General features: G+C 42.5%; 92 protein-coding genes (2 of these 92 cut by a window edge). 46 read left to right on the top strand and 46 right to left on the bottom strand.

What is annotated here, in order from left to right; genetic code table 11:
* Positions 1–8,026: the 3' portion of a beta strand repeat-containing protein gene (locus GDK41_RS03885; protein ID WP_152085175.1), read on the top strand. 1,550 nt of this gene lie to the left of the window's left edge; 8,026 of the gene's 9,576 nt are visible here — the last part of the coding sequence; the start codon falls outside the window, past its left edge; its stop codon occupies positions 8,024–8,026.
* 107 nt (positions 8,027–8,133) lie between these two features.
* Here the strand turns inward: GDK41_RS03885 and GDK41_RS03890 are convergent, their stop codons facing one another.
* A complete protein-coding gene (locus GDK41_RS03890; RefSeq protein WP_152085176.1) occupies positions 8,134–9,438 on the bottom strand; it encodes an inosine/guanosine kinase in 1,305 nt (434 codons plus the stop codon).
* A gap of 243 nt (positions 9,439–9,681) precedes the next feature.
* Here GDK41_RS03890 and tadA point away from each other — a divergent pair, with 243 nt between their 5' ends.
* Positions 9,682–10,185, top strand: a complete 504-nt coding sequence (tadA, locus tag GDK41_RS03895; protein WP_152087505.1) for a tRNA adenosine(34) deaminase TadA — start codon at positions 9,682–9,684, stop codon at positions 10,183–10,185.
* On the opposite strand, the gene GDK41_RS20190 is transcribed toward tadA, so the two are convergent.
* Positions 10,176–10,334 carry a hypothetical protein gene (locus GDK41_RS20190; protein WP_170829113.1) on the bottom strand — a complete coding sequence of 53 codons (159 nt, stop codon included), beginning with the start codon at positions 10,332–10,334 and terminating at the stop codon, positions 10,176–10,178. The genes tadA and GDK41_RS20190 overlap by 10 nt on opposite strands.
* Before the next feature lie 90 nt (positions 10,335–10,424).
* Positions 10,425–11,792, bottom strand: a complete 1,368-nt coding sequence (gene mltF / locus GDK41_RS03900) for a membrane-bound lytic murein transglycosylase MltF (protein ID WP_152085177.1) — start codon at positions 11,790–11,792, stop codon at positions 10,425–10,427.
* 227 nt (positions 11,793–12,019) lie between these two features.
* On the opposite strand from mltF, the gene purL reads away from it, so the two are divergent.
* Positions 12,020–15,904, top strand: a complete 3,885-nt coding sequence (purL, locus tag GDK41_RS03905) for a phosphoribosylformylglycinamidine synthase (RefSeq protein WP_152085178.1) — start codon at positions 12,020–12,022, stop codon at positions 15,902–15,904.
* Positions 15,905–16,080: 176 nt separating this feature from the next.
* A complete protein-coding gene (locus GDK41_RS03910; RefSeq protein WP_152085179.1) occupies positions 16,081–16,392 on the top strand; it encodes a cupin in 312 nt (103 codons plus the stop codon).
* 59 nt (positions 16,393–16,451) lie between these two features.
* Here GDK41_RS03910 and GDK41_RS03915 read toward each other — a convergent pair whose 3' ends face one another.
* On the bottom strand, positions 16,452–16,952 hold the full coding sequence (locus GDK41_RS03915) for a lactoylglutathione lyase family protein (RefSeq protein ID WP_152085180.1): 501 nt from the start codon (positions 16,950–16,952) through the stop codon (positions 16,452–16,454).
* 94 nt (positions 16,953–17,046) lie between these two features.
* On the opposite strand from GDK41_RS03915, the gene GDK41_RS03920 reads away from it, so the two are divergent.
* Entirely contained in the window at positions 17,047–17,925 is an 879-nt protein-coding gene (locus tag GDK41_RS03920; RefSeq protein ID WP_152085181.1) for a LysR family transcriptional regulator, read from the top strand.
* A 6-nt stretch (positions 17,926–17,931) separates the two neighbouring features.
* Here GDK41_RS03920 and GDK41_RS03925 read toward each other — a convergent pair whose 3' ends face one another.
* Complete coding sequence (locus GDK41_RS03925; protein ID WP_152085182.1) at positions 17,932–18,603, bottom strand: hypothetical protein; 672 nt, start codon at positions 18,601–18,603, stop codon at positions 17,932–17,934.
* Between the two features lie 217 nt (positions 18,604–18,820).
* Between GDK41_RS03925 and GDK41_RS03930 the strand changes: the two genes are divergently transcribed.
* The 3 genes from GDK41_RS03930 to GDK41_RS03940 are packed head-to-tail and all read left to right on the top strand — an operon-like array spanning position 18,821 to position 21,889.
* Positions 18,821–21,382: an intermembrane phospholipid transport protein YdbH family protein gene (locus GDK41_RS03930; protein ID WP_152085183.1), complete on the top strand. Its 2,562-nt coding sequence runs from the start codon at positions 18,821–18,823 to the stop codon at positions 21,380–21,382.
* Positions 21,379–21,558, top strand: coding sequence for a YnbE family lipoprotein (locus tag GDK41_RS03935; RefSeq protein WP_152085184.1), 180 nt, complete (start codon positions 21,379–21,381; stop codon positions 21,556–21,558). The genes GDK41_RS03930 and GDK41_RS03935 overlap by 4 nt, the downstream gene beginning before the upstream one ends.
* A gap of 10 nt (positions 21,559–21,568) precedes the next feature.
* Positions 21,569–21,889 (top strand): YdbL family protein, encoded by a 321-nt coding sequence (locus GDK41_RS03940; protein WP_152085185.1) that lies wholly within the window; start codon positions 21,569–21,571, stop codon positions 21,887–21,889.
* 33 nt (positions 21,890–21,922) lie between these two features.
* On the opposite strand, the gene GDK41_RS03945 is transcribed toward GDK41_RS03940, so the two are convergent.
* Entirely contained in the window at positions 21,923–22,477 is a 555-nt protein-coding gene (locus GDK41_RS03945; protein WP_232056521.1) for a DUF1415 domain-containing protein, read from the bottom strand.
* An 8-nt stretch (positions 22,478–22,485) separates the two neighbouring features.
* A complete protein-coding gene (waaA, locus tag GDK41_RS03950) occupies positions 22,486–23,748 on the bottom strand; it encodes a lipid IV(A) 3-deoxy-D-manno-octulosonic acid transferase (RefSeq protein WP_152085186.1) in 1,263 nt (420 codons plus the stop codon).
* Positions 23,749–23,896: 148 nt separating this feature from the next.
* On the opposite strand from waaA, the gene GDK41_RS03955 reads away from it, so the two are divergent.
* From GDK41_RS03955 to hldE, 3 genes are read left to right on the top strand one after another with little or no spacing between them, the layout of a single operon-like run.
* Positions 23,897–25,348: a capsule assembly Wzi family protein gene (locus tag GDK41_RS03955; RefSeq protein ID WP_152085187.1), complete on the top strand. Its 1,452-nt coding sequence runs from the start codon at positions 23,897–23,899 to the stop codon at positions 25,346–25,348.
* Positions 25,349–25,402: 54 nt separating this feature from the next.
* Positions 25,403–25,993, top strand: coding sequence for a D-sedoheptulose-7-phosphate isomerase (locus GDK41_RS03960; RefSeq protein WP_152085188.1), 591 nt, complete (start codon positions 25,403–25,405; stop codon positions 25,991–25,993).
* On the top strand, positions 25,993–27,450 hold the full coding sequence (hldE, locus tag GDK41_RS03965; protein WP_152085189.1) for a bifunctional D-glycero-beta-D-manno-heptose-7-phosphate kinase/D-glycero-beta-D-manno-heptose 1-phosphate adenylyltransferase HldE: 1,458 nt from the start codon (positions 25,993–25,995) through the stop codon (positions 27,448–27,450). Before GDK41_RS03960 ends, hldE begins: the two co-directional genes overlap by 1 nt.
* A 1-nt stretch (position 27,451) precedes the next feature.
* Here the strand turns inward: hldE and GDK41_RS03970 are convergent, their stop codons facing one another.
* On the bottom strand, positions 27,452–28,168 hold the full coding sequence (locus GDK41_RS03970) for a 3-deoxy-D-manno-octulosonic acid kinase (protein ID WP_152087507.1): 717 nt from the start codon (positions 28,166–28,168) through the stop codon (positions 27,452–27,454).
* Positions 28,169–28,292: 124 nt separating this feature from the next.
* Here GDK41_RS03970 and GDK41_RS03975 point away from each other — a divergent pair, with 124 nt between their 5' ends.
* The 6 genes from GDK41_RS03975 (at position 28,293) to glpG (ending at position 33,523) form a co-directional block, all read left to right on the top strand.
* Positions 28,293–29,339, top strand: a complete 1,047-nt coding sequence (locus GDK41_RS03975; protein ID WP_172971543.1) for a glycosyltransferase family 9 protein — start codon at positions 28,293–28,295, stop codon at positions 29,337–29,339.
* Positions 29,336–29,887 carry a D-glycero-beta-D-manno-heptose 1,7-bisphosphate 7-phosphatase gene (gmhB, locus tag GDK41_RS03980; RefSeq protein ID WP_152085191.1) on the top strand — a complete coding sequence of 184 codons (552 nt, stop codon included), beginning with the start codon at positions 29,336–29,338 and terminating at the stop codon, positions 29,885–29,887. Before GDK41_RS03975 ends, gmhB begins: the two co-directional genes overlap by 4 nt.
* 162 nt (positions 29,888–30,049) lie before the next feature.
* Positions 30,050–31,246, top strand: a complete 1,197-nt coding sequence (locus GDK41_RS03985; RefSeq protein ID WP_152085192.1) for a glycine C-acetyltransferase — start codon at positions 30,050–30,052, stop codon at positions 31,244–31,246.
* Between the two features lie 43 nt (positions 31,247–31,289).
* Positions 31,290–32,315, top strand: coding sequence for an L-threonine 3-dehydrogenase (gene tdh, locus GDK41_RS03990; protein ID WP_152085193.1), 1,026 nt, complete (start codon positions 31,290–31,292; stop codon positions 32,313–32,315).
* Between the two features lie 66 nt (positions 32,316–32,381).
* Positions 32,382–32,699, top strand: coding sequence for a thiosulfate sulfurtransferase GlpE (glpE, locus tag GDK41_RS03995; protein WP_152085194.1), 318 nt, complete (start codon positions 32,382–32,384; stop codon positions 32,697–32,699).
* Positions 32,696–33,523 (top strand): rhomboid family intramembrane serine protease GlpG, encoded by an 828-nt coding sequence (gene glpG, locus GDK41_RS04000; RefSeq protein ID WP_152085195.1) that lies wholly within the window; start codon positions 32,696–32,698, stop codon positions 33,521–33,523. Before glpE ends, glpG begins: the two co-directional genes overlap by 4 nt.
* Here glpG and GDK41_RS04005 read toward each other — a convergent pair.
* Complete coding sequence (locus GDK41_RS04005) at positions 33,504–33,899, bottom strand: flagellar basal body-associated protein FliL (protein ID WP_152085196.1); 396 nt, start codon at positions 33,897–33,899, stop codon at positions 33,504–33,506. The genes glpG and GDK41_RS04005 overlap by 20 nt on opposite strands.
* 177 nt (positions 33,900–34,076) lie before the next feature.
* On the opposite strand from GDK41_RS04005, the gene GDK41_RS04010 reads away from it, so the two are divergent.
* Both GDK41_RS04010 and ubiA read left to right on the top strand, forming a co-directional pair.
* Positions 34,077–34,622, top strand: a complete 546-nt coding sequence (locus GDK41_RS04010; protein ID WP_152085197.1) for a chorismate--pyruvate lyase family protein — start codon at positions 34,077–34,079, stop codon at positions 34,620–34,622.
* Positions 34,600–35,472: a 4-hydroxybenzoate octaprenyltransferase gene (ubiA, locus tag GDK41_RS04015; protein WP_152085198.1), complete on the top strand. Its 873-nt coding sequence runs from the start codon at positions 34,600–34,602 to the stop codon at positions 35,470–35,472. Before GDK41_RS04010 ends, ubiA begins: the two co-directional genes overlap by 23 nt.
* 57 nt (positions 35,473–35,529) lie before the next feature.
* On the opposite strand, the gene GDK41_RS04020 is transcribed toward ubiA, so the two are convergent.
* The 3 genes from GDK41_RS04020 to GDK41_RS04030 form a co-directional block, all read right to left on the bottom strand.
* Positions 35,530–36,429: a LysR family transcriptional regulator gene (locus tag GDK41_RS04020; RefSeq protein WP_152085199.1), complete on the bottom strand. Its 900-nt coding sequence runs from the start codon at positions 36,427–36,429 to the stop codon at positions 35,530–35,532.
* A 109-nt stretch (positions 36,430–36,538) separates the two neighbouring features.
* On the bottom strand, positions 36,539–38,065 hold the full coding sequence (locus tag GDK41_RS04025) for a DUF3369 domain-containing protein (RefSeq protein WP_152085200.1): 1,527 nt from the start codon (positions 38,063–38,065) through the stop codon (positions 36,539–36,541).
* A 63-nt stretch (positions 38,066–38,128) separates the two neighbouring features.
* The gene (locus GDK41_RS04030) at positions 38,129–38,524 is read right to left on the bottom strand and encodes a DUF2721 domain-containing protein (RefSeq protein WP_152085201.1); all 396 of its coding nucleotides are present in this window, start codon (positions 38,522–38,524) and stop codon (positions 38,129–38,131) included.
* Between the two features lie 35 nt (positions 38,525–38,559).
* Between GDK41_RS04030 and GDK41_RS04035 the strand changes: the two genes are divergently transcribed.
* The 3 genes from GDK41_RS04035 to tsaD all read left to right on the top strand — a co-directional run bounded on the left by GDK41_RS04035 (position 38,560) and on the right by tsaD (position 40,567).
* Complete coding sequence (locus GDK41_RS04035; RefSeq protein WP_152085202.1) at positions 38,560–38,892, top strand: putative signal transducing protein; 333 nt, start codon at positions 38,560–38,562, stop codon at positions 38,890–38,892.
* Positions 38,876–39,466, top strand: a complete 591-nt coding sequence (locus tag GDK41_RS04040; protein ID WP_152085203.1) for a YjaG family protein — start codon at positions 38,876–38,878, stop codon at positions 39,464–39,466. The genes GDK41_RS04035 and GDK41_RS04040 overlap by 17 nt, the downstream gene beginning before the upstream one ends.
* A gap of 87 nt (positions 39,467–39,553) precedes the next feature.
* Positions 39,554–40,567 carry a tRNA (adenosine(37)-N6)-threonylcarbamoyltransferase complex transferase subunit TsaD gene (gene tsaD / locus GDK41_RS04045; RefSeq protein WP_152085204.1) on the top strand — a complete coding sequence of 338 codons (1,014 nt, stop codon included), beginning with the start codon at positions 39,554–39,556 and terminating at the stop codon, positions 40,565–40,567.
* On the opposite strand, the gene plsY is transcribed toward tsaD, so the two are convergent.
* Entirely contained in the window at positions 40,564–41,151 is a 588-nt protein-coding gene (plsY, locus tag GDK41_RS04050) for a glycerol-3-phosphate 1-O-acyltransferase PlsY (RefSeq protein ID WP_152085205.1), read from the bottom strand. The two genes, tsaD and plsY, sit on opposite strands and share 4 nt — an antisense overlap.
* Positions 41,152–41,266: 115 nt before the next feature.
* Between plsY and folB the strand changes: the two genes are divergently transcribed.
* The 4 genes from folB to GDK41_RS04070 all read left to right on the top strand — a co-directional run bounded on the left by folB (position 41,267) and on the right by GDK41_RS04070 (position 43,568).
* Complete coding sequence (gene folB / locus GDK41_RS04055) at positions 41,267–41,620, top strand: dihydroneopterin aldolase (protein WP_152085206.1); 354 nt, start codon at positions 41,267–41,269, stop codon at positions 41,618–41,620.
* A 2-nt stretch (positions 41,621–41,622) separates the two neighbouring features.
* Positions 41,623–42,111, top strand: a complete 489-nt coding sequence (gene folK / locus GDK41_RS04060) for a 2-amino-4-hydroxy-6-hydroxymethyldihydropteridine diphosphokinase (RefSeq protein WP_152085207.1) — start codon at positions 41,623–41,625, stop codon at positions 42,109–42,111.
* Positions 42,108–42,911 (top strand): undecaprenyl-diphosphate phosphatase, encoded by an 804-nt coding sequence (locus GDK41_RS04065; protein ID WP_152085208.1) that lies wholly within the window; start codon positions 42,108–42,110, stop codon positions 42,909–42,911. The genes folK and GDK41_RS04065 overlap by 4 nt, the downstream gene beginning before the upstream one ends.
* A gap of 231 nt (positions 42,912–43,142) precedes the next feature.
* A complete protein-coding gene (locus GDK41_RS04070) occupies positions 43,143–43,568 on the top strand; it encodes a DUF2141 domain-containing protein (RefSeq protein WP_152085209.1) in 426 nt (141 codons plus the stop codon).
* Between the two features lie 65 nt (positions 43,569–43,633).
* On the opposite strand, the gene GDK41_RS04075 is transcribed toward GDK41_RS04070, so the two are convergent.
* Entirely contained in the window at positions 43,634–44,737 is a 1,104-nt protein-coding gene (locus GDK41_RS04075; protein ID WP_152085210.1) for a tRNA nucleotidyltransferase, read from the bottom strand.
* A gap of 103 nt (positions 44,738–44,840) precedes the next feature.
* Between GDK41_RS04075 and GDK41_RS04080 the strand changes: the two genes are divergently transcribed.
* Together GDK41_RS04080 and GDK41_RS04085 are read left to right on the top strand one after the other, a co-directional pair.
* Positions 44,841–45,755 carry an ExeA family protein gene (locus GDK41_RS04080; RefSeq protein ID WP_152085211.1) on the top strand — a complete coding sequence of 305 codons (915 nt, stop codon included), beginning with the start codon at positions 44,841–44,843 and terminating at the stop codon, positions 45,753–45,755.
* 9 nt (positions 45,756–45,764) lie between these two features.
* Complete coding sequence (locus GDK41_RS04085) at positions 45,765–46,766, top strand: general secretion pathway protein GspB (RefSeq protein ID WP_152085212.1); 1,002 nt, start codon at positions 45,765–45,767, stop codon at positions 46,764–46,766.
* Positions 46,767–46,768: 2 nt separating this feature from the next.
* Here the strand turns inward: GDK41_RS04085 and GDK41_RS04090 are convergent, their stop codons facing one another.
* Together GDK41_RS04090 and putA are read right to left on the bottom strand one after the other, a co-directional pair.
* Positions 46,769–48,007, bottom strand: a complete 1,239-nt coding sequence (locus GDK41_RS04090; RefSeq protein ID WP_152085213.1) for an HD-GYP domain-containing protein — start codon at positions 48,005–48,007, stop codon at positions 46,769–46,771.
* A gap of 149 nt (positions 48,008–48,156) precedes the next feature.
* Positions 48,157–51,960 (bottom strand): bifunctional proline dehydrogenase/L-glutamate gamma-semialdehyde dehydrogenase PutA, encoded by a 3,804-nt coding sequence (gene putA / locus GDK41_RS04095; protein WP_152085214.1) that lies wholly within the window; start codon positions 51,958–51,960, stop codon positions 48,157–48,159.
* Between the two features lie 290 nt (positions 51,961–52,250).
* Here putA and GDK41_RS04100 point away from each other — a divergent pair, with 290 nt between their 5' ends.
* Positions 52,251–52,736 (top strand): winged helix-turn-helix transcriptional regulator, encoded by a 486-nt coding sequence (locus tag GDK41_RS04100; protein WP_152085215.1) that lies wholly within the window; start codon positions 52,251–52,253, stop codon positions 52,734–52,736.
* 35 nt (positions 52,737–52,771) lie between these two features.
* Here the strand turns inward: GDK41_RS04100 and GDK41_RS04105 are convergent, their stop codons facing one another.
* Positions 52,772–53,404, bottom strand: a complete 633-nt coding sequence (locus GDK41_RS04105) for a TIGR04211 family SH3 domain-containing protein (protein WP_152085216.1) — start codon at positions 53,402–53,404, stop codon at positions 52,772–52,774.
* 165 nt (positions 53,405–53,569) lie between these two features.
* On the opposite strand from GDK41_RS04105, the gene GDK41_RS04110 reads away from it, so the two are divergent.
* The 3 genes from GDK41_RS04110 (at position 53,570) to GDK41_RS04120 (ending at position 56,794) form a co-directional block, all read left to right on the top strand.
* Positions 53,570–55,090, top strand: coding sequence for a CYTH and CHAD domain-containing protein (locus tag GDK41_RS04110; RefSeq protein WP_152085217.1), 1,521 nt, complete (start codon positions 53,570–53,572; stop codon positions 55,088–55,090).
* Positions 55,091–55,128: 38 nt separating this feature from the next.
* Positions 55,129–55,767, top strand: coding sequence for an START domain-containing protein (locus tag GDK41_RS04115; protein ID WP_172971544.1), 639 nt, complete (start codon positions 55,129–55,131; stop codon positions 55,765–55,767).
* A gap of 112 nt (positions 55,768–55,879) precedes the next feature.
* Positions 55,880–56,794, top strand: coding sequence for a DMT family transporter (locus tag GDK41_RS04120; RefSeq protein WP_152085219.1), 915 nt, complete (start codon positions 55,880–55,882; stop codon positions 56,792–56,794).
* Positions 56,795–56,815: 21 nt separating this feature from the next.
* Here the strand turns inward: GDK41_RS04120 and GDK41_RS04125 are convergent, their stop codons facing one another.
* Positions 56,816–57,646, bottom strand: a complete 831-nt coding sequence (locus GDK41_RS04125) for a sterol desaturase family protein (RefSeq protein ID WP_152085220.1) — start codon at positions 57,644–57,646, stop codon at positions 56,816–56,818.
* Positions 57,636–58,043 (bottom strand): hypothetical protein, encoded by a 408-nt coding sequence (locus GDK41_RS04130; protein WP_152085221.1) that lies wholly within the window; start codon positions 58,041–58,043, stop codon positions 57,636–57,638. The genes GDK41_RS04125 and GDK41_RS04130 overlap by 11 nt, the downstream gene beginning before the upstream one ends.
* Positions 58,044–58,137: 94 nt before the next feature.
* On the opposite strand from GDK41_RS04130, the gene GDK41_RS04135 reads away from it, so the two are divergent.
* Positions 58,138–59,082 (top strand): AraC family transcriptional regulator, encoded by a 945-nt coding sequence (locus GDK41_RS04135; RefSeq protein WP_152085222.1) that lies wholly within the window; start codon positions 58,138–58,140, stop codon positions 59,080–59,082.
* A gap of 45 nt (positions 59,083–59,127) precedes the next feature.
* Here GDK41_RS04135 and metK read toward each other — a convergent pair whose 3' ends face one another.
* Positions 59,128–60,279: a methionine adenosyltransferase gene (gene metK / locus GDK41_RS04140; protein WP_152085223.1), complete on the bottom strand. Its 1,152-nt coding sequence runs from the start codon at positions 60,277–60,279 to the stop codon at positions 59,128–59,130.
* 268 nt (positions 60,280–60,547) lie between these two features.
* Between metK and tkt the strand changes: the two genes are divergently transcribed.
* Complete coding sequence (tkt, locus tag GDK41_RS04145) at positions 60,548–62,539, top strand: transketolase (protein ID WP_152085224.1); 1,992 nt, start codon at positions 60,548–60,550, stop codon at positions 62,537–62,539.
* 126 nt (positions 62,540–62,665) lie between these two features.
* On the opposite strand, the gene GDK41_RS04150 is transcribed toward tkt, so the two are convergent.
* The 7 genes from GDK41_RS04150 to lptD form a co-directional block, all read right to left on the bottom strand.
* Positions 62,666–64,681 (bottom strand): methyl-accepting chemotaxis protein, encoded by a 2,016-nt coding sequence (locus tag GDK41_RS04150; protein ID WP_152085225.1) that lies wholly within the window; start codon positions 64,679–64,681, stop codon positions 62,666–62,668.
* A 116-nt stretch (positions 64,682–64,797) separates the two neighbouring features.
* Positions 64,798–65,598 carry a symmetrical bis(5'-nucleosyl)-tetraphosphatase gene (locus GDK41_RS04155; RefSeq protein WP_152085226.1) on the bottom strand — a complete coding sequence of 267 codons (801 nt, stop codon included), beginning with the start codon at positions 65,596–65,598 and terminating at the stop codon, positions 64,798–64,800.
* A 6-nt stretch (positions 65,599–65,604) separates the two neighbouring features.
* Entirely contained in the window at positions 65,605–65,994 is a 390-nt protein-coding gene (gene apaG / locus GDK41_RS04160; RefSeq protein WP_152085227.1) for a Co2+/Mg2+ efflux protein ApaG, read from the bottom strand.
* Complete coding sequence (gene rsmA / locus GDK41_RS04165) at positions 65,978–66,784, bottom strand: 16S rRNA (adenine(1518)-N(6)/adenine(1519)-N(6))-dimethyltransferase RsmA (protein ID WP_152085228.1); 807 nt, start codon at positions 66,782–66,784, stop codon at positions 65,978–65,980. Before rsmA ends, apaG begins: the two co-directional genes overlap by 17 nt.
* Positions 66,781–67,773, bottom strand: a complete 993-nt coding sequence (gene pdxA, locus GDK41_RS04170; RefSeq protein WP_152085229.1) for a 4-hydroxythreonine-4-phosphate dehydrogenase PdxA — start codon at positions 67,771–67,773, stop codon at positions 66,781–66,783. The genes rsmA and pdxA overlap by 4 nt, the downstream gene beginning before the upstream one ends.
* An 11-nt stretch (positions 67,774–67,784) precedes the next feature.
* Positions 67,785–69,077 (bottom strand): peptidylprolyl isomerase SurA, encoded by a 1,293-nt coding sequence (surA, locus tag GDK41_RS04175; RefSeq protein ID WP_152085230.1) that lies wholly within the window; start codon positions 69,075–69,077, stop codon positions 67,785–67,787.
* 16 nt (positions 69,078–69,093) lie between these two features.
* Complete coding sequence (lptD, locus tag GDK41_RS04180) at positions 69,094–71,340, bottom strand: LPS assembly protein LptD (RefSeq protein ID WP_152085231.1); 2,247 nt, start codon at positions 71,338–71,340, stop codon at positions 69,094–69,096.
* An 87-nt stretch (positions 71,341–71,427) separates the two neighbouring features.
* On the opposite strand from lptD, the gene GDK41_RS04185 reads away from it, so the two are divergent.
* From GDK41_RS04185 to djlA, 3 genes are read left to right on the top strand one after another with little or no spacing between them, the layout of a single operon-like run.
* On the top strand, positions 71,428–72,441 hold the full coding sequence (locus GDK41_RS04185; RefSeq protein ID WP_332096048.1) for an aminoglycoside phosphotransferase family protein: 1,014 nt from the start codon (positions 71,428–71,430) through the stop codon (positions 72,439–72,441).
* A complete protein-coding gene (gene murU, locus GDK41_RS04190) occupies positions 72,438–73,103 on the top strand; it encodes an N-acetylmuramate alpha-1-phosphate uridylyltransferase MurU (protein WP_152085232.1) in 666 nt (221 codons plus the stop codon). Before GDK41_RS04185 ends, murU begins: the two co-directional genes overlap by 4 nt.
* Before the next feature lie 2 nt (positions 73,104–73,105).
* A complete protein-coding gene (djlA, locus tag GDK41_RS04195) occupies positions 73,106–73,948 on the top strand; it encodes a co-chaperone DjlA (protein WP_152085233.1) in 843 nt (280 codons plus the stop codon).
* Between the two features lie 60 nt (positions 73,949–74,008).
* Here the strand turns inward: djlA and GDK41_RS04200 are convergent, their stop codons facing one another.
* The gene (locus GDK41_RS04200) at positions 74,009–74,854 is read right to left on the bottom strand and encodes a DUF3530 family protein (protein WP_152085234.1); all 846 of its coding nucleotides are present in this window, start codon (positions 74,852–74,854) and stop codon (positions 74,009–74,011) included.
* A gap of 192 nt (positions 74,855–75,046) precedes the next feature.
* On the opposite strand from GDK41_RS04200, the gene GDK41_RS04205 reads away from it, so the two are divergent.
* Both GDK41_RS04205 and nhaD read left to right on the top strand, forming a co-directional pair.
* Positions 75,047–75,952, top strand: a complete 906-nt coding sequence (locus GDK41_RS04205) for a DUF368 domain-containing protein (protein ID WP_197739492.1) — start codon at positions 75,047–75,049, stop codon at positions 75,950–75,952.
* 291 nt (positions 75,953–76,243) lie between these two features.
* On the top strand, positions 76,244–77,668 hold the full coding sequence (gene nhaD, locus GDK41_RS04210) for a sodium:proton antiporter NhaD (protein WP_152085235.1): 1,425 nt from the start codon (positions 76,244–76,246) through the stop codon (positions 77,666–77,668).
* On the opposite strand, the gene GDK41_RS04215 is transcribed toward nhaD, so the two are convergent.
* From GDK41_RS04215 to GDK41_RS04235, 4 genes are all read right to left on the bottom strand, one after another.
* Positions 77,660–78,655 (bottom strand): ATP-dependent 6-phosphofructokinase, encoded by a 996-nt coding sequence (locus GDK41_RS04215; RefSeq protein WP_172971545.1) that lies wholly within the window; start codon positions 78,653–78,655, stop codon positions 77,660–77,662. The genes nhaD and GDK41_RS04215 overlap by 9 nt on opposite strands.
* 167 nt (positions 78,656–78,822) lie before the next feature.
* Complete coding sequence (locus GDK41_RS04220; RefSeq protein WP_152085237.1) at positions 78,823–79,224, bottom strand: MmcQ/YjbR family DNA-binding protein; 402 nt, start codon at positions 79,222–79,224, stop codon at positions 78,823–78,825.
* Positions 79,225–79,971: 747 nt separating this feature from the next.
* Positions 79,972–82,095, bottom strand: a complete 2,124-nt coding sequence (locus tag GDK41_RS04230; protein WP_232056557.1) for a putative bifunctional diguanylate cyclase/phosphodiesterase — start codon at positions 82,093–82,095, stop codon at positions 79,972–79,974.
* 459 nt (positions 82,096–82,554) lie between these two features.
* Entirely contained in the window at positions 82,555–85,227 is a 2,673-nt protein-coding gene (locus GDK41_RS04235) for an insulinase family protein (RefSeq protein WP_152085239.1), read from the bottom strand.
* 168 nt (positions 85,228–85,395) lie between these two features.
* Between GDK41_RS04235 and sixA the strand changes: the two genes are divergently transcribed.
* The 6 genes from sixA to yegD all read left to right on the top strand — a co-directional run bounded on the left by sixA (position 85,396) and on the right by yegD (position 92,023).
* Positions 85,396–85,863, top strand: coding sequence for a phosphohistidine phosphatase SixA (sixA, locus tag GDK41_RS04240; protein WP_152085240.1), 468 nt, complete (start codon positions 85,396–85,398; stop codon positions 85,861–85,863).
* Between the two features lie 412 nt (positions 85,864–86,275).
* Positions 86,276–88,576, top strand: a complete 2,301-nt coding sequence (locus GDK41_RS04245) for a TonB-dependent receptor (protein WP_152085241.1) — start codon at positions 86,276–86,278, stop codon at positions 88,574–88,576.
* A 124-nt stretch (positions 88,577–88,700) separates the two neighbouring features.
* On the top strand, positions 88,701–89,000 hold the full coding sequence (locus GDK41_RS04250) for a hypothetical protein (RefSeq protein WP_152085242.1): 300 nt from the start codon (positions 88,701–88,703) through the stop codon (positions 88,998–89,000).
* A 25-nt stretch (positions 89,001–89,025) separates the two neighbouring features.
* Positions 89,026–89,679, top strand: coding sequence for an HAD family hydrolase (locus GDK41_RS04255; protein WP_152085243.1), 654 nt, complete (start codon positions 89,026–89,028; stop codon positions 89,677–89,679).
* A gap of 53 nt (positions 89,680–89,732) precedes the next feature.
* On the top strand, positions 89,733–90,569 hold the full coding sequence (locus GDK41_RS04260) for a DNA ligase (RefSeq protein WP_152085244.1): 837 nt from the start codon (positions 89,733–89,735) through the stop codon (positions 90,567–90,569).
* Between the two features lie 86 nt (positions 90,570–90,655).
* Positions 90,656–92,023 carry a molecular chaperone gene (gene yegD / locus GDK41_RS04265; RefSeq protein ID WP_152085245.1) on the top strand — a complete coding sequence of 456 codons (1,368 nt, stop codon included), beginning with the start codon at positions 90,656–90,658 and terminating at the stop codon, positions 92,021–92,023.
* 28 nt (positions 92,024–92,051) lie between these two features.
* On the opposite strand, the gene GDK41_RS04270 is transcribed toward yegD, so the two are convergent.
* The 4 genes from GDK41_RS04270 to GDK41_RS04285 all read right to left on the bottom strand — a co-directional run bounded on the left by GDK41_RS04270 (position 92,052) and on the right by GDK41_RS04285 (position 96,553).
* A complete protein-coding gene (locus tag GDK41_RS04270) occupies positions 92,052–92,510 on the bottom strand; it encodes a methylglyoxal synthase (protein WP_152085246.1) in 459 nt (152 codons plus the stop codon).
* Between the two features lie 5 nt (positions 92,511–92,515).
* Positions 92,516–93,145: a LysE family translocator gene (locus GDK41_RS04275; protein ID WP_152085247.1), complete on the bottom strand. Its 630-nt coding sequence runs from the start codon at positions 93,143–93,145 to the stop codon at positions 92,516–92,518.
* A 111-nt stretch (positions 93,146–93,256) separates the two neighbouring features.
* Positions 93,257–95,089: a S8 family serine peptidase gene (locus GDK41_RS04280; RefSeq protein ID WP_152085248.1), complete on the bottom strand. Its 1,833-nt coding sequence runs from the start codon at positions 95,087–95,089 to the stop codon at positions 93,257–93,259.
* Positions 95,090–95,365: 276 nt separating this feature from the next.
* Entirely contained in the window at positions 95,366–96,553 is a 1,188-nt protein-coding gene (locus GDK41_RS04285) for a multidrug effflux MFS transporter (protein ID WP_152085249.1), read from the bottom strand.
* A gap of 163 nt (positions 96,554–96,716) precedes the next feature.
* Here GDK41_RS04285 and GDK41_RS04290 point away from each other — a divergent pair, with 163 nt between their 5' ends.
* Positions 96,717–97,181: a hotdog fold domain-containing protein gene (locus GDK41_RS04290; RefSeq protein ID WP_152085250.1), complete on the top strand. Its 465-nt coding sequence runs from the start codon at positions 96,717–96,719 to the stop codon at positions 97,179–97,181.
* Here the strand turns inward: GDK41_RS04290 and GDK41_RS04295 are convergent.
* From GDK41_RS04295 to GDK41_RS04340, 10 genes are all read right to left on the bottom strand, one after another.
* The gene (locus GDK41_RS04295; protein ID WP_152085251.1) at positions 97,168–97,566 is read right to left on the bottom strand and encodes a bactofilin family protein; all 399 of its coding nucleotides are present in this window, start codon (positions 97,564–97,566) and stop codon (positions 97,168–97,170) included. The two genes, GDK41_RS04290 and GDK41_RS04295, sit on opposite strands and share 14 nt — an antisense overlap.
* Positions 97,556–98,644: a M23 family metallopeptidase gene (locus tag GDK41_RS04300; RefSeq protein ID WP_172971547.1), complete on the bottom strand. Its 1,089-nt coding sequence runs from the start codon at positions 98,642–98,644 to the stop codon at positions 97,556–97,558. The genes GDK41_RS04295 and GDK41_RS04300 overlap by 11 nt, the downstream gene beginning before the upstream one ends.
* 204 nt (positions 98,645–98,848) lie before the next feature.
* Positions 98,849–100,162, bottom strand: coding sequence for a fumarylacetoacetase (fahA, locus tag GDK41_RS04305; RefSeq protein ID WP_152085253.1), 1,314 nt, complete (start codon positions 100,160–100,162; stop codon positions 98,849–98,851).
* Between the two features lie 102 nt (positions 100,163–100,264).
* Entirely contained in the window at positions 100,265–101,311 is a 1,047-nt protein-coding gene (gene hppD, locus GDK41_RS04310) for a 4-hydroxyphenylpyruvate dioxygenase (protein WP_152085254.1), read from the bottom strand.
* Positions 101,312–101,722: 411 nt separating this feature from the next.
* On the bottom strand, positions 101,723–103,219 hold the full coding sequence (locus tag GDK41_RS04315; protein ID WP_152085255.1) for a peptide MFS transporter: 1,497 nt from the start codon (positions 103,217–103,219) through the stop codon (positions 101,723–101,725).
* A gap of 342 nt (positions 103,220–103,561) precedes the next feature.
* The gene (locus GDK41_RS04320; RefSeq protein WP_152085256.1) at positions 103,562–107,635 is read right to left on the bottom strand and encodes a poly-gamma-glutamate synthase PgsB; all 4,074 of its coding nucleotides are present in this window, start codon (positions 107,633–107,635) and stop codon (positions 103,562–103,564) included.
* Positions 107,628–111,896, bottom strand: a complete 4,269-nt coding sequence (locus GDK41_RS04325; protein ID WP_152085257.1) for a hypothetical protein — start codon at positions 111,894–111,896, stop codon at positions 107,628–107,630. Before GDK41_RS04325 ends, GDK41_RS04320 begins: the two co-directional genes overlap by 8 nt.
* Positions 111,875–112,630 carry a hypothetical protein gene (locus GDK41_RS04330; protein WP_152085258.1) on the bottom strand — a complete coding sequence of 252 codons (756 nt, stop codon included), beginning with the start codon at positions 112,628–112,630 and terminating at the stop codon, positions 111,875–111,877. Before GDK41_RS04330 ends, GDK41_RS04325 begins: the two co-directional genes overlap by 22 nt.
* On the bottom strand, positions 112,617–114,893 hold the full coding sequence (locus tag GDK41_RS04335; RefSeq protein WP_152085259.1) for a hypothetical protein: 2,277 nt from the start codon (positions 114,891–114,893) through the stop codon (positions 112,617–112,619). The genes GDK41_RS04330 and GDK41_RS04335 overlap by 14 nt, the downstream gene beginning before the upstream one ends.
* Positions 114,880–115,343 carry the 3' end of a poly-gamma-glutamate biosynthesis protein PgsC/CapC gene (locus tag GDK41_RS04340; protein ID WP_152085260.1) on the bottom strand. The gene runs 2,641 nt beyond the window's last position, so only the last 464 of its 3,105 coding nucleotides appear in the window; its start codon lies beyond the right edge, outside the window; its stop codon occupies positions 114,880–114,882. Before GDK41_RS04340 ends, GDK41_RS04335 begins: the two co-directional genes overlap by 14 nt.

Here is a 115,343-nt window from a genome sequence, read left to right on the forward strand (position 1 = left end):
CGTGGTGGATACCAATAGTGGTACTATCCAAGATGCGTCGGGCAATAGTTTAAATGTATCGCTCGCCAATGTGGCTGATTTAACAGGGATACGTGTTGATACCACGCAACCTAAAGTGTCTTCGCTGACGCCACCGAGCAATAAAACCTATATATTGGGTGAAACGCTTGATTTTACCGCACAGTTATCTGAGGCGGTGACGCTCAATACTTCTGCTGGTAAGCCTCAGTTAAACCTAACCATTGGTAGCAAAACGGTTGCACTCGATACCAGCACAACCACATCGCCTACTAGCCAATTACAGTTCTCTTATACTGTGGTGCAAGGCGATGAAGATTTAGATGGGATCAGAATCACCAGTTTTGCGCTGAACAACGCAACTCTGAACGATACGGCAGGCAATACCTTTGATACCACGCTAAGTAGCGTTAATACTGACAACGTACTGGTTGATACCATTGCCCCTACGGTTTCGAGTGTTTCTTCCTCAAAAGCTGATGGCACTTATAAAGTGGGTGATGAAATTGCGATTCAGGTGACGTTTTCTGAAAATATCGCTGTAACTGGCACGCCTACTTTAACGCTTGAAACCGGTGATGTTGATAGAGTTGTAAACTTCACGTCGGTATCTGATTCAGTTGTTACCTTTAACTACACCGTGCAAACGGGTGATGTCAGCAGCGACCTTGCTTATATTTCAACGACTGCGCTGAGTCTGAACGGTGGCACAATTAAAGATGCGGCAGGAAATGAAGCAACACTGACACTAGCAACACCGAGTGCGGCTAACTCGCTCTCAGCCAATAAGGCGTTAGTGATTGATGGTGTAGCACCCAGCATTGATACTGCGGGTTCTTCTACCGCCAATAGTGGTTTTGGTGTATCTGCAAGTGGCGGTTTAACGCTTAAATTCTCTGAAGCGATGAAACTAGGTAGCGGCACCATTACGTTGGTTGATAGTAATGGCAATGTGATTGAAACCTTCACCATCAATGGTAACACTGTGACTGGCAGCAATGGTGGAACGGTGAGTCTGTCTAACAATAACGACACCCTAACCATTAACCCAGGTGCTAATTTATCTGCGGGCGTGAGCTATGCCGTACGTATGGACTCAGGCTTTTTAACGGATCAAAACGGCAATGCGTTTGCAGGTTTTAGTGATGACTCTAGCTTTGCCATTACGGTTGCGCCGAATGTTGAGTTGAGTGTTGATAACACAACAATTAGCGAAAAAGGCGGTATTGCTACTGTGACGCTTGCACTGAAAGATGCGGCTGGTAATGCCGTAACTGCAACTAATGCAGTGACGGTGAGTATCGATATTACAGGCACTGCGACAGGCTCAGGTACTGACTACAGTGTATCTGACAACATCAGCAACAGCGTCACAATTGCTGCGGGTACGACTTCAAAGACATTTACAGTAACCGCCGTTGACGACAGCGTTATTGATGACAACGAAACTGTGATCATCGATATTTCAGCAGTTACAACCAATAACGCCGTTGAGTCTGGTACACAAACGGTGACTATTACGTTGGATGAAAACGACGCGCCCGCGTTTGCTAGCCTTGATGGCACGCCGACGTTTACTGAAAATGGCTCAGCAGTGGTGTTGGATGCCAATGCAACGGTGTCGGATACAGAACTGGATGCACTTAATAGCAACAATGGTAACTATGATGGTGCGAGCGTTACCATTGTCCGAGCTGGTGGTGCTAACGGCAGCGATGTGTTTGCCAATACCGGCTCGTTAGGGGTGTTAGTTGAAGGCCAAAATTTTGAGTACAGCAGTGTGGCTGTGGGTACGGTTACCACTAATAGTGCGGGTACCTTGAAGTTGACTTTTAACAGTAGCGCCACAACGTCAATCGTTGCAAGTGTGCTGCAAAGCATCACCTACTCAAATAGCTCAGAAGCGCCAGGCACATCGGCAACGCTTGCATGGACATTTAGCGATGGTCTAGCAAGTAGTAAGGGCACAAACCAAACTGTTGTTAGCATTACTGAAGTAAACGATGCTCCGACATTAGATGATACACAAACGCCTGTATTCACAACCATTTTAGAAGATGTTACGGATGCGAATAACGCAGGCGTTGACATTGCGAGTTTGGTTGTTGATAACTCAATTGGTGATCTGGATGGCAGTGCCGTTGAAGCGATTGCGGTTATTGGTATTGATAACAGCAACGGCATGTGGCAATACAGCACGGATAACGGCAGCAACTGGAGTGACTTTAGTACGACATCAAGCCAAAGTGTTGACCTTACAAGTGCAGCGCGTCTACTCGATGGCACACTGACCACAACGAGCACGCATAAAGTGCGCTTTGTGCCAGGCGCTAATTACAATGGCTCTGCTACGATGACGTTTGTGGCATGGGATAAGTCGACGGGCACCGCTGGTGATGTGGCAGATGTAACAGCAAAAGGTGGTATATCGGCTTTCTCAAACAGATCAGATACAGCTGCTATTACTATTACAGCCGTAAATGATGCTCCATTAGTGGCAATCAACACAGGTATTACGCTTCTTGAAGGTGGCACTACCACCATCACTAAAACCCGCCTTAATGAAGGGGATGTGGACGACTCGGGCGCAGGCCTAACTTACACGCTAACAACGGCACCGAATAACGGCACTTTGTTTGTAGATACAGATATTGACGGTACGCTTGATACGGGTGAAGCGCTCAATATTAATAGTACCTTTACGCAACAAGATATCGATGCAAGCAGGTTGAAGTATAGCCACAACAGTAGTGATACTACATCTGATAGCTTTGTGTTTACGCTAGCTGATGGTGGTGAAGATAATGTAACGCCACTGACAGGCCAAACCTTCAACTTTACAGTGACGCCAGTGAATGATGCTATCTCAATAACAACACCTCCAACAGATGTGACTGTGACAGAAGATGCCAGCTCAAACCTTGATTTGTCTGCTTTAACACTGATTGATTCAGACAGTACTAATGTGACAATTACGATTACGGTTAACAATGGTAAATTTGGTACGCCAGCAGATGGTGCTGGGCAAGGTGTGACGGCAAGTTTGTCGCAAGATGGCAGAACTATTACGTTAACAGGTTCACCTACAGCGATTGATACCTACCTTAATACGGTATCAAACCTAACTTACTTGGGGGTTGCTAATAGTCAAGGTGATAACCAAGCAACCATTATCATAACAGGTAATGACAACAATGGTTCAGGCTCTGTTGAGCTAGCAACGGTAAATGTTGATATTAGCGATGTGAACGATGCGCCAGTTATTAACAATCTCAACGGCGAGCAGTTTGATTATAATGCCTCCGCACAAAACTTTGTGATTGTGAATCAAAATAGTGCTGTGACCGTAACAGACATTGATACCGATACGTTTAATGGGGGCGTGTTGACGGTGTCGATTGCCAGCGGTGCACAAGCGGCTGAAGATGTGCTGGCGATTGATGACAGCAGCACAGAGATATCTTTGAATAATGGTCAGGTTGAGTTTAATCAAACGAACGTGGGCAGCTATACCGGCGGCAGTAACGGTAATGACCTTGTTATTACGTTCAACAATAATGCGACTAATGCCACCGTTGCTGCGATTCTCAATGCCATTGAATATGATAATAGCCAAGATTCTACAGGCACAGCAGGTAACCGGGTGGTACGCTTTATTCTCACAGATGGAGAGGGTGGAACGTCGGCCAGTGCGGATGTTTCAATTAACTTAACCGTGAATATAGCTCCAACGCTTAGTATGGCTCGCTCGCTTACATTTACCGAAAACGCTGCTGCGACAGTCGTAGATGCGCAAGCAACGGCAAATGACCCTGATGGTGATACTAACTGGCAAGGTAGTGGTGCGAAACTTGTGGCATTTATTTCTGCCAATGGGTTAGCAGAAGATAGCCTAAGTATTGATACAAGCGGTGACTTTAGCATTAGCAATGGTCAGTTGAGCTATCAAAATACGGTGGTAGGTAACATTAGTGACACCAGCGGTGTTGATAATGATGGGGTTGTAACTGGTGGTGATAGCCTTACGGTGTTACTAACGGCCAGCACAAACTCTATCACACAAGCGCTAGTGCGTGCTTTAAGCTATGCAAATAGCTCTGAAAACCCAGCTGTTTCAGCAAGAGAATTAACGGTACAACTTACTGATAGCTTAGCTGGTGCGGTATCTACAAAAATGGCAATTAATGTGATTGCTGTGAATGACGCACCAACAATTACAGGTACACCAACTAGATTTGTTGCGCAAGATCAACCCTACCGTTTTACGCCAACGGGGAGTGATATAGATTCAGCTGCACTTACTTACAGTGTGCAGAATTTGCCGGCATGGTTAAGCTTTAACACCACAACGGGCTTACTCAGCGGGACTCCTAGTAATAACAATGTTGGGGTATTTAACAATGTGATTATATCTGTTTCAGATGGCGAGTTGAGTACGTCATTGGATAGGTTCGATATTACAGTCACAAACGTCAACGATGCACCCGTTATTACAGGAACGCCAGCTACGACGGCTAATGAACGGCAACCTTATAGCTTTACACCGACTGCTGCGGATATAGACGGAGATCTGCTGAGCTTTAGCATTGCTAACAAACCGACATGGGCAAGCTTTAATACCGCCACAGGCACATTGTCGGGAACACCTGTACAAAACGATGTAGGCACAACGGCTGATATTGTTATCTCGGTATCGGATAGTCAGTTACAAGCAAGTTTGCCTCCATTCTCGCTACAAGTGAATAACGTGAATGATGCGCCTACTATTTCGGGTCAGCCGCTAACCTCTGTAGTTGAGGGAGATAGCTACAGCTTTACCCCAGAAGCGCAAGATATTGATAGTGCAACCCTTGTTTACAATATTATAAACAAGCCAGTATGGGCATCGTTTAATGCGCAAACGGGTGAGCTATCTGGTACTCCATCATCAGACGATATAGGTGTTACTACAAATATTACTATTAGCGTGTCTGATGGTGAGCTATCAGCTTCATTAAAGCCGTTTTCCCTTCGAGTAAGTGTGCGTAACACTGCACCAAAGGCGAGTGCACAAACGGTGCTAGTGGAAGAAGATGCAAGCGCTAACATTAAAGCGAAAGTAACAGATGAGCAGGGTGATAAGTTAACATTAATGGTACAAAACCAGCCTCAACGAGGCATGCTACGTGTCATTGATGGTGGTTGGATATATACGCCAAATGCCAACTTTAATGGCCAAGATAGCTTTGCTTATGTTGCTAGTGATGGAGAGTTAGTGTCAGAGTTGGCAACGGTTACAGTAACCGTTACACCGGTTAATGATGCGCCTTTAGCGATGGATGATCTTATTACCTTAACTGAAACTGCGAACGATACTTATGAGCTTGCAGTGCTTGGCAACGATGCAGATATCGACAATGATACGCTGCGCATTGAGGGAGTAACGGCAAGCATTGGTAACGCGTTCTCAACGGGCTCAACCATTAGTTATAAAGCGCCTGCTGACTTTATTGGTCCAGTGTCGTTGTCTTATTCAGTAACAGACGGAAATAAAGGTCGTGATAACGCAAAGGTAAGCTTAGTCATTGAAGGTAACCGTAATACACAAGCACCCACATTGACCGTACCAGACGAATTAACTGTCAATGCAACAGGGTTGTTTACCAAAGTTAACTTAGGTGTTGCCTCAGCAAGCGATGCACAAGGTAATGTATTGCCAGTGTCGCTAGTTGATTCGCGCACCGTTTTTGCACCGGGTAAGCACAATGTATATTGGCAAACTCAAGACAGTGCTGGCCTTGAAAGCATTGCACAGCAAACGCTTAACGTGAAACCTTTGGTGTCATTAAGTAAAGATCAAGTGGTATCTGAAGGAGTAACCGTCACAATCCAAGTACTGCTTAATGGGCCTTCACCAACTTATCCATTAGAGATCAGCTATACAATTGGTGGAACTGCATCTGCTGATGACCATACGGCACAAAGTGGTTCTGTGACTATCAACAGCGGTACGCAGGCGCAAATTAGCTTTGATACATTGGTGGATGAGCTTGCAGAGCCAGAAGAAACGGTTGTTGTTACCTTGGCTTCAGATCTTAACCTAGGCAGCCAGCAACAAACGGTGATCCGTATTCGTGAAAGCAACATAGCTCCAACAGTAAGTTTGAGTGCCCAGCAGCAAGGTGAGGCACGCATGACGGTAAGCCAAGATGATGGGGTTGTGACGATTAATGCTACTGCGAAAGATGTGAACTTAGCGGATCAACTGACAGTGAGCTGGTTATCAGATTTGGCTAATATTAGTAGCGATCAAAGTAGCTTTATGTTTGACCCAACTGCCACCTCGTTGGGTGTGCATGCGGTTAAAGCGATTGTAACTGATAGTGGTATGCCTGCGCTGAGTGCAACAGAGACAGTCTATATTGAAGTTATCGAGCAACTTGCTGCTTTGAGTGATGTTGATACGGATGGTGACTTAATACCTGACAGTGAAGAAGGCTACAAAGATAGCGATGGTGATGGTATTGCCGATTACTTAGATGCGATTGATGAATGTAACGTCGTACCTGCTCAGGTAAGTAACCAAGCAGCATTTTTAGCTGAAGGCGACCCAGGGGTATGTCTGCGTCGCGGTGCTGTCGCTGCGCTCAGCAACACTGGTGGCTTAAAGCTAGAATCTGACGAGCAACAAGGTATTGTGCGTGATCCCCAAGCCAAAAACATTGGTGGTATTTTTGACTACATAGCCTATGGTCTTCCTGAACAAGGGCAAAACTATAATTTAGTTTTACCTCAGCAGTTGCCTATACCTGCGAATGCGGTTTATCGAAAATATACGCAGGCCAAAGGGTGGAGTGAGTTTGTTGAAGATGAAAATAACCAAGTGTTCAGTACAGCAGGGGAGTTGGGTTATTGTCCTCCACCGGGCGACGCACAATGGCAACCGGGTTTAACTGAAGGTTATTGGTGTGTGCAGCTTGTAGTACAAGATGGCGGACCAAATGATGCGGATGGTGAGGCTAACGGCACTGTGGTTGACCCAAGTGGTGTGGCCGTGTATCTCAATGACAATACGCAGCCTGTTGCAAACGAAGACAGTGCTAACTTACCTTGGAATAGCAGCATAGAAATAGATGTGCTTGCCAATGACAATGATGCGGACAATGACAGCCTAGCGCTATCCCAAGCGTCAGCGCAGTTTGGTGTGGTTAAGATCACAGCGCAGCAGACACTGAAATATACTGCGGCTGACAACTTTGTTGGCGCTGATGTGATCACTTATAGCATAACAGACGGTCAAGGTGGTACAGCACACAGCCAAGTTTTGGTTGAAGTAGTTGGTAACCGAGCGCCTGTAGTGCAAGGTGAGCAAACAACGACACTTCATCATAAACAAGTTGAAATTGATGTGTTGGCGAATGATAGCGACCCCGATGGTGATAAATTAACGGTAACCATGGCAAACGCTGACAACGGCGCAGTGACCATTTTGGGCGGTGATAAACTCACTTACTTACCTAACGTAGGTTTTGCTGGAGTTGACACAGTGCGTTATGTGGTGAGCGATGAGCAGGGGGCATCAAGTAATGGTTCGGTGCAGGTACTAGTAACTGAAAACCGCTTACCAGTAACACAGCCGGATGTTGTGCAGGTTGATTCAGGTGCAACTATTAATATTGATGTTCTTGCTAATGATAGTGATGCGGATGGTGATACTTTGAGTGTAGTTGAAGTGTCAGCAATACAGGGAAGCGTAAGTATTCAACAGGGAGGGGTGTTGGTATACACCGCTAAAACTGAATTTACAGGCGGTGACACAATTAGCTACATGGTTAGCGATGGTTATGGCGAGCCAGTTGCCGGAACTGTAAGTGTGACTGTAAACGCCCCAAGCAGCAACCAAGGTGGCGATAATGATCAAGGAGGAAGCGACCAAGGCGCAAATTATCACAGCAAGTCATCTGGTGGGGGACTCTTGTGGTTGTATGTTTTCATGCTTGTTGCTGCAATTAAAAGGCGCACGCGCTAAAAGCATATTGTCACCTTATTGTTTTGAACAAAAAGGGCTGGATATTTAATCCAGCCCTTTTTAATATTTATAATCGTAGGAGCAGATGTGTAATACTTGCAAGGTGCTTACTTATCCCAGTATGACTGCTCTAATGAATCTTCTCGTTCAGGTAAACCACGAGAAAGACGTGGTGAATGCTGTACCAGCACTTCGTAACTAGCACGGTTTGCGTACTTACTAATTTGCGCTAATGAAGAGTAAGTAATTGCAGTTTGTTCATGTTTCGCGGAATTTGGCACGTTTAGTTTGTGGTATTCGTTCGCTGATAAGTCATGTAATACTGCGGCAAGGGCACAATCTCCGGCCCCATTGGTGTTCTTTATAGTATCAGGGCCACCCATGTAAGGGGCTGTATGGCTGTATGCTCTAATGGGGCTCTGGCAATCGGCTTTACGCATACCACGAGAAAATTCGTAGCGGTTAAACTCTGCAATGGCACCTGGTAGTAATGGATATTCAGTCTCGCGCTTGAACTTATCATCCACATACCCCGCCATAAATAGCCCTTTTGGACCTGCTGTGCAGATCACTAAATCAACCCAATCTAGCGCTTTATCAGCTGCTAATAGAGGATCTGAAAGCCCTGTAATAGCTTCGGCTTCTTCTTCGTTCATGGCAAGTATATCTACGTGTTTGTGCACAAACTCTGCCCACCAAGAAGGGTCTTGCTCTATTAAGAACTTCGTCCCCAAAGTTAACACTACAGGAACACCTGCTTGGTTGGCATAGTGAACAGCTTGCATGGTCGCTTGTGTCATCGTTTCATCGCCACTAGTACGCATAAGGTATGCACTAATTACTAATGCTGAGGCGTTTTCGATAAGAGACTGAGAGATTGACTCAGGGCGCAGGTAGTTCATTAAGCCTGCACTAATTGCAAAGGTACGCTCGCCAGTGTTGTCTATTAAAGTAAAACAACGACCAATTGGACCATCGACAGGCTGTAAGTGATTTAAGTCGACACGGCTTGAGGTATTACATAAAAACTTGTATGCATAACTACCCACGGTGATATTTTCACTCATTACTCCAAGTAATACCGAGCGGTCATCTGCAAGTACCGAATAGTTGTGCATCGTATTGCCAATGGTGCCACCTGCAAACTCATACTCTATCATGTCGTCACGTTTTAAACGTTCATAGAGTGCGTTGGTTATATCGCTCGCAATTACTTGCGACATGCCGCGCTGCAAACCAAATTCATCCAAAAAAGCCTGATCGACTTTTGCCTCTATATCTACAACGATTTGGTCAATACCACAAATATAACTGCGCTTTAAACCATTATCGTTACCTAGTTGGTTGATTAGTGGGTCTTTATCTTCGACTGGAAAATAATGTTTATGCCTGCGGCGTCCCGGAAATTTCATGTTTTACCCGTGTGTGTTGAGCTCAAGAAATAAAAAAAGCGGAGAATTATAGCTTAAGTGTAGCCTTGAGAGCCATGTGATTTTGCTATTTTCTAGGATGATTACACTAAATTAGCGAAAAACCGTGAGTTTTTTAGGAGGTTTACCTTTTTCAGGTTCTGGCTGGAAGTATTGCGGGTTGCTTTCTCGTTGGCGTCGTTAAAGATATAATAACGAGTGACTTTAAAAATGACTAATGACCATATGAGCGAAATAGAGCAAGATCAATACTGGATGTCCCAAGCATTAATGTATGCTGATAAAGCTGAGCTGCAAAATGAAATTCCAGTTGGTGCAGTTGTTGTTAAAGACGATCAGCTGATTGCCGCTGGTTGGAACCAGTCTATTTGTAATCACGATCCTTCAGCACATGCTGAAATGCAGGCCATTCGCAAAGCGGGGCAAGCGTTGGAAAATTATCGATTGGTCGATTGTACTTTATATGTCACATTAGAGCCTTGCCCTATGTGTGCAGGTTTGCTTGTCCATAGCCGTTTAAAACGAGTGGTCTTTGGTGCCAAAGATGCAAAAACAGGGGCCGCTGGTTCAATCATGAATATTGTCAGAGAGCCTCAACTTAATCACCAATTAGAAGTGACTGAAGGTGTATTAGCAGATGAATGCGCTGAAAAGCTATCCGCGTTTTTTAGGCGTCGTCGAAAAGAAATAAAAGAAGCTAAAAAGAAACAAAAAGCGGCTCAAGGTTGAGCCGCCATTTCTTCCATTTGTAGTAGTGCAAATAATTTTCTTCTTAGTAGCACTTTTTTGTGTGCGTTTTTAAGCATGACACGACGTCTGTTTGGTGACGTATGTCGTGTGTTACGTTTAAATTGATGAGTTCGACGTCTTTTAAGCATCTGAACCTCCTTATATGTGTGAGAGAAAGCACGCGTGGAGCTTTACAGGTCTTTATTGCATAAGAATGACAATCGTCTTTATTATGCAATCTATTTGCCAGAACTTATGCTCAGCGCATTATTTTCATCTAACCAGACCAATGCATCGTAATAGCGGCGTATGTTATCTACATACTGGACTGCAACATCCCCACGTGCATATCCATATTTGGTTTTTCGATAGTAGCGTTTTTTTATTAGCAGCGGTAGTCGTTTTTTAACGTCTGCCCAACTGTCTGGATCTGCACCTTGTTGTTGGGTAATGATTCTTGCATCATTGACATGTCCCCAACCAACATTGTACGACGCCAGCGCAAACCAAGTTCTATCTGGCTGCGGTATTCGCGCTGGAATACGTTTGAGTAATTTGGCTAAATATTTGGCACCTCCTCTAATGTTTTGCTCAGGCTTTAAACGATTAGTAACACCTACCTGCTTTGCTGTTGGCAGTGTTAACATCATAATGCCACGAACCCCGGTGGGGGATTTGGCGCGAGGATCCCACATCGACTCTTGGTAGCTTAGAGCTGCTAATAAACGCCAATCAATATTTTTGGCATATTGCTTAAACCAAGCTGCATAGGTTGGTAAAACCTCGTGCGCCGCTTCGACAAACGCCAGTGCATTGACATAGTTAAAGGTAGAAACATGACCATAATATTTCTCCTCTAATGTATAGAGTACATCTGTATGCTTTAGTTCATTAAAGAACGGTAGCAGTAGCGCGTATAGTGAATCGTCATCGTCATTACGTAGCACCCAAGAAACCGGATCGTCTCGAGTAACCGAAAACCCGATACTGACAGTCGGATGGTAGCGGCGAAAGAGCGCCAGCGTATGAGAGTCAGCGATGGTATAGTCGATTTGCTCGTCAATGATACCCAGTAGTAGCTCTTCTTCGTCTTTGTCTGTGACCGCTTGCCATGTCAGATCAGGATATTGCGGCTTGAACTCTTGTAGTGTCAGTATGTGGCTGGAATTAGCTAATACCGTAATTGGTTTATCAATATCATCGAAGCTTCTTGGTCGTGTTCTACCTTGCTTAAAAACAAGCTTTTGGCTGATTGAACGATAGCTTGGGCCAAATTTATATCGCGCTGCTCTTTTAGGGTGGTAGCTTATACCTGAGGCAATCATGTCTAAATCACCATTATCGAGTCGCTCAAATAACTCTGACAAGCTGAAAAAAGGTACCATTTGCAGCTCAACCCCAAGAAAATCTGCAAATTCGGCACTCAGCTCATACTCATAGCCTTGCTCGCCGTGCCTAGCTTGAAAGTAATTACCGGGCCCCGCAAGGGTGCCGACTCGGATCACTTGTTTATGTTTTATTCTTTCTAGTTGGTTGGTTGAGGCTTGCTCACAGCCGAGTAGCATGCAAAAAAAGGCTGCAATTAAAACAAATTTAACGATACGCATGCTTTCCTCTATATTGCTTTGAGCATGGTTTCACGGTAGCTAACTTTGCGCATGAACGCAAAATAAAAACAATTATTGCACTTTTGGCTTGTGTAAAAGTTTGGTTTTAAATTAAAAAGTGGGATTTTTGCGAGTTTTGGCATTATTAGTGTTAAACCCAAGCAACATTTCTACTATAATAGCGGCCCTAAATATCGTTCAATCCCTAACCCCGGATGAAAATACCTATGTTGATCTTACGTGGTGCGCCAGCACTTTCTGATTTCAAAGTTCAAAAAATCCTTAAAACTTGCACTGATGCAAATTTACCTGTAACTGGTATTTATGCTGAATTTATGCACTTTGCAGACGTCACTGCTCAGTTAAGCGACTCCGAACTAGACAAACTAAACAAACTACTCAAGTACGGTCCAACCATTGCCGAACATGAGCCACAAGGTGCTCTTATTTTAGTGACACCACGTATCGGTACCATTTCTCCGTGGGCATCAAAAGCAACAGATATTGCGAACAACTGTGGCCTTGACAAGGTTCACCGCGTAGAGCGTGGTATTGCTTATTATGTTGAGGGTGAGCTAAGTGCTGAGCAGCTAAATGACGTTGCAAAGCTAGTACATGACCGCATGACTGAGTCAGTACACGGTAGCCTTGAAGATGCTGGTCAGTTATTCCGCGTTGAAGAACCGCGTCCAATGTCATCGGTTGATATTTTAGGTGGTGGACGTGAAGCGTTGGTTGAAGCAAATGTTGAGCAAGGCTTTGCACTAGCAGATGATGAAATTGATTACCTAGTTGAAAACTTCCAAAAACTGGGTCGTAACCCGAACGACATCGAGCTATTCATGTTCGCACAGGCGAACTCTGAGCACTGTCGACACAAAATCTTTAACGCTGATTGGACAATCGACGGCAAAGAGCAGCCAAAATCGCTGTTCAAAATGATCAAAAATACTTACGAGACGCACCCAGAAAACGTATTGTCTGCATATAAAGATAACGCAGCGGTAATGAAGGGTTCTAAAGCGGGTCGTTTCTTCCCAAATAAAGACGGCGAGTACAGCTACAATCAAGAAAACATCGAAATCTTGATGAAGGTTGAAACCCATAACCACCCAACGGCGATTGCACCGTTCTCAGGCGCATCAACCGGTTCTGGTGGAGAAATTCGCGATGAAGGTGCAACAGGTCGAGGCTCTAAGCCAAAAGCGGGCCTTGTTGGTTTTACGGTATCTAACCTTCGTATCCCTGGATTTGAGCAGCCGTGGGAAACCAACTACGGAAAGCCGGGTCGCATTGTTGATGCATTAGACATTATGATCGACGGTCCACTAGGTGGCGCGGCGTTCAACAACGAATTTGGTCGCCCTAACTTATTGGGTTACTTCCGTACTTACGAAGAAAAAGTTAACAGCCATAATGGCGAGGAAGTGCGTGGTTACCACAAACCAATTATGCTTGCAGGTGGTCTGGGTAACATTCGTACTGAACACGTACAAAAAGGCGAAATCCCAGTAGGCGCTAAGCTAATCGCACTGGGTGGCCCTGCGATGAACATCGGTCTGGGTGGTGGTGCTGCATCATCAATGGCATCTGGTCAGTCAAACGAAGACTTAGACTTTGCTTCTGTACAGCGTGAAAACCCTGAGATGGAACGTCGTTGTCAGGAAGTAATCGACAAATGTTGGCAGCTAGGTGACGAAAACCCAATCGCGTTTATCCACGATGTGGGCGCGGGTGGTCTTTCTAACGCATTCCCAGAGCTTGTAGACGATGGTGGTCGTGGTGGTAAATTCCAACTACGTAATATCCCGAATGATGAACCGGGCATGGCACCACACGAGATCTGGTGTAACGAATCACAAGAGCGCTATGTACTTGCTGTTGCGGCAGAAGACTTTGCACGTTTTGAAGAGATCTGTAAGCGTGAGCGCGCACAATACGCTGTTATTGGTGAAGCGACCGAAGAGCGTCACCTAACGGTTGCTGATAGCCACTTTGAAAACAACCCAGTAGATCTTCCTCTTGAAGTATTACTAGGTAAAGCACCTAAGATGCACCGTGACGTTGAGTCAAAGCAAGTTGAAGGTGAAGCACTTAACACTGATAGCATCGACGTACTTGATGCCGCTAAGCGTTTACTTCGTCTGCCAACTATCGCTGAAAAAACATTCCTTATCACCATTGGTGACCGTACGGTAACGGGTTTAGTTGCTCGTGACCAAATGGTTGGCCCTTGGCAGGTACCAGTAGCAAACTGTGCTGTAACGGCAGCTGCGTTTGATACGTATCACGGTGAAGCCATGTCAATGGGTGAGCGTACACCTGCGGCACTTCTAAACTATGGTGCATCTGCACGTTTAGCAGTAGCAGAAGCGTTAACTAACATTGCAGGCGCAAATATTGGTGGTCTTGAGAACATCAAGCTATCTGCAAACTGGATGGCGGCAGCGGGTCACCCAGGTGAAGACGCAGGTCTTTACGAAGCAGTAAAAGCTGTAGGTGAAGAGTTATGTCCTGCACTTGGCCTAACTATTCCAGTTGGTAAAGACTCAATGTCAATGAAGACCACATGGAACGATAACGGTGAAGACAAGGCGGTTACTGCACCACTTTCTCTTGTGATCACTGCATTTGGCCGCGTAGAAGACATTCGTAAAACAGTCACACCTCAGCTTCGCACTGATAAAGGTGACTCAAGCCTAATCTTAGTTGATTTAGGTGCAGGTCAAAACCGCATGGGTGCATCAAGCCTTGCACAAGTTTATAAGCAACTTGGTGATAAGACGCCTGACGTTGATAGCCCTGAACTATTAAAAGGCTTCTACAACGCGATGCAAGCACTAGTAGCAGATGAGAAGCTACTTGCTTACCATGACCGTTCAGACGGTGGTTTATTTACAACTGTAGCTGAAATGGCATTCGCAGGGCGCACAGGTGTAACGGTAAATCTTGATAGCCTAACGGGTTCTGACATCGAAGCGCTTTACAACGAAGAGCTAGGTGCCGTTATTCAGGTTCGAAACTCTGACCTTGCAGCAGTTGAAGCAATTCTTGCTGACAATGGCCTTGCGGCAATCAGTCACACTATCGGTGCACTAAACACGGAAGATAAAGTTATCTTCAACCGTGGTGGCGAAGCAGTACTTGCCAATACACGTACTGAACTTCGTACTATCTGGGCTGAAACTACGTATAAGATGCAGGCACTGCGTGATAACCCAGAGTGTGCGCAGCAAGAATTTGATGCCAAATTTGACGAAAAAGACCCTGGCCTTAACGTAAAACTTGGCTTTGACATCAATGAAGATATCGCAGCGCCTTACATTGCAACAGGTGCTAAGCCACAAATCGCCATCTTGCGTGAGCAAGGTGTTAACTCACACGTTGAAATGGCAGCGGCATTTAACCGTGCAGGCTTTGCAGCAATCGATGTACATATGAGTGACATCTTAGAAGGCCGCTTGACGCTAGAACAGTTCAAAGGTCTTGTGGCGTGTGGTGGCTTCTCTTACGGTGACGTACTCGGTGCCGGTGAAGGTTGGGCTAAGTCAATTCTATTCAATGATATGGCACGCGACCAGTTCCAAACATTCTTTGAGCGTCAAGACACGTTCAGCTTAGGTGTATGTAACGGCTGTCAGATGATGTCGACATTGAAAGAGCTTATCCCAGGTACTGAGCATTGGCCACGTTTTGTAACCAACAAGTCAGAGCGTTTCGAAGCACGTTTCAGCCTTGTTGAAGTACAAGAAAGCCCATCAGTATTCTTCCAAGGTATGGCAGGCTCTCGTATGCCTATCGCGGTATCTCACGGTGAAGGTCATGCTGAGTTTGCAAACGACGCAGCGGTGAAAGCGGCACTTGATTCTGGTACGGTGGCAATTAAGTTTGTTGATAACTACGGTAACCCAACAACGCAATACCCGAACAACCCGAATGGCTCACCGGAAGGTATTACAAGTATTACCTCTATGGATGGTCGTGCAACAGTCATGATGCCACACCCAGAGCGTGTATTCCGTGCAGTGGCTAACTCTTGGCACCCTGATGATTGGAAAGAAGACAGCCCGTGGATGCGTATGTTCCGTAATGCTCGCGAGAACGTGGGTTAATAACAATACGCAGTTCGTTTGATAAAAAAGGTCACATTGGTGACCTTTTTTGTCTTTGCATAAATTTTTTATTATAGATTTATAGATTTATAGATTTATAGATTTATAGATTTATCGATTTATAGATTTATAGATTTATCGATTTATAGATTTATCGATTTTTAGGGAAATAACATATGAAAATAATAAGAACCAAAGAGTTCACTGCTCAGCGTGCTTGGGGGGCAATGGATATTGCGAATATGAATGGTATTACTACCCGCCTACATTGGACCGACCAGCCGTATAAATGGCATGTTAACGATGGTGAGGAGGTATTCGTGGTTTTAGATGGCATAGTCGATATGCACTATAAAGAAGATGGAACAGAAAGAGTAGCAACCTTGAATGTAGGCGATATCTTTTATGCGTCAGTAGGGACTGAGCACGTTGCACATCCACAAGGAGAAGCACGTATTTTAGTAATAGAAACTCAAGGCAGTGTTTGAGTATATTACTGTAAAAAAGGTGAGCGGAGAAACACTCACCTCTATAACTTAAATGGTGCTCAGTAAGCGCCTTCACTGTAAATTAATTCATAGCTATGGCTATAGATCTCTAAAATATTTCCAAATGGATCTTCCATATAAATCATACGGTAGGGCTTTTTACCCGGATAGTAGTAACGCGGCTCGGCCATACGTTTTTTACCACCGGCAGCAACGATACGCTCTGCTAACTCTTCTACATTTGGGTCTTGAACGCAAAAGTGGAAGATACCTGTTTTCCAGTACTCAAAATTATCATCTGGATTGGTTTGATTTTTAAATTGGAACAGCTCAACGCCTATTCTATCTCCCGTTGATAAGTGCGCTATCCGAAAACGCTCCCAGTCTGCACCAAATACATCAGTACACATTTGTCCTATTGCACTATCGTCTTCAGTAATATCAGTTGGCTCCATGATCAAGTACCAGCCTAATACTTCTGTGTAAAACTGAACAGCCTTATTTACGTCTGGTACGGAGATGCCAATATGTGAAAAGCTGCGAGGATAAGTATTATTCATTGCCTGAACTCCTAATTAGTTTGTTGGTACAGGTTACAAACCAATCATCATTAAGTAAAATTATCATAAATAATTAATTTGAGTATTGTTTGTAATGATTAATACAGTATGGTTGAATACATTTTGTACGTTGGTTGAGGTGGGCCATTTTACTCACACAGCTCAACGATTATTTATGACGCAATCGGGTGTCAGCCAGCATATTCGAAAACTAGAAGAGCAATTGGGTACGCAGTTACTCATCCGTCAAGGTAAACAGTTTTCTTTGTCAGATTGTGGAAAGCGGCTTTATGAGCAAGGAAAGCCTTTGCTGGGATCATTAGCTGCCATAGCGCAGGATATATCCTCAGATCCACCGTATGAAGGCAATGTGAGGGTAATGTCTTCTGGTAGTGTTGGGTTGAGGCTATATCCACAACTGTTGAAGCTGCAAGAACGTCATCCACAGCTAATTGTTGACTATCGTTTTGCTCCCAATGAAGATATTCAAAAAGCTTTATGCGACAGTGCAATTGAAATTGGCTTTATGAGTATTAGACCGACCTCGCCAGATATACACTATGAACTAGTTGCGAATGAGCCCTTGTTATTGGTTACGTCTAGCCATATCGACTCTGTTTCTTGGGAGATACTCCAACAGCTTGGTTTTATCGACCACCCTGATGGGGCTCATCACTGTGGGCTATTATTAAGCGCTAACTTCAAGCAGTTTCAACATCGCGAAGTGCTAAAAAAGAAAGGCTTTTCAAATCAAATAGGTCTAATTTTAGAACCTGTGAGCAAAGGGCTTGGGTTTACTGTGTTGCCAGCATACGCTGTCGCTGCTTTTCATAAACCTGAGACGATTAAAATACATGATTTAAAAGTGCCTATTAGTGAGCCAATTTATCTTTGTACCAACAAAAGCATGAGAGGGCTAAATCGTGTTAAAACAATTAAAGCTGAAGCGCTTAGATGGCTAAGCGATTCATAAATATGGTTACTCTAAGTTTTGAGTATCGTAATACAGCGGTTTTAATGAGCCACAGTTAACGAATTTGAGTGTAAGCTCGCTGGCTGGAGGAACACGTTTTGATGTGCGGAACTTTTGCATACAAGCACTTGTTAAGTCGACATAGATCAGATGGTTAAAGCTAGGTGCTTGCTGAATTTTATGGATATAAATTCGGCCATTTTTGGAAACCGGGATCATGTCATATTCTTGCCACTGAGAGGCCGGCGTTAAATCATTAAGTGCGCGAGAATAGAGCTTTTTACTAAACACAATAGGCGTATCGCTTAGCAGTTGGCTGCCACCTTGAGCATAATGGCCACTGTATACGTCTGCTTTAATTTCTAATTCTTCACCGCGCATGAGGCGTTCAATATTAAAAGGCTTTGGCTTAATAGTTACTAATTCTGCATCGCGCACTAAGCTTAAAAACGACACACCTGGGTTTTCAATTTTATAGACCACTTGCACATTATTAGGATAATTGTATGCAGGTAAATTAGCAGCATAAATGCTGGCGCCTTGATTTATTAACACCATAGGATGGTCGCCATGATAAGCGGGGTTTAAAGGTGGGGGGTCTTGTTTTTCTTCTTTAGCAATAACAAGAGAAGCGAATGCGCAAAATATTGTTGTTAATGTAATTTTTATTAACTTCATATCAAAAGCCTGTTGCCATTATTTGGAGGGGAGCCACTAAAATCGAGCTACTTTAAACTGAAGCTCTAGCGAAAGTATAAAGCATTGTCGCGTTAATTGCTGTGTTTGCTTGCCTACAAAGATCAAAACTACAACTTATTACAATTACGTTGTCACAGCGACCTCATTTTAATTTATCATTGGCCTATCGCTCTAATAGGTTAAGGACATCAAGCATATGATAGTTAAGTTTTTTAAATGGCTTGTTATTATCCTATGTTGCCTTTTTTTGGGGTTATACGTTTTCCGTGAGCCGCTGACAGTGATGACTGCTGAGCGTTATTTGGCTCCATATAACATGTCATTGAGCTGTTTGCGTTGGTCATTGGGTGGTTGGCATAAGGTTAATGTTGAAGAACTATGCCTGGATAGTGAGCATGTGTCATTGCGTTTGGAGCAGGTGAAGGTAACCAAAGAGCATATCCATGTTAATGCGTTACATGCAAAACTACTCAATTCTAACACGCAAGAGCAAAGTCAGGCGCAAACATTGTGGCAGCCGCTGCAACTGGCTTTACCCACGAGACCTTTGTTGAATATCGATGATGTTACGATTGAAACTGACAAGTTGAGCTTGCGTCAGTTACCGCAAGTTTTAAGGTTGTCGTTACAAGAGCATAAGCTGAACAGTTTTTCAGTTACGGGTGATATTTCGTCTGATATTTTTTTATCTGAGCAGGCCGTTAAGTTAGATGTTGAGCTTGATAGCCCAGCTTTACAGCAATTATTGCCAATTTATATAACTTCACTGCATGGCACCGCTCATATCGACTACTTTGGTGATAAGGTCGATTTAAATGTTCAACATGCACTAGCCGCCAATTTAGAATCCTCGCAATGTAATGGATTGGTGACAAGTCAAGGGCATATCAAAGCTTCATTTGATATTAACCTGCAAAAGCTTGACGCTGACCTATCTGAGGCTGAAGTTTTATTAACGCCAAATGAGTGCGATCTAATACAAACAGAGCAACTGCGCGAAGAGCTAAATAGAGTGTTGTTGCAGCCATGGCGTGTTAGCTTGCCCAATGGTCTTGCTCTTCACAATAGTCGTATCACGACAGAGCATGTGCAGTTTAGTAGCGCCGATGGCAACAGTGTCGCTGAAGTTAAAGTGCTCAATGCAGATAGCAAAACTTTGTATGGCAGCGGGGTTGTATCGATTGCTCATCACAGTGATAGCATAGGAAAGCTAGAAATTAAATCGCCAATTGAGTTTAGTGATGGCCATGTAAATGGCATGGGTAAATTGCATTATCATGGTGAACGATTGCTTTGGCTATCGGAACAAGTGCAAGGTATTGAGCTGCAAGGACAGGTTGAGTTTGAGGCTTCAACGCAGCGCGCACTTTATAAGGTAGAGGCGAGCGGAGAAGTTGAGCAAGCATATTACAACGGCGTGAAAGTGAACAATGGCAAAGCCAACATGAATGCTGAAATTACAGTGGCCGGTGATGTTGCAACTTTTGCGAAGCTGACAATCCAAGCAGATACACTCAGTTACCAACAGGTAAAAGTCAAAAACAGTCAGCTAGAACTCGAAGTAGATATCTCCAGCAAACAGCAATTAGCGTTGTCTGGACGCTTGTCTAATCAACTGTTGCAAAGTCAGTCGGTGCAAGTTAACGGTATAGGGTCGCAATTTTCAGTTGCAGGTAACATTGGTAGCGGTGAAATTTTTACTACACTGTCAGCGCAAACACGCCTTGATACGGTAAAGGCACCCAATATAACGCTTAATAATATCAACATTGATAGCCAAGGTCTGCAAAGTCGCACAGGCATGTTTGAGCATTTTATTACGGGGGCTGGCATTGAGGCTGTGCTTAAACACCAATATTCACCGTTAGCACACCCTTATCAATTGGTGGCAACAGCTAAGCCCATTATGTCGATACAACCTTTGATCAATGCTTATGTGCCTAAACTAAAACTGGTTCAAGGGGATATCTCATTTGAGTCTGAAGGAGATTTCAACCTGCAAACAGCTGATTTTTTGGCTCAGGTAAATGACGTGTCGTTGCTGTATGGCACCCATTACGTAGATGAAATTAACACTGCCATAACCGGGCAATATAATTCAGGTACGATTAATATTCCTAGCTCTAAAGTGATGATAGGGCAGATACGTTCGGGGGTTGTATTATCTAACCTATCAACTTTGTTGCATGTTGATAATGGCTTAGCGTATGTGAGTGAGCTCGATGCTTCGGTCTTTGCTGGGAGTGTAAACATTGATAGGCTGAACTTATCTTCAGAGCCACAGCTGGTGCAGGTTAACGCAGAGTCTTTAGATTTAGGTTTGATTGCTCAAGCTGGCAGAGATGCGGGGGTTGAACTTAGAGGAAAAATATCTGGTACGTTTCCTATGCGTATCGTAGATACAAACGTCAGTATTGAGCAGGGTAAATTATTGAGTGTGGGACAGGGTAAATTACAGGTTGCTCAAAATGCCTCTATAGAAGCGTTGAAAGCACAACAGCCTAGCCTAAAGTCAGTTATCGGCGTATTGGATGATTTGACGATTGATAACTTAAGTAGTGATGTGGCACTCACACCTGATGGATGGTTAACACTTGGGGTGCAGATTGTGGGAGAGAATAAGCAGCAATCGCAGCCGGTAAACTTTAATTACACACACCAAGAAAACATATTTACACTTTTTAGGGCTTTGCGTTTAAGTGACGAAATAACCCAAAAAGTAGAAGATGCATTAACTAAACAGGAGCAAAGCCCATGAAATGGACCTTAGTTTTAATAAGCTTACTGGCTCTCAGTGCTTGTACGCATAAAGTGCAAGTCGAAACCAAAGAGCCGATCACAATTAATTTAAATGTAAAAGTTGACCACGAAATTCGGGTAAAAGTAGATAAAGAACTTGATGACCTATTTAGCGATGACAGCGAACTATTTTAAGGAGAGCACAATGAAAGCAAACAAATTGATTATTGCAGTAGCGGCGCTAGGTATGGCTTTTTCGGCGTTGGCACTGACGCTTGATGGTGCCAAAGAGCAAGGCTTAGTCGGAGAAACAGAGTCGGGCTATCTAGCAGCGGTAAGCAGCAACGCACAAGTGCAAGCGCTTATTTCAGATATTAACGCTAAACGAAAAGCAAAGTATCAACAGTTAGCCAAGAAAAACGGTATTAGCTTATCGCAAGTTGAAGCGTTGGCAGGCAAAAAAGCGATTGAGAAAACCAGTGCAGGCCATTTTGTGCAAGTCAATGGCCGTTGGGTGAAGAAGTAACTTTGCCAAATTAAGGAGATACAAATGTGTCTCCTAGTGTTTATGGCATTGTTTTAACAGTTGCTGCCAAAACGCTTCGCCTTTTCTGCGCGCTAAGCGAATATTATTCTCGGGAATGCTCTCGGGGTCGTCGTAGTTCTCCAGCGCTGCCGCCATGCTTTGTTCGCGAATTAAATGTAAAGTAGGAAACGGCGCACGATTAGTGTAATTAGCCGCATCATCGTCATCACTGTCGGCAAACACATAATCAGGGTGAAAGTTGGCAATTTGATAGCGCCCTTCATAACCTTGTACCACAAGCATAGCGTTGGCTAAATCAACCAAATCTAAAAAATCGGCGAAATCACTAAAACCGTCCTTGAAGATAAGTAAGGTGGTTTCTCGCTCAGGGTGATTATCCAAAGCTGCGCATTCTTCTAACATGTCCATCACAGCGTCGTCATGACTGGTTGAGTCTGACACTTGATAGTGAATGGTGTTTTGCTCTACCTCTTTGCGTGCAAATGGGCAAAAGTTGTATTTGACGATTACTGCGCTAACCCAGTTTTGCATGATTTGTGCGGGAGTTAAGAGGGAAGTGATGCTCATGAATGTTTTTACCTTTGCAAGTGTTGACTAATTAATGCCAGCGTTTTATCTATTGCGCCTTGGTTACGCGCTAAGCAATCAAGCGCTTGCTGCCCTTGTAACTCACGCTTGTGTGCGTCATTGAACAACTCAATCACAGACTCCGAAAGTTCAGTGCTATTTTTAACAACTTGAGCGCCCCCTTGTGAAATCAATTCTGGGTAAACATGGGCAAAGTTGTAAGTGTGTGCCCCTGTCAAAATAGGCACTGAGTAGGCTGCCGCTTCTAGCGGGTTATGTCCGCCTCGCTCAATTAAGCTACCACCAATGTATGCGACGTCGCCACTACCAAAGAGCATTTTTAGCTCGCCTAATGTGTCTGCTAATAACACTTGGCAATTATCATCAAAGGATGTGCTGCGACAGCAATGTGTTAAAGGCGAATCAGCAAGTAATTCATCTACTCTAGAGAATTGCTCTGGGTGTCTTGGTGCAATGATAAGTAGGGCATTGGCATGCGCGCGCAATACTTGCTGGTGGGCACTGAGTACTTGCTCATGCTCAGTTGGGTGTGTAGAGCCTGCAACCCAGACAGGCCGGCCTTTAAACTGCGCTTTTAGTTTGGCGGCCGACGCTCTTTCTTCGAGGCTTAATTGAATATCAAACTTAATAGAGCCGGTTACTGTGACTTTGCTTTGCGCTAACCCTAACGCAATAAAACGCTGTGCATCTTGTTTGTTGTGGCTTGCTAACACATCGATATTTGCCATGATAGTTTTGCTCAAAGCCGCCACTTTTTTATAACCTTGAAAGGACTTTTCAGATAAACGGGCATTGATTATTTGTACATGACAGTCGTTGTTTTTTGCATGGGAGAACAAGTTAGGCCAAAGCTCGGTTTCAAGTACCAGCAAAAGCTTGGGCTTAAGGCGTTTGATAAAGCGTTTGCTGGCAAAGTAAAAATCAATGGGTAAGTAACAAAGTGCAATATCATCACCTAAGCTTTGCTGAATTTGCTTTCGGCCTGTGGGCGTATTGCACGAAACAATAACAGCTTCGTCTGGGTACTTTTTGCGAAATGCTTTTATTAATGGTGTGGCAGCGAGTACCTCACCCACAGAGGCGCAATGAAAGAGCACAGCCTGTTTTGGTAGGTGAGTGTTACAAAAGCCAAATCGCTCCAAAAAATGTTGCCGATACCCCGCATTTTTTTTACCACGAACACCATACAAGTAAATGAAAATAACCGGTGAAAGTAGTGCTAGCAGTAGTGAGTAGAATAATCGGGCCATGACACCATACAGTAGTTGAAAATGCTATTTTAACGTGTTCACGCATTAAATTGGAATAGAGTAACAAAATTACACATTTGTGGGTGTGCGCCTTGCTGGGTTATTTGCTAGTATGGCGGCACTTTTGTCATTCGTTGTATGTAAATTTATGTCGTTAAAACTCTCAGCATGTATTGCAGGCGTTGTACTGTTTTTTTCAAGTTATAGCTATAGTTCGCCAACCGCTTACTTACCTGTCGGTAAAGATAAGTTACTTGAATATCAGATAGATCGTATGTTTGCACTTACCGATGGCGTGCCAATGGCAAAGCCCTACCGGATAAGTGAAATTAATATGGCGCTGAGAAAGTTACATAGCGTTAACCGCCCTCTGTACAACAGTATTCGCAAGCGCCTCACGTCTTATTTTAGTAAAGATGACGTGACACGCCAAGGCGTTAAGTTGCGCTATGATTCCGGTGAAGTGGTGCGGCTAGCCAACGACAGAAGCAACCAATCTAACGAATATGCAGAAATCTCACTAGAAGGTGTGTGGCGAGGCAGTGACAGTTCTTTACTGCAACTGGGTATGGATTACCGGGTACGACAAGGGGATCTCGTGCCCTATAATACCTTTTATGCACTCGGTGGTGACACGTTTCAACTAAATTTAGGCTACAAGGAGCATTGGTTTTCTCCTTTTAAGAGCTTTGCACAAGTATACTCGACCAATGCCCAGCCTTCGCCCTCAGTATCATTAGGACTTATCGCGCCTTTGACAAATTGGTGGAATTTTGACTTTGAATTGTTTTACTCAGAACTTGAGCATGTAGAGCAGGGTATTGTTTATCAGGGTAAATTGCATTCAGGCAAACCAAAACTTGCGGGTACACATATTAGCATCGAACCAATTGAAGGTTGGACCATAGGGTTAAACCGCATGATGCAATTTGGCGGGGGGCCAAGAAAGGTTAGCACAAGTGATATTATTAAAGCTTACTTTGACCCCGCTGGTAGTGACAATAAAACAGCGCAATTAAGTCAAGATGCTGAGTTAGGTGACCAATGGGCAACCATCACCAGCACCGTACAAACTAATTTTTACACACCAGCCGAGTGGTACTTTGAATATGGTGGTGAGGATACCAAAGGTCATAAGAACTACCAATTTGGTAACACGGTAGCAAGTTTTGGTTTATATTTGCCGCAGTTAACGAGTAACACCACACTGCGTTATGAATATACCAATATGCACAGCCTTTGGTACGAAAATGAAATTTATCCAGCAGCAGGTAACACCATCAAAGGCGCTGTCGTTGGTCATTTTGCAGGAGATATGCGTGAGTTTGGCGACTCAGCGCCAAGCCAAATTCATACTCTAGAAATGACGCTAAGTGACAACGTGAATTCAATGTGGCGAGCAAAATACACGCAGGTAGACAATAAAAGCGGTTATCTGAACGAATTTAACGAAGTGGGCAAAGACTACGAAAAGGCGCAAGCACTGCAAATAAGTAACAGTCGCATGATTGATAAACGTCAAGTAGAGACCACTTTGACTGTGGGTAAAGATGTTTTTGGGCAAAGCTATACTTGGCTATCGCTCAATGTATACTGGTAGTTATACGATATAGCTAAAGAAATCATACCCGAAGTAGGGGATATAGGAACAAACATGTCGCAAAACGAAAAAATCGAGCAAAGCTATCTAGAAAGTCTAGAACGTCATAAAGCTTTGTTTGAAACTATGGCAAACTACCACCAAGAGTGTTTGAGTTTATTAGAGGCGTGCCAAAGTACGTTAGCGCAAGGCGGTAAGGTCATTTGGTTTGGCAATGGTGGGAGTGCTGCTGATGCTCAGCATTTGGCGGCAGAGTTTGTGGTGCGCTATAAACTAGAGCGTGGTCCATTGGCGTCAATCGCGTTAACAACAGACACTTCTATTCTTACGGCTCATAGCAACGACTATCATTTTGACACCGTGTTTGAACGTCAAGTTCAAGCATTGTGTAAACCCGAGGATTTAGTTATTGGTTTAACAACCTCTGGTACAAGTAAAAATATTAATTTGGCGTTGGCTGCTGCCAATGACATCGGTGCATATACTGTGGCGTTAACAGGTCGCGATGGCGCAGAGGTTAAGAGTATTGCTCAGCTACCTATTATTGTTAAAAATGACGAAACGGCACGTATTCAAGAAGCACATATGTTTATTGGTCACTGGTTATGTGAAGCGGTGGACATGCTGGTGGCGGAGCAGCAGTAATGGATTTTTCACGGTTACAAAAACTAAACCAAGCGCGAGTATTGGTCGTTGGTGATGTAATGCTAGATCGCTACTGGCATGGCGACACAGGGCGTATTTCGCCCGAGGCTCCAGTGCCAGTTGTTAAAGTAAGTAGTCTTGAAGACAAAGCTGGTGGCGCAGCAAACGTGGCCAAAAACATTGCTCACTTGGATGGGCAAGTAGGTCTACTCGGTTTGATAGGTGAAGACGACAATGGTCAGTCACTACTGCGTATTCTAGAAAGCGAGAAAATAGCCTCTCAGTTGGTAACCATCGAGGAACTGCCTACCATCGCTAAAATGCGTGTTATTAGCCGTCATCAGCAAGTGGTGCGCTTAGACCTTGAAGAAACCTTCACGCAACAGCATAGCCGTTTATTATTAGCACGTTTAGAACAAGTGCTAGACGATTATGACTTCGTTTTGTTTTCTGATTACAACAAAGGCGCATTAAGCGCTATTAAAGAAATGATAAGCCTTGCTAAAGCGGCGGGTAAAACAGTGCTTATCGACCCCAAATCAAGCGACTTATCCTTGTATCGTGGCGCTGATTACATAACCCCTAATCTGAATGAATTTAAATTAGCTGGTGGTAAAGCAGATAGCGAGCAAGTGCTAACAGAAAGCGCCAGAAAGCTCATCGCTGATAATGGTATCGGTGCTATGCTTTTGACACGCTCTGAGCAAGGTATGTCACTTATTTCTGCGAACGAAAAATATGATTTTCCAGCACAGGTGTTAGAAGTAAGCGATGTAACAGGCGCAGGCGACACCGTTATTGCAACACTCACGACCATGCTTGGCGCAGGTATGGCGCCTAAAGATGCGGTAGAAGTAGCCAACATTGCTGCAGGTATTGCGGTGAGTAAGCTTGGTGCTGCAACCGTATCGCCAGAAGAATTGAGCCGCAAAATGGGTCAGTATCTACGTGAGACGGGCGAGCATTATCAAACGCCGTTTGATGATGTGTTAAAACACATTACTTTTGCCAAAAAGAACGGTGAAAAAATTGTATTCACCAATGGCTGTTTCGATATTCTACATGCTGGTCATGTGCGCTACTTAGCACAAGCAAAAAGCATGGGAGATAGACTGGTTGTCGGTTTAAATAACGATGAGTCAATTTCACGCCTGAAGGGCCCACAAAGACCAATTAATGGGCTTAATGAGCGTGCAATGGTGCTCAGCGCGTTAGCCTCTGTCGATTGGGTTATTCCATTTGGCTCTGAGGATGAAGACGACACGCCCGCTAAGTTAATTGAAACAATCAGCCCAGATATTTTAGTCAAAGGTGGCGACTACAAAATAGAAGACATCGCAGGTGCTGATTATGTACTTAGCCAAGGTGGGCAAGTAGAAGTGCTGGCTTTTGTTGATGGTTGCTCTACTTCGGGCATTATCGAAAAAGCAAAAATGGGTAAATCGCAAAAGTCGTGATTTACCCGATGGCAGCTTTGTAGGCCTGCATTAGGGTTAGCCAATCTTGCTCTGAAAAATAAAAGGTCGGCCACTTGCCGGCCTCTTTATTAAATGAGCGTTGTAAACGCGCCATATTAGCTTGTTGCCAACTGGCGTGCGTCTGGCGAAGTTGTCCACGGTCAAAGTCAATCAAGTACACCTTGCCATCATCGCTGAACAAAATATTGTTGATGTTTAAATCAGCGTGATACACCCCTTGGTTATGAAACTGCGCAATTGTGCTACCAACAAGTGTGAGCTCTTGCTCCGTGGCTTGTCGAGCTTGTAATCGCTCACATAAGCTTGTTGCACCACTAATGGCGCCCGTTATCAAATCGCCTCGATAAATAAGCCCTTGTTGAGTGACTTTTGCCGCTACAGGCTTGGGCACGGGCAAGCGCAATTCATCAAGTTTACATAACAGGTCAAATTCTTGATAAACGCGTGTTTTGGCTAATCCCAGATACAAATATTGGTCTGATAATAGCTTACCAACCAGGCCGCCACGCCAATAGTGTTTTAGTACATTAACTTGTTTTTTATGCTCATAAAACCAAGCGGTTGCTCTGCCTTCTTTGGTGGCCACAATGGCATTTAATTGTTGCCAATAAGTGGGGTCAAACCAATCAAGGGAAACGTCACAACTGACGTTTTCTTTGCAGAGTAAATAATGGTGATTTATTTTGGTAATGATCATCAAACATAAGTGGATAGCAAGTGATTGAACAAGTGTACCGCGTTTTTTATTTACCTTAAACTTGCAAAGCATATTGATTAATTTAAGATCGCACCCCTAACAAGTTTTAATTGCAGGAAGTTTGGTGTCTTTTTCTCCTCGTTCTATTTGTATTCTCAGGCTGTCAGCGATCGGCGATGTGTGCCATGCAGTCGCTGCCGTGCAAGCCATACAAGCAACACACCCTAACGCTTCTATCACATGGGTGATTGGCAAAGTAGAAGCTATGTTATTAGCGGACTTACCCGGCGTGAAGTTTGTTATTTTTGACAAAAAACAAGGTAAAGCGGCTTATAAGACACTGAAGCAAACCTTTAAAGGTCAACAGTTTGATGTGTTGTTACATATGCAAGTGGCACTGAGAGCAAACCTTGCAGCGCGTTGTATTCCTGCCAAATTAAAAATTGGCTTTGACAAAGGCCGCAGTAAAGAGCTGCATTCTTTGTTTATCAATCGCAGAATTGAGCCACAAAGCGAGCCTCATGTGCTTGAGGGATTCCAAAACTTTGCCCGAGCTATAGGTGCTAATTGTGGCAAACCTACGTGGAATATGCCCGTTGCGGAGCAAGACAAAGAGCAAGCCAAAACACTTTTAGCTGATTTAAAGCAACGAATATTCGTGATCTCCCCTGCTGCAAGTAAAGCAGAGCGCAATTGGTTGCCTGAGCGCTATGCGGCACTTGCGGAGCATGCTGCCGTGCAAGGGTTTTCAGTGGTGATCACAGGAGGGCCAACGCCTTTAGAAGAAGCGCTGGCTGCGGATATTATCCAACATGCTCAATGCGAGATCAAAAACTTAGTGGGTAAAACACAGCTTAAAACCTTACTATGCGTGCTTGAGAGAGCATCGTTGGTACTAGCTCCTGATACGGGGCCAGCTCACATGGCAGTAACAGTTGGCACGCCTGTAATTGGTTTGTACGCGCATTCAAACCCCGCAAGAACGGGGCCTTATTTGTACCAAGACTATGTGGTAGAGGTGTATCATCAAAACCTGCTTACGCAAAAAGGCAAAACAGCGCAGCAACTACCTTGGGGGACGCGTGTAAAAGGTAGTGATTTGATGGCACAGATAAGCACAGAGCAAGTGATCACTATGTTTGAGCGTGTTGTTGAGGCAGAGAAGTTATGAGTACAAAGCAAAAAGCAATATTCCTAGATAGGGATGGCGTTATAAATATTGATCATGCCTATGTGCACAAAATTGAAGACTTTGAATTTATTGATGGTGTATTTGAGGCATGTCAGCAATTTACAGCAATGGGTTACATTATAGTGGTGGTGACCAATCAATCAGGAATTGGGCGTGGCTACTATGACGAACTGCAATTTGCCAAGCTGAGTGAGTGGATGTGTGAGGAGTTTGCCAAGCACCAGGTGAATATTTCGAAAGTATATTATTGTCCGCATCACCCAGAAAAAGCGCTACCTGAGTTTAAGCGCGATTGTGATTGCAGAAAACCGAGCCCTGGAATGTTAACGCAAGCGATTGCCGAGTTTGATATTGATGTATCGCAAAGCGTGATGGTGGGAGATAAAATTTCAGACATTAAAGCAGCCCGTGCTGTTGGCCTAAGTAAGGCAATTTTAGTTGAATCGGGGCAAGCATTTTCCGATGACATAAAAGACCAAGCTGATCACGTGTGTGCCTCTTTAAAGCACGTACCAACCTTACTGTAACTCATCTCATACGTATTTTACTCAAGCAGGTTGCACGGGATAATGACAATTCGTGCAATTGCGCTTTGAACCTTTTACAATAGCGGCCCAATATGATTTGCCCGGTATGCAGCGGTTAAGAACTGTGTACCTAGGGACCCGTGCAAATAATGGAGACTCCAAATGAGAGCATCGGCCTTTTATAGCCAGATTCAAAATCAGCTTGAAGAAGTTAAAGCTGAAGGTTTATACAAAAATGAACGTGTTATTACCTCTTCTCAACAAGCAGAAATTGCAGTTTCTAGTGGCGATTCAGTCATTAACTTTTGTGCTAACAACTATTTGGGACTTGCCAATCATCCAACTTTGATTGCTGCTGCCAAGCAAGGTTTAGATGCTCATGGTTTTGGTGTCGCTTCAGTGCGTTTTATTTGTGGTACGCAGGATATTCATAAAACATTAGAAGCCAAGATCAGTGAATTCTTACAAACTGAAGATACGATTCTTTACTCTTCATGTTTTGACGCAAATGCGGGTCTTTTTGAAACTATTTTAGGCCCAGATGATGCAATTATTTCTGATGCACTAAACCATGCTTCAATCATTGATGGTGTTCGACTTTGTAAAGCTAAGCGCTTTCGCTATGCGAACAACGACATGGCTGATCTTGAGAAACAACTTATCGCCGCTGACGAAGCGGGCGTAAAAAACAAGTTGATTGCCACTGACGGCGTATTCTCAATGGATGGCGTTATTTGCAACCTAGAAGCGCTTTGCGATTTAGCGGATAAGTACGACGCGCTTGTGATGGTCGATGACTCGCATGCGGTTGGTTTTGTTGGTGAAAACGGTCGTGGTACACCTGAGTACTGTGGTGTTATGGACCGTGTAGACATTATAACTGGCACTTTAGGTAAAGCACTTGGCGGTGCATCGGGTGGTTATACATCAGGTAAAAAAGAAGTCATTGACTGGCTACGTCAGCGTTCTCGTCCATACTTATTCTCAAACTCATTGGCTCCGTCTATTGTGACAGCGTCTATTGCTGTGCTTGATATGCTTAAAGATGGTAAAGCGTTACGTGATAAGCTTTGGAGCAATGCAGCTTACTTCCGCGAGAAAATGGAAGCAGCTGGCTTTACGTGTGCAGGTAAAGATCATGCCATCATTCCGGTTATGTTAGGTGACGCTAAAGTAGCAGCGCAAATGGCGGACAAATTGCTTGCAGAAGGTATTTACGTGACTGGTTTCTCTTTTCCTGTAGTACCAAAAGGGCAAGCTCGTATCCGTACACAGATTTCGGCTGCCCACACACGCGAGCAGTTAGAGAAGGCCATTGAAGCTTTTACCCGTATTGGTAAAGAGTTAGGCATCATTTAATTTCAAAGCAAGCATCGTGCTTGCTTGTCATCGAGTAACGAGTATGAAAGCTTTATCTAAATTAAAAGCCGAGCCAGGGATATGGATGACAGATGCGCCTAAACCGGAAGTAGGGCATAACGATCTGTTGATTAAGATCCGCAAAACCGCGATTTGTGGTACTGATGTACATATCTACAAATGGGACGAGTGGGCGCAAAATACCATTCCAACCCCTATGGTTGTGGGACATGAGTACGTAGGTGAAGTGGTCGATATGGGCCAGGAAGTACGTGGTTTCAACGTCGGTGATAGGGTCTCTGGCGAAGGCCACATTACCTGTGGTCATTGTCGAAACTGTCGTGCAGGGCGTGTACATTTATGTCGCAACACGACTGGAGTGGGTGTGAACCGTGAGGGGTCATTCGCAGAATATCTAGTGATCCCAGCATTTAATGCCTTTAAAATTCCTGACAATATTTCAGACGACTTAGCATCAATTTTTGACCCGTTTGGTAATGCTGTTCACACCGCTTTATCTTTTGACTTAGTTGGCGAAGATGTGTTGATCACCGGTGCCGGCCCAATTGGTATTATGGCGGCAGCGGTTGCTAAGCATGTTGGCGCACGCCATGTTGTTATTACTGATGTGAATGAATACCGTTTAGAGCTCGCGCGTAAAATGGGCGCAACCAGAGCGGTTAATGTGGCTAATGATAAGCTCGAAGATACCATGAAAGAGCTTGGTATGACTGAAGGCTTTGATATTGGCCTAGAAATGTCAGGAGTTCCGGTGGCATTTAATAGCATGCTGAATAACATGAATCATGGTGGTAAAATTGCGATGTTAGGTATTCCGCCATCAGATATGGCGGTTGATTGGAATCAGGTGATTTTCAAGGGGCTAGTGATCAAAGGTATCTATGGTCGAGAAATGTTCGAAACCTGGTACAAAATGGCAAGTTTGATCCAATCAGGTCTTAATCTTGAGCCTATCATTACTCATCAATTTCATATTGACCAGTTCCAAGAAGGTTTTGATACCATGATTTCTGGTCAATCAGGTAAAGTGATCTTAAACTGGGATTAAACCCCGTCATTTGTAAATTTTTAAAGGCGGCATAGGTCGCCTTTTTCATTATAGAGTCGTATTTTTATGTCAATGAAACACATTTCTGTTGCTCAGACCAAAGAGTTACTCGGTCGTGATGATGTGGTTATTGCGGATATCCGTGATGAGAACAGCTTTTCACAAGGCCATATTCCAGGTGCGGAGCATTTATCAAACGCGAATATTGGTCACTTTATGCAGGAAAAAGAGTTTGATCAGCCCATTATTGTGGTTTGTTATCATGGGATCAGTTCTCAAGGTGCGGCAAACTACTTAATTGAACAAGGTTTCGAGGATGTATATAGCATGGATGGTGGCTTTACACAGTGGGCAAGCGAATTACCGGGTAGTGTAGCCAAATGATTTTACTGGGTACTTATAACAATCCTCGAGCTGTGCAAGGCGCGGCAGACTACTTTAAAACACAAGGTGTACCAGTAAGTTTGCGCTCTGATGATGGTATACATGTTGAGGTTTGGGTACCCAGTGAGTTTGAATCTAAAGCTTACTTGCTTTGGCAAGACTTTTTAGAAAACCCTCATCATGACAAATATTTAGCCGCTTCTTGGCACAGTGGTGAAGCAAAGTCGCCACTAAATTACGGCGCTAATGAATTAAATTTAGTTAAGCGCTTTTCGGCACTGCATGGGTTTTTAAAGCTTATTTTTATACTCTGCCTAGGCGTATTTATTAGCTTTTATTTGTTTGACCCAAATACTATTTTTAGTTATCTACAGTTTAAAGCACATGATCCAATTAGCTGGCTTACCCCAGTACTTTTGCATTTCGGGGCGTTACATTTGGTATTTAACCTAAGTTGGTGGTTACATTTAGGAAATCAAATCGTAGAACGCTCTGGAGCAATTTACATTTATATGCTGTTCATTTTGAGTGCCATTGTGAGTAACTGGGCACAGTTTATCATGGTTGATAGTCGCTTTGGCGGGCTCAGTGGTGTGGTATACGCGTTACTTGGCTATGCATGGATTTATGGTGTTAAACAGCCTGAAAAGCCAGCGATTGTGAGCAAAGGCGTTGTAGGCTTTATGCTGCTATGGATGATATTTGGCTTTACGGACTTATTTTTTATAAGTATGGCAAACTGGGCGCATTTGTTTGGTCTTCTAAGTGGGATATCGGTTGCGCTGTTACAACCGAATAAACAAATCAATGATACAAGTACTTAGTAAATAGGACATCTCGAATTATTTCTTCACCAGTTTCTTCTTTAAGCAGGCTCTTTAGTTTATCAGCGCACCTAAGCCTAATTTCTTCTCTCCCTGTAAGAGATTTTATTGTTTCTTCAGGCTCCTTGCTTAATATTTGTACGATGGCGTCTCTGAGCAAAGGCGTATGGTGCTCTACAACACTGATATTGCCAACATCATTTAACATTAAGTCAACGGTAACGCGAACATAACCAAGCTTTTTATTTGATTGGCCAATATAATTTGTAATGATATCAGGCTCAAAACCAAAGTAGCCTACATTGGAGTTTGCGCGTGCGCCAAAACTAGTAACGACGAGTACAACAACTGCAAGTATGTAGTATGGTTTATTCATAACAATTTGAAATCCCATTGGTTCAATAGCGAAGCTGACTGTGCTAAGTGTATACTTAAATTACATACTTTTACACATTTGTGATCCATATCTTATTAAAAGATCAGCAAACTTTTTTGAAGCTTAGGGTAATGCTATGATACGGGAGATTTTTAAAGAGCAGGAAGAGTTTTGTTGATGGCACCTTTTTCCATTGACTTTGAGTGGCATTCAGCACCAGAGTATTCCCATTTACCCAGCGAAGACGCAGCAATTATTTTAGACAGTGGGTCTTTGACATCACGATTAAAACAACACAGCAAACACTTCAGAGTAGATGTGTTGCAAGAGCAATGGATTGCAGCTTCAGATGAACATAAAAAGCTACTCGGCCCCAACTGCACTCAATTGCAATGCCGAGAAGTGCTGTTGGTGTGTGACGATGTGGCTAGGGTTTATGCGCAAAGCTGGATTAGTACGCAAGCCTCTGATTTGGGTGTTCGTCAACTAGGAAATAAGCCGCTTGGCGAAGTGTTGTTTCAAGATAAATCTTGGCAACGCTCAGCGCTTGAAGTGGCACAAGTCAATGAGCCGGTAGGGTTTGTGCCATTACTGAAAGATTTACTCTTACCCGAACAAGGTATGTTTGCGCGCCGAAGAGTGTTTACATACCAAGACGCCAATATAATGGTTTGCGAAGTATTTTTGCCTAAGGTTAAACATGCGACTCAATTTGCTTCATAAAGAACATATACCTGCCTACAAGCGTCTGATGCGAACGGATAGGCCCATAGGTACGCTACTACTACTATGGCCTACTTATTGGGCTCTTTGGTTAGCTAATTCAGGCGTGCCATCACTTGATTTGTTGGTTATTTTTAGCTGCGGCGTTTTTATCATGCGCAGTGCGGGTTGCGTGATTAATGATTTTGCAGATAGAAAGATAGACGGTGGCGTAAAGCGCACTGCACAACGTCCTTTAGCTATAGGTGAAATAAAACCTGGCGAAGCATTAAGTCTCTTTTGTTTGCTTATTGTAGCTGCATTTTTTCTGGTGCTAATGCTTAACTGGCAAACTGTATTATTATCTATTGCTGCACTGATGTTGGCTGCGTCATACCCATTTATGAAACGTTATACCCACCTACCTCAGGTGGTTCTGGGAATGGCTTATAGCTTTTCTATTCCAATGGCATTTATGGCCAGTATCGAGACTGTGCCTGGTTATGCGTGGTTAATCTTCATTGCCAATGTATTTTGGACCATCGCGTACGATACTATGTATGCAATGGTAGACAGAGACGATGATCTCAAAATTGGGGTTAAATCTACAGCCATTTTATTTGGTAAGTACGACAGGCACTTCATTGCAATGCTCAATAGTGCTTTTGTTGCAATTATGGTTTTTGTTGGTATAACCCAAACAATGTCATGGCCCTATTTCATAGGTTTAGCAGCAGCTGCAATATTGCTAATTATGCTGCAAATATCGATACATAGTCGCGATAGAATGCGGTGTTTTCAGTCATTTTTAAATAATAACCGAGTTGGGATGGTTGTTTTTATTGGTGTGGCTTTTAGTTATATTTTATAAAAAAATTCATAAAAGAAGGCGGTTTACCGCCTTCTTTTAAATGCTTTACTGCATCAATCATACATTTGAAGCACAGGTTTTGGCTTTTGCTGAAGTTTCTATCAAGCTAAGCAGGTGCTTAATGTGGTTGTCTCGACTAACATGATGATTGGTTTGCACAACCAACTGTTCATGGTTTATGTCTTTGTTGGTTTTTAAAATAACCAAATTCGGATCTTGTGCGATGGTATTTGCATGCTCGATACTGGCTATTGCAAAGTGGTTAGATTGCTTTAGGCCATCCATCACTTGGTCAATATTACCTATCTTCATACTGCTACTTTTGTTCAGCCCCTCAACCGCTTCGTTAAGCATTGATTGAACTTGCTTTGATTGTGAAAAGCAACCATACATTGGGAAATCGTATAGCTCTTCTTTGCGAAGCGAATCTCTGCTGGCAAGTGGATGATGTTTGGCTACAAACAAGATGAGTTGATCAGGAAGATAAATATCACTGATTACATTGCTTGCCGTTTGCAAATAGACGCTGATGTCTATTTCACCAAGTTGTAATTTGCGTGTTAGTTCATGCTCATCTTGCAGTTGCATCTCAATTTTAATATTTGGGTAATCAGCAAGAAACTGCCCGCATGACATAGGAACAATAGAGCTAGCTTCGCTGGTATAGCCTATGACAAGCTTTTGTTGATCCCTACCAAATAAGCTCTGCTTTATGGTCTTTTTAGTAAGTTCTAGTTCTGAAAGTGTTGTTTTACAATAGCTTAAGAACATTTCTCCCTGCTCTGTGAGCCTGACAGAACGGGTTGAGCGTTTGACAAGCTCACAGCCTATTTCATCTTCCAGGGTTTGAATGCTTCTAGTTAATGCTGAAGTGCTTATTTGTGTTTGTTCCGCAGCTTGTCTGAAATGACGCAAATTGCCTAAGGCGACAAACTGTTCTAGTTGTTCAAATCTCATTCGAAATTCCTTTTAATTTCTACTTATCACATAACATTAATGTGTTTTCCTAATACTAATACAAGTATCAGGAGATTGAAAGTGAATATTTTACATTCTGCTTACATTTTTAGTCGGGGTAACTATCTCTAATTGCGATAAACTGGCTTAAGTTGTTTATAAATAAATCAACGAGTTTAGGGTCAAATTGTTTCCCTTTTTCGGATTCTATCAGTGCCAGTACTTTTTCTAAAGGCCAAGCAGGTTTGTAACATCTATCACTACCCAGCGCATCAAATACATCAGCCAATGCTGTGATCCGCCCAACAATATCTATTTTCTCACCTTTTAGGCCTCTAGGGTACCCCGTACCATCCCACTTTTCATGGTGTTGATGTGCTATTGTAGCCCCACATTGCAATATTTCGTTAGAAGAATGTTGTAAGATTTCGTAACCAGTTTGCGCATGAGTCATCATAACTTCCCATTCGCTTTCAGTGAGCTTACCCGGCTTATTTAAAATGTTATCTGGAATACTGATTTTTCCAATATCATGTAACGGTGAAGCGAGCTTTATGATTTCAGCTCGGTAAGTTGAAAGTCCATATAGTTGTGCCAATAACATGCTGTAATGCGCAACGCGTTTAACATGAGAGCCAGTTTCTTTTGACCGGCGTTCAACCGCTTCCCCCAAAATATACGATAGTTCCTTTTGAGACTCTTTGACTGTTTCTCGTAATTTAATATTGTCATAAGCAAGTGCAATATTGTTTGCAAAAAACTCAAGTAACTGTCGGTCAGTACTTTTCATCTTTGAGTCTTTACCAACATAGAGCATTGTTTCTCCCTCACCAGCAGAAGGGAAATAGCCTACATACTCTGTTTCCGTTGAGCGTGAAGCTCTTAAGTTATGAGATTCAATAAATAGTGTTTTTACATGTTCGGGTATAGAGGATGACTTGGGCTCTACACCTAGGCCTGATGCTGCCAGTAATCTAAATTTCGCACCCGATTCGTTAGCATTATTAATTGCAGCGGCACAATAAATGTCGTTATCGCTTAGCCCCATCACATTTGAGACGTGTTCTAATATAGTAGAGGCAAATTCGCGGACACTATTGCATTGCAAAAATGAAGATGAAGCATTAATGATTTGCTCTAAGCCTCTTTTGTGTCGCTCAATAGTTTGAATATCTCGGTGGGCTCGCAAAGCAGAGTAGAGCAATGTTTTTAGCTTTACGGCGGTTAGTTCGGTTTTATTTTTATAATCATTGATATCATAATCTCTGATCACTGACTCTTCGGGCGCTTCTCCTGGTTGGCCCGTTCTTAAGATCAAACGAACATCATGATTTTCTAGGTCATTGCGGATGTATTTGATCAGGTCAAGGCCGGCATGATTTGTTTCCATAACAACATCAACTAAACCGACAGAAATTAACGCTTCCTTTTCAAGAATCTCTTTTGCTTGTCTGGCGGAGTAGGCATGATGAAAACGCAGTGGCTTCTTCTCAAATTCAAAGCCAGACAACACTAACTTGGTGACTTGATGGATATCTTCTTCATCATCAACGATTAGAATATCCCAATACTCAGAATTGAGTTCAGGGTTATTTGGTTCTTCTATTGATTCATCAGAGAAAAGAAAACTGCTCACTCGCTGCCCCTTTAATGACGGTTAACTTTGTCAGTATAGTCATTAATGCGAAGGGCTGCTTAATCATGAAGTTGGCTTTTTCTCAATATTTTGCAATTCTATTTCTATGGCATCGCAAGAGATATGGATTTCATATAAAGAGATAATTAACGATAGGGTTAAACAGCACAAACTGGCGCCAAATAAAATAACCCCAGTTAACGCAAGTTCAATGAATAGGGCAAACATAGATAGCGTACAGAGCAAAAATGCAACGACGCCCCAGACCTGCATAAACCGTATTAATTTTATACGCTTTCTAAGGTTATGAATTTGTGCTCGAACGAGCGGGCGAATGCTTTCTCCTTCTCGTGCATTTAGCTCACGAATAAGTTGAGCTAAAACCAAGAACCGATTGGTATAGGCCAATAAAAGTAAAGAAATAGCGGGAAATAAAAGCCCGGGAGTGGTCAGTGTCATTATTGCCTCTCAAATAATCGCGGAACAAACTTATTATGACAGATAATAGCTTTAAGTGGCGATGTGTATTTACCACAGAAAACTTGCTAGAAGCACATATTGTGCAAGGCTTGTTATCACAGGCACATATCGAAACTCGCATTAGTGGTGAGCCGTTAGCTGGCGGAATTGGTGAGATCCCAGCAGAGCAAGCTAGATTGAGTTTACTTGTTTACGAGATAAAAGAGCGCGCAGCACAAAAAATATTGGTAGACTACGCGAAAAAGCAACCTAGCTCAGACTGGCGTTGTAACAATTGTACAGAAATTAATGGACCAGCTTTTCAATATTGCTGGCAATGTGGAAAACATAATGACAAAAGCGAATAACTTTCAGAGGATTAGAGAGCTTAATTATTTACAACAAGCTGTTCTGGCCGCTGCAATTCTTGAAAGAATGTTGCCCAATTACGGATTGTTTAGTGAAGCAACGCAGTTTGGCGATGAATCTGTGCTTCGTAATGCATTAAATGTATGTTGGGAAAAAATCCTGCTCCCAAAAAGTAAAATTAGCTTTGAGAAACAAATTGAAAAAGTTGAGCCAAACGTACCAGAGTTAGCGCAATTTGATATGTTTGGTACATACCCTGCTATTGATGCTGCGACAGCATTATTGGGGCTGATGAACGGCTTAATGACAAAAGATGAGCAGGAATTTGTCAGCATTGCAAAAATATCTCAAGCAACAGTTGCACGTTATGTTGAGTTTTTACTAGAGAATGAAGAAATAGAACCTGATAATAAGTCAGTTCGTGAGCATCCTCTGATGCAGTATGAAATTGAAGTTCTATCAGAACTTATCGACTTTGTGCAAAACATGGGTCGTATTGAAGCTGATAACGTAAAAGCATTGAAGCAACAAGCTTTGGCTGATGGCCAAACGAATATAGGCTTAGCTATTTAACTTGATAGTGGGGCTTTTACTTGCCCATTAAAAGCCTCTAAAGGTAAAATACCCGCCTTTTGAATCACCTATTTTGGGAGTGAGTGCGTGCGAATTTTAGGCATAGAATCATCGTGTGACGAAACCGGTATCGCTATTTATGACGATGAGCAAGGCCTGCTAGCTCATCAGCTATATAGTCAAGTTAAAGTGCATGCTGATTACGGTGGAGTTGTGCCAGAGTTAGCATCTCGTGACCATGTGCGCAAAACTATACCTTTAATTGAAGCTGCATTTGAGCAAGCAGGATGTGGTCCAGAGTCATTAGATGGTGTTGCTTATACGGCAGGACCTGGGCTTGTTGGTGCTTTGCTGGTAGGAACATCAATTGGACGTTCATTGGCTTTTGGTTGGAATATTCCAGCTGTAGCAGTTCATCATATGGAAGGGCATTTGCTAGCGCCGATGCTTGAAGAAGACCGTCCAGACTTTCCTTTTGTCGCGCTGCTCGTATCGGGTGGTCATACCATGATGGTTAAAGTAGAAGGAATAGGTCAGTATGAAGTATTGGGTGAATCTGTAGATGACGCTGCCGGAGAAGCGTTTGATAAAACAGCTAAATTGCTGGGTTTAGATTACCCAGGTGGTCCGTTACTTGCTAAAATGGCGCAACAAGGTGTTGCTGAACGCTTTGTTTTTCCAAGACCTATGACCGACAGACCGGGTTTAGATTTTAGCTTTAGTGGCTTAAAAACGGCAGCAGCAAATACCATACGCGCAGCGGGAGATGACCCGCAAACTAAAGCGGATATTGCACACGCGTTTCAAACTGCGGTTATTGATACTTTAGCAATTAAGTGTAAACGTGCGCTAAAACAAACCAAAATAAAACGTTTAGTAATTGCTGGCGGCGTGAGTGCTAATACTGAGTTGCGAGCCAAATTGGAGCGGGTAATGCAAGGTATGCAGGGCAAAGTATATTATCCTCGCACTGAGTTTTGTACAGATAACGGTGCTATGATTGCTTTTGCGGGTATGCAGCGTTTAAAAGCGCAACAATACGCTCCTCTTGATATGAAGACGCAGCCACGCTGGCCACTGGATAGCCTAAAGCCAATCTAGCGGTTTTTATTCCCTACCTTAGGCTCTTTACCTTTGAGGAGCCTTTTAATATTTTCTCGATGCCTGAAAATTATTAGCACAGTCAAAAAGCTCACTGGTAGCGTATAGATAGGTTTAATCCACCAAGTATATAACGGTGCGAGACTCACCGCCGTAATTGCGGCAAGTGATGAATAGCGAGTAAGCCAAAGTACGAGCAACCAGGTGCTGATCAATAACCCTCCTAACGACAAACCAATAGGTAACAACGCCCCAAATGCTGTTGCAACCGCTTTACCGCCATTAAAATGGAAGAAAATAGGGTAGATGTGTCCTAAGCATGCTGCTACGGCCACTGCACCTAGCCAGATTGGCTCAATTTGCAGAAAATATGCACCCCAAACAGGGATGGTGCCTTTGAGTATATCAAACACTAAAACCAATATAGCGGGTAGTTTTCCACCTAAACGCAGTACATTAGTAGCTCCCGGGTTTTGAGAGCCAGAGAAGCGGGGATCGGGTAAAGCAAACACTCTACAGACTAAAACTGCAGAGGAGATTGAGCCAACTAAGTATGCGCAGAGACAGATTAAACTAACTAACACGTGTTTCCTTATTTTGTCTTGTGGCGTTTTCGGCTATGATCGGCGCTTCAATGCCGACGGTCGGTTACTCAACCGCCTGTCAAGCGAGCTGTGTTAAGTAACTAGTGGAGTATCAATGGATAAGGTTTATATATCACAACTACACGTCGAAACTATAATAGGAGTTTACGACTTTGAAAAGGAAAGTAAACAAAGCTTATACTTTGACATTGATATGTTGACCGATATTTCGGCTGCAGCACAGACTGACGATATTAACCTAGCAGTTGATTATGCGAAAGTGAGTGAGCGTGTTATTGCGCACACCACAGCCAAACCTGTTGAGCTATTAGAAACATTATTAGAACAGCTTGCAGCGTTGATACTTGGAGAGTTTAATGTTGAGCAAGTCACTATTAGAGTCAGTAAACCTGCTGCGGTTAGAGAGGCGCAAACAGTAGGTGTTGAGATCACCAGAGCGAAGCGTTAATTATGGCAAAAATATTCATTAGCCTTGGCTCGAATGTTAATCGTGAACACAATTTGCGAGCCGGTTTTAACGCGCTTATCAAGTATTTCCCTAATTATCAGCATTCAAATATCTACGAAAGTGAAGCTGTCGGGTTTGACGGTAACAATTTTTATAACTCAGTGCTAGGTGCAACAACAGACCTGTCATTGTCAGAAGTATGTCGTTTGTTAAAGCAAATAGAGCTTGAAAATGGTCGAACTCGTAACGATAAAAAATTTAGCCCACGGACGTTAGATTTAGATTTATTATTTTATGACGATGTTATCTGTGAACAACCCGCTCAGTTACCACGTGATGAAATTACGAAAAATGCCTTTGTACTATTACCTTTGTACGAGATTGCACCTGATCATATTCATCCTGTGTGTAATCGAAGCATATCGAGTATTTGGAGCGCTTATAATAATCCGCAACAAAAACTATGGAAAGTGGAGTTCTTTTTATCATGAGTATTATTGAAATCATTGTTTTAGCCTTGGTACAAGGGTTAACTGAGTTTTTGCCTATTTCTAGCTCTGCACATTTAATTTTACCGTCTCAAATACTAGGGTGGGTTGATCAAGGCACGGCATTTGATGTGGCAGTGCATGTTGGTACTTTACTTGCGGTTGTTATCTATTTTCGTAAAGAAGTGGGTGATATTTTGGGAGCGTGGTTTAAGTCTTTTGGCCAACAAGGCAAAACCGATGACAGCCAACTTGGCTGGTGGATAATTATCGCGACGTTGCCATCGTTGGTGATAGGTTATTTGGTCAAAGATTATGTTGAAGTCTATTCCCGAAATGCTTGGATCATAGCAACAACAACGGTGGTATTTGGTGTATTGCTTTGGTATGCAGACGCGAAGGCCAAGCAAATGAAAACAATATACCAAATCAACTGGCTAAGTGCTTTGTTGATTGGTTTATCTCAAGTTGTAGCGATGGTTTTTCCGGGTACATCTCGTTCTGGGATCACGATGACAGTTGGCTTGTTGTTGGGGTTGAACAAACAAAGTGCTGCACGCTTTTCGTTTTTGATGTCGATCCCGGTCATTGCAGCGGCAGGTTCTTACTACATTTATAAATTATCTAGCAGTGACGAAGTGATAAATTGGAATGCAATTTTGTTGGGTGCCGTTTTGTCTTTTTTGGCAGCCTATGTGTGTATTCACTTTTTCTTAAAAGTTATTGAGAGAATGGGAATGTTCCCATTTGTCGTATACCGATTATTACTCGGCGCTGGATTGTTCGCTTTTTTACTTTGGTAGTTGTTCATACAGGGCACCAGTAGCCACTCGGTGCTCTGTTTTCCGCACATGGTTTCATTCAAGCTCAGGCTGTGTTGCTCAATTTAATGGCTTGCCTCTCGTCTTACCGCTTTTATCTCAATATGTTACCTATGATGACATTTGTCATTGCTGCTTATGACATTTCACACAGGGAATGTGTAAATGCTTTTCGTATGATTGTTATTAATCCAACAAGAGAGGTGAGCAATTATGAAAGCGTTAGGTAATGTAACAAAGTTATTGATCTGTGTGGCAATATTGAATGTCGGTCATGTGGCAGCAAAAGATCTTACCGTCACAGTTTCAGGAATAAATGAGATAAAAGGAGCAGTCAATGTTGCTGTGTATAACTCAGCACAAAGCTTGAAAAGGTACCAAGCTTGGCGCACTATGACCATCCCAGCAACTGCTCGCAGTGTCTCTGTTGTTTTGCCGGATGTTCCCGACGGAGAGTATGGTTTTATGGTTTATCATGATGTTGATAGTAATGGTAAGTTGGGAAGAAATTTCATTGGTATCCCAAATGAGCCTTATGGTTTTAGTAATGATCCGCGCCTTATGGGGCCTCCTAACTTTGAGCAGTTGGCGATAAAAGTGACGCAGAATCGCACTAATGTGGCACTGACCTTGCGCTAAAGAAGGCTTTTTATTGGTTAGTGAAAAGTATGCTTGTGGTCTTACAAACATACTTTTTACCGACACTAAAGCTGCGCCTGTATTGCTTGTTGACGAGCCTGACCTAGCTGTTCTTTAATTTGCGCCCCTTTGTAGCCTTGCGCGATAATGCTTTGTACATCAACAGCGATGGCATTTTGTGCCGCTTTTTTGAGCGTGTTAACCGCTTCTAAATCATTTGGTTTGTCTGCTTGTATGGCGTCACAAAATATCTCAAAACGCTCTGGCCTGCGCCAAATATCAAGGGCATTAAACAGTTTTAAGATGACAGTGGCACTGAGTGGTTGAGCGTCAAATAGAGCGCGATATTGGCAAAAATCTCTAGCGCACAATGCGTATTTATTGGGAACTTTTAGCGTTTGCTCGATGTTGTGTAAGTCTTCCAATTGGCACGGTGCTAACCATAAACAAAACTGGATCAGTTTAAAGTTATAGTTATCTTTAGACAGCTGACTAACTTTGTCATTAAGTGAGGTACTTAGTGAGCCATGCCACTTTTTAAACATAGGAAATACCCGTTCTAGTGCCCCGATACTTTTTAATACATCACTAAATGTGGCGATACAGCCATCCGCCAAGCTTTTTTCAACTTCCATCCAAATGCGTTCTTTGGTTAAGGTAAATAGTTCTCCTTTTTGTACCATTTCGCTCATTAACTTTAGCGTTTCAGGTGCAATAGTAAAACCGAGGTAATGGTAACGAGCTGCAAAACGAGCAACACGTAATATCCGCAGAGGATCTTCGCTAAAAGCTGGGCTAACATGACGAAGTAGTCTGTTTTTTATGTCTTGTTGGCCATTGAATGGGTCAATGAGCTCACCTTGTTCGTTTTTGGCGATGGCGTTAATTGTAAGGTCTCGACGATATAAATCTTGCTCTAAAGAAATATCCGGTGAAAAGTCACAAATAAAACCGCCATAACCTTGGCCTTGTTTGCGCTCTGTTCTGGCGAGTGCATACTCAGCTTTGCTTGTTGGGTGCAAAAATACCGGAAAATCTTTGCCAACTTGCGTGTAGCCCAGTGAAAGCATTTGTTCAATGGTGGCACCTACGACCACATAGTCTTTGTCAATAACAGGGCGATTTAGCAGTTCATCTCTGACTGCGCCGCCAACTAAGTACACTTGCATAACATCCTCAACAAAACAATTTACGCAAAATTAGAAACAAGGTTTTAACTTATCGAGTTTTTTTGCCATTATAGGCACCATCATAACAATAAAGAGACGTATCGTGTATTTACGCTATTTTGGACTGAGCGAAAAACCGTTTTCTATTGCTCCCAACCCTGAGTATTTATTTTTAAGTGACAGACATAAAGAGGCTTTAGCCCATTTAACTTATGGACTTGGTGATGCTGGCGGCTTTGTATTGTTAACAGGAGAAGTGGGGACTGGGAAAACGACTGTGACTCGCAGTATGTTAGCTCAGTTGCCAGAGTCTACGCAGGTTGCGTTTATTTTGAACCCTGCATTGTCTGAGGTTGAATTACTTGCGAGCATTTGTGATGAATTAAAAATTGCTTATCCGAGTGAGCAGGCCAGTTTGAAAGTGTTAACAGATTTGATAAAAGCACGTTTGCTCGAGAACCATGCGGCGGGTGGGCATACCATGTTGATCATTGATGAGGCTCAGCACTTGGCGGCAGAAGTCCTCGAGCAACTTCGCCTTTTAACTAATTTAGAAACTGATCACAAGAAGTTGTTGCAAATTGTATTAGTCGGTCAGCCTGAGTTACAGCACTTATTACAGCGAAATGAATTACGCCAACTTGCTCAGCGAATAACCGCACGCTATCACTTGTTGCCATTAACAGAGTCTCAAGTTTATGCGTATATTCAGCATAGACTGCAAAAAGCTGGCTGCGATAGCATGTTGTTTAACCACGATGCGATTGCTTATATGCACAAAGTTACAGCAGGTATCCCTAGGTTATTAAACTTATTGGCAGATCGTAGTTTGCTAGGTGCTTACTCTGCGCAACAACAGAGTATTGATAAAAAAATTGTAGTGCAAGCAGCTAAAGAGGCACTGCCATTGAATTTGGTTCCTAAGCAATCAGGAGCAAAAAAGTCTAACGTGTGGTGGGTTTCATCAGCAGCATTTGCCAGTTTTATTTTTGGCTTTGCACTTTCATTTGTTTTTTAGTGGTGAGTTATGTCGTATTTAGTTAATGCATTGAAACAAGCGCAGCAGTCTGCTCACAGTGAGCAAGATCACTTGGCTTATCAACACCAAAAACAACTCAAGCTGTATCGGCTTGCGACGCTAGGGTTAGCAAGCGTGGTTTTAATTGGAGGGTTCACTTTTGCCGGTTTTGTGACTGGTAACTATCTACAAGCATCCATGACCCAACCTATAAAAACTAAACAACAGCAAACAGTTCAACAAACCGCTGAGTTAGTAAAAGAAAATGACAATGCTGTAGTAGAGCAGGTTAACAAGACAAACTTGTCAACGGCAAAACCGCAGCAGCAAGCGGCAATGCAACTATCCGCAGTGCCTGTTAATACGGTAGCTCAACAGCCACAGCTTTCTAACAATATGATGAATGGGATGCAATACCAATGGATGTCAGTACAAGTTGGCTTTGATGCTAACGGACAAGCTTTATACCGACAGCAATTGGTACCAGTAGCAAATGGGCAGGTGATGAATGTGGTGCAAACACAGCAACAGCCAATGTCGCAACCATTTGTACAACCTCAAAATAGTCAACAAATGCCGCAGGAAGACTTAAGTCAATATCGCGTGCTTGGTAAACCTTTAGCCAAGCCTGCTAAAGACGATAAAGAGCAAGAAGATTCGGCACTTGCTGGCGTCTCTGATGAGCTCAAAGAAGCCTTTGCACAAGCCGTTGCGCAAACTGAAACGCAACCTACTCACCATGTTACAGCGAGTAGCCGAGATTCAGCTCGTGCTACACCGATTGAACTATTACCTAATGCGCTGCAAAACAGTTTACCACCTCTGCGTTATCAAGCTCATATCTATGCCACAGACGCCGACAAGCGTTGGATAAAGCTAAATAATCGCGAACTCTATGAGGGGGATAGCATTGGTGCATTACAACTTGTTGAGATCACACCGGAACAAGCACTATTTAACTATGATGGTTATGAGTTTAGTATGAAAGCGATGCAAGATTGGCTGCCATAATATTATGGCAGCATAGAGTGTTTGAAGAACTTTAATAAGTTGAGATTAAACTCTTCAGGCTTTATCGCCGCTTCAATTTCATCATTGGCTCGTTTGCTTGATAAGTCGATGTCTTTCACTTCGCTATAGTGCATATGTTTGGCGTGGTAAAATATTTTCACTACAGGTTGCAGCGGCGTTTGCGGATTACTCTGGCTAATAACGCCGACCCGCTGACTTTTTAGCTTCACTAAAGTCCCTACAGGATAAACTCCGATACAGTGAATAAAGGCATTGAGCAAAATGCTGTCATATTGATGTGGCGCATGCTCTCGTAATATTTTAAAGGCTACGACAGGCGTTTTACTACTTTTATACACTCTGTCAGCTGTAATGGCATCATAGCTGTCGACAATAGCAGCCATGCGTACATATTGTGATAACTCGTCGCTCTTTTTCCCATAGGGGTAGCCGCTGCCATCTAAGCGTTCATGATGAAAACCCGCTATTTCAGTGGCTATGTCACCTAAGTTGGCATTTTTGACCACTTCATAACTGTAACGTGCATGCTGTTTCATAATGTCATATTCTTCATCACTGAGTGCACCTGGCTTGTTGAGAATGTCGTCGGGGATATGAATCTTGCCAATGTCATGCAGTAATGCCCCAGTGGTAACTTGTTCTATGATCTCTCTTTCTAAAGACAAATGTTTGGCAAAAATGCCCATTAGAATAGCGACGTTAACAGAGTGCTCGAGCAAGTAAGCATCCTTGTCTTTGATTTGTGCGATGCAAGCCAAGGCATCTTGATTTCTAAATATTGAGTCGATCAAACCACTGGCGGTCTCTTGAAAAGGGGTCAGATCCAGCTGTTTGCCGTTCTTTAAATCATCAAAGGTTTTTTGTTGTAGCTCTTTGGCTTGTTGGTAAAGTAGATTCGCTTTATCGAGCTCGCTTTCAATAGAAGCTGATTTATGAAATGGGTCGTGTTTTTTTTGTGCCGTTGTTGCTTTTGCGTCTACTTTGATATTTGAAGTGTTTTTTTCTTGCTGCTTATCAGCATTGCTAGGTGTACTTGTGGTTGGTTGCAGCGTTTTGTCTGGATCAATTTCTACCGCCATCACACCCGCTTTTATTAGGTTATCAATGCCTCCTTGAGTTTTCACCCAGCCTTGGTTTTTCACTTTGACATGACCCGTTTGTTTTGTCACACCAACCACAAACATTCCTGGTTTTAGCTCACTGATGTCAATTGTCTTCACTCTATATACCTAAATTCACATTGTTACTATAAAGGTTAGCAAAGGATCACTTAAAATGAATCAGAACAGGCACAAATTCTAAGATTTCATAGTACTACGCAATAAAAAAGCCAGCAAAAGCTGGCTTTTCAAAACGTTATTTTACCTATTTACTCTTCATCTTCCACAAGAGTCATTAGCGATGTATTACCACCAGATGCAGTGGTATCAATACTAATCGTTTTCTCTGTGATCAGGCGGTTGATCAGCGTGTCGTAGTATTCTGCGCTTATTACTGGCAAGATAGCACCAGAGCGTGCGGCAAGCTGTTGACTAAAGTAGCCAAGCCTTGATGAGCGAGCGGCAACAACTGCACCTGATAGGTGAGGATGCGCCAAGATTGCTTGTAGTTGGTTTGGCTTAGCTACTTGGAATACACCTTCGGCAATTCCGGTCGAGATAAACTTATCTCTAAAAGCTTGCGCTTCTTCATAGAACAACTCAGATGCTACTGTAATGACAGTATTACCAGCAGCAAGCGCTGTGATAATAGAAATTGCCCAGAAGTTAAATGAGGTACTCTTATCGGCATAGCATACAACACAGCCACGAGGCTCAAGGTGTAAGGTATTAGACTCACCCGTTGGACCCGGTAGTGTGGTGTAAGAGCGCATACGCTTTTCAAGGCGATTTAATTGTGCGCGGGCATCGGCCAGTGTTTTCGCTAAGTCATCAGCGAGGTCATCAATGATCTCAACGGTTGCAACTTTCGCGAGTAGCTGACGGACAGAAGAAACACGGTCATTGAGTGGTGTATTACGCCAGATCTTCTCATCGCGCATAGAGTTACGCATAAGTTGATCAACTTGCTCAGCAGCGCCCGGAAAATCGTGCGTTTCTAACTGATCAGCAGTCAAGTTGGTCATTTGTACGTTCTCTGGAGAGGCTTTTTCTTTTACCAAACGGTACAAGTAATTTGGACCACCTGCTTTTGGACCCGTACCTGATAAACCACGACCACCAAATGGTTGCACACCAACAATTGCACCAATCATGTTACGATTTACATACACGTTACCAGCACGCGACATTTTCGCTAGGTATTGGCAGCGCTCCTCAATACGTGAATGAACACCCATGGTTAGGCCATAGCCTGTGCCGTTAATTTGATCGATCACTTTGTCTAAGTCTTCCGCTTTGTAACGGACAACATGCACGATAGGACCAAATACTTCACGTTTAAGTACAGATAAATCTGCAATTTCATATAAACGTGGTGCAAAGAAGTAAGCGCCATTTTCGTTATTATCTGGGATCTTAGATTCAAACAGTAATTTACCATTACTCTTTAAGTACTCAACATGCGCAGTGAGCGTGTTCAGTGCTTTTTCATCAATCACTGGGCCTACATCTGTAGACAATAACGAAGGGTCGCCAACATGTAACTCTTGCAGCGCACCTTTTAGCATCGTGATGATGCCATCAGCAACATCGTCTTGTAAGAACAATACGCGAAGCGCTGAACAACGTTGACCGGCACTTTGGAAACCTGATGAAATAACATCGTCTACTACTTGCTCCGGAAGTGCTGTTGAGTCAACGATCATACAGTTTTGGCCACCTGTTTCGGCAATCAAAGGTACTTGAATGTCGTTACGCTCTGCAAGAATTTGAGAAATCAAAGTACCTGTTTCTGTTGAACCTGTGAACATTACAGCTGATATACGCTCATCTGGCACTATGTGTTTGCCAACTTCACTGCCTCTAGCGATGACTGGCTGAACCACATGCTCAGGTAAACCAACAGTGTGCATGAGCTCAATACAACGCAGTGCGATATAGCTTGTTTGTTCTGCAGGCTTGGCTATTACGGTGTTACCGGTAACGATTGCTGCAGCAACTTGACCCAAGAAAATTGCAAGTGGGAAGTTCCAAGGGCTGATACACAAAATAACGCCGCGTGCTTCAAAGCGCTCATCTTGCGCAAGTTCCTCAGCTCGGGCCGCGTAGTAACGACAAAAGTCAACGGCTTCGCGTACTTCATCAATACTGTCTTGAGTAACCTTACCCGCTTCTTTGATACAAATAGCAACAAGTTCGTCGTGGTGACGCTCTAGAATGTCACCAACGCGGCGAAGTAAGTCAGCACGCTCTTTCACAGGAGTTTGTGACCAACTCTCAAATGCCTTATCGGCATTTTCTAGCATAGACTGCATTTCGTCACTTTGGTGAACACGAACCTGACCGACAACCTCTTTATGGTTTGCAGGGTTACGCACCGCCAGGTGACCTTCTTTCACTTGGCTTTCATCAATTAAGTGTTCGTTAAACCAGTTATCTAGGTTTTCTTTAAACGGGGTGAGTGCGTTGATGTCAGTGAGATCCATTCCCTTTGAGTTAGGACGCTCATCACCGTAAAGCTCAATTGGTAACTTAATTTGTTTATTAAACTTGTTACGTAAACCTTGTAGCGTTTCAACTGGATCTGGTAACAGTGACTCTACAGGCTTTGTCGTATCTACAATGGCGTTTACAAACGATGAGTTTGCGCCGTTTTCTAATAGACGACGCACAAGATATGCAAGTAAGTCTTCATGTTGACCAACCGGAGCATAAACACGGCATTGGATCTTTTCTTTTTCAACTATTTGGTCGAATAGCGACTCACCCATTCCATGTAGGCGTTGGAATTCAAAACCTTGGTTGTCACCTTTGGCTACTTCCAGAATAGTTGCTGCTGTGTAGGCATTGTGTGTTGCAAATTGTGGGAAGAGTACATCACGTGCCTCTAACAATTTAATCGCACATGCCTTGTAAGATACGTCTGTAGTTGCCTTACGTGTAAATACAGGGAAGTGATTTAAACCATCTTGTTGTGTGGTTTTAATTTCGGTATCCCAGTAAGCACCTTTAACAAGGCGAACCATCAACTTGCGTCCAACGCGTCGAGCTAGCTCTGATAGCCACTCGACCACAAAAATAGCGCGCTTTTGGTAAGCTTGAACGGCTAAACCAAAGCCTTGCCAATCGCCTAGGTCATCATCTGAGAACACGGCTTCAATGATATCTAGCGAGATATCTAAGCGGTCAGCTTCTTCAGCGTCTACTGTAAAACCAATGTCGTATTTTTTTGCAACCAACGCTAACTCTTTTAGCTTTGGAACGATCTCTTCCATCACGCGGTCGCGGTGGCTAAATTCATAACGAGGGTGAATAGCTGATAACTTTACTGATATACCAGGGCTTTTGATTGGACCACGACCATTAGCCGCTTTACCAATTGCATGGATTGCAGTCATGTAGCTATTGAAATAGCGTTCTGCATCGGCCATGGTGCGGGCACCTTCACCTAGCATATCGTACGAGTAAACGTAACCTTTTTTCTCTTTCTCAGCGGCGCGCTCGATGGCTTCATCAATATTTTGACCCATTACGAACTGCTTACCCATGATCTTCATTGCAAAGTTCACAGATTTACGGATCACAGGTTCACCTAAGCGACCGATGGTCTTTTTCAGAACACCAAATTGCTGCTCTTTATTTTTATCTGTGTAGTTAACCATTTTGCCGGTTACTAATAGACCCCAGCTTGATGCATTGACGAATAAAGAGTCGCTGCTGCCCAAGTGAGAACTCCAGTCACCATTCGCTAATTTGTCACGGATAAGGTTATCTTGTGTTTCTTTATCTGGAACGCGTAATAATGCTTCAGCTAAACACATCAGTACAACGCCTTCTTCTGTCGAAAGCGAAAATTCGTTTAATAGGGCGTCAACACCATTTTGGCCATCTTGGTCTTTACGAATATTTAAAACCAATTGACGTGCACGTTCCCATGCTCGGCTTCTAGCCGTAACGCCAACTTCAGCAAGCGGCAAAATATGATCGATAACTTCATTTTCATCAATGCGGTAGAAGTCACGGATTTTTTGTCGGATAGGACAGTTAGTTGTCAAATCGCCGTTATAAAGCATAAGCAACCCTCAATAAGAGTAGAGTCAAAAATACATGTAATTATCGCCTACACCCTTGGTATTCGTGTAGGAGGCATAAGGCCTTCTTTCAATTACGACAAATTAAATGCAGTGTGTTTAACCACCATATCATAATGATTTGAGTGTTTAAAATAGCATCACTACGCATTCGGTTTAATATCAATTTTCGGGAGCATTCTATCCAAAATACAGCAGTATATGCTGTCTTATTTTTTCCGATTACGGTAAATTAGCGGGAGATTATGAACTCTCACAGAATAAAATGCTGAATGACTACTTCAATTAAAACTCGTGTACTTGATCGCATTGATTTAGCTATTTTAGATGTATTACAGAAAAATGGCCGAATTTCGAATGTAAACTTAGCAAAAGCCGTCAACTTAAGCCCAAGTCCATGCCTCGATAGAGTAAAAAAGCTGGAGTCTGAGGGTTATATTGAGGGGTATACTGCACGTTTAAATCCGATGAAGTTAGGTCAACATCTAGTTGCACATATTGAAATCACCCTTAAAAGCTCAACAGAATCGGTGTTTGAGACGTTCAAAAAACACATTCTGGCATTACCTAATGTGGTTTCATGCGATATGGTGGCGGGTGGGTTTGACTATTTGTTGAAGATTCGTGTGCAAGATATGCGACAGTACAGAGAAGTATTGGGGCAGGTGGTAGAGATACCCGGTGTAGGAACGAATCATACCTATATGGTGATAGAGCATATTAAATCAGACATGGGTGTTGAAGTATTAAATTTATAAAAAAGGCCGCAATTGTGGCCCTTTTTACTTGGTACTTACCAACCATCATAACGTTTGCGACGAGATAGTAGCAAGGTTAGTATCACGCCAAACAATAAGCCACTTAAAGCCACGCCACCGCCATAAGTAAGCATTAAATGTTGCTCTTTTTGTTTTTTAGCTGCACTTGCCTGCTGTTGCTCGTTTAGACTCGTTTGTAGTTCTGTAATAGTCTGTTGCAGGCTTTGGTTCTCAGCACGTAAGTCGTTATTTGCTTGCTGGAGCGTGGGTAATTCACTACGCATTGAGTCTATTTCAGTTTGACTGCTTTGCAGTGCTTCACTGACTTGCTGGAGCTGTTGATTCAGTCCCGGCTGGGTGGTGACAAACTTGGCTTCAACCCAAGCTTCTCGTCCTTTATCATCAATAATTTGAATAAAGTCTTCTTGTATTTCTGAGATGATAGAAATTGGGGTACCTGCATCAACAGAGCCGAGAATTCGGTAATTTTTGCCGGGTCCTGCATGCATGTAAATGAACAGGTTATCAATAATATAACCGGTGTTCTCTGATTGTTCATTAGACTGAGAAGCTACTGCAGAGCTTTGTTCATTATCCAATTCTGTTTCGGCCACAGCGAACTGTGAGCACAGGACAAGCAGTGTTGGCAAAACAATTCTGTTTAACATAGGGTGAACCAAGTTTTTGATAATTTTTAGAAATAGTATGGATTTAACTGAGTAATAGCAAGTTAAGCCGAAAACTTAACTGATCTTAGAGTAAAAAGTTTGCAAACCGACGTATCATTGTATATTTTGAGCGTTCGATAACAATATAGGTATTAGCTTGCCAAAATGGACACTGAGATAGAACTGAAGTTTTTACTTTCAGACAATGAAGTTCCTCTTATCCCTGGACTTATCACGCAGTTTGCTAAAACAGTAGTAAATAAGCCTGCAAAAAACCTTCAAAATGCATACTTTGATACCCCGAGCCGAGAACTTAGAGCTTTAGACATAGGTTTGCGCACGCGTTGTTGTGATGATGAATGCGAGCAAACCATCAAGCTTGCAGGGGAAGTTGTAGGAGGATTGCATCAACGTCCAGAGTTTAACTTGCCAACTGAATCCGGTCGGCCAAATTTATTGGCCTTTGATGCGAGTATTTGGCCACACGGTATGCAAGTTGACGCTATCAACGAAAATTTATTCCCGATCTTCAGTACGAACTTCATCCGTCGCACTTGGTTAATTGAAACCGAGCAAGGCAGTAAAATCGAAGTTGTTTTAGACAAGGGCGAAATAGTTGCACAAGGGCAAGTGGAAGCGATCTCTGAGTTAGAGATAGAACTCGTCGAAGGTCAGCGCAGTGACTTATTTTTGCTAGCCGATCACTTGATTAACCTCTCTGGGATGCGATTAGGTTTGTACTCGAAGGCCGCTAGAGGCTATCGACTTGCAGATTCACAACCCTTGAAGCCAAATAAGTTTATTGGTTTTGTGCCTCTGCAATTAGGGATCACACAAGAGCAAGCGTTTATAGCCACAATTAATTATAGTATCCAATTTGTGCAAAAACATGAGCAGTGTTACTTCGACAAGCCAAGCTTGAAAACACTCAAGCGTGTGATCGATGGCATTACGCTTATTCGTCATAGCTTTAGGCTATTCTGCGCGATTGTAGATAAGTCATCCACTGAACATTTGCGTTCAGAGCTTAAGTGGTTGCTTAGTGAACTTGAGTGGGTTGAAAATGCTATTCATTTAAAAACATATACATCTAAGCGACATGCGTATTACAAGAAAATCAATAATGCGCCAGAACTCGCTCAAGTGATCGATGATCTCAAAGATGTTCAACCTACGCCAACCGACATCGAAGATTTATTTCATTGTGCTCGCTATAACCGATTGATTTTGTCTTTGACTCGATGGCTAGTTGACAAAGGGTGGCGACAGAACTGGGATCAGAGCGCACTGAATGCAGCACAAATGCCTTTGAGTGATGTTGCTCGTCAACTATTTGATAGAGACTGGGAAGAGCTTCACCAGTTGCTTCCTGAAGGCAAAGTGTTGACAAAAGAAGACTATTTACAATTGAAGTCGAGGTTAGAAAATACGTTATTAAATGGTAACTGCCTAGGTGCCCTTTATGATAAAGAGGCAAGGCAAGAGTTTAGAACTCCATGGATAGATATCGTATATGGCATTTACGAATTAGATACGCTGGCTTACTTGATGCAGCTTTGTCAGGGACAAGACTCTGAAGGGCTCGCCGATATTCAATCTTGGTTGCAAGCCAAGGCTGAGTTTTTGGTTGGCGCAATGGAGCAAAGTCGCAGTGCCTCTTTTAAAAGCTTTCCGTACTGGCGTTAAAGAGGATGTTTAGGCTCGTTGTTGCTTTTGGGGTGGCAATGAGCATTGCACCAAGTGTTGCTTCGCAATGGCAAACATGGCGAGAAACGGCCAATATAAAGATAGCTACTTTACCTCATAGCAGCGGGATAAATTACATTGACGTTGAGGCATTTTTTGCGGGTGTGACTGTGAATGCATTACTTAATGTCATGAGTGATACAAAAAGTGCACCCAAATGGCTCAGTAGCAGCAAAAGCGTAAAAGTGATTGCCCGTCCAACACCAGCAGAGGCTGTGGTTTATACATATTTTGATTCGCCCTGGCCTGTGAGTGATAGAGATATGCTCACTCATTCATGTTTGTCGCAATTGGGTGGCAGTCAGTATCGCTTAGATATTTTAAGTACCACGGCTTATGAAACACCGCAGAGTAGAGCATTGCGTATAACGCCGGTGAGAGGCTTTTGGCTCTTGACGCAAACACGTAAAGGCTTGCAAATAAAGCATCGAATATATGCAGATCCAAATGGGGCGCTACCTATCTGGTTAGTCAACAATACAGCCCTTAATAATATCTTCAAAAGCTTTAAATCGCTTGAAAAAATACTAAAAACACCAAAATACCACAATACAAAAAGCGCGTTTTCGGCGGGAGACTGCTCTGCCTTTGAGGCGTTGCATGTTGTATCACCATAGCTAAAGTTAGAAGAAAAAACTAAAACACTTTTCCTAATAGAAATTAGCTGTATGATTAGCAGCACTTCATTTTTGTGTTTTTTCAAACCGTTCTTTGCTTTTAAGGGATCGCATGACAACCTATGTTGAAACAGAGCGAGCTTCGGATTCGCCGTTGATCATTTCGCTAATATTAGCCATGTTGCTGTGGGGAGCAAGCTGGATATCTGGCAAGTTAATCGCAGATCTTGCGCCAGCGCCTGTAACCGTTTTTTATCGTTTAGCCATGGCAACTTTAGGTATGTTACCGATTCTATTGTTGGTGCATCGTTTTAAGGTTGTAACATTACGCTTTTCGAGAAAAGCGTTACTTTGGTCACTACCAGCTGGTGTGATCTTAGCATTGTATAATCAGTTGTTTTTTTTAGGCCTTCACGATGGGTTACCCGGTAAAGGTGGTATGTTGGTCACGACCACAAATCCAGTATTTACTTTCATATTAGCGACGATCCTTTTTAAACAAACGATAGCGAAGCGCCAGGCATTAGGGTTGGTATTAGGGCTCACCGGCGGACTGTTTATGATACAGGTTTGGCAGTTCGATTATGCTCAGCTAATGGCCACCGGTAATGCCTATTTCATCATGGCCTCTTTAACATGGGCAGTACTCACTTTGGTGAGCCAACAAGGCACGCGCTTTGCCGACTTTTTGCTATTTAGTACCTTGATGTATGCTTGTGCCACAGTTGTTAGTTATGGCTTTGCCTATGAACACTCTCCACTGAGTACGATGAATCAGTATTCGAGTTTTTACTGGCAGCACATGGTGTTTTTATCGGTCGTGGTTGTTAGTATTGCTACTAGCTTATTCTTTTTAGCTAATCAGCAGTTAGGCTCCAGTCGTTCAAGTTCTTTTATATTTGTGGTACCAGCCTCTGCAATGGGACTTTCTGCTTGGTATTTCTCTGAGCCTTTGTCAGTGCCAGTAGCTTGTGGCGCGCTTTTAGCGTTGTGTGCCGTATACTTGATCAATAATAAGCGTTCATAAAGTAATGTATAATGACGGTTGTTAACGAAAGTCTAGTTGCTTTAACTTTTCGGGTTTATCTATGAGTAGAAGCAACTTTTTTTTCCAAGATTCTTGCCTTTTTAAATTTTGAAATAAGATTGTCCAAGGGGTCAATAAAACATCTGCAAATGAAACAGCATAGGTTCTTTGAGCTACGCCATACTTAGGCGCGTTACCATTAATTGGCTCTACAAATGTACCGAATAATTTATCCCAGATTATCAACACTCCCGCATAGTTTTTATCTATGTAATGGACGTTGCGAGCATGATGCAAGCAGTGGTGTGCTGGCGTATTAAAAAGCATACCAAACCACTTGAGTGTAGGAGCTTGCTCTGTATGAACAAAGAATTGATAGGCCAAGTTTATGGCGACGATGGTAAAAACAAGCTTAGGTGGATAACCTAAAATAACCAGTGGTAGCCAAAATAGCCACATACCAACGACAGGATAAAAAAGGCTTTGTCGCATGGCTGTTGAAAAATTCATGTTTACAGAGCTGTGATGAACAATGTGCGCACACCATAACCAATTACAGCGATGACTAGCACGATGAAACCAATAATAGCAAAAGTCCTGAAGTACAAATGCTAAGGTTATTGTCAGTACGTTGAGCTCGACAGATAACAGCGAAAAGTGAACGTGTAACCAATGAAAAAAAGGCATAAGCAGTAGTAGGGCAAGCAAATCGCTTATTTGGTGAGATAATGCCAGCCCGGCGTTTAGGATGAACTCTTTTAAGTTATAACTGCTTTTGGCGCGTTTGTATTCGAATAGCATTGCTAAGCCGAATAATGGACTGAGTGCCAGTAAAATAAACTCAACGTTCATGATATATCTTCCTTAATCTGCGCGCTGCCAAGCTAAAATCCACAAGTAGCACTACTTTGAGCAACCAACTGGGTATCCACGTGTTGCTATGGCCAAAAATTTGATAATGCACCTGTAAATTAGTTGCTGTTGTAGTAAGCGTAATTTCGCCACGGTGATGTTTAATCGGGCCAGAGCCTTGTATGCGATAGCATAAAGATTGCGGTGATTGCTGCGTGATAACCTCAATAAATTGATGACCTCGCATTGTAACGTGGCGTCTGCGAAGTCCTTCTTGTGCGGGCAACTCATTAAACTGTGCTTTAAAAATACGCCTAAGCTGGGCGCAATCTGTTAAAACTTCGAGTGTAAAACCACATGATTTTGGCAGTGAAATTAATAAATTGAGTAATTGCATAGGTTTTGTGTAAGGGCACTTTTAAACTAGCATATCGTTTAATAGCGCGGCATACTTGGCCATATGAGTCATTATTTTGTCTTTTCGCGCCATTATGTTCGATATCTGTCCGCAATATTGCCAAGCGTTGGCCGAGTATTTACCTCGCGAAAGTGCCGGTTTGAGTCGCATTCCCATGCAGCATTATTTTGCAGCGCTCGAACAGGGTGCAAAGTTAAATCAAGATCCACTTTGGGGGTTTGAACTAGGCAAACAAATAAATAGTGCACAATATGGCTTGTTGGGGTATCTGGCTGAATCATCAGCCACGTTGCAGCAGGCTTTAGATGCTTTGTTGGCTTTTGACAAAACGGTTGCTGACATTGGCATTTGCCAGTTTGTTGCTCAGAAAAAGGTGGCCAGTATTACTTGGCAGCCTTATGAAAATAATCAGCATGCTATTTTACGTAACATGACTGCTTGGGTGGCGATGGTTAGGCATATGACGGGTCAGGAATTGTCACCTTGTCGTGTTGAGTTCAATCTTGTATTGACGGACAGTCAAAGAGCAAGGTTGCACGATTGGTATGGCTGTGAAGTGATAGCTAACGCCATTAGCAACACCATTCATTTTACTGCTCAGCTGTTAAATATGCCCATATTAACGCGTAATGAGTTAGTCAATGCTAATTTATATCCTGCAATTCGGGATCTGCAAAGAGCGTACGAGAGTGACCAAAGCTGGTTTGCCAAGTTACAGCCAAGTTTACATCGCTGTGATCTGCAGGATATGTCTTTGTCTAGGCTTGCTCAGTTATTAGGTACTTCTACTCGTACGTTACAAAGACAGCTTAAGCGTCATGGCGTGAGCTTTTCTCAGTTGCTTGAGCAAGAACGAAAAAGACGCTTTACACAGTTCTGTCAAGTCTTGCATAAACATGCATTGAGTGAATTATTAGGATATGCAGAGCAAGCGTCTTTAAACCGTGCGGTGAAGCGCTGGTATGGGGTATCGCCAAGCGAATATGTTCGCCAGCGAAAAAATAAAGAAGGACATTAAAAAAGGTGCACTCGGCACCTTTTTATATATTTAAAGCGTATCGGCTTACAGACCTGCAGATGCCTTTAAAGCTTCAGCTTTGTCTGTTTTTTCCCAAGGGAATTCATCACGACCGAAGTGACCGTATGCAGCTGTAGGCTGATAAATTGGACGCTCAAGGTCAAGCATAGTTAAGATGCCGTATGGACGTAGGTCGAAGTGCTCACGAATGATTTCGATTAAACGTGCTTCTTCTAACTTACCTGTGCCAAATGTTTCAACGCTGATTGATGTAGGCTCTGCAACACCGATTGCGTAAGATACTTGGATCTCACACTTATCAGCAAGGCCAGCCGCAACAATATTCTTAGCAACATAACGTGCTGCATAAGCTGCTGAACGGTCAACTTTTGAAGGATCTTTACCAGAGAATGCGCCACCACCGTGACGTGCCATACCACCGTAGGTATCAACGATGATTTTACGACCAGTTAGACCACAGTCACCCATAGGACCACCGATCACAAAACGCCCAGTTGGGTTGATGAAGAATTTAGTGGCTGAAGTTACAAGCTCAGCTGGTAGTACAGGCTTGATGATAGTTTCCATCACAGCTTCTACTAAATCATCTTGTGAAATAGTGTCACAGTGCTGAGTTGATAATACAACTGCATCGATACCAACTGCTTTACCATTTTCATAAGCAAAGGTAACCTGAGATTTAGCATCAGGGCGTAACCAAGCTAGTTCACCACTTTTACGAACCTCAGCTTGACGCTGAACTAAACGGTGTGAATAGGTAATTGGTGCAGGCATTAAAACGTCTGTTTCGTTACAAGCGTAACCAAACATTAGACCTTGGTCACCAGCGCCTTGATCTTCAGGACGTGCACGGTCAACGCCTTGGTTGATGTCTGGAGATTGCTTACCTATGGTATTTAAGATTGCACATGAATCAGCATCAAAACCCATATCTGAGTGTGTATAACCGATTTCGCGTACAGTTTTACGTGTTAATTCTTCGATATCTACCCATGCGCTGGTAGTAACTTCACCACCAACCATAACCATACCGGTTTTTACGTAAGTTTCACACGCAACACGTGCTTTTGGATCTTGCTCTAAAATTGCATCTAGTACCGCATCAGAGATCTGATCGGCGATTTTATCCGGATGACCTTCAGAAACAGATTCAGAAGTAAATAAATGTTTTGCCATTATATTTATGCTCACAAATATTGCGCTTCACAAACTACGGAACAGCGCTAAAAAATTAAGAGGCGTATTTTAACGAAAAGTAAAGCATATGCATAGTTTTTTTACGCCTAGACGTCTAAATTAGTTGGAATGTGTTGGAAGGCCCGAAAAACTTGGCTTTAAGCGAGCTTTTCGGTCATTTATCATTGCAGTTTAGAGCAAAAATAAGTAAGAATGGGCACTTTCAAGACCCGCGCAAAAAATAAATGATTACAAGGTAGGAGAATTCATGCCATCTCGCAAAGAACTTGCTAATGCAATCCGTGTTCTGTCAATGGATGCGGTTCAAAAGGCCAAATCTGGTCACCCTGGAGCCCCTATGGGCATGGCGGACATCGCTGAAGTGCTTTGGCGCGATTATCTAAAGCATAACCCAAGTAACCCACAATGGGCTGACAGAGATCGCTTTGTACTGTCAAATGGCCATGGCTCAATGCTCATTTATTCTTTGCTACATCTAAGTGGTTATGATTTATCCATTGATGATTTGAAAAACTTTCGTCAAATGCATTCCAAAACGCCTGGCCACCCAGAATATGGCTATGCTCCTGGCATCGAAACGACCACAGGCCCTCTAGGCCAAGGTATCACTAACGCCGTAGGTATGGCGATTGCCGAGAAATCTCTTGCCGCACAGTTCAACCGGGGTGAGCACAATATTGTTGATCACTACACTTATACATTTTTAGGTGACGGCTGTTTAATGGAAGGGATCTCTCATGAAGCTTGTTCTTTAGCGGGGACGCTTGGTCTAGGCAAGCTTATTGCGTTTTGGGACGACAATGGAATTTCTATTGATGGTGAAGTGGAAGGCTGGTTTAGCGATGATACACCAAAACGCTTTGAGTCATACGGCTGGCATGTAATTGCAGATGTTGACGGCCATGATAGTGAAGCGATTAAAGCGGCGATTGAAGCGGCAAGAGCAGAATCAGACAAACCAACTTTAATTTGTTGTAAAACGGTTATTGGCTATGGTTCTCCAAATAAATCTGGTAGCCATGATTGTCATGGTGCACCGTTAGGTGATGATGAAATTAAAGCTGCACGTGAGTTTTTAGGTTGGCAGCATGACGCGTTTGAAGTGCCAGAAGACATTTATGCTAAGTGGGATGCAACTGCGCGAGGCCAGCAGCAGCAAAGTGAGTGGACGATTAAGTTTACTGAGTATCAAATAGAATACCCAGAGCTTGCAGCTGAGTTTGAGCGTCGCATGAACGGTGATTTACCGGCAAATTGGCAAGCGCATACTGAAGCTTACATCGCACAATTACAAGCGAACCCAGCGAATCCAGCGACACGTAAAGCGTCTCAAAATGCGCTGAATGCTTATGGACCTATCTTGCCAGAATTTATGGGCGGCTCTGCGGACTTAGCAGGCTCAAACTTAACATTGTGGGATGGGTCTAAAGGCCTAACGGCAGAAGACGCATCAGGTAATTATATCTTCTACGGTGTACGTGAGTTTGGTATGTCGGCCATTATGAATGGTATTGCCCTTCATAAAGGGTTTGTGCCTTACGGCGCGACGTTCTTGATGTTTATGGAATATGCGCGTAATGCTGTGCGTATGGCTGCACTAATGAAGCAACCTAGTATTTTTGTCTACACGCATGACTCAATTGGTCTTGGTGAAGATGGTCCAACGCACCAGCCGGTTGAACAAATTGCAAGCATGCGTTTAACACCAAACTTAGTGAACTGGCGTCCATGTGACCAAGTAGAGTCTGCGGTTGCTTGGCAACAAGCGATTGAGCGTAAAGATGGGCCAACATCTTTGATCTTCACTCGTCAAGGGTTAGAGCAACAAGCTCGTGATGATCAGCAAGTGCAGGCAATCAAAAAAGGTGGCTATGTACTAAGCTGTGATGGCAACCCAGATCTGATCCTTATTGCAACCGGCTCTGAAGTGCAATTGGCTGTTGATGCTGCAACTCAATTACGAGAGTCAGGCAAAAAGGTACGTGTTGTATCCATGCCGTCGACGGATGTATTCGACGCACAGTCAGCTGATTATAAAGAAAGTGTGTTACCAAGCTCGGTAACGCGCCGAGTTGCTGTTGAAGCAGGTATTGAAGACTACTGGTACAAATATGTAGGCCTAAATGGTGCGGTAGTAGGTATGAGTACTTTTGGCGAATCGGCACCTGCTAACGAGCTATTTGCGCACTTTGGTTTTACGGTTGAAAACGTAGTTGCTAAAGCAAACAACTTGTTTTAATTAGCTAATTTAAAGAAAAGAGCCCGCAGTTAGCGGGTTTTTTTGTGCTCAATATTGGGCTTATTCTTTTTCATAAAAAAAGCGCCCAACGGGCGCTTCAAATGTATTAGTGGTAAGACTTAAATCTTAGACCTTAAACTGCTCTACAGATTGACGTAACTCTTCTGCCAACTTGGCCACTTCGCTACTTGAGATAGAGGTTTGATTTGCGCCTTCTGCAGTTTGCTCAGCAATCGAAACAATTGACTCTAAGCGCTCACTGATCTCTTGTGCAACTTGCTGCTGCTCATTCGCTGCATTTGAAATTTCTTCACTTACGTCATGCGCTTGTGATACAGCCTGGGTAATCGAGTTTAAAGCTTCATTTGCTAAGTCGCTTTGTTCCACACAAGACTCAGCTTGTTGCTTGCCTTTAGACATCGCTCTTACGGCTTCCTCTGCGCCTGCCTGCAATGATTCAATCATAGATTGGATCTCTTGTGTAGACTCTTGCGTTTTGCTCGCTAATGAGCGAACTTCATCCGCCACCACAGCAAAGCCTCTGCCTTGTTCACCAGCACGTGCGGCTTCAATAGCAGCGTTTAAAGCAAGTAAGTTAGTCTGCTCTGCGATACCTCTAATCACATCGAGGATACTACCTATTGAAGCGCTATCTTGATGAAGTTTGTTGATAACTCCTGATGCTTCTTCAACTTCTCGTGCAAGCTGCTCAATGGTATGTTTATTTTCATAAGAGATACCTTTTACTCGCTCAGCTTCTTTATCTGCATTTTTAATTTCAAGTAAAGCTTGGTGTGCGCTATTGCTCACACCGTGTGATGTACTGCTCATTTCAGTGGTCGCAGTGGCGGCTTGCTCAACCTGCGCTTGTTGATTACGAATAGCTTGGCTTGATTCAGTGGTAATCGTTGACGTTTGTTCTGATGCGGCAGCTAATTGAGTAGAGCGAGAAATGATCCCTGTGATTAATTCTCGAAGGCTACTAATTAATGTGTTACAGCTACGAGAAAGTTCACCAAACTCATCTTGTGCAGAATCATCTAACTTTTGAGTCATATCTCCGCGTGCAACGATAGTAAGCACTCGGTTGACCTCTGAAAGTGGTTTCGTGATTAAGTTGACTGTTATGTAAGCTACTAAAATGGCAATTAAGGTTGCAACGATCATCCCCACCCAGGTCCATAAGTTTGCAGCACTAACGTCTTGGCGTACCTCTTGTTGCAGATTAAAGGCCACTTTATTAGCCTCATCTAATAATTCATCGAGTTGCTTCAGTGCTGCTTGTGTAGCTTGTTCGGCGTCTTGTAGCTCTTTGCGTGTCATATCAATAGCGTTTATGAGGCGTTTCTTGTTCTCAAATAAACTCTGTGTACCTGTCACTTGTTTTTCTAAGCTAGAGTAATAGGACTGCAAGTCTGAAAATAATCCATCGTCAAGTGCTTGAACTGGCCCTTTCATTAAGCCCATATTCCGTGTCAATTCACCAACCAAATATTCTTGGTCTTTTTTTACGATCTCAAGGGTGCTTAAGTTTGTAATGGTGAGCATGTCAGTACTATTAGTGACGACAGAAGAGAAGTTGTTTTCAAGGCTCGTTGCTGCTTGGTAAGCCCGAGCATGCTGCTCTTTTAAACCATCTAAGTCGATAATATCGAGTACCACAGTAGTGGCATCTTCAGCACTCATTTCTATATCTTCTAGTTGAGATTTGAGTGTTTTTCTTAATTCAAGCTCAAGGGTTTTGTCTTTCTCTAAACTGGCAACCGCTTTAGAGAAAGTCTCAAACGTTTTACCTACATCACGCGCACTCTTTGCCAATTTAGGGCTGTCTTGTACAACTTGCTGTAACTGTGTGTATGTACTTTCAAATGTTTTTCGTTTTTTCTCAAACTGTGCTCTTAAACTATTAAGTTCATTTGGGGCTTGTGAATAGAAAGTCCCTTGGGCCATTTTGCTCATCAGCGTAAATTCAACTTGTAACTCAGAGCTTTTATCGAGCGCTGGCAATGACAGTCGATTTACCAGCTGTGTTGAGCTGTCGATATTTGCAATCCTTAGCAGTGAGTTTCCGCCAATTAACAGCAGTAAGAGAGTGATAAAAATAAAACCACCCCAAATTCTTTGGCTAACAGTCAAGTTCATACAGTTTCCATAAATTTACTAATAGGATTGAATAACTTATCGGTTGTTACGACGATAAGTTAAGTATTTTATAGCAGATACGTGTAAATAATTCAGTAAAACGAGTTAAGTTTACCTTATTTGCTTGAAAAACGCTCACCTGATGTTAAGTTCATCAAAGTCATTGGGCCACCCCACACACATCCAGTGTCCAATGCTATAACATTATTTAAGTTTGTTTTACCTTCAAGCGCAGCCCAATGGCCAAAAATATATCGATTATCATCTTGTTGAAAGCGCGCATGAGTAAACCAAGGCATCAGGTTATTTGATATTTCCGCAGGGCCTTTGTGCTTAAGTTCTAACTGTCCGTTATTGTCTAAAAATCGCATGCGAGTAAAGACATTAACAATTGCTTTGAACTTGTCTTGGTCATTGAGATTCTCGACATCTTTAACCACACCAGCGCCGTACATGTTAGCAAAGTAGTGCACAGCGTCAGATGATTGGTAACATTGCTGAGCAAATTGTGCATAGTTTAAGGCGCTTTTGATATCCCAATCAGGATGAATGCCTGCGTGAGATACAAAAGTTTTTAATTGCGGCAGAAAGAGCGCTAATGGTTGTGCTTGTAAGAGTGCAATATATTTGTCTAATTTACTGCTGGCAAAAACATTGTCTAGCTTGTCTTTAGGGTTAGGTGGTTTCCCAAGAAGCGCACAGGCTAAGAAGTGTAAATCATGATTACCAAGTGTAATACTTATCGCACCTTGGTTTTGGCACAAAAACTCCAAGCAAGCTTGAGAGTCAGGTCCTCGTGCCAAAACATCCCCAACTAAGTACAAGTGGTCTTGGCTGGGGTTAAAGTCTACGATATCTAAAAGCTGCATGAATGGTTTAAAGCAGCCTTGTAGATCTCCTATTGCGTACTTGGCCATAACGGCTTAATGCAAAATATTAGGACAAGCTAAGCGAAATACGTCAATAGGCGCTTTAAATTCATTACCAAATTCGTTTCGCATAATGTAATGTCCTTGCATTGTACCAATTGGCGTATCAAGCACCGCACCACTGGTATACTTATAACTTTCTCCAGGTCCAATGGTTGGCTTTTCACCTACAACGCCTTCGCCTTCGACTTCCGTTTCTTTGCCATTGGCGTCAGTAATGAGCCAGTAGCGGCTATGAAGTTTCGCGCTACATAAACTGTGATTTTTAATTGTCACAGTGTAGGCAAAAACATATTTATCTTTCTCTGGCTGAGATTGGGCTTCAACATAAAAGGTTTCAACAGAAACCTTAATTGGAGAGCCTATGTTACTGCTTGTTGTCATAAATCCAGTTAGCTATTTCTATAAATTGTGCAAGGGATAAGTTTTCAGCGCGTTTAGAAGGGTCAATGCCCAGCTGCGTAAGTTCGTCTACATTGAGTAGATTCGATAGGCTATTACGCAAGGTTTTACGGCGTTGATTAAATGCTTCCAAACACACCGTATTTAATATTTTAGTGCTTTTCGCACTGCGTTGTTCCGGCTTTTTGGGGATCAAACGAATAACGGCAGAGTCTACTTTTGGAGCCGGTTTAAAACACTCTGGTGGTACATCAATCACCGGCATTGCATGACAGTAGTACTGTGTCATGACGCTTAAACGACCAAATGCTTTCGAGTCGGGTCCTGCGACCATACGCTTTACAACTTCTTTTTGTAGCATAAAGTGCATGTGCTCGACATGATCGGCAAACTCAAATAAATGAAACAGTAGGGGAGTTGAAACGTTATACGGTAAATTTCCGAATATTTTTAGTTTCTCATCACTTTTGATCAGACTTGCAAAGTCAAATTTCATAGCATCGCCCTGATGCACAGTGAGCTTTGGACCCATAAAAGGGTGATGTATAAGTCGTTCAGCAAGATCTTTGTCTAGCTCAACGACCGTCAGATGACCACTTAAATCAACAACAGGTTCTGTGATTGCACCAAGGCCCGGGCCAATCTCTACTAGATTGTCGCTTGGTTTTGGGTCGATGGCGGTGACTATTTTATCGATGATCATCTCATCGTTTAAAAAGTTTTGGCCAAAACGTTTTCGGGCGCGGTGCCCTAAGTGTACTTTATCTGTCATGAACTCTGTGCTTTTTCAGTGGCGAGCTTGATGGCCTCGCGTATCGCTAAATCAAAACTACCCACCTCAATATCATTTGTAGCAGCCAAATCTAGCGCTGTACCATGATCTACTGAGGTGCGAATAAAGGGTAATCCGAGGGTGATATTAACCGAATTACCAAATCCTTTATATTTTAACACAGGTAAGCCCTGATCGTGATACATAGCAAGCACGGCATCAGCATTATCTAAATATTTTGCTTGAAATAGCGTGTCGGCAGGCAATGGGCCCACAAAGTTCATACCTTGCTGATTAAGAGCGTTTAGGGTAGGAGTAATCGTGTCTATTTCTTCTCTACCTAAGTGCCCATCTTCACCAGCATGGGGGTTAAGCCCGCAAACCAAAACGCGCGGTTTATCAATGCCAAACTTATTTTTTAAATCATCGTGTAAGATAGAGGCAACTTTGCTCAGGCGCTCTTTAGTCACTGCTCTTGACACATATTCAAGCGGTATGTGTGTAGTTACCAATGCAACACGTAACCCCTCGGTGGCAAGCATCATGACGACATCTGATGTGCCAGATTGCTGAGCAAAATATTCAGTGTGTCCACTAAAAGAGATACCGGCTCGGTTGATAATACCTTTATGAACAGGGCCAGTTACGACAGCATCAAACGTCCCATCCATATTCTTTTCAGACGCCAAACGCAGTGTTTCTAGCACATAAAGGCCATTTTTTTCATCTAATACCCCAGGTGTTACATCAGCACCTTTGTCAACTTGCATGTAATATAAGCACCCGGCAGGAGCTGGCTGTGGTGCCTTATTGGCATCAAATGCCAATAAGGTGATATTGAGTCCAAGCTCTTTGGCCCGTTGTTCCATTAAGGCTTTATCAACAACCGCGACGAGCTGCACGGGCCAACTTTTTTGCGCCAACTTTAAGACGAGATCTGGGCCTATGCCTGCCGGTTCACCCGGGGTTATTGCAATTCTTAAACTCATAATTTGTCTACTTATTCAGTTGCAAAAATATCGATGTGAGCTTGTTCTCTGATCTCACTTTGCCATTTAAAAGCTTCTTCTTTAAATTTGCGGTTGTAAAGCAGGCCGTGAGCACGATTCAGTTTCGCTTGTTCTGTTTTATCTGCTACGCGTTTTTCTAGCAATTGCACAATATGCCAGCCATATGTTGTTCTAAATGGCTCACTGATTTCATTCATTTCTAGAGACATAAGCGTATCTCTAAAAGCTGGTACATAAGTTGTTGGGTCAGTCCAATCATACTCACCCCCTTTCAGTGCAGAACCAGGATCTTCAGAGTGTTCTTTCGCTAATTCAGCGAAATCTGCTTTGCCAGCGCGTAAGTCCTCAGCAAAGCCAGCCAGCATGTCTTTGGCCTTTTCCTCACTGAGAATGATAGAAGGTTTAATCAAGATATGTCTTGAGCGAACTTCTGTGGTTTCTACCACTTGGCGACCGCGGATATCTTGAACTTTTAGAATATGGAAACCAGCGCCAGAGCGCACAGGACCAATAATTTCGTCCTTTTTCTTGCCTTTTACGGCTTCGGCAAATAATGATGGCATTTCGTTGATACTCATCCAGCCTAATTGCCCACCTTCCAAAGCTTTAGGGCCACTTGAAGAGGCAATTGCGATACGTTTAAACTCTTTGCCTTCATTTAAAAATTCAATGACTTTATTTGCTCTGGTGCGTGCATCTTCTATTTCTTCAGGTGTGGCTTTGCTTGGTATTTTGACCAATATATGCCCTAAATCGAATTCTTCCGCGCTACCAGTTTGTTCAACAAGGATTTTTTGTAAGTTAGTTATTTCTCGAGTACTAATGTAAACACGACGGTCGACATTTACACGTCTAACTTGGCTGATGGTGATCTCTTTACGAATTTGCTCACGATACTCTTGAAAGTTTTCACCACTTGCTTCAACGGTTCTTCGTAAGTCGGCGATGGTACCACCTTGCTCAGCAGCAATATTAGCCAAGGTCTGATCAAGCTGTGCGTCGGAAATTTCCATACCCATGCGCCCAGCTAGTTGCAACATTAATGTCTGATCAACTAAGCGGTCTATAGCTTGAATACGTAACGTTCTGTCTGACGGCAGTTCAGTACTTTGTTGCTTAGCTTGCTCTTTCACACGGGTAATAATTTGGTCAACTTCACTTTGCAAAATAACGCCATCATTTACTGTGGCAACTACTTTATCAATTAGCATTCGCTCAGCGAAGGCGTTTTGGTGGATACTTAGCCCTAGTAGGGCAACCCATAACAGCTTTTTAAAATTCATAATGTTCTAATATTTATTAATTATTCAAAAAATAAGGTCGACGATAATTAAACAAGCCTTGTTGTAGTACTTGCTCAATATCATAATTTGACTTTCCGCCAAGGCCTTTTAATACAAAACTAATGCCTATGCTTGAGTCAAATTGCGCGTCATCTTGATGTATTGTGCGATTTAAATCAGTCTCAATCTGTCTTTTACCAGTTAACTGGACGGCCCAACAGCAACTTTCGTAGCGTACGCCTGCAAATATTTCTACACTTCGCCCTGTTGTTAAATCGCGGTGATAACTCGCAACCATTTGCCATCGATCGTTAATAGGTAAACTACTAAATAAGCCGATTTGATCTATTTCATAGCCTGAGACATCGTTAGCGTAGCGATGGTTCAATTGAACAAGTTTATTGTTATCACCTTTGTAATCAAGCGTTGTATGCGATTCAATGAGTTCCTTTGCATCTGCATCATATTGAATGCCAGCAGAGAAATACCAGCGCCTGTGCCAATGTATCATGGTTTGCGCAGCAAACAATGCATTATAATTGGTTCTGTTATCAAGACTCTGTGCACTGGGCTTTACATCATCCTCAAGATAAATAATTTGCCCAGCGCTAAAATTAAAGCGCTCTAGATTTTTACTATCAAAAAGTCGCGTTGTTGCTCCCAACGTTATTTGGTTTGCTTGGGCAATTCTATCAACGCCAGAAAAACGTTGCTCCCGAAATAAGCCATAAAAGTCATCTTGCATTTTTGTGGTATCAAACAAACCAATACTCTTTTGCTCACGTTCTGGTGTATATAAATATTGAACTTGCGGCTCTAACGTTTGTGTCCCACCGAGAGCAAAAAATTGTGTATCTCGCTCAAAGTTGAGTTGGCCATGCATGCGAACTTTAGGGAGCGTACGCGATACATTACGTTGATAGTCGGTATTTTCAAAATCGCCTTTTTGCTCGTAGCGGGTGTGCAATAAGCTTATTTCACTCAAAAACGACCATGCGTATTGGTTTACGCTAAAACTGGCTTTTGGTTCAATATGGAAGCGAGTTGCGTCGGTTATAAGTAACTCATCATTACTGAAATGACTGAATTCGCCTAGCAAGTTAAAATCGATACCGAATGCTTGGTAGGCTTTGCTATTGCGCCAAGTGATCTGTGGCAGTGCTGCATAAGATTCAGTATGGTCGCCGAGCACCTCAAAGTTTTGTAGTTTAATATCCGTTGTCCAGTACTCGCCGAGATAACTTAGAATTGCAGTCCTATCAAGCTGAGTGCCTGTTTCGTTGGCGTAGTTAGAATTCAGATCCGTTAAGTAGTTATCATCACTAACATTGGTTACATCAAAATGTAAACGCCAGTGATCGCTAAGATAACTTTGCTGGTTCCAGTGCACGAGATAACGCTCTTCAAGCTGCGGCTCTGAATCATCCTTTTCTAAAAACTCAACACCTAACAAGCCTGCATGTTGTGCCGTTAAATAACGAAACTCACTGATCAATTGTACGCCTTGATTTGACATGTAGCGTGGTGACAGCGTTGCATCGTAGTTTGGAGCAATATTCCAGTAGTAAGGCAGCACAACTTCTAGGCCATAGCGGCTAGAAGGCTCAATTCTAGGCATTAATAGACCTGATTTGCGTCTATCGTCGATAGGAAACGTAAAATAAGGAATATATAACACGGGGGTATTGAGGATCTTTAAGACTGCATTGTGGGTTTCCCCCCAGCCTTCGTGCTTAGATAATGTGATATTATCGGCTTCTAGCGCCCAAAACGGCTGCTCGGAAGGGCATGTTGTAAAGCTTGAATTTAGAAGCGACAATTGGTTGGCCGATACTGAAAGTTTTTCAGCGCCACCATGACCAAGTTGTTGGGTCAATTGATAGTCAGCGCCGAGTAAGCTTATTTCGGTATTATCTAAATCGGCATATAAAGCATTGGCTTTTACATCTGTAAATTGGTCTTGATAGCGTAATGGGCCTGTTGCGTTGAGTAAACTTTGTTTTTTGTCAATCAGTGCGCTACTTGCAAACAGTGACATTTTCTGGGTATTGATAACAACATTACCCGAAAACTCAGCACTGACTTTGCCTTGCATCTCTACATCATCAGCGGTGATATCGATGGCGTTTTTCGGTAATGAGCTGAGCGGTTGCCATAATGTAGGTTTTAGGTATTGGCTACACAGTTTAGGTGTAGACTCTGATCCAGCTATCGCATTGCAGCTGACTAATGCGGCAGCGATAACCCCCCATGCTTTGCTCATTTATTAACCTTGACACCGTTGTTTATATATAAGCAAGACATGATAAAGTAAAACTTAGTGAAATACAGTAATTAAGAGTGGAATTTTGTGACAAACGAGCAAAATAGAGAAAGCTTATTCGAGGGCTTTTTGCGATCGCATTTCGGTGAAGAAGATATCTCATACAATGCTATCACGAGCGATGCAAGCTTCCGTCGCTACTATAGGGTGGTGGTTGAGGGGAGAGCAACTATTTTGATGGACTCCGACCCAAGTAAGCTAGATAACCGGCCCTTTATAGAGCTTAATCGCTGTTTTGCAGAGCAAGGGTTAAGGGTGCCTAGTATTTTAAAATTTGATACCTCACAAGGGTTAGGGTTATTAGAAGATCTGGGAGGGGAGCATTTAGCTGATAGGCTGCATTTGGATTCAAGGTGTCAAGACTACAAAGAAGTGCTAACGCTGCTACCGCAAGTCGCTAAAATACCGGTATCACCATTCATGAAACCTTACGACGCTGATTTTATTGCGATGGAAATGGATATATTTTGGCAATGGTTAGTCTGTAACTGGCTTGACGTGAAAGAAGAGTGCTTGCCGTCAGAGCAGTGGCAAACAACCAAATCATTGCTTTGTGAAGTGATGATTTGTCAACCGCAAGTAACGATGCACCGAGACTTTCATAGCCGCAATATAATGCGTGTTGATGGGCAGTGGGCGTTAATTGATTATCAAGATGCAGTACAAGGGCCGGTAACCTATGATGCTGTGTCGCTGCTGCGCGATTGTTACTTTCATCTGCCAAGTGAAGAATTTGATGCGCTACGCTTGCACAGTTTTAACGTTTTGACTGAAGCACAGCAGCTACCAAAGATGTCATACGACACATATTGCTATTATTTTGATTTAACAGGGTTGCAACGCCACCTTAAGGCCGCAGGTATTTTTTGTCGATTGTTACTTCGAGATAATAAAACAGGTTATTTGCAAAATATCATGCCAACATTGCATTATATTGAGGATGTGGCAAATTGTTACGAGCCATTTCAGTGGCTTGCAACTTGGTTAAGGCATGACATAATGCCAAAAGTAGAAGCTAAGTTGAGTTGCAGTACATTATGAAAGCTATGATCCTTGCGGCTGGCAGAGGAAAGCGAATGATGCCACTGACCGCTAATTTACCCAAACCGATGCTTAAAGTTGCACAGCGCCCTCTTCTTGAATATCACATTCTTAGACTAAAAAATGCAGGGATAAAGGACATTGTTATTAACCTTGCCTGGCAAGGGGATAAAATAGCAGAGTATTTTGGTAACGGTGCGCAATATGGCGTTAATATATACTACAGCCGTGAGCCTGCGGGTGGTTTAGAAACCGCAGGTGGTATCATTCACGCAATAGATCATTTGTGCAACAGTGATGACGTGTTCATTGTTATAAATGGCGATATTTTTACTGATTATGATGCCAGTGCGTTAACCCAATTAGTGCTTAACTCTGGCGAAGCGCATATTGTTCTAGTGGAAAATCCATCTCATAACCCAGATGGAGATTTTTGCCTGGCACATCAAACTATTAACGAGCAACGTTATACTTTTGCAGGCATTGGATTGTATCATAAACATTTCTTTGAACCTTATGAAGCAGGGTTCATTCCATTAGGACCTATGCTCAAAGCAGGTTTACAGCAGGGAGTCGTCTCTACTGAACTTTACTTGGGAGTGTGGAGTGATATAGGCACGCCCGAGCGCCTGATGGAAATAAATCGTATTCAGGAGCAATAAATATGTGGGGAAAGCTGCTAGGAACGTGCTTTGGGTTTATGTTTGGGCGTTGGATTGGCGCAATCCTAGGGTTCTGGCTTGGTCATATGTTCGATAAGAGCCTAAAACAAAACTTTGATAGAGTGGGTGGTTTCCAAGGCTTTTTTAGCGGAGATGATTTGCATCAGCGCCAAGCGCTATTTTTTTCAAGTTGCTTTGCCGTAATGGGGCACATCGCAAAATCTAATGGTCGGGTAAGCGAAATACATATTCAAGCCGCCACTGCATTTATGGATGAGATGGGGTTACACGGCGAGAATAGGCAAGAAGCTCAGAATGCCTTTCGTTCTGGAAAAAATCCTGAGTTTCAGCTTAAAGAAGCAATAACAGACTTTAAAGAAGTGTTTGCAAGGCGATACGACTTACTACAGCTATTTTTAGAAATTCAAATTCAGATGGCATTTTCTGATGGGCACTTGGCGGTCCAGGAGAAACAGTTACTGCAAAAAGTGAGTCAGTATTTAGGCATCTCGGCGACTCACTTTCGTTTTATTTTAAAGCGTTATCAAGCTGAATTTAGCTTCCGTCAGCAGCAACAGCGTTTTGAACAGGGCCAGCAAAACTATCGACAAAAAGAGTTTGCACAGCCAGAGCCTGCGTTCTCAAAATCGCAAGCGCTCGCTGTGTTAGGTTTATCTAGCGATGCTAGTGATAAAGATGTAAAGCGCGCTTATCGAAAGTTAATGGCTCAGCACCACCCAGATAAACTTGTCTCACAGGGGTTACCTGAACATATGATGGAAGTGGCTAAGCGTAAAAGCCAGGATATTCAATCTGCTTATGAGTTTTTGAAAAGAGCCAGCTAATATTTTGCTCTGTGTTATGTCTATATCTGCTATAACAGTTTGAATTTATTAGCAGTGTATTTAGAGTTGCCTTAAAAAACCATCTAGCTCTTTTCGTAGTCGTTGGTGCTGTCTGTGCTCAGTACTTAAGCCAAACAACTCTCTTTGACGATAGTCATATTTGTTATTTCGTTGTACCCAGCGCTTTCGCTGTTTGGCGTTTTCGTGAAGTGTTTGGTTGTCTTGTGAATAGATAATGTCAAGCAGCGGAGGGCTTACCAGTGAGAGAGCTGCTGGTAAGTTTTTATTTCGATTTATATTTGGCAACTGAGCGCTAATCGCGATAAAGGCATCAATATTGATATTGGGTAAAGAAGCCAAATACTCAGAAAATACACCTGCACTTACGCCCTGTGCTACAACAACAATTTGATCCTCACTTGTAACGCGTAGTTGCTGATATACCGCGTCAAAGCTTGATAATAATTGCTCTTTATAATCATCTAACATAGCCTCTGACCAAGGTCCTTCATACGCGTATTCTTGCTCCACGCTGGGCTGTTCAATGTTCAATAAATCAGCTTGCCAATTTAATTCGGGAGTTTGGAGTGCGTAAGTATCAAAACCATCATCGGTGAGTGCCTCAGATAAATAACTCAGACCATGCACGGATAGTGGGCCATGGCCTGCACCGGGAAGAAGGATAACAATACCTCTTTTACTTGCGCTCATATAAGGGGAAAAGAGTGTGGCAACTTTTCCACTTTCCGTTTCGAGCTCGATAAGCTTATCGGAAAAGTATTTGACTAAATCCTGCTGTTCTATCTTTGTGCGCGGCTCAGGCATAATGAATTGCGCAGCATTAGCCGAATTATTTTGGCTAATGAGTATGGCAACAAAGAACAGAGCACAAGTCGAAAAACGCATAGCGATAAAATCTTCAAACAATACAATATCTGTATATCGGCACCACACGTCTTTTTTTTAATAAAAACTTGCTTGAGTTTACTTGAAGGTGCGTGTGGTGCTGTTTGGTTTAATATATTTGCGATAGACTAGCGACAAATTATATGTGGAGTAAAAATAGTGACACACCAGTGTGATTCAAAACGAGACTACATGTGGTTCTTTTTAAAAGGAGCAGGGATGGGCGCAGCCGACGTTGTGCCTGGCGTTTCAGGGGGAACTATAGCCTTTATAACAGGGATTTATGGACGTTTTTTACATGCCTTAAAAAGCTTCGATTTAAATGCTTTAGCTGTATTAAAAAAGAGTGGCGTTAAAGCGTTCTGGCGTCATGTCGATGGGGCTTTTTTATTATCCGTATTTGCAGGTTTAGTTACGAGTGCGGCCTCATTGGCAAAAGTAATTACTTACTTATTGGCACATCATCAAATTTTGGTGTGGTCTTTTTTCTTCGGTTTGATTGTTGCGTCATTTATTCATGTTGCTAAGCAAGTCAGTCAATGGCAATGGCAGACAGTGCTCAGTTGTATGATCGGGGCGCTTATCGCATTTGTTATCACAACGATTGCACCATCTGAAGCTGTGCCTCATTGGTGGATGTTTTTTGTTGCGGGCGCCATCGCAGTATGTGCGATGATCTTACCGGGCATTTCAGGCAGCTTTATTCTATTGTTGATGGGCATGTATGGGCATGTTCTGGGCGCGATAACAGCAAAGGAGGTCTCTCTGATAGGTTTGTTTTTGATTGGTTGTGTGTTTGGGTTAATGATATTTTCTCGTTTTTTATCTTGGTTGCTGGATAACTATGAACAATTAACATTTTCGCTTCTGGCTGGTTTTTTGATTGGATCTTTGAATTTACTTTGGCCATGGAAAACGGTGGTCTCAACCTATACCAATTCCAAGGGCATTGAAAAGCCGCTTTTACAGCAAAACGTGAGCCCGATGGAATTCGCCAGTGTTACGGGGTTATCGCCTCAAACAGGCCTATGTATAGCTTTAGCTGTGGCTGGTTTGCTCCTCATTCTAGCGGTCGAAAAGCTCACTGAAGAAAAATAAATATCGCCAGCAACATTACCAACTGTGCAGCCATGCAAATTGGCTTGGTTGCACAAGATGTCAATCATTGAAATTATTTCATATAGCTGTTTTTTAGCGCCGGTTTATCGCGACAGCCACCACCTCTAATACCAAAGCATTATTTCTTTTCAAACCAACTCGACATATAAATCTATCGACTGATTTTGCGCTCTACTCTCCGGTATTGCTAGCAGTGAGTCATACGAGGGTTGTTGCTGCAAAGTATTTTTAAGCTACTTAAGCGTTTACACACAAATGAAAGGTAAAAAAATGGGCGTACTTAACGGCAAGCTTGTCTTGAGCACTTTGGTCTTAGCTGGGATTTCTGGACCTGCATGGGCTAAAAGTACGCCAATAGATTTAACGGCTTCCATACTGGGGGTTGTTTGCATAGCCATTTTTGTTGTTGCGTATGCTTTGGTGATGCTAGAAGAAAAGTTGCACCTGCGTAAGTCCAAACCTGTCCTAGTGGCTGCGGGGTTAATATGGATGCTGATCAGTGCCTATTATGTTACCCATGATATCCCTCATGTCACAGAAGACGCATTTCGGCACAATCTGCTCGAATTTTCAGAGCTGATGCTCTTTTTATTAGTGGCAATGACTTACATTAATGCACTTGAAGAGCGCAAAGTCTTTGATAGATTGAGAGCGTGGATGATCCACAAAGGTTTCAGCTATCAGAGCCTTTTTTGGATCAGTGGGTTTTTAGCATTTTTTATTTCTCCAATTGCAGATAATTTAACGACAGCACTATTGATGTGTGCTGTTGTGATGAAAGTGGCTGAAGGGGATAAGCGTTTTATCAACATCAGTTGTGTCAATATTGTGATTGCAGCAAACGCAGGCGGGGCTTTTAGCCCCTTTGGTGACATAACAACGTTGATGGTGTGGCAAGCAGGGTTGGTAAGGTTTGATGAGTTTCTTTGCTTATTTTTGCCATCACTTGTGAATTATATTGTCCCTGCGATTGTGATGAGCTTGTTTGTTGAGAAAAAAAAGCCTGCAACGGTGTCTGCAACCGTCACTATGGAACGAGGGGCTCGACGCATCCTAGTGTTGTTTTTATTGACTGTGTTCACAGCAGTGCTATGCCACAGCATGCTCCATATGCCCCCTGTAATGGGTATGATGATGGGCTTAGGTTACCTGCAATTTTTTGGTTATTACTTGAGGATCACTTTAAAAAGGCGAAAGACAAAAGCGCAACGCGAAGGCGATCGCAAACGCATTGATTTATTAGGGAGCATGGTGCCATTTGATATTTTCCATAAAGTCGCGCGTGCTGAGTGGGACACCCTGTTGTTCTTTTACGGAATTGTAATGTGTGTAGGTGGTTTAGGCTTCCTTGGTTATTTGGGTTTATTGTCAGAAGTGCTCTATGGGCAATGGAGTGCTACGGCGGCGAATATATTCTTGGGTATCTTGTCATCGGTTATTGATAACATTCCAGTGATGTTTGCTGTGCTATCGATGCAGCCAGATATGTCGCATGGCCAGTGGTTACTGATCACACTAACTGCAGGTGTTGGCGGAAGCCTCTTGTCTATTGGCTCTGCGGCCGGCGTGGCGCTGATGGGTCAAGCTAGAGGGTATTATACTTTTTTTGGTCATTTAAAGTGGGCTCCAGTGATAGCGTTAGGTTATGTAGCCAGTGTCCTAACGCATATTTGGATAAACGCGGAGTTATTTTAAATAATGTGTGAGCTGCTTTTTATGGGCCTCTACCCAGTGAGCGCTCACTGGTTTTGGCTGGTGGATCACTTGTTGCAGTGGTGTTGCTGCGAGTGAGCCCGACAGCTTACCTACCATGACATTGTCTTGCCCATTTAATATAGCGTCAACTGATGCAATCCCAAGTTCTGTGGCGAGATTTCTATCTTCAGGAACAGGGCTTCCTCCTCGCTGAATATGGCCTAAAATACATAACGCACTGTCAACTTGGCCTTGTTCACTGAGGCTCTCTTTTAATGCTTGGGCGCCCCCTGGCCACAGATTTTCCGCAAGTACTATCAAAAAACTGCCATGTGTCAGCTTTTGCTTTTCTACACCCACTAAAATTTCTTTAACTTTGTTATTGGCTTGTTCAGGCGTAAAGTTTTCAAAAGAAATAATGGCTTCTGCCCCAGTGGCTAGGCCAACGTTAAAAGCAATATGGCCGCTGTGCCGACCCATTACTTCAACTATGAATATGCGCTCAAATGCGTTGGCGGTATCGCGAATTTTGTCTATTGCGTGTGTTGCTGTCGTTACGGCCGTCGCAAAACCGATGGTTGCGTCGGTGCCACTTAAATCGTTATCAATGGTACCTGGTAGACCAATAACGGGCTTCTCCCAGTGCTGTTTAATCGCCATTAAACCTTTTAAAGACCCATCCCCACCAATAACAATGAGGGCATCGATATCATGTTTTCTTAGTGTATTGCATGCTTGCATTACCCCCTTATCTGATAACATGGCTTGGCAGCGTGCACTTTTTAAAATGGTGCCACCTTGCTGCAAGGTTGAATTGATATCGAACTGGTGCATGTCTATATGCTGATCATTAATAAGTCCGTTGTAACCGTTGTAAAAGCCGATACATTGCAATTGGTGATAGTCACAACTTAATACAATTGCTCTGATGGCGGCATTCATCGCTGGTGAGTCTCCACCACTGGTTAGCACTGCGATTCGTTTCATGATATTCCCTCACTTTGTTCGTTATTTTGATTATAGATAAAACCACTTATGAGTTAAGTTATTTTAATAAGTTTTGGGGATTATAGGGTAGGTTATTGAGTTGCACTTGAAAGCGGTCAAAATGAATGGCCCCCACTGATTAGTGGGGGGAGCCAAACGTTATCAATTTACTTGTTCAATGTACCAGCAATTTTAGCCAGCTCTTCTTTTTGTGCAGTTGGTAAGTTATCGACAACAATATCATATGATTTATCGATCATTTCTTTGATTTTATCTTCTGGCACTGAGCCGTCTAAGATAACCGTATTCCATAAACGCTTATTCATATGGTAACCAGGAACGATAGCGGGGAACTCATCTCGAAGTAACAATGCTTCATCAGGATCGCACTTCAGATTTAGCCACCATACTGGCTCACCGTTCGCATCAACTTGACCTTCTTTACCCTCAGCAAGGGTAGCAAACATTTTATGTTGCACTTTGTATACGTCAGTATCTTGTGCAAATGGCTGTGTAATAAACGTTGCAGGCTTACTCTGCAAATAGTCATGTACGCTTTTATGATCCATTGATCGTATCCTTGACGTAACTAAATAATTTAAAACAACATGGTTTAATTCTAGCAGCTATTGCAAAAATACTGTAATCACCGAGCTGTAAAAGCGGTGCAAAAGTGACTAGAAGTCAGCACTTGTGGTTAATCTGTCGAGCCAAATTAGGTTGCGAAGCTTATAAACCTTCAACTTGTTTGTGACCTAGCATTAATCGTCGCGCTAAACATTCATCAACTTTGTCTTAAGTATGAGCAATATGTAGTTTCTTTGCAGTTTCCAGTACAGTGCAACTGAGCTGATAGTGCAAAAAAAGTGATTGGCTATGAAAAAACCATACCTCGTAGTTTCAATTTACAACACAGTTTAGATGATTATTAAATAAATAATTTAATAATCAATCGATTATCAAGTAACTCTGAATTTATTCACTTAATTGGTACTGAATTGTGGTGCTATTAAATTAAATAATGCGATATTTTGCAACAATTAATGTTTGATTGTACAAAAAACATGCGCTTTGATATGATCCGCAGCCGTTTTATTAAATTATTGGTTTACGCTATCTATGATGTGGTTTTTGCTATCTTTGCTAGGCGCTATTGTTCTGTACATTGAAGCTATCCGTAAAGGGATGCCAATTAAGCGGTGGGTATTTGCTGGCCTAATGTGCGGACCCGGCGCTTGGTACTTGCTAAAGGTGCATCACCGCAGAGCTTGGCATCGTTGCCAAATAAGTGCTTATTGTGTGTGGCGAGCTTAGGTTTAGTTGACCACCTTCAAGTGTGGCTGATTTTCATTTTCACGTTGCTTTTGAGCTTTTAAAAATGCCGTGAATTCATGAGCTGAAAGTGGTTTAGAATAAAAGTACCCTTGGATAGTTTGACAATTAAGTTGCTCTAACGCGGCTAGCTGCTCAGCCTTTTCTACGCCTTCTGCAACCACGTGTAGGTCTAAGTTGTGTGCAATCGTAACGATAGAATCAACCATGTTTCGGCCGCGTTCTGATACCATATCATCCACGAATGCTTTATCTACTTTAAGTGTATTTAATGGGAATTGCTTTAAATAAGCTAAAGAAGAGTAACCTGTACCAAAGTCATCTATCGCCAAGTGTATGCCGCGAGCAGTGAGTGAGCGCATAATTGAAATTGCTTCTTTTGGATCATCCATAATTGTACCTTCGGTGATCTCTAGCTCTAAAAAATACGAAGGAAGTTGATTTTTTTGCAAGATAATATCAATTCGAGTCGTGAGGTCCGGTAAACTGAACTGCTTGGCTGACAAGTTGACTGCGACTCGACCGTCAAAAAGGTCTTGATCTATCCAGCGTTTTACATCTTTGCAAGCTTTGTCCAGAACAACTTCACCAATATCGATAATTTGCCCAGTTTCTTCGGCTATGGGTATAAATACGCCAGGGCTAATTATGCCTTTTTTAGGGGTGATAAAGCGCACCAATGCTTCCATTCCTACTAGTCGCCCAGTTTTAATATCCATCTTGGGTTGGTAATACACAACAAAATGATCTTCTTTTAGGCCAAACCGCATTAAATTTTCAATTTGTAGCCTTTTCACTGCTTGCTCATTCATTGAATCGTTGAAGAATAAATAGTGGTTACCTTTTTGTTTGGCGTGATACATTGCTGTATCCGCATTTTTTAGCAGTATCTCGGGCGTAGAGCCATCATCTGGGAATAATACAATACCGACAGATGAGGTAATGACTAGCTCATGGTTTGCCATTTTAAATGGTGTCGCAATTGCGGCTAGAAACTGTTTTGCAGCCCGAGTGATAGTATGAATGTCATTGGTGCCGGCCATAACCAGCGCAAATTCATCTCCACCCAGTCTATACAAAGTATCTTTCTGGCGTACCAGTTTACTCAAACGCATAGCCAGTTTTGCGAGTAGACTGTCTCCGAGTTGATGGCCTAACGAATCGTTAATTTTTTTGAAGTTATCTAGGTCAAAAACGAGTAGGGCATGGTGAGTATCTTGGTGGGCTAGCTTCTTTAAATTGGTAAAAAATAGGTTACGATTTGGTAAGCCTGTCGTTCGATCTCTGTTTGAAAGGTTATGAAGCTGAGATTCTGCTTTTTTGCGCTCGGTTAAATCTGAATAGACGACGACATAGTTGGTAATTTGTCCGTGATTATTCTTAATTTCATCAATTGTGACTTCAATTGGCAGTAACGTATTTTTATGGTTGCGAAGCCTTAACTCTTCTTGCCAGTGCTCGGTTTCCTTTAAGCTTACTTTTACTTGGTTAATATAGCGCTCGTCATAGCCGGGTAAGCTGAACATATTACCAATATATTGCTCTCTTCTACCACCAAACAGTACGAGGTAACTTGGGTTTAAGTCAACGAGTCGAAATTGCTTGTCGTAAATTGCGATGGCGTCAGTTAGAGATTCAACACACTTGGCGAATAAGTTGAGACGCTCTTCGGTACTTTTTAGATGGCTAATATCTCTTATCGTGCCGGTCATTCTCAGAGGGTTAAGATTATTATCTTTTTCTATTATTTTGCCTCTGTCGAGCACCCAATGATATTGGTTTAAACTATCTTTGAGTCGATAACTGGCTTCAAAAAAAGCTGTTTTCTCAGAAAAGTGTTGTTTTAGAAGCCTATCAACAAGCACCAAGTCTTGTGGGTGTATAAGATGTGCATTTGGAATAAAATGCGCTTTTTCACCAATAGGCATCATATACCTATCGTTTATACGAACCACCTCTCCAGTGGCAATGTTCCAATCCCATAAAGTATCGCCACTGCCTTCAACGGTGCTTTTTAACCTTTGCTCTGAAAGTTGTAAGGCTACTTGTGTACGTTTGAGTTTAGTGTTGCTATAAAGTAAATAGATAGAGAAGAGAAAAAAAGCCATACAAAACCCGCCCCAGAGAGGATCTAGGTGGTTTAGCTGTTGATTTAAATTGAGTGCTAATGATGAAGGAGTAAGCACTAAGTTCAACAGCATCATGATGATTATTGCTTTTATTGTTTGTTTTATCATAGATGCATATTTCTTTCTTCGCAGCTCTAATCTAAATGAAGCGAGTGAATGAGTCAAAGAGATTTATGTAATATGTGCTTGTTTTAGGTCCTCATGCGGTTTGAAAGGCTGTTTGGTAATGCTTCATAATTATATTAACTGAGCACTTATCTTTTTTAGGTTGGGTTAGGGGTCTCAAATAGCGATTATTTAAGAAGTTTGCCGCATCGGTAATTCTGCGATGATATCGATTTCAAAATTAGAATAGCCAAAGTTATCACAGCTCAGTCTTAATGAGTGTTCTGAGGGAGCAATGTGAGCCCGCTGTAGTATTTACAACGGGGTGTATATTTAGTTGCAAAGTAGCACTGCTTTTGGATGTGCGTGTGAGAAAACCTCTTTTATATAATGGATAAGTTCCTTTTTTTCTAAAGCGTCTAGCTGTTTAACTAGTCTTTTCTGCATATTAAATTGATGGTCATCATTGGTAATAGCAATCCAAAACCTTTGTGCTCTTAATCTTAGATTTTTATCTTTTTCGGCAATTTGTAAGCGTAATGCTTGTTTTGCATCCCACCATGCTTCTTCACTGAGAGAGTCAAGCTGTTCAAGAAAATGCTCAATAAATGCATCATGTTTTATTTTGAGCTGCTCGGTGCTGACGTTAGGTGATTGAATGTAAAAAGCAACACCAGCTCTGGTATTAAAGGGCGCATAGCCTGCGCCGACCAAGTAGCCGAGTTGCTGTTGAGTTCTCAATGTTTCGAAATATTGTTGACTGATCAGCTGATTTAGAGCCATCAGAGACACTTTTTCAAAAACATCTGCCGTTTGCGCTTGAATATAGTAAACCAATGCATGCTCGCAGTTAGCCTTTTCAATAATATGTGTTTGGTGGCTATCTAATATTGTTAAGGGACGTTTTAGGTCTTCCAAAATTTCACTGTTGGTAAACAGTTTTCGTAGCTGTTTTTGCATTCCTTGGGCATGGTGGTGTTGCCAATTACCGTGTAAAAAAGCTTTGATATGGACTGAATCAAAAAACTGGTTCCTAAATTGACAGAACTCATTGAAGCTAATGTTTTTTAAAGCTTTTGCTAAAGCGGATGGTTCAGGGTTCCAAGGCATTAGCTTAGCGCCTAAAACACTAAAAAGTTCGCTCACAGGTTTATTGTGGTTGTGGTTTTTCCAGTGTCTGATCAGCTGCTTTTTATACTCTGCAAAACGAGGTGCACTGATCACTGCATGAAGCATATGCTCTAGTAGTTGCAGCGCTAAGGTAATTTGGTTGCCTGAAAGGCCAGCTGTGTGTAACGTAAGGCCGCCTTGGTGCGAGTTTATGTGATAGTTAAGCCCTGCCAGCTCAGCTGGGTAATATTGCTCTGCCATGCTGTCCATGAGTAAATCTGCGAATAAACGCGTAAGCGCCATGTGTTTGGTATTTTTGATACTCAGCAATGAGTCTATTTCGATATAAAAGTGGCCCTTTGTGACGCGAAATGTCGTGTCTTGTTTAAACCAAAAAGCAAAACCGGGTTTATCTTTGAGCAAAGTAGGTGTTCGACTATGTTGGGTGACGTCGTAGAGCTCATTTTCAACTTGTAAATAGGGGTTCATCTTTGGTAACTGCATTTCAGGCAGCGGTGTGTCGATGTTACTCAATGCATCTAACCATTCATTATTTAGTTGCTCAACTTGATATGGTGTGTGGTACCACTTCGCTTTGAGTTGTGCTTCGACATTTGGATGGATGAGGACAATACGCATATTTTTTGGTGTTAAATAACGACACAGACGTGTATGGAGTGCTTCGTCAAACCCTTGCATGATGTAGTCGCCGTATAGGTAATCTTCACTCTCATAATGATGCATGTTAACACTTATGTTGCTGACCCATTCTAATAACCGACTCGGCTCTTGGTTATTAAAGGCAATATCCAATAATGTTTTCTTATCTTTGTATAGTTGTGGGAGCAACGCAGTATTTTCTTTGATCAACGCAACATATTCAAACAGCATCTCAATGATGTCTTCGTAGTAATCAATGCCTTCATCGGTCAACGCAAAACTGATATTAAAGTCTTTGAAGTTACTACCACTTATCCCCCCTCCGGCGGATAATGCATTGATCCATCCTTGCTCTTTTAAAATTGAGTACAGTGATCCTTCACCTTCATAACCCAGTAGATGGGCTAAAAAACTGACGCACTTATGTTTATACATCGCATCGATACCATCCATAGCAAAACTGACTATGAGTTTTTGCATATGCTTTCTTGGTGCGATATGCAGCAGTAGTCCTAAGTCTTGCTTTCTATACAATGGCACTTTAATTTGTGCCTTGGGTTGATGAGTGCCTTTTATGGCACTGAATAAAGCGCGTGTTGTGTTTTCTAGCTCATCTAAAGAGTGTGGACCAGCAACGACTAAAGTCATCCATTGCGCCTGATAGTGCTCTGAAAAAAAGTTCCTGACCTCCTCGGCTATACAAACGTCGCGGTTTGCTAGTGTTTGTCGATTACCAACCGAAAATTTTGAAAACGGGTGTAATGGGTTCACCGTTTCTTTGTGAACTTGATAAATTCGTCTGCCATCATCTTTTATTTTCATTTTAAACTCCGCATCGATGGCATTTCGCTCATTTTCAGTTTGAGAAGCCTCTAAAAGCGGATCAATAAAAAACTCGGCAAATAGTTCTAATGCAGTAAAAAACTGCTGTTGTGCACAATCGAAAAAGTAGCAACTGTGCTCGGTTCCCGTCCATGCATTGCTTTGCCCACCAGATTGGCTGATAAATTGCGAGAAGTGTCCTGGTTGTGGGTGTTGCTTAGTACCCAAAAATAACATATGTTCTAGGAAATGGGCCATTCCTTGACGATCAATAGGATCATCGAAATGACCTGCATTGACGGTAAGTGCAGCGGCTGATTTATCGCTTGAATAATCACTGACAAGCAAAACTTGTAGACCATTGTCGAGTTTGAGCTGGTGATATGTGCGATTATCATTATTACTAACTTTCAAATTGTTGCCGCCGATAAAGAAAATGTAAGCAAAGGGACTCTAGGTGAGCTATCTATAGAGTGTCAAATTGCTTTAGGTTTAAGAGTCGTTTGTTTTAATATAGCGAACAAACACGGTAATTAGCTACTGGTTATCTGGCAAAGTTTAACAAGAATATTCGAGAGTGTGATGAAAACTATTCTAATTATGCGTCATGGCGAGGCTGCACCAGCAAAGGTAAGTGACGAATCACGACCTCTGACAGATAGGGGGGTGAATCAAGCAAAAGAAATGGCTTGGTGGCTAAAAGGTCATTATCAGCCGCAGGCTCTACTTGTTAGCCCATATACAAGAGCGCAGCAGACAGCACAGCAGGTGTTGGCGATTAATGATGTGGCTTATGTTGAAATTTGCAAGGATATTGTGCCTACTGGTAATGCCGCGTTTGCAATTGATTATCTCGAAACACTGATAAGCCTCAATAACCAGTTGGATGTGTGGTTACTGGTTGCGCATATGCCAATAGTGAGTTATTTGGTTGAACAGCTGTGCCCTGAGCAATTACCTATTTTTAATACTGCAGCTGTGGCTGTAATTGAATATGATGAAGCAGTTCAAAAAGGGGTATTCAAAAGTATGAATTCGCCCTCTCTTTAAAATTACAGCACTTCACGTTTACGCAGCTTTCACTGTGTTTCTAAATTGTTTACATCGATGTTTCATAAGTTGGGACGTCATTAATTTACTTTCATTTTAACCATCCTACCGCAAGGACATATGTCCGCATTTTTTTGGTTTTTTTGTTGCTAAAAGCTGCAAACGTCGGGCTTCTTGTTGCTAAAAATTCAAAAAATATTATTTTTTGTTGTTGGCTTGGCAGTAATATTTTAATTTGCTGCTATAATGACGGCGTCACGTTCAGCCTTACAAATTCGCTTTGCACTCTCGGTTGTAAGGTCCGCGTAAAATAAAAGTCACACGCGAAAAATTGAACGTACCACGCCAACGTGATACGGCGACCATACTACCGTTGAACAAAAAGAGTGCACACAAAAGGTTAAATCCCAACATGAAAGCAATGAAAAGATCTACGTTAGCTACTCTAATTAATGCAACGTTGTTCTCTGCCGTAGCAGGTACTTCATTTTCTACTCTCGCTGCTGAACAAACCCCTGATGCGAAAAGCAATCAACTTGAAGTGATACAAATCACAGCTCGTAAACGTGTTGAGAATGCGCAGGAAGTACCGGTGAGTGTATCTGCACTTCAAGGAGACAGCCTTGATGCATACAGCTCTGCGGGTATGGATATTCGCTTTATGAATGCGAAAATTCCAAGCTTATCAGTAGAGTCTTCTTTTGGCCGTACATTTCCACGCTTTTATGTTCGTGGACTTGGTAACACGGACTTTGATTTGAATGCGTCGCAACCTGTATCGCTGGTTGTTGATGAAGTTGTGCAAGAAAACCCAATTTTAAAAGGCTTCCCTGTATTTGATATCGCACGAATTGAAGTACTTCGTGGTCCACAAGGTACCTTGTTTGGTCGTAATACTCCTGCGGGTCTTGTGAAGTTCGACTCAGTTAAGCCGAGTCAGTCGTTTGATGCTTACGGTGCTGTTTCTTATGGTAGTAAAGGTGCTGTGGACTTTGAAGGTGCAGCTGGTACAGGTTTAACAGACCGTCTTTCTGCGCGTGTATCTGTACTTTGGCAAGATAAAGAAGACTATATTGATGTTAAAGCGCCAGGTTTTGAGAAAGAAAACTCATTAGGTGGCTACAGTGAAAAAGCCGCGCGTGTTCAGTTTTTATATGAAGGTGACGACTTTACAGGTCTTTTAAATTATCACGTGCGTGACTTAGATGGCCGTCCAATTGCATTTCGTGCTAATTTAATCGAAAAGGGTAGCAACAACATTAACCCTATCTACGATAATGATGTGGTCTATCATGATGCGGCATCTCGCTCAACCCAGCAGGTGGACTCTAAAGGTCTAAACCTTAAGCTAGAGTGGGACTTAAAAGAGCATACGATCACATCAATTTCAGCTTGGGAGAGTGCAGAAATATACTCTCGAGCAGATGTTGATGGCGGTTATGGTGCGGCATTTATTGGTTTTCAAGGGCCTGGAATTATTCCATTCCCATCTGAAACAGCGGATGCAATTCCTGATCACGACCAGTACACACAAGAATTACGCTTATCAAGTAACTTCTCGGGTGACTTCAATTATCAAGTGGGTGTGTTTTTATTTGAAGAAGACCTAACAATTGAGAGCTTCTCTTACGATACTTTGAGTTACGATGCTGCGGCAAATAACTATGGCCTACAAAATGGCTATGCAGTACAAAACCAAGATACTTCAGCGTGGGCGTTATTTGGCTCATTTGATTTCACTGTAACGGATGATCTTAAATTAACCGCAGGTATTCGTTATTCTGATGATGACAAACAGTTTGACGCAAAGCGTACAAAGAGCCCGGTAGGTGCCGCTGATACTCTCGCTAAAACGGCAAACCCAAGTGACAGTCATGTAAGCTGGGACTTAAGCGCAGCATACAAGTACAGCGATGACATTAATTTGTTTGCACGTATTGCCAATGGCTTTAGAGCACCGAGTATTCAAGGACGTATCTTGTTTGGTGATGAAGTGACCGTTGCTGAGTCGGAAACGACGAACTCGATTGAAGCAGGTATTAAGTCAGATGTGCTTGACGGTCAAGGTCGCGTCAATGCAACTGTATTTTACTACCAAATGAATGATCAGCAACTGACAGCTGTAGGGGGCGGCGCTAACTTTAACCGTTTAGTTAATGCAGATAAAACAACTGGCTATGGTTTTGAGTTAGACACTGAGTGGGTATTAACTGATGAGTTGAACGCCACGGTTAACTTAAGCTACAACAAAACAGAACTGAAAGACAATGATCTAGCAGTTGCTATTTGTGGTCAGTGTACAGTGACAGATCCAACCTATGAAGTTCAAGGTCCTTTTGGTCCTGAGAAAAGAGCAATTTTGAATGGCAATAGCTTACCACACGCGCCAGAGTGGATCGCTAACGCTACGCTTCGCTATACCAAAGAGTTAGAAGGGGGAGACTTCTTCGTATACGGTGATATGTCATATCGCAGTGAAATTGACTTTTTCTTGTATAAGTCAGTTGAGTTTGAAGGTGAAGCATTATTCGAAACGGGTATCCGCACAGGTTATATGTGGGCATCAGGCGACAATGAATATGAAGTATCCGCGTTTGTACGTAATTTGTTCGATGAACAAGTGGTTATTGGTGGTGTAGATTTCAACAATAACACTGGTATGTTGAATGAAGAGCGCTACATAGGAGCCGAGTTCAAAGTGCGTTTCTTCTAAAGAAGCCTTAATGAACATACATGTTGAAAAAACCCGCGTTTAATGCGGGTTTTTTATTGCCTGTAATGAAAAGCATAGCAAGAGCTGATAAAGTCATACAAATCAAATTATGAAGAGAAAAACTATGTCTGGATTTTGGAATTATCGTGTGATCTTTTGTGAAGCAACGAAAGATGAAGAAGCGCTTTATCAAATTCATGAGGTTGAATATAACCTAAATGGTAAGGTTACCAACTGGTCTGAAACGGGCGCAGCGCCTTTTGGACGATCGATAGATGAGCTACAAGCCGATACTGAGCGTTTAAAGTCGGCATTCGATAAGCCCATTTTGAAAGTGGTTAGAAAACCAAGAGGCTATGAGCTTGTTGAGGTGGAAAGCGGCTTAGAAGCAAGTGCAGAGCCACCTGCAGGGCTAAGCGAATAACTTAAACCCGAAAAAGGAGCGAAAGATGAGTTTACGAGCCATTTTATTTGATTTTGATGGAACTTTGGTGGATTCAGAAGCGCTCCATTTTCAAAGTTGGATGCAAGTGTTAGCACCATGGCAGGTTAGCTATGATGAGTTAACCTTTTGCGATGAATTCTCGGGGGTACCAACCTTGAAGGCTGCCAATATTCTTAATCAGCGTCACAGCCTGAATACAGAGCCCCAGTTGTTGGCTGAGCATAAAAACCGTTTATTTATTGATGTTGCAGCAACCATGTCACCAAAACTGATGCCTTATGCCAAAGAGGTGCTTCATAAAGCCTGTGAACAATACATTATCGCTTTGGTTACGGGGAGTACGAGAAACGAAGCGCTTCCGGTGTTAAAACACTATGAGCTTGATGGCTTGTTCTCTTGTATAGTTTGCAAAGATGATGTGTTAAACCCAAAGCCCCACCCTGAACCATATAACAAAGCGCTCTCGCTACTGGGTGTTAAAGCCTGTGAAGCAGTCGCAATTGAAGATACTCATACTGGATTAAGCTCTGCTACATCAGCGGGTTTAAGAACCATTGTTGTGCCAAACCACCACTCTAAGCAACAAAATATGTCACATGCTTCGTATAATGTAGACAACCTGCAGACGGCTTGGGGCGTCATTAACCAACTCGCATAATGTCGCTTTTAGACTACATTTTAAGGCTAACTAATGATGCAAGGAGCCTTATTATGAAACGATGGATAATGTACATGTTTACCTGTATTTGCGTGATGTCGCTCGCAAATGCACAAACCTCCCCACAAATAGAGTTAGCAAATAAATACCACGCAAATATTCCAATTTCAGATTACCTAGTTAGTGAAAAGTTTGATGGTGTTAGGGCTATTTGGGACGGCCAGCAATTATTAACTAAAAGTGGGAATAACATAGCAGTACCACAGTGGTTTGTAGCCTCTTTTGGTCGATTACCACTTGAGGGGGAGTTATGGTCAGGCTATGGAGAATTTGCATTTGTTAGTCAGGTAGTGCGTTCATCACAAAGCCGAGACTCGGATTGGAGAAAGATCAAATACCTAGTTTTTGACTCACCTAATAAAACGCAGTCATTTTTTCAGCGCTATCAGTCATATAAGCGAAACGTTGCCAATATGGGGGTTGAACATGTAAAAGCCATCACACAATGGCAGTTTTATAACGATCAGCAGCTAAATGATTTTTATCAGCACGTGCTTTCTCGTCAAGGGGAGGGGGTGATGTTGCATCAAAAAGAGGCATTGCATATTGCAGGGCGTTCAGACCGAGTGCTTAAATATAAACCATATCAAGATGCGGAGGCTATTGTTCTAGGCTACTCACCTGGGCGTGGAAAATACCAAGGCATGATGGGCGCACTTAAAGTCGTAAATGAGCAAGGTATCAATTTTAAAATTGGTACAGGCTTTAGTGATGAACTTCGTAGTAACCCGCCACCAATAGGTACTCAAGTTACATATCGTCATCAAGGGTTTACTAAGTACGGAAAACCGCGCTTTGCTCGTTTTTTACGGGTCAGGGATAAGCTCTAAAGGGATTGTGTGTCAGGGGATTTATATTGAATTTTAATTGCTGGCTATGGTAATCTGCGCGACCTTTTTCGCTATGTGAGGTGGCTATGATTGTTGGTTTTGATTATGGAAGTTCGAATTGTGCGATAGGCACATTGACATCAGAACAGCGAGTTCAGCTTGTTGAGCTTGAAGCTGAACGTTATTACTTACCCTCCGCCTTGTACGCTCAACATAACGCACTCGTTGTTGATTTTGTTGCAAGCAAACTTAAAGAAACCGAGTTTGCGGATGATTATATGCAGTCTCGAACTTCTTTACTAAAAGGGATACCTGCAATACGCAATGATTTGGATTTATCTAGTGATGAAACTGGATTACAAATTGGTACTGCAGCGATAGAAGAGTACATCGACTTTCCTGAAGAAGGCTACTTTGTTAAGTCTCCAAAATCATTCTTTGGTGCAGTAGGGCTTAAGCCACAGCAAATTGCATTTTTTGAAGATATTGCAACAGCAATGATCATGCACATTAAAGCGCGAGCAGAGCACAAACTTCAGCAAGTCATCACACAGACTGTAATTGGTCGACCTGTGAACTTTCAGGCAATTGGAGGGGAGCAAAGTAATCAGCAAGCGATAGACATTTTAACAACGGCTGCTAAACGTGCTGGATTCAAAGAAGTTGAATTCTTATTTGAACCCTTAGCGGCTGGCATTGATTACGAATCTAGGCTGCATGAGGACCAAAAGGTCCTTGTGGTAGACATTGGCGGTGGTACAAGTGATTGCTCATTTGTGCAGATGGGTCCAAGCTTTCGTGGGCGAAGTGCACGCGAGCAGGACTTTTTATCTCATACAGGTAAGCGCCTAGGTGGTAATGATTTAGATATCGCTATGGCCTATCATAACTTCATGCCATTGTGCGGTCTGGGCTCGACACTTAAGTCAGGCTTGCCGATGCCAAACCAGTTATATTGGCAAGCATGTAAAATTAATGATCTTCATCTGCAAAGTGAATTCTATTCGCCATCAAACGGTCGCTATCTTACATCGATGGTCAGAGATGTGAGTGAACCCAATAAATTAGAAAGATTGTTAAAAATCCAAAGTAGTAAATTGAGCCATCAAGTTGTGCGCCAAGGAGAGCTGAGTAAAATCTCATTATCGAGTGACACTCAACATATCGCAGCGCTTAATTGCATTGAATCGGCGCTATCTCAAAAAGTCACTCAGGCAGACTTTCAGGAGGCTGTTGCTGATAGTTTAAAGCAAATATGTGACTTAGCGCAGGATGCGATAACGAGTGCGCAAACGCAACCAGACGTTATTTATTTAACGGGTGGAAGTGCGCAATCGCCACTTTTAAAAGCTGCGTTAAATCAGGCGTTGGGTGATATTCCCATGCTCAATGGTGACAACTTTGGCAGTGTCACCGCAGGATTAACCAAATGGGCACATCAAATCTATAACTAACTATAACCTGCACCTGAGGGCAGGTTAGCTAGTCAAGTCGCGTGGCTAAATAGCCCTGGTAGTCTGGGAGGTTGCGCGTTATTACTTGGCTCATACTCGATGAGCTTATGAGTAAATCGGCGGTCACTTCGTTACAGGCCACAGGAATGTTCCACACGGCAGCAAGCCGTAACAGAGCTTTGACATCTGGGTCATGAGGCTGTGAAGCTAACGGATCCCAGAAAAATATCAGCATATGAATTTGGTGCTCGGCAATCTTAGCGCCGATCTGTTGATCGCCACCCATAGGGCCACTGAGTAGCTTTTCTACTTTCAGGCCAGTGGATTTCTCAATTACATGACCTGTTGTTCCCGTCGCATAAAGCTGGTGGTTTTGTAAAACTGCTTTATGAGTTAGGCACCAATGTTTCAATGCGGCTTTTTTGCCATCGTGAGCAACCAGCGCTATGTTTTTGGTTATTGGTAGAGTTTGTTCAGTTGTTTGCATTGTTCTCACACTATTAAATTAACCGCTAGGGCAATAAAAATAAGTCCAGATATTCTATCTATCCATAATGGTGCACTTGGATGGCGACGAAAATAACCAGCTATTTTGTCTCCACCATAAATATATGCACAATCAATAGGAAAGGCGAGTATGGGGTAAAGTAGACCAAAAATTGCAAGCTGTAGAGTGGCTGAGGAACGGCTTGGATCTACAAACTGTGGAATGAATGCAATAAAAAATAACGCAACTTTTGGGTTTAGAACTTCTGTCATCATGGCTTGAAGAAACACATTCTTCGACTTTTTTGTACTCACATGTGGTTTGTCTGCACATGCTACTTGCTTTTTGAATGTGTCCTTTAATGTCATTACACCTAAGTAAACTAAGTAGGCCGCACCAACATAAAGCACTGTGTTGTATGCGGTTTGTGAAGCTTTCAAAATGGCCGTCAGGCCAATAACCGCAAAAATTGTATGTATTACCCCACCAGCTGCAAATCCAAGTGCACTTTTCATTCCTGCCTGCCGACCATGGGTGAAAGTTTGTGCCATTAAAAATGCGTTTGACGGGCCCGGAGCGATGGCAATAATAGAACTGGCAACTAAAAAGGAAATTACAGATTCAGGATTGAGCATTTAAAATTACATAAAGATCAACAATAAAAAATAGTTTAAGTGGTTTTGAGAAGAAAAGATATGGGTAACAAAAAGCGGGCTGAGAAGCCCGCTTAAAATTAGGTTGGGTTTTTAGAACACAACAGTTTGAGTATCAGAACAAACAGTTGTACTGCCTTGTTCACACACTTGGTAGATGTAACTACCACCGCCCTTGCCACTGATGCCGTCCGTGTAGCTATTATCATTGCTAGTTGTGACAATATTACTACCATTTCGATAAATATCTACTTGGCTCGTGCTTGCACCTTGCCAATTAAGATCAACATATTTACTACCTCGTTGCTTGTAGCCTGATGCTGTAAGTTCAATGCTACCTGTGCCTGGGTTTGTTCCATTATCACCACCAGCGCAACCATTTGCTGTTAGGTAAGCATCAGCGTCAGCTGCTTTAACAATACCATAGCCAAAATACACATCTTTACCAGCAGCGCCAGCATCTTCCGCCGTTGCTTTAAGTGCTGCACGGATCTCTTGACCTGTACACTCTGGATGGTTTGACCATACAAGTGCCGCAATACCTGAAACAGCAGGTGTTGCCATTGAAGTGCCGCTCATGAAGCCATAGTCGCTAGTACCAATATTGATGGTCGCATTAGTTGCTGAAACCAAAGCTGAGCGGTCTTCAAATGCTGCGCCAACAGCTGGGATAGTTGTTGTATTGGTGTCGCCTAATGTGCCATACAGCATGCCTGCTTCATTATTTACAATGATTGCGCCAATGCCGCCAGATGCTTCACAGTTTGCTACTTTGTCATGGAATGAAATATTACCACGGTCAATTAAACAAACTTTACCGGATGCGCTAGAGTCGATTGCTTCAGCCGTACCCATGAAAAATAAGCTACCCGAAACTGTGCCTGAGTTTTCCATCGCTGAACTGGCCATAACATTACCATCAGCTGAAAGGCTGGCTGATGTAGCCATACCTGCTGGGTAAGTTGAAAGTGTGTCAACGCCACCTGCAGTTACTTCTACGCAGATGGTTTCATCTTCTGTTGCGTTTTTACCACGGCCGCTTGCACAGCTTGGAAATTGTGAAAAGTCAGCAATTTCGTTGTTTGCGTCGTTTGCACCAATCATCATAACCGATGGGTAACCTGCAGGGTATGAGCGCACGTCATTTCCGTCGTTACCTGCCGCAGCCACTACTAGACCACCCGCGGCATTAAAGTTTGCAAACGCATTAGATTCAGTGCTGTTTGAACCACCGCCACCTAAACTCATGCTGATGATGTTTGCGCCTGCTTGTGAACACAGATTTGCAGCATGCGCTAAGTCAGAAGAGTAACCCCAACCTTCTGCGTTAAATACCTTGATGATATGCATCGCCACGCCAGGTGCCATGCCAACAACGCCAACGTTGTTATCAGCAGCGCCAATAGTACCTGCTACGTGAGTACCGTGAGGTCCGCCATGTTCATACCAGTTGCCAGTACCTGAGTCGTTATCACCAGTGATGTTACCCCAGATGAAATCAGGGTTTGAGTTATCAAGACCTGAGTCGATAACACATACCTTCATGCCTGCATTAGCATTAAAAGTAACTTGGTTAGCTTGAGATTGATAAACTGCATACGGAGTCAGTTGCTGTGTCATAGCATCCCCAGCATCATCGTTATAAATGCCAAGAGGTACACGTTTAAAGTCTTGTTCAACAAGCTTAACATGGGGGTTGTTTAGCAGACCTTTAACTTGAGATAAGTCTTTACCAGAAAATGTTGCTGCGATGAATCCGTCGCCATCGACATGAAGTTGCGCACCTAACTGCTTTGCTAATGCCTTTACAATGCCTTTGTTATTATTTTCAACTTGAATGATGTAACGGTCATCTGAAGCCTGTGCGCTTGCTGCTGCACACATACCAGCAAACATGAGTGCTGAAGTGAACTTATTTAGTTTCATTATTATTATCTCTAGTTCGTTAAAATGAGTAAAGCGATTGTTAAATTCAATTGCTAAATAAATAACAATTGGTTAACGGTGGACAGGTTAGATCGAAACCCTTAGGAACGTAAAGAATAATTTATTGCTTTTTTTGGTTAAATTTAGAGTATTTAATTATGTGTATATACGATTTTTGTATTAGTGGAAGTCTAGCGGGTTACATGGTTTACTATTATAGATACATGATATACAAGGAAAATGATAAGTATATCTATTTGAGTACCTAAGTGCGGTCTAAACCGCACTATGTAAAGCTTGTTTATTTTTTCCTAACAATACGAGCAAAAATGGCAGTAGCAGTAAGAGGTGTAATGCTAGTTGATAGGGCGCGTCCAAGTGTAATAATTGTGTTAATAATACCAAAGCGCCAGCTCCGCTCATTTGCATTACGCCAATAAGTGCAGAGGCTGTACCTGCTTGCTTGGCAAATCCAGAGAGTGCTTTTCCGGCGGCTGCACCCAACGAGAAAGCAAAACCGATAGATGCAATATACATTGGTAGCATAAATGCGCTAGGGTGCTCAAAACGGGTGGCCCAAAGCATAATCAAGCCACCTACAGTGAAGAGCGTTAAGCCAACAATTAATGCGAGGCGGCTGTGACGTTTGATTAGAAGCGGTGCGGTAAAGCTGGCTACGATGCTTAAAGCGGCATTGCCGGTAAACCAGGCTGTAAATACAGAAACCGAGCCGTGCAATTGATTCATGATCCATCCAGGTGCAGTTGTAACAAAAACAAGCATGGCAGCCATACCGAGCATGGTAATACTGGCATTAAACATGAACTCACCGCTTTTGAGCATAGGATTAAAGCGACTTAGGTTAAGGATGTGTCCCTCATAGAGACTATCGGCGGGTTTTGTTTCCCGATATAAACACATTAGAAGGACTAGCCCGATGACTGCAAAGCCAGATAGGAAGGTAAAGTTACTGCGCCAACCGAACTCTAGCGTCAGCCATGCTCCCAGTAAAGGCGCCAATGCAGGTATAAAGCATACTATACCATTGAGGTAGGTGATCATTTGACCACTGCCTTTGTGTCCAAAACAGTCTCTAACAATAGCAAATGCCGCGACGAACGTTGCACATGCACCAAAGCCCTGTAATGCTCTGGCAATCATCATCCAAGTCCAACTCTCTGCTACCGACGCCATAATTGCACCAATCATAAATAGCGTAATCCCTACACAGGCGACGGGTTTTCTACCGTACTTATCAGCCAACGGCCCAGCAATAAGCTGACCTAAACCCACAGTGAGCATATAGATACTGATCGTTTGTTGAATTTTGGACTCTGAGACGGCGAGACCATTTTGCATCGCTTGAAAAGCAGGCAAATATAAGTCGATTCCGAGTGGGCAAAAAATAACCAATAGGGCAAGGATAAAAATAAGCGTTTTGCTAGTTAAATCAGAATGTGGCATGAGGTCTCCTTTTGGCGGCTATTTTAATGCGCGAAATTAAAAATAACAGGACAAAGCGCCGGATCGTTTAAATAAAAATGTAAAAGCTATCTAGAGTGTATTTTCTCAACAGGTCGGATGTGTTAATTTGATTTAAATAATTCGTTTTTTAGAGGTATAAACTGTGTCAGCCCCATTACTGAAAATTTATAAAAGAATGCAGTGGCTTCCCTTTGGTCAGTGGCTTTTTAGCAAAGCCGTATGCCGGAAGGCACCGTATTTTGGCTCAATAAAACCAACCATTACTCAGCTTGAACCAGGGTTATGCTGTGCGACAATTCCAAAGCGTAAAGCGGTGTTTAACCATATTGGTACTATTCATGCGATAGCGCAGTGTAATTTAGCTGAATTGTGCGCGGGCGTAATGGTGGATGCAACAGTGCCACATAAAACACACCGCTGGATCCCAAAGGGAATGACAGTTCAATATCTTAAAAAGGCAGAAACCGACTTAAATGCGCAAGCAAAAATAGTGTTGCCGAGGCAATGGCAAGACAAAGAAGATTTAATTGTACCAGTTGAGATTTTTGATAAACAAGGAAATAAAGTCTTTCACGCAGATATCAATATGTATATTACAGCGCGTTAGTATTTCCCTTATCTTTTAATGGGGTGATATTTGTCACCTCAGTCTTATGTGTGAGTTTACCTTCAATTAAGGCTCCGGCTTCAATGCTCAAGGTATCGTGAGTAACGTCGCCATGCACTTTAGCCGTTGGTTCTAACATCACTTTATCAGCATCTATATTACCGTTAACCGTTCCTTTTATTCTTATTCGGTGGGCTTTAACATCGCCCTCAATGACACCATTTAGGCCAACAATTAGAGTATTTACAACCAGATCACCAATTACCTTACCATCAATTTGTAACTCTCCTTCACAGCGAATGTGACCCTCTACGACGGTATTGGGAGAGATCAAAGCTGGAACGCCTGATACCGGTTTATCGTTGCCTAATAGATTACTGAACACGATTGACTACCTTGGTTAACTTGATTGGATTAATATGCTTGCCATTTTGCAATACTTCATAATGTAAATGAGTGCTCGTACTTCGTCCAGTACTGCCCATTAAAGCAATGACTTCTGATTTTTTTATCTGTTGACCTTTTTTCACTTTGATAGTGTGCAAATGGCCAAATCGAGACACTAAGCCGTGTTCATGTTTAATTTCGATAAACTTACCATAACCTCCATTGCGTCCGGCTTTTACAACTGTACCTGCAGCAGGGGCGAGGATTTCAGTTTTATGCCATCCGGCTAAATCAACGCCCTTGTGATACGCGCGACGGCCAGTGATAGGGTCTTTACGAAAGCCAAATTGGCTCGAAACATAGTAATCTTCTTTAGCAACAGGCATTGAGTCAGGCAAGGTTGTGAGCACCTGTTCCAAATTATTTAGAGCGACTAGGTTGTCGATAGCTTTGAGGTAATCAGGGGGAAGTTGCTCAAGCTCTAGTTGGTGATAGGGACCACCTTGAGCGAGCTGAGAATTATATTTTGGTGCAATGCCCACCTCCGCCAAGCTATTTGTGAGCGTTGCTGCACGATTTTGTATAGAGCCTGAGATAAAACTCAGAAACTGTTGCTGACTTGCGAGTAGTTGCTGCGCTTGCTTGGTAAAATTAGATGCTTGGTTATGCTGTGATACATCGACTTTTTCTGGCAAGTGACCAGAGCTAACTTTCTCTGTTGTTGTCAGGACATCTTGTTGCTCTGTGGCTGGCTTTTTAATGCTGCTTGGTGTGGACGGTTCAGTAGTATCGTTGATTGTCTCAACCAATGAACTTGGCAAAGCATCAACTAAGCTTTGTAGCATGAGCTGCTTTTCGCTTAATTCATTGAGTGTTCGCTGTTGTTGTTCAAGTTGCGTTTGCATCTGTTGCTTTTCATTTGCAAAGCGCTGTGCTTCTTCACTTGTTTGCGCGCGTAACTCAGTAATCGTCGATTGTTGCCGAGTGACTGATTGCGCATTAACGACAGCCCAAGCTATAGCCCCCGTTGCTATGATCAACAGCAAAGGCTGGAGCCAACTCGGCAAGGTGAACATATAAATCTCACCATTTTGGCGTATTAAAATTTGCCTTGGCTGGAATAATGTCTTAATTAGGCGATTGATTAGCTTCAACATATTTATAAAAATTCTCAAACAACACTTCACAATAACAAGATTAATACAAAAATCCAGCTAATTTATATATTAAAAAGGTGTGCAAATGCACACCTTTGATTTTTATCTGCTTTTAATTTGGGATTATTTAGCAGGTAGAACTGTGCCTTCAACAGAGCCAAAGCCTATACGGTTGAAGCCGTCTGCTTCACACCAGCCACGCATAATTACTTTGTCACCATCTTCTAGGAATTTACGTTCTTCACCATTTTCAAGCGTAATGCTCTCTTTGCCACCACGTGATAGCTCTAGTAGAGACCCTGCTTCTTCATGCTCTGGACCAGATTGAGTCCCTGAACCTAACATGTCGCCTGGTAAAAAGTTACAGCCGTTAACGGTATGGTGCGTTACCATTTGTGCTACAGTCCAATAGCTGTGTTTGAAGCTAGACTCAGACAATTTAGCGGCACTTTGCTGTGCTTCACGCATTTTTGCAGTTTCAAGCAGCACATCCATTTGGATATCAAACGCACCCGCTTCACGGTTATGTGAAGACTCTAAGTATGCCATCGGCTGCGGATCGTTCTCATCACGGTGCCACTGAGTGCGATACGGTGCTAATGCTTCAGTTGTTACAATCCAAGGCGATACTGTAGAAGCAAAGTTTTTCGCAAGGAATGGGCCCAACGGCTGGTATTCCCATGCTTGTAAATCACGAGCAGACCAGTCATTGAATAGACAGAAACCAAACACATGGTTTTCAGCGTTTTCAATGGCAATTTGATCACCTAGTTCATTACCGTTACCCAAGTAAATACCTAGTTCTAATTCATAGTCAAGACGCTTACATGGGCCAAATGAAGGAGTATCTGCATCAGGTGCTTTGGTTTGACCTTTAGGGCGATGAAAAGCTTGACCAGATACATCAATTGAAGATGAACGACCATGATAGCCAATTGGCACCCACTTGTAGTTTGGAAGTAGAGGGTTATCAGGGCGGAATAACTTTCCAACTGCGGTTGCATGGTAGATTGACGTATAAAAATCTGTGTAATCACCAATGTGGCAAGGCATTGAGTACTCTACGTCAGCTTGTGCAACTAGGGCGTTCTCAAGCGCGGCTTGATGCTCTGAACCTTCACGTAAAGCGCGAGATAATGCTAAACGTAGAGAAGACCAATATGTCTGACCTAATCCCATAAATTCATTCAAGGCTTGCGCGTTTGCTGCCTCGACAGCGACTTGTGCTTCACCAGAGAAAATCGCTGCCTCAGCAACAACAGCAAGATCGAGTACTTGATCACCGATAGCAACACCGCCACGGAACTCTTCATTGCTGCCTTTGCGGCGGAATACCGCAAATGGTAAGTTCTGGATTGGAAAATCTGTACCAGCTAGGTTTGCACTCGCAACCCAGCTTTTTAGATTAATATCATGAGTTTCGTTAATAAAAGACATTGCCGTTCCTTTTTACTTTTGGTTAGTGCTATTTTGCCCTAACTAAAATGGAAAAAGCAGCTTTTAAAAAGCTGCTTGTGAAAATAATAACTTTAATAAAGTTTAGATCACGCCGCGACGCTCTTGGTCACGTTCGATAGATTCGAATAGCGCTTGGAAGTTACCTTCACCGAAGCCACCGTCGTCAACGCGTTGGATCATCTCAATAAAGATTGGGCCAAATAGGTTTTTGGTAAAGATCTGTAGTAAGTAACAGTTCTCGCTTTGGCTATCTACTAAGATTTGGTGCTCTCTAATTTTGTCTTTGTCTTCTTTAACCCAAGGAACACGATCAAAGATAGTATCGTAGTAGTGGTCAACGATATCTAGTGTAGCGATTGTACTTTTGTCTAACTGATCGAGTGAACCTACTAGGTCGTTAGTTAAAAATGCTAAATGCTGTACACCTGGACCATTGTACTCATCAAGGTACTCATCGATCTGGTTGTTGTTGTCGTCTTTACCTTCGTTAATTGGAATAGAGAAGGTGCCACAAGGTGACTTAAGCGCGTAAGACAATAACGCAGTTTTCTGACCTTTAATGTCAAAATAGCGCACTTCTTCAAAACCAAATACGTCTTTGTAGAAGTTAGCCCATGTTTCCATGGTGCCTTTGTATACGTTATTGGTTAAGTGGTCGATACGGATAAAGCCCTTGTCTTTAACAATGTTTTGCTCTTCAAGATCAACAAAGTCTTTGTCGTAGATTGAACCTTTTTCGCCAAACTCTTCAATGAAGTAAATTAAGCTATCGCCAATACCGTAAATTGCTGGGTAAGGTAAATCTTTATTTGCAGAGTCGGTTGCAGGTTTTGCACCGCGCTCAACAGCAATTTCAAACGCTTTTTGTGCGTTTTCTACGCGCCAACCCATAGAGCAAATTGCAGGGCCATGGCTTTTTGCAAATGCTGCAGAGAAACCTTCGCGCTCGTTATTTAGTAAAAAGTGAATGTCGTTCTGGTTGTAGTAGACGATGTCTTTATCTTTAAACTTTTTCAGTTTTGAGAAACCAAAATCGGTGAACACTTTATCCATATAGTCCGCATCTGGTGTTGCGTACTCGGTAAATTCGATACCAACTAAACCTAGTGGGTTATTTACTTCACTCATTGTCATACTCCCGCAATTAAGCAAATTGGGTTGCTTGTTAGATTATGTTTTTCAGTAGGTGGATGATTAATCAAAAACGCGCAAAGAGGAAGAGTCGACCTCTATTTAACTGACAGGTCAGTTGTAAATTTAGTTGCACAAACGTCGCTATCTCACGTTGAGAGTGAACAGCAGGGTAACGATACATTTTTACTTGTCGTTAAAACACCAATATAAACGTGTAAAAAGTTATACTTTTCATTTGGTTATGTGTCTGTCGTTAAGCGGGGAGGCGTAATTAAGCTGTCGTGTTAACCATGTATGTTTGTACTGATAAGTTTACAATTATAGTGTTGAAAGGGGTTGCTTGTGAATTTTGAGCATAAAAAAAGCAAGGCCACATGTACCTTGCTTTTTGATTAACTTTGTTTGTTAGGCTGTTGCTGTATCTGTCAGGCCTTGTTTTTCCCAGATTTTTGCTTTGAAGCTCATTAGCACTAACACAATACCAATTCCGATACTAAATAACGCAATTTGTAAGTATAAGTTCGGGATGTCTTCAACATTATTAGGATCGAAGCCACCGGCCAATAAGCCAGCGATGATATTACCAATAGAATAGGTAAGTACGAATACGCCCATCATTTGGCCAGAAAAGCGTTGTGGCGATAAACGACTTACCGCACTAAGTGCAACCGGGCTTAGACACAGCTCACCCACCGTATGCAGGAAGTAAGTAGTAACAAGCCAGTAAGGTGCTACTTTCAAGCCTTCAGCCGCGTATTGAGCCGCCATAAACATCACTAAGAAACCAGAAGCCATGATAATGAGACCGAATGCACATTTTACGCTGTAAGAAGGTGTGATCATCTTTTTAGAGAGGTTGATCCAAAGTGCAGCAAAAAATGGCGATAGAACAATAATGAAAATGGCGTTAAGTGATTGGAACCAAGCTGTTGGAATTTCAAAGCTGCCCACTAGACGGTCGGTATAGTCTCGCGCAAAAAGGTTAAGCGATGAACCAGCTTGTTCAAAGCCAGACCAGAAACAGGCTGATGCAACACAGACTAAAAACAATGCCCACATGCGGCGTTTTTCTTCTTCTGTTAATTGGCCCTTAAAGTAAATAATGCCAAAGTACAAAAAGAAGATAAGTGTGAATGCGATTGCAACATAACCAGCAATCACTATTGGGTCAATCGTGATTGCGCCCGTTGTCGCACCAACCACAACTGCCGCTACAACAGCAACAAACGTTACTATACCCAGCCAAGCTTTTTTAACACCTTGCGCAGATAACGGGTTAGCCGGTTGAGCGCTGTGGCTTGGTAGATGCCTTGTTGTTAAGTAATATTGGATTAAGCCAATACCCATACCAACAGCTGCTGCACCAAATGCCCAGTGCCAGCCAACATTTTCCATAAAGTAACCACATACGTAGTAACCAATAATAGAGCCTAGGTTGATACCCATATAATAAATGGCATAACCACTATCGCGGCGTTCGTCATCGCTTGAATATAGTTGTCCAACCATTGCACTGATGTTTGGTTTCAATAAACCAGTACCTGAGGCAACAAAAATTAAGCCAATAAAAAATGAATGTTCATGGGGGATTGCTAGAATGATGTGGCCAATCATAATAATAATGCCGCCATACCATACCGCTTTTTGTCCCCCGAATAGGCGGTCAGCAAGCCAACCTCCAGGAAGACCTAGAAAATATACCGCACCAGTGTATAAACCATAAATAGCGGCAGCTGAGGCAACTGTAAAGCCAAGGCCTTCTTCTTGTAAGCTTGCGGTCATGAACAATACTAACAGGGCGCGCATGCCGTAATAGCTCATTCGTTCCCACATTTCAGTGAAAAAGAGTGTCGACAGCCCTTTAGGGTGACCAAAAAATCCCCCATTTGAAGATGAACTCATATTTACTTCCTAATTAAATCAAATGTGTTGTAAGGCCTTATAATAATCATTACATGCAAATAGTTATGAAATTTGCATGGTGGCCAATGTAAGTAATTACGCAGTATTGGGCGCTTATATAGCGACTAACTATGCATTCATAGCGCGTCAGTATACCCATATGAAAACGTTTGGGGAAGTGGTTAGCCTTTAACGCTTGGTTTGAATGTTAAAAAAAAGTGCTTTGCGTATATTTTATAAAGTATGCAAGTGCTGTTGTTTACCTATGCTTAGTTTAGCCAGCACACGGTGTTTTTACCTTGCCAAAAAAGGCAAATTACTTATACAACGTGCATTTATAGGCTAGCTTTTTTTATCTTTTGCGAGTAACCACCCCGTCTTTTGGCTTTGACTTAATTTAGAAAGTACGTCTGTTGCGCGCTCAATGGTGATGTGTTGTGAGGCAATATCTTGGTAAACTTGCTGGGCAAGTTTTTTCCGTTTTACGGCAGCTCCAGCCTCTAAGAACGATTCCATTACCTGATAGACAAAGCGCTTTATTGGATTTTTTGTATTGTGTGTTTCACTGCCCTTTTGTGAATTTGCATCTTGATTCTCAACCTTATTGATCAGTATTTGCAATTCAGCCTGACTTAACTCACTCTGAGCTTGAGGGGCTTTCATCAAACTGCGAACTGTTTTTTCTACCAAGTCGATTTCTAAGGCATTAAAGTTGCTCTGATGGGCTAAGATGTTTAATGCCTGCTTAAACTCTCCGCTTGTTGATTTGGAAGATGTTAATCGTTCGCATAGCTTTTGTGTTTTTTGCCACTGCTGCCAGCTCTGCACATAATTTAATCCAACACCTTTAATATTTTGCATCCCAACAATTAACTGGTGTTGGTTTTGACAGCCAAGCTGTGAAATTAATTGAGTGAGTTCATCGGCGCTAATATGGGCATTGTCTACTACGATAAGTTTTTCATCTAATAATGTAAGGCAACTGTGCATGATTTCTTTTGCATGTTTTGCTAAGTCATCAAAGCCTAAAAGTGTATTAGCCATGCGCCAGTTTTGGTAGCGCTTTAAAAAGAGCTGCTGTTGTCTCTCACACAGAGCATCATTGTTTTTTAGCGCAGCTTCTAAACACTCGCAGTTATCTAATTGCTCGATAGTCAATGGACTTTCCGCTAAAGACACGTTTAACGACCTAGCGAGCTGTAATTTGTCGTCTTGTAATTTGAGCTGATAGATAAAATGTGCGAGCGACTCTTTATCATTGTTTTCTATCGTTTTCTCTAGTTTCTCAATCACAGCAGTTTTTAGGTAACTTGCAAACCCACTGACATTGGTGCCTACTACCACGATATAGTCAAAACATAAATCTTCGGCCATGATGTTGGCAAATACTTTAGATCGAGCAACTCGGTCTTCGCGGTTGTTGATCAGTGCGATAGTTTGTACATGGTCTTGTTCACCGAGTTTAAATAGTTCTAAACGTTGCCAATTCTCTATCGTAGCAAGGCGCTCATTAGCAGACATACTGTTTACAAAAGATTGCTGTAACTTATCGACGTGAGCGATAGGGAAATGCAAAAGTACGCCAATGTCTGGCACGATACGCTCAGCGGTCGCTTTAAAAACAAAGTCTTTATTAATCCCAATATATTGGGCCATTTTGCACACAAGGGCGATGTTATCTGGGTGTTCATCATAAGGATAGAGGGCTTTAATTTCAGGTGTAATTTGAAAGCCATCTCCCCAATGCACTTGAATAAGAGTTGAGTTCTGCTCTTTGGCTGCGCTTTCAAGAAATGGTGCCATGGTTTGTTCACTGGTAAATACCTGTGAGTTTTCACCAACAAAAATTGACATTTCTTTTGCTACATCAACGCCGCTTGGCCCGAGTATATCTTCATGATCAGGATAAGCATTGGTGATAGTAACGAAGTTGTCTTTCATCCAGCGCCTCAAGATCCTTACGTAGCGAGGAGTCAGCCCCATGCACTCCCATAAAAAAACGTCTGCTTTTACTGACTTTGCAAACTCTAAAATATCACTTTGTTCCCAGATTGTCGCTTTATTGAATGGTCTAAATATAGGCACCTCATACTGCTCTCCGGTGATTTTGCAGTAGATCATCATAGCCTCACAACCCGTAGTCTTGGTAATGCAGCGCAGTGCTAATGCACTAAAAAGCGCGGCTTTCAATCGTTCGGTACCGGACTTTCCGCGAGTGCCCCAGCCACCGATACTAACTGCGATAGCTTCTCTGTTACGAATTATCTTTCGGCTAACATATAAATGCCTGCCCCAAAAGTAAGCACTAAAAGTGACTACGAAGAATATCAGTTGAGAGAGGGTGTTTTGATAAACGGAATAGGAATATTCTTTAAAGCTAGACCAAATAGCAATAACGCTAGGGGCGATACTGAGGTTTGCAAACAGGTTTTTTATACTGTCTTCAACTGGGAATGTGCAATTAAGCACATCTCCGTATGCTTTAAATTGAATGGTGAACCCCAACTTTTTGAGCTCTTCTAAGTATTTTTGTTGTTCAAATTCACCGCCTTTTCGCAAATTATCAAGCTGTTGAAAGTGCAAAGTAATATAGCTATAAGCGTAAATTCTGCGTAATAATGAGCTCGGCTTTGCTATTTCTAAAATTCCATCAGGTGTGTAGCTAAAAACAGGGGAAGAGACATTATCTTGGCTCAATATTGAAAGTATATAATCCAACAAAGGTAAGTGCACACGAGCACTGTGCTCACTTAGATGATAAAGCGGTTCTCCTGGTACATTCGTCTCGCTGATCTCTGCGATACTACAACTGGCTATATGTAGTTGGGCACTTGGTTTTCTGGCGGTTGTGTGACTAAATCCGGGGCGTTTATCTGTGCTACTATGACGTAATTCATGAATAACTCGCCATAATCTCCTGGCAACTCTATAGCCTTCCTTAATATGCCATTTTCCTTTCGATATTTTACCGTTAAAGCCCACCCGCCTCTGTGCTAAAAAACTCAAAGTACGGCCAAGAACATGCGGCTCGATGCTTTCGCAATCTAGTTTTATGACATGAGAGTTGGTAAGTTGGTCGTTGATATTGGCAATTAATTCTTGGTTGTAAAAACTGACTAACTGCTCTCTTGTCCTGGTGATATAGCGTTTGATAGCGATAGGGTGTGCTTGCATCAAAGCTTGATTGAGGGTGTCGATAAACAGTGCAAACACTTGCTCTTGAGCACGGTGGTTAAGCTGCATATTAAGCATTACGCGAGCACTTATTTCTAAAGTGATGCGCTTTATAGGTAAGCTATACTTGCCGAGCACGGTTTTTTGCCAACATTCGAAGGCAAACATATCTTCGGCGTACCGTTCACTGGTAAATAATTTCATTAGTGTATAACGCACAGCATCTATATCTTCTGCGTAGAACCGCGAAAAAATAATTGTTTTTGCAAATGACTCGGGCATATACGGTGTTTGCTCTAACAGTGCTTGTCTTACTCTAGGGTATTCATGTTGAGAAAGTTGCTCTAACAGCACAAAGTCTTTGTCGGTGAGTGTTGCCTGTTGTATCAATACGCGCGGTAGAGCTGCGAGTATAAATAATTGGTCGTTGTTAACTTGTTGATCGTCAATGAACAGTGCCGCCCACATATGGCCGCGTACAAAGGTAGGACGCTGATGTATCAGTATTTCGAGGATATCGATGATCGCAGTGTATGGAGTTTGCTCGTCATCAAGAAATTCAACTAATCGCGCAATGAGTTCTGAACTGAGTTGAGAGTCAGCATTGTACTCTTGAAGCAACGCTACTTGGTTTACCAGTGCTCGAATAATACTATGGCGAATAAATGGGGTTTGATTTTGCTCTAGCAGTTTAAGAAAAAACGGCTGTAAATCGAGCGCTTGCCATATTCCCTCTATCTGGGTCTTATTAAGAGCCAAGTAACGAGAGCTGAGTGTGCCTAATTTAGCTACCAAGAACTTAATGCCTTGTTCTATTTCTGCAACACGGCTTAGGTATCGGTCACGCATGCCGCCCTCATCAAACCAGCGAGTAAAGGCTGCTTTATCTGCTTTGAGCTGCTTGGTGGTTGCGCCAAGTTTTCGTGAATAACTTAAAATATGTTGTTGCTTCTCGTACTCCACTTCACTTTTTGATAGCCGAGTTACGAAAAGTTGGTATTCATCGCGCTTCGCTGCAATTTCAGCTTGTTGCGTTTCTATCTTATGGCGTATGAACGTGATTGAGTGCAGCAGCAACCAAGACTCTAACGACTCATGTTCAGGTTTGTTCATAAACAAGGGCCAGTCACATAGCTCATCAATAAGTTGCTGATACTTATGGTGATAGAGGTTGATCCAAAAGCGCTCTGTATTGGCAAACAGCAGCTCTTCTAATTGTCGTTTTAGTTGCTGTTTATTCATTTTCTACCTGTTCATTTAATTGTAGTGTCGACAAAGTTTTGAAAGGCTGCTCCGCGTAGCTAAATACATCAAACCCTGTGATTGAGAGGTTTCCTATTCCAATTTGCAGCGCTAGTGTGTGTTCGTTATTTTCCCAGTTTTTCTCGAAGCTTACCGATAGTTTAGCTGCGTAGTGATGATTGATAGCAAATCGCTTATACCAATCAAGGCGTGATAATGGTTGAAACTGTGCTTTTTCTCGATGCTCATCTTCAAAAGCATAACGACCAACCAGTTGAAGCTCCAATATATGGCCTTGGTAAAACTGGCGAGCACTTAATGTTAACCTCGCATTATCAAGCTCTTGCCAGCGTTGGTTGCTGCTTATTTGTGCTTTTGCGCTAAAGCTTTGATCGACATAGTTTTGATACCAGTATTGGTATCCAGCACGCCATCCATGTTTATGATCGACTTTATATTGACTTAGAATATCTGGATTGAGTTTGTCGAATACTAGCGTCTCATTATTTGCTTGGCTGTAAAAATAATGGGGCTGCCACCACCATTGGTGAGTATGTTGTGTGTTTCTCTTCCAACGTTGACCTATGGATATTGATAAGCGACTCGAGAGCTTATCGTCAAGAACTGTTGAGCTTGGTTGCCAATAAGCGTGTAGTTGCCCGTTTGCATACCAGTCGCTGTTTGGCGATAGCCAATCATAGCGTCCAAAAGCGTGATAGGTATCATAGTAAATATCACTCAATGCTTTGGCAACGCCAAATTTGTACCAACCATCATGAGATTTAAAGCGAAATAGCGCACCCACTTCGGTTGTTTGCTGCGCCTGTAACCGCGCTTCAAAATCACTTCGCCCGCGTTTAGAGTGATCTATATATGCTTCGATGTGTGTTGCACCTGGCGTCGTTGTGTTTATTGTTTCTGTATGCTGACTGGGTTTGGTTACTAAAGACGTCAATACCTTTTCGTGTTCTTTGGGTTGCTCATTGGTATACACCGGCAATTTGCTGTTTTGAGGGTTTAATGTCCATGCGAATGCGCGTACTAAATTCGAATCTGGATGAAACAGCGTATGAACCCCTGCTGGGTAAAAATGTTCAGTTTGCTTGCGTTGGTTATTCACAAAGTACTCGGTCTTAATAAGTGTATCCTGCTTGAGCTTTAGGCGCAGTGGTTGCTGTTTAGAGGCTAAGTAAAATCTAACCTTTGATTCTAGTTGTACATTTTGCCACTGAGGGGGGCCCTCTAGCAGTTCAACACTCACTAGTTGCGATACAAATGGTTGTTGCCAACGAATTGAAACAGTTTGATTTTGAATGTTATCGTCGGTAATTATATGCTCGATATAGCGATTAGCTTCGATTGTGTATGTTTGCATGGCTTGACCAAACTCAAGCGTGACTTTTGCCTTTTGCTCAGACCCTAACTCAGAGGGAGAAAAGGAGATACGCAGTTTATTTTTAAACGGGGTAAACTGACTAATATCTAACGACATCGACTGATAAGGACGTAATAAAATACCGGGAATATCTGCACGCTTAGATGAGTGCCGAGCGATTTGCTCAGCCTGGCTTAGTTGTTGGCTATTTTGCAGTGCAATTAGTTGTGTGCCTAAGTAGTCTTCATAGTTATCTATTATTTGCCAATGGCCAAATTGCTCTATACGCTTAAATATGGTCATGTCGGTGTGATTGCGTAACGTTGTTTTAAGTTTGGCAAATAGGATATTGAACTGAGCCTTGTTTAATGCCTTGTTTTCTAATCTATATAACGCATTGTTTAGCAAGGTTTTTACATCGATTTTAGGGTCGTTAAGCAAGGTTGAAAATGTAAGCTGCGGTGCAAAACGGCTGAGACTATTTTTGCTAGTTTGTGCCTCTGTTAGTCCCTCTTCTTCAAATGTAATATCAAGATAGCTTGTAATATCACTGCTAATACGCAATGTTTGATTGGCCTTTAATTCAACATGGCCGCTGGCTGTGATAGATAATCGCTGGTTTTGTTCATTCACAGTTTGTGAGGCAATATCAGCAAAAATGGGAAGTAAATATTGCGCATCAGAAGTTTGAGCCGTAAGCCAGTGAGTTTGGCGTTGCGATTTATCGCTGGCTTTGACACGTGCTTTTATTTGGACCACGGTATCTAGCTTTGTTGCGAGCGTTAACGGCTTTGAAGGGTCTAACTTTATGGCTTGATATTGAGCCGTGTCTGAGCGTAACTGGGTATAACCAAAATGACTGATAGATATTACATTAGAGGTGCGAGGTGCAACCTTAGTGCTTAGATATTGGTAGTTGAGTGAGTGGGGAAAATCCTGCTCGCGCAAACTAGAGTTATCGTTATCATGGTCATGCCATAATGCTAACAATTGTTTTTTTTGCGCATGGTAAATACGCGGTATGAGTTTGTGACAAGCAACCAACAGCGTTGAAAAGTTAGCACAGAGCCCTTGGGTTTTGTGATCAGAGTACGCCTGCTGATATCGCAGTAATAACGCATTAGCAGCGAATTCTTGCAGTGGTGCATTACTTTGCTTTAAAAGTCCTTCAAGGTAGCGCTGGGCTAGGGGCTGTTGCTCTAGTTTATCAAGCGCTTTGATACGAAGCGCCCAAGCTTTTAATAGGATATCAATATGTGTACTGTTGATAATGCCTTTGATTAAGCGAAGAGCTTCAAGGGGGTCTTTATACAGGCTATGTTGTGCTTGAGTGAGTATTTGCAATTGTTGTGCATGTGGCGGGTTGCTTGTTTGACTGCTTTCTAAATTAAGTGTTGGCAATGCATGCATGTAACTGCGGGCTGTCTGTTGTTGAAGCGTAAGTAATTGCTGAGCAAGCACCTGTGACTTATCTGTCAGTGAGCCCGGTTGCATATATAGCAACTCATTGCTTATTAGCGGTGCAAGCTCCGGTACTTGAACTGCAACCTCTATCGCCTCGCTTGTTTTTTCCAAGGTTAAGGTTAGCGAATCACTTAGCGTTATATTGTTTATTTCAATGCGACTAAACTGCTCACTCGCACGATACTTAATGGTCAGAGTTTGCTCGCCAATTATACCGGTTAAGACACCTTCTTTTGCAGCTTTAATATAAAGAGTCAGCGAGTTCTTGCTTGTAACAATATCGCTCAAACTAAAGTGCAGTTGATGCTTCAATCTGTGCGTTTGTAAATTAACAGGGCCTTGCATTGTATAAAGGTGGTCGTTAGCTTCGCGTACTCCCAGTAACGCCGAGTGCGTGCTGCGTTGTGATAAAATATCACTTGAGTTGACCTGCGGGACTAAAAAGCGCGGTTTTGTCACCATATCAAACAGCTGCTGGTGGCGCTTTTGAGCAAGTGGTGAGGTATCGTACTTTGCCAACTGCGTTGCTAACTGACTTCCCTGTTGAGTGTAAATATCCTTCAAATATGGGTCTAAGTGGTTTATCCAATATGGATTAAGAAAAGACTCCTGCTGTTTTCGTGCACTGTCATGATCAAGAAAAGCGCGCTCTGAGCGCTCAACTTTAACGAGCGCATCACCAAAGCTTTTTAGTATCAGCCGTGAATTTGCGCTTACTGCTATGTAATCTTGGTGGGTGATACTGACGTTCTGATGCTCGTACTCATGCGCTTGAATGTGACTCAAAGGCAGAATACTCACAGGTTTAACATCATTAAATACATATATTTTGTTATTGATGTTTGTGACTGCATTATCTAAGCGATTTTTAACAGAAATTTTTAGTTTGGCAGCGTCTTTTATTGGTATGGATATCTGCTGGCCTGCGGCGATTGAGTAATATGTATCATATTGATGTGCTTGATATAAAAGCGTCTTTTCTAGTGGTAAGGGTACAAACTCATTGTAAGGGTCGGGATGATACTGATGTCGATTCTGCCAAATTGTCAACTTATGTTGCTTTTCGCTCTGATTTGAAAACGTGATAATTCGGTTAAAATCAAGAGCCCTGATCTGACAAGTATCTTGCTTGCAGGGTAGGGTGTTTAGTTGCAACGCCACTTCATTATTGAGTGTTTGTGCTTGCCAAACCTGGATCATCTTCTCATCTATTTTAGAGAATGTTAAACCACTCCCCGCGGGCAAAAATAATCTTTTTTGCTGCGCTGCATCAAGCGTGACGTGCGCCGAGTCGTGATGCTGTAAGCGATAGTCTTCTTGTTGCTCTATCCAGTGTGGCGTTGTATTCACCGTATGTGGCAGAGCTTGTGCTGTAAGTGCGCACAAAAACGAAGCAATGATTATAAAACGTAGCGTAAGCATTCTGTAAATCGGTCCATGGTTTGACTATGTGTGATGAGTTTTTTCCTCATTGGGTAACTTATCTCTATATGGAAAAATGTCCCTGTGCTGATCGGGAGCTGATGTAATACATTTTGCGTTCCTCCAAGTTCAATAACCTCTCTTGGGTAGTCATAACTATGTGGTGCTAGCTTACGAAGGCATGTCGCTAATTGTTGTACTTTTAAGGTACTTGTAGCACCTTGGCTAATAATAAAGTCAGCCTGTTGTGCAATGACTGTGTTGCGTTTACTTTGACTGAAACCGTGGAGCTGGAAAATATTGGCATCGTTAAAGAGTGATTGATAAGCCAATATTGCATTATTGTGCAAACTACTTGAGCGTTTTGACAAGTCCATCGGTTGTTCATCTATATCATCGTCGTGTCTATGGTGCGAGTTGCTTACCATGATTTGGCACAGATGAGTAAAGACCTTTTCACCTATTGATAAGGTATGCATGTCAAAAAATTGATGAGGGATAGACACTATGCAGTGTTGCCCCTTAGGTCGAAACCACAAGTTAGAGCCGCCAAGTTGAGCGCTTGTGGCGATTAATTGGTGCATATCTTGTTCGTGTTGATATGCCCAGGGGGGCAACGGTTTTGGATTATCAAACCACGCTTTTAGCGTCGTTACGGACGGAAGATGGGCTTGAGCATAGCATTGCCCAAACAGCAATAAGGCGAACGCGCAGATTATATTAACTTTCTTCATTTAACCACCAATTCACTTTTTTTGGCTGCTCTAGGTGCTCTTCAACAATACTGAGCCAGATATCTTTATTTGATTGTAATATCAAGCTATTAAGTTGGCTAATATCTGAACCAATCAGGAGTGTCATACTGGGATAAGTGTTTAGCTCTCCAATGGTTGGGTGGAGCATAAAAGCTTCTGCAATAGTACTTGGATGTATCTGAATTCGCTTAGTTTGTATGCTGTACTGTTGATTCAGTCGGTTTTCAAACTTTGCTGATAGCTGACTAAATAATTCGATCGGTTGGTGCTCGCCTACCTGAGAATATACTTTTATCGTTACACTCAGAGGTTGTTTATCGAAGCTTAATTTTAGTGGTGTATTACCATTTAACTTGAATACGCGCTGCTTTGCCCAAGGTCTGGAGGCGCCACTATTGATAAATATTTGCTTGTCTTTGTTTTGCACCTCGCTATGCACTTGTAATTTTTTGCTTAAATCCAATTCCTGTACAAATGGTTGAGTAGGATTTTTTATTATAAGGCTGTGCTGGTCTTTGCGAGCTGAATCTAGAGTCAGCAGTGTGTCAGTATCTGAATTGCCAATCAGTGCCCTGTAATGAAACGTTTGTAATGGCGGTGTTGGAAGGTAGTAGCGTTTTGGCGCTTTTACCAGCGCAGTATTTGAGATAGGCAAAGTATCTATTAAGTCTTTACTTGTGTAATACGTTTCTTTAATTTCATTGAGAGGAGGGGCTTTGAAAAGCCGTACTTTCGTAACCTTACCGTGTGCAGCAAACTCATAATCATTGTTGGCCTGTTGTGGATACCATGCAGGAATATGCATAAACCCATTGTGTGGTTCGCATACATCGTCACATAATGTCGTTTGGTATTGATAAGTTGCAAGCCGTGCTTGTAGCTTTACATTCATGGCACCATTACCCGTCACTTTTATATACGCCGTATCGTCGGGTAAATTACGAATAAAAAGTAGCTCACTAGAGGCAATAACTGAACGCTCAGTATCTTCGTTAAGAATGCGATCATATTGGGAACTTTGATAGGTTAAAGGAGCGTTTACTTTCTCAATTAATGCGTCATGTTTATCAAAAACATCAATATTTATTTGTGTTGCAGTAGATGGTCTAACGTCTAGTTTAATATCACTGCCTTGATTCACACGATAGTGTAAAGCATCACTCTCAGACACTTGATAATACTGACTGTGCAAAGGGTCAACCGGCTGCATCGTTTCATCAAACCACTGCGATATAACCGCTGTTGACGAATTTATAGTGACTAGTCCACGAGCCACTTGAGGTAATTTATAAAGATTAGCTTGATCAGTTTTAATTAATTGCAAAGCTTTAGGAGGATGCAATTGATTGCTATCGTACCAAGTGAAAGAAAGGGCGTCAGGGCTCATTGTTGAGACAAACATATCTTGTTGATATTCAACTTCAATAGAGGCTGATAAATGCGCATTGGTAAAAAATGCGTCTAAATTTAGCTGTGAGCCAGAAAAATCATAACTTCGAATATTGTAAGGCAAGGTTTCGTAGAGTGTATCCATTTGAAAATCAACGTTTGGCACTCCTTGTGGCGCAAGTTTTTTCCAATCAAATTGTACGGCGTTTGTTATTTCTTGTTCACTGAGTGCGTTGGGACCCAGTGTATGGTAGTTGCTTATGCGAGCACGCCATGCAAGAGGGTACTTAAGCCAAACAGTATCAATATCTTGCGGATTATTTTTTTGCTTCCCATGTATGCGCACTACAACTCCTTGAAGTGCGCTATCCTCTTCAATTAGTTTAAAAGCAACCGATGATGCATTTTTGAACTGGCTGTGATTAAGATAAAAAGATTGACCCGTCGATACGGCTAAGCTTTGGCGCTCTTCGATAATTTGTTTTACTTGTTGTTGGTGTTCATCACGAGCCAATTTAGCGGTGTGGTGATAAGTTGAACGTGAGATGACTTGTTGATTTTCGTCAAACAAAGTGTATTCAATTGCGTAATTAGCAGTTTGTAAATACTCCGCGTTTTTAAAAATAGCATTCGATAATACTCTTATAGACGCAGTTTGTGCTGTATTAAAAGTATAAATGAGCGGGCGTTCGGGTGATAACCAATGAACCTTGGAGCGGGTTTCTGAACTTTGCTTTTCCACTAAAGGTTTTGCGCTATCGAGCCAGCGAATGAACTCAATCAGTTGTAACACAATCCACACTGTTAGCGTAAATAATATAAACGCTTGCAATAACCTTTTAATCCAGTACACGGTATTCTCCTTTTAGGATTTCCGTGTAGTTTTGCTTATTCAAAAGTATATTTCTGGTTGGCATAAACAAGGCTACTAAATGATTATTTTGCTTTATCAGCAGTACTAGCTCATTGAGCTCAGTAATGACACCTGTGTTGAGTGTGCATTGAGATAGAACCTCACAGATTTGACTGAGAGCCGGCAAGTGCTGAGTTGTTGTGTATTGCTCTGTCAATTGATTGATTGCAGTGAGCTGTGCTGATGTTAGTGCGTGCCACTGTCTAAGCCTAAGCTCATCGAGCTGCAGTTGTTGCACAGAGGTATTTGTGGATATCGCAACAAAGCGCTGCTGAAGTGCTGAGTTGGATACCGCAAACACTTGCTTATAATCGGAAGCTAACCAAAGTGCTGCAAGCTCACTGCGCGTTGAAAAAACCTCATAACCAGTTTGTGCAGAAGAGCCAAGCT

Origin of the sequence: Pseudoalteromonas sp. A25 (assembly GCF_009176705.1) — a bacterium.
In the GTDB taxonomy this organism is placed as follows: domain Bacteria; phylum Pseudomonadota; class Gammaproteobacteria; order Enterobacterales; family Alteromonadaceae; genus Pseudoalteromonas.

Bases quoted from the DNA above. Each gene is read 5' to 3' on its own strand.
- mltF (WP_152085177.1), bottom strand. From the start codon at position 11,792: ATGCGTATCGTTAAATTTGTTTTAATTGCAGCCTTTTTTTGCATGCTA.
- GDK41_RS04250 (WP_152085242.1), top strand. From the start codon at position 88,701: ATGTCTGGATTTTGGAATTATCGTGTGATCTTTTGTGAAGCAACGAAA.
- GDK41_RS03925 (WP_152085182.1), bottom strand. From the start codon at position 18,603: ATGAAGTTAATAAAAATTACATTAACAACAATATTTTGCGCATTCGCT.
- GDK41_RS04085 (WP_152085212.1), top strand. From the start codon at position 45,765: ATGTCGTATTTAGTTAATGCATTGAAACAAGCGCAGCAGTCTGCTCAC.
- GDK41_RS03985 (WP_152085192.1), top strand. From the start codon at position 30,050: ATGAGAGCATCGGCCTTTTATAGCCAGATTCAAAATCAGCTTGAAGAA.
- GDK41_RS04150 (WP_152085225.1), bottom strand. From the start codon at position 64,681: ATGAACTTGACTGTTAGCCAAAGAATTTGGGGTGGTTTTATTTTTATC.
- GDK41_RS04300 (WP_172971547.1), bottom strand. From the start codon at position 98,644: ATGTTCACCTTGCCGAGTTGGCTCCAGCCTTTGCTGTTGATCATAGCA.
- GDK41_RS03910 (WP_152085179.1), top strand. From the start codon at position 16,081: ATGAAAATAATAAGAACCAAAGAGTTCACTGCTCAGCGTGCTTGGGGG.
- GDK41_RS04020 (WP_152085199.1), bottom strand. From the start codon at position 36,429: ATGAGATTTGAACAACTAGAACAGTTTGTCGCCTTAGGCAATTTGCGT.
- nhaD (WP_152085235.1), top strand. From the start codon at position 76,244: ATGGGCGTACTTAACGGCAAGCTTGTCTTGAGCACTTTGGTCTTAGCT.
- glpG (WP_152085195.1), top strand. From the start codon at position 32,696: ATGATTTTACTGGGTACTTATAACAATCCTCGAGCTGTGCAAGGCGCG.
- GDK41_RS04285 (WP_152085249.1), bottom strand. From the start codon at position 96,553: ATGCCACATTCTGATTTAACTAGCAAAACGCTTATTTTTATCCTTGCC.
- surA (WP_152085230.1), bottom strand. From the start codon at position 69,077: ATGAATTTTAAAAAGCTGTTATGGGTTGCCCTACTAGGGCTAAGTATC.
- tdh (WP_152085193.1), top strand. From the start codon at position 31,290: ATGAAAGCTTTATCTAAATTAAAAGCCGAGCCAGGGATATGGATGACA.
- tadA (WP_152087505.1), top strand. From the start codon at position 9,682: ATGAGCGAAATAGAGCAAGATCAATACTGGATGTCCCAAGCATTAATG.
- waaA (WP_152085186.1), bottom strand. From the start codon at position 23,748: ATGGCCCGATTATTCTACTCACTACTGCTAGCACTACTTTCACCGGTT.
- GDK41_RS04130 (WP_152085221.1), bottom strand. From the start codon at position 58,043: ATGCAATTACTCAATTTATTAATTTCACTGCCAAAATCATGTGGTTTT.
- apaG (WP_152085227.1), bottom strand. From the start codon at position 65,994: ATGACAACAAGCAGTAACATAGGCTCTCCAATTAAGGTTTCTGTTGAA.
- murU (WP_152085232.1), top strand. From the start codon at position 72,438: ATGAAAGCTATGATCCTTGCGGCTGGCAGAGGAAAGCGAATGATGCCA.
- GDK41_RS04275 (WP_152085247.1), bottom strand. From the start codon at position 93,145: ATGCTCAATCCTGAATCTGTAATTTCCTTTTTAGTTGCCAGTTCTATT.
- GDK41_RS04325 (WP_152085257.1), bottom strand. From the start codon at position 111,896: ATGCTTACGCTACGTTTTATAATCATTGCTTCGTTTTTGTGCGCACTT.
- GDK41_RS04215 (WP_172971545.1), bottom strand. From the start codon at position 78,655: ATGAAACGAATCGCAGTGCTAACCAGTGGTGGAGACTCACCAGCGATG.
- yegD (WP_152085245.1), top strand. From the start codon at position 90,656: ATGATTGTTGGTTTTGATTATGGAAGTTCGAATTGTGCGATAGGCACA.
- djlA (WP_152085233.1), top strand. From the start codon at position 73,106: ATGTGGGGAAAGCTGCTAGGAACGTGCTTTGGGTTTATGTTTGGGCGT.
- GDK41_RS04155 (WP_152085226.1), bottom strand. From the start codon at position 65,598: ATGGCCAAGTACGCAATAGGAGATCTACAAGGCTGCTTTAAACCATTC.
- tkt (WP_152085224.1), top strand. From the start codon at position 60,548: ATGCCATCTCGCAAAGAACTTGCTAATGCAATCCGTGTTCTGTCAATG.
- GDK41_RS03930 (WP_152085183.1), top strand. From the start codon at position 18,821: ATGATAGTTAAGTTTTTTAAATGGCTTGTTATTATCCTATGTTGCCTT.
- GDK41_RS04255 (WP_152085243.1), top strand. From the start codon at position 89,026: ATGAGTTTACGAGCCATTTTATTTGATTTTGATGGAACTTTGGTGGAT.
- rsmA (WP_152085228.1), bottom strand. From the start codon at position 66,784: ATGACAGATAAAGTACACTTAGGGCACCGCGCCCGAAAACGTTTTGGC.
- GDK41_RS04010 (WP_152085197.1), top strand. From the start codon at position 34,077: ATGGCACCTTTTTCCATTGACTTTGAGTGGCATTCAGCACCAGAGTAT.
- GDK41_RS03955 (WP_152085187.1), top strand. From the start codon at position 23,897: ATGTCGTTAAAACTCTCAGCATGTATTGCAGGCGTTGTACTGTTTTTT.
- GDK41_RS04315 (WP_152085255.1), bottom strand. From the start codon at position 103,219: ATGAGTTCATCTTCAAATGGGGGATTTTTTGGTCACCCTAAAGGGCTG.
- hppD (WP_152085254.1), bottom strand. From the start codon at position 101,311: ATGAGTGAAGTAAATAACCCACTAGGTTTAGTTGGTATCGAATTTACC.
- pdxA (WP_152085229.1), bottom strand. From the start codon at position 67,773: ATGAGTTTAAGAATTGCAATAACCCCGGGTGAACCGGCAGGCATAGGC.
- GDK41_RS04125 (WP_152085220.1), bottom strand. From the start codon at position 57,646: ATGAACGTTGAGTTTATTTTACTGGCACTCAGTCCATTATTCGGCTTA.
- GDK41_RS04230 (WP_232056557.1), bottom strand. From the start codon at position 82,095: ATGGCTTTTTTTCTCTTCTCTATCTATTTACTTTATAGCAACACTAAA.
- GDK41_RS04220 (WP_152085237.1), bottom strand. From the start codon at position 79,224: ATGGATCATAAAAGCGTACATGACTATTTGCAGAGTAAGCCTGCAACG.
- glpE (WP_152085194.1), top strand. From the start codon at position 32,382: ATGTCAATGAAACACATTTCTGTTGCTCAGACCAAAGAGTTACTCGGT.
- metK (WP_152085223.1), bottom strand. From the start codon at position 60,279: ATGGCAAAACATTTATTTACTTCTGAATCTGTTTCTGAAGGTCATCCG.
- GDK41_RS04330 (WP_152085258.1), bottom strand. From the start codon at position 112,630: ATGAAGAAAGTTAATATAATCTGCGCGTTCGCCTTATTGCTGTTTGGG.
- GDK41_RS04245 (WP_152085241.1), top strand. From the start codon at position 86,276: ATGAAAGCAATGAAAAGATCTACGTTAGCTACTCTAATTAATGCAACG.
- GDK41_RS03945 (WP_232056521.1), bottom strand. From the start codon at position 22,477: ATGAGCATCACTTCCCTCTTAACTCCCGCACAAATCATGCAAAACTGG.
- gmhB (WP_152085191.1), top strand. From the start codon at position 29,336: ATGAGTACAAAGCAAAAAGCAATATTCCTAGATAGGGATGGCGTTATA.
- GDK41_RS03915 (WP_152085180.1), bottom strand. From the start codon at position 16,952: ATGAATAATACTTATCCTCGCAGCTTTTCACATATTGGCATCTCCGTA.
- GDK41_RS04120 (WP_152085219.1), top strand. From the start codon at position 55,880: ATGACAACCTATGTTGAAACAGAGCGAGCTTCGGATTCGCCGTTGATC.
- GDK41_RS04005 (WP_152085196.1), bottom strand. From the start codon at position 33,899: ATGAATAAACCATACTACATACTTGCAGTTGTTGTACTCGTCGTTACT.
- GDK41_RS04270 (WP_152085246.1), bottom strand. From the start codon at position 92,510: ATGCAAACAACTGAACAAACTCTACCAATAACCAAAAACATAGCGCTG.
- GDK41_RS03940 (WP_152085185.1), top strand. From the start codon at position 21,569: ATGAAAGCAAACAAATTGATTATTGCAGTAGCGGCGCTAGGTATGGCT.
- GDK41_RS04280 (WP_152085248.1), bottom strand. From the start codon at position 95,089: ATGAAACTAAATAAGTTCACTTCAGCACTCATGTTTGCTGGTATGTGT.
- GDK41_RS04135 (WP_152085222.1), top strand. From the start codon at position 58,138: ATGTTCGATATCTGTCCGCAATATTGCCAAGCGTTGGCCGAGTATTTA.
- GDK41_RS04040 (WP_152085203.1), top strand. From the start codon at position 38,876: ATGACAAAAGCGAATAACTTTCAGAGGATTAGAGAGCTTAATTATTTA.
- GDK41_RS04200 (WP_152085234.1), bottom strand. From the start codon at position 74,854: ATGCGTTTTTCGACTTGTGCTCTGTTCTTTGTTGCCATACTCATTAGC.
- GDK41_RS04115 (WP_172971544.1), top strand. From the start codon at position 55,129: ATGAGCATTGCACCAAGTGTTGCTTCGCAATGGCAAACATGGCGAGAA.
- GDK41_RS04075 (WP_152085210.1), bottom strand. From the start codon at position 44,737: ATGCAAGTGTACTTAGTTGGCGGCGCAGTCAGAGATGAACTGCTAAAT.
- sixA (WP_152085240.1), top strand. From the start codon at position 85,396: ATGAAAACTATTCTAATTATGCGTCATGGCGAGGCTGCACCAGCAAAG.
- fahA (WP_152085253.1), bottom strand. From the start codon at position 100,162: ATGTCTTTTATTAACGAAACTCATGATATTAATCTAAAAAGCTGGGTT.
- GDK41_RS04100 (WP_152085215.1), top strand. From the start codon at position 52,251: ATGACTACTTCAATTAAAACTCGTGTACTTGATCGCATTGATTTAGCT.
- GDK41_RS03960 (WP_152085188.1), top strand. From the start codon at position 25,403: ATGTCGCAAAACGAAAAAATCGAGCAAAGCTATCTAGAAAGTCTAGAA.
- folB (WP_152085206.1), top strand. From the start codon at position 41,267: ATGGATAAGGTTTATATATCACAACTACACGTCGAAACTATAATAGGA.
- folK (WP_152085207.1), top strand. From the start codon at position 41,623: ATGGCAAAAATATTCATTAGCCTTGGCTCGAATGTTAATCGTGAACAC.
- lptD (WP_152085231.1), bottom strand. From the start codon at position 71,340: ATGAGCAAAGCATGGGGGGTTATCGCTGCCGCATTAGTCAGCTGCAAT.
- GDK41_RS04065 (WP_152085208.1), top strand. From the start codon at position 42,108: ATGAGTATTATTGAAATCATTGTTTTAGCCTTGGTACAAGGGTTAACT.
- ubiA (WP_152085198.1), top strand. From the start codon at position 34,600: ATGCGACTCAATTTGCTTCATAAAGAACATATACCTGCCTACAAGCGT.
- GDK41_RS04205 (WP_197739492.1), top strand. From the start codon at position 75,047: ATGTGGTTCTTTTTAAAAGGAGCAGGGATGGGCGCAGCCGACGTTGTG.
- GDK41_RS04035 (WP_152085202.1), top strand. From the start codon at position 38,560: ATGACAGATAATAGCTTTAAGTGGCGATGTGTATTTACCACAGAAAAC.
- GDK41_RS04320 (WP_152085256.1), bottom strand. From the start codon at position 107,635: ATGAATAAACAGCAACTAAAACGACAATTAGAAGAGCTGCTGTTTGCC.
- GDK41_RS03890 (WP_152085176.1), bottom strand. From the start codon at position 9,438: ATGAAATTTCCGGGACGCCGCAGGCATAAACATTATTTTCCAGTCGAA.
- GDK41_RS20190 (WP_170829113.1), bottom strand. From the start codon at position 10,334: ATGCTTAAAAGACGTCGAACTCATCAATTTAAACGTAACACACGACAT.
- GDK41_RS04105 (WP_152085216.1), bottom strand. From the start codon at position 53,404: ATGTTAAACAGAATTGTTTTGCCAACACTGCTTGTCCTGTGCTCACAG.
- putA (WP_152085214.1), bottom strand. From the start codon at position 51,960: ATGCTTTATAACGGCGATTTGACAACTAACTGTCCTATCCGACAAAAA.
- GDK41_RS03920 (WP_152085181.1), top strand. From the start codon at position 17,047: ATGATTAATACAGTATGGTTGAATACATTTTGTACGTTGGTTGAGGTG.
- GDK41_RS04110 (WP_152085217.1), top strand. From the start codon at position 53,570: ATGGACACTGAGATAGAACTGAAGTTTTTACTTTCAGACAATGAAGTT.
- GDK41_RS04260 (WP_152085244.1), top strand. From the start codon at position 89,733: ATGAAACGATGGATAATGTACATGTTTACCTGTATTTGCGTGATGTCG.
- hldE (WP_152085189.1), top strand. From the start codon at position 25,993: ATGGATTTTTCACGGTTACAAAAACTAAACCAAGCGCGAGTATTGGTC.
- GDK41_RS03935 (WP_152085184.1), top strand. From the start codon at position 21,379: ATGAAATGGACCTTAGTTTTAATAAGCTTACTGGCTCTCAGTGCTTGT.
- purL (WP_152085178.1), top strand. From the start codon at position 12,020: ATGTTGATCTTACGTGGTGCGCCAGCACTTTCTGATTTCAAAGTTCAA.
- GDK41_RS04030 (WP_152085201.1), bottom strand. From the start codon at position 38,524: ATGACACTGACCACTCCCGGGCTTTTATTTCCCGCTATTTCTTTACTT.
- GDK41_RS04070 (WP_152085209.1), top strand. From the start codon at position 43,143: ATGAAAGCGTTAGGTAATGTAACAAAGTTATTGATCTGTGTGGCAATA.
- GDK41_RS03970 (WP_152087507.1), bottom strand. From the start codon at position 28,168: ATGATCATTACCAAAATAAATCACCATTATTTACTCTGCAAAGAAAAC.